The organism is Methylobacterium sp. 174MFSha1.1 (assembly GCF_900116815.1).
Lineage (GTDB): Bacteria > Pseudomonadota > Alphaproteobacteria > Rhizobiales > Beijerinckiaceae > Methylobacterium.
In genome coordinates this window covers 107,823-219,735 of sequence record NZ_FPCB01000005.1, presented here as the reverse complement: position 1 = coordinate 219,735, position 111,913 = coordinate 107,823, and the positions used below count along the sequence as shown (strand labels likewise).

Annotated in this window: 110 protein-coding genes (2 of these 110 only partly in view); 38 read left to right on the top strand and 72 right to left on the bottom strand. The window is 72.1% G+C overall.

Features of this window, described 5'->3' with window-relative positions:
• The 4 genes from BM430_RS02980 to crtI form a co-directional block, all read right to left on the bottom strand.
• Nucleotides 1–198, bottom strand: the 5' portion of a protein-coding gene (locus BM430_RS02980; RefSeq protein WP_093565105.1) for an ABC transporter permease. The gene continues 1,002 nt to the left of window position 1, outside the view; only the first 198 of its 1,200 coding nucleotides appear in the window; the start codon lies at nt 196–198; the stop codon falls past the left edge of the window.
• Nucleotides 195–1,178, bottom strand: a complete 984-nt coding sequence (locus tag BM430_RS02975) for an ABC transporter ATP-binding protein (protein ID WP_093565445.1) — start codon at nt 1,176–1,178, stop codon at nt 195–197. Before BM430_RS02975 ends, BM430_RS02980 begins: the two co-directional genes overlap by 4 nt.
• 73 nt (nt 1,179–1,251) lie before the next feature.
• Entirely contained in the window at nt 1,252–1,641 is a 390-nt protein-coding gene (locus tag BM430_RS02970; RefSeq protein WP_244539289.1) for a DUF2141 domain-containing protein, read from the bottom strand.
• 131 nt (nt 1,642–1,772) lie between these two features.
• Complete coding sequence (gene crtI / locus BM430_RS02965; RefSeq protein WP_093565099.1) at nt 1,773–3,344, bottom strand: phytoene desaturase family protein; 1,572 nt, start codon at nt 3,342–3,344, stop codon at nt 1,773–1,775.
• A 320-nt stretch (nt 3,345–3,664) separates the two neighbouring features.
• On the opposite strand from crtI, the gene BM430_RS02960 reads away from it, so the two are divergent.
• Nucleotides 3,665–3,952 (top strand): type II toxin-antitoxin system ParD family antitoxin, encoded by a 288-nt coding sequence (locus BM430_RS02960; protein ID WP_093565096.1) that lies wholly within the window; start codon nt 3,665–3,667, stop codon nt 3,950–3,952.
• Nucleotides 3,952–4,248 carry a type II toxin-antitoxin system RelE/ParE family toxin gene (locus tag BM430_RS02955; RefSeq protein ID WP_093565092.1) on the top strand — a complete coding sequence of 99 codons (297 nt, stop codon included), beginning with the start codon at nt 3,952–3,954 and terminating at the stop codon, nt 4,246–4,248. Before BM430_RS02960 ends, BM430_RS02955 begins: the two co-directional genes overlap by 1 nt.
• A 98-nt stretch (nt 4,249–4,346) precedes the next feature.
• On the opposite strand, the gene BM430_RS02950 is transcribed toward BM430_RS02955, so the two are convergent.
• The gene (locus tag BM430_RS02950) at nt 4,347–5,147 is read right to left on the bottom strand and encodes a TrmH family RNA methyltransferase (RefSeq protein ID WP_093565090.1); all 801 of its coding nucleotides are present in this window, start codon (nt 5,145–5,147) and stop codon (nt 4,347–4,349) included.
• 60 nt (nt 5,148–5,207) lie between these two features.
• A complete protein-coding gene (croR, locus tag BM430_RS02945) occupies nt 5,208–5,669 on the bottom strand; it encodes a 3-hydroxybutyryl-CoA dehydratase (RefSeq protein WP_093565088.1) in 462 nt (153 codons plus the stop codon).
• 501 nt (nt 5,670–6,170) lie between these two features.
• Between croR and BM430_RS02940 the strand changes: the two genes are divergently transcribed.
• Entirely contained in the window at nt 6,171–7,841 is a 1,671-nt protein-coding gene (locus BM430_RS02940; RefSeq protein WP_093565086.1) for a methyl-accepting chemotaxis protein, read from the top strand.
• Between the two features lie 71 nt (nt 7,842–7,912).
• On the opposite strand, the gene BM430_RS02935 is transcribed toward BM430_RS02940, so the two are convergent.
• Nucleotides 7,913–9,043, bottom strand: a complete 1,131-nt coding sequence (locus BM430_RS02935) for an alpha/beta hydrolase (RefSeq protein WP_093565084.1) — start codon at nt 9,041–9,043, stop codon at nt 7,913–7,915.
• 185 nt (nt 9,044–9,228) lie between these two features.
• Here BM430_RS02935 and BM430_RS02930 point away from each other — a divergent pair, with 185 nt between their 5' ends.
• Nucleotides 9,229–9,831, top strand: coding sequence for a cation efflux transmembrane domain-containing protein (locus tag BM430_RS02930; RefSeq protein ID WP_244539288.1), 603 nt, complete (start codon nt 9,229–9,231; stop codon nt 9,829–9,831).
• A 30-nt stretch (nt 9,832–9,861) separates the two neighbouring features.
• Here BM430_RS02930 and BM430_RS02925 read toward each other — a convergent pair whose 3' ends face one another.
• Nucleotides 9,862–10,404: an RrF2 family transcriptional regulator gene (locus tag BM430_RS02925; RefSeq protein ID WP_244539287.1), complete on the bottom strand. Its 543-nt coding sequence runs from the start codon at nt 10,402–10,404 to the stop codon at nt 9,862–9,864.
• Nucleotides 10,405–10,756: 352 nt separating this feature from the next.
• Here BM430_RS02925 and BM430_RS02920 point away from each other — a divergent pair, with 352 nt between their 5' ends.
• The 7 genes from BM430_RS02920 (at nt 10,757) to BM430_RS02890 (ending at nt 19,223) form a co-directional block, all read left to right on the top strand.
• Nucleotides 10,757–10,993 carry a DUF6894 family protein gene (locus BM430_RS02920; protein ID WP_093565082.1) on the top strand — a complete coding sequence of 79 codons (237 nt, stop codon included), beginning with the start codon at nt 10,757–10,759 and terminating at the stop codon, nt 10,991–10,993.
• Nucleotides 10,994–11,215: 222 nt separating this feature from the next.
• A complete protein-coding gene (locus BM430_RS02915) occupies nt 11,216–12,217 on the top strand; it encodes a cytochrome-c peroxidase (RefSeq protein ID WP_093565080.1) in 1,002 nt (333 codons plus the stop codon).
• A 111-nt stretch (nt 12,218–12,328) separates the two neighbouring features.
• Nucleotides 12,329–13,981 carry a methyl-accepting chemotaxis protein gene (locus tag BM430_RS02910; RefSeq protein WP_093565078.1) on the top strand — a complete coding sequence of 551 codons (1,653 nt, stop codon included), beginning with the start codon at nt 12,329–12,331 and terminating at the stop codon, nt 13,979–13,981.
• Nucleotides 13,982–14,065: 84 nt separating this feature from the next.
• A complete protein-coding gene (locus BM430_RS02905; RefSeq protein WP_280142260.1) occupies nt 14,066–15,949 on the top strand; it encodes a glycoside hydrolase family 15 protein in 1,884 nt (627 codons plus the stop codon).
• Nucleotides 15,950–16,071: 122 nt separating this feature from the next.
• A complete protein-coding gene (gene metG, locus BM430_RS02900; RefSeq protein WP_093565074.1) occupies nt 16,072–17,619 on the top strand; it encodes a methionine--tRNA ligase in 1,548 nt (515 codons plus the stop codon).
• The gene (locus tag BM430_RS02895; protein WP_244539286.1) at nt 17,616–18,401 is read left to right on the top strand and encodes a TatD family hydrolase; all 786 of its coding nucleotides are present in this window, start codon (nt 17,616–17,618) and stop codon (nt 18,399–18,401) included. The genes metG and BM430_RS02895 overlap by 4 nt, the downstream gene beginning before the upstream one ends.
• A 15-nt stretch (nt 18,402–18,416) precedes the next feature.
• Nucleotides 18,417–19,223 carry an MBL fold metallo-hydrolase gene (locus tag BM430_RS02890; protein ID WP_093565072.1) on the top strand — a complete coding sequence of 269 codons (807 nt, stop codon included), beginning with the start codon at nt 18,417–18,419 and terminating at the stop codon, nt 19,221–19,223.
• On the opposite strand, the gene BM430_RS02885 is transcribed toward BM430_RS02890, so the two are convergent.
• From BM430_RS02885 to BM430_RS02845, 9 genes are all read right to left on the bottom strand, one after another.
• Nucleotides 19,190–19,558, bottom strand: a complete 369-nt coding sequence (locus tag BM430_RS02885) for a cupin domain-containing protein (protein WP_093565070.1) — start codon at nt 19,556–19,558, stop codon at nt 19,190–19,192. The two genes, BM430_RS02890 and BM430_RS02885, sit on opposite strands and share 34 nt — an antisense overlap.
• The gene (locus BM430_RS02880) at nt 19,555–19,842 is read right to left on the bottom strand and encodes a type II toxin-antitoxin system RelE/ParE family toxin (RefSeq protein WP_244539285.1); all 288 of its coding nucleotides are present in this window, start codon (nt 19,840–19,842) and stop codon (nt 19,555–19,557) included. The genes BM430_RS02885 and BM430_RS02880 overlap by 4 nt, the downstream gene beginning before the upstream one ends.
• Nucleotides 19,839–20,066 (bottom strand): hypothetical protein, encoded by a 228-nt coding sequence (locus BM430_RS02875; protein ID WP_093565066.1) that lies wholly within the window; start codon nt 20,064–20,066, stop codon nt 19,839–19,841. Before BM430_RS02875 ends, BM430_RS02880 begins: the two co-directional genes overlap by 4 nt.
• A 94-nt stretch (nt 20,067–20,160) precedes the next feature.
• The gene (locus BM430_RS02870) at nt 20,161–20,505 is read right to left on the bottom strand and encodes a type II toxin-antitoxin system RelE/ParE family toxin (RefSeq protein WP_093565064.1); all 345 of its coding nucleotides are present in this window, start codon (nt 20,503–20,505) and stop codon (nt 20,161–20,163) included.
• Complete coding sequence (locus BM430_RS02865; protein WP_093565062.1) at nt 20,465–20,692, bottom strand: hypothetical protein; 228 nt, start codon at nt 20,690–20,692, stop codon at nt 20,465–20,467. Before BM430_RS02865 ends, BM430_RS02870 begins: the two co-directional genes overlap by 41 nt.
• A 256-nt stretch (nt 20,693–20,948) precedes the next feature.
• Nucleotides 20,949–21,353 carry a hypothetical protein gene (locus tag BM430_RS02860; protein WP_093565060.1) on the bottom strand — a complete coding sequence of 135 codons (405 nt, stop codon included), beginning with the start codon at nt 21,351–21,353 and terminating at the stop codon, nt 20,949–20,951.
• On the bottom strand, nt 21,350–21,550 hold the full coding sequence (locus tag BM430_RS02855; RefSeq protein WP_244539283.1) for a DUF433 domain-containing protein: 201 nt from the start codon (nt 21,548–21,550) through the stop codon (nt 21,350–21,352). The genes BM430_RS02860 and BM430_RS02855 overlap by 4 nt, the downstream gene beginning before the upstream one ends.
• Nucleotides 21,551–21,793: 243 nt before the next feature.
• Nucleotides 21,794–22,306 carry a hypothetical protein gene (locus BM430_RS02850; protein ID WP_093565056.1) on the bottom strand — a complete coding sequence of 171 codons (513 nt, stop codon included), beginning with the start codon at nt 22,304–22,306 and terminating at the stop codon, nt 21,794–21,796.
• 179 nt (nt 22,307–22,485) lie between these two features.
• Nucleotides 22,486–23,355: an aldo/keto reductase family oxidoreductase gene (locus BM430_RS02845; protein WP_093565054.1), complete on the bottom strand. Its 870-nt coding sequence runs from the start codon at nt 23,353–23,355 to the stop codon at nt 22,486–22,488.
• 112 nt (nt 23,356–23,467) lie between these two features.
• Here BM430_RS02845 and BM430_RS02840 point away from each other — a divergent pair, with 112 nt between their 5' ends.
• A complete protein-coding gene (locus BM430_RS02840) occupies nt 23,468–24,370 on the top strand; it encodes a LysR family transcriptional regulator (protein WP_093565432.1) in 903 nt (300 codons plus the stop codon).
• Nucleotides 24,371–24,380: 10 nt separating this feature from the next.
• Here BM430_RS02840 and BM430_RS02835 read toward each other — a convergent pair whose 3' ends face one another.
• Together BM430_RS02835 and BM430_RS02830 are read right to left on the bottom strand one after the other, a co-directional pair.
• A complete protein-coding gene (locus BM430_RS02835) occupies nt 24,381–25,508 on the bottom strand; it encodes a carboxylate-amine ligase (RefSeq protein ID WP_093565052.1) in 1,128 nt (375 codons plus the stop codon).
• Between the two features lie 60 nt (nt 25,509–25,568).
• Entirely contained in the window at nt 25,569–26,009 is a 441-nt protein-coding gene (locus tag BM430_RS02830) for an RNA polymerase sigma factor region1.1 domain-containing protein (protein WP_093565050.1), read from the bottom strand.
• Nucleotides 26,010–26,159: 150 nt separating this feature from the next.
• Between BM430_RS02830 and BM430_RS02825 the strand changes: the two genes are divergently transcribed.
• Entirely contained in the window at nt 26,160–27,569 is a 1,410-nt protein-coding gene (locus tag BM430_RS02825; RefSeq protein ID WP_093565048.1) for a cytochrome P450, read from the top strand.
• A 243-nt stretch (nt 27,570–27,812) separates the two neighbouring features.
• Here the strand turns inward: BM430_RS02825 and BM430_RS02820 are convergent, their stop codons facing one another.
• Nucleotides 27,813–28,199: a TfoX/Sxy family protein gene (locus BM430_RS02820; RefSeq protein WP_093565046.1), complete on the bottom strand. Its 387-nt coding sequence runs from the start codon at nt 28,197–28,199 to the stop codon at nt 27,813–27,815.
• A gap of 445 nt (nt 28,200–28,644) precedes the next feature.
• On the opposite strand from BM430_RS02820, the gene BM430_RS02815 reads away from it, so the two are divergent.
• From BM430_RS02815 to BM430_RS02800, 4 genes are all read left to right on the top strand, one after another.
• The gene (locus BM430_RS02815; RefSeq protein WP_244539299.1) at nt 28,645–29,496 is read left to right on the top strand and encodes a carbohydrate ABC transporter permease; all 852 of its coding nucleotides are present in this window, start codon (nt 28,645–28,647) and stop codon (nt 29,494–29,496) included.
• Nucleotides 29,493–30,341: a carbohydrate ABC transporter permease gene (locus BM430_RS02810; RefSeq protein WP_177302907.1), complete on the top strand. Its 849-nt coding sequence runs from the start codon at nt 29,493–29,495 to the stop codon at nt 30,339–30,341. The genes BM430_RS02815 and BM430_RS02810 overlap by 4 nt, the downstream gene beginning before the upstream one ends.
• 13 nt (nt 30,342–30,354) lie before the next feature.
• Nucleotides 30,355–31,683 carry an ABC transporter substrate-binding protein gene (locus BM430_RS02805; RefSeq protein WP_093565042.1) on the top strand — a complete coding sequence of 443 codons (1,329 nt, stop codon included), beginning with the start codon at nt 30,355–30,357 and terminating at the stop codon, nt 31,681–31,683.
• A 223-nt stretch (nt 31,684–31,906) separates the two neighbouring features.
• A complete protein-coding gene (locus BM430_RS02800; protein WP_093565040.1) occupies nt 31,907–32,734 on the top strand; it encodes a phosphodiesterase in 828 nt (275 codons plus the stop codon).
• 228 nt (nt 32,735–32,962) lie between these two features.
• Here the strand turns inward: BM430_RS02800 and BM430_RS02795 are convergent, their stop codons facing one another.
• Nucleotides 32,963–33,628 carry a 3-oxoacid CoA-transferase subunit B gene (locus tag BM430_RS02795; RefSeq protein WP_093565038.1) on the bottom strand — a complete coding sequence of 222 codons (666 nt, stop codon included), beginning with the start codon at nt 33,626–33,628 and terminating at the stop codon, nt 32,963–32,965.
• 22 nt (nt 33,629–33,650) lie between these two features.
• A complete protein-coding gene (locus BM430_RS02790; protein ID WP_093565036.1) occupies nt 33,651–34,406 on the bottom strand; it encodes a CoA transferase subunit A in 756 nt (251 codons plus the stop codon).
• Between the two features lie 335 nt (nt 34,407–34,741).
• Between BM430_RS02790 and BM430_RS02785 the strand changes: the two genes are divergently transcribed.
• Both BM430_RS02785 and BM430_RS34490 read left to right on the top strand, forming a co-directional pair.
• Nucleotides 34,742–36,637: an AsmA family protein gene (locus tag BM430_RS02785; RefSeq protein ID WP_093565034.1), complete on the top strand. Its 1,896-nt coding sequence runs from the start codon at nt 34,742–34,744 to the stop codon at nt 36,635–36,637.
• 31 nt (nt 36,638–36,668) lie between these two features.
• Nucleotides 36,669–37,193 (top strand): hypothetical protein, encoded by a 525-nt coding sequence (locus BM430_RS34490; protein ID WP_177302893.1) that lies wholly within the window; start codon nt 36,669–36,671, stop codon nt 37,191–37,193.
• Here BM430_RS34490 and BM430_RS02775 read toward each other — a convergent pair.
• A complete protein-coding gene (locus BM430_RS02775; RefSeq protein WP_093565032.1) occupies nt 37,174–37,908 on the bottom strand; it encodes an NAD-dependent deacylase in 735 nt (244 codons plus the stop codon). The genes BM430_RS34490 and BM430_RS02775 overlap by 20 nt on opposite strands.
• A gap of 238 nt (nt 37,909–38,146) precedes the next feature.
• Between BM430_RS02775 and BM430_RS02770 the strand changes: the two genes are divergently transcribed.
• Both BM430_RS02770 and BM430_RS02765 read left to right on the top strand, forming a co-directional pair.
• Nucleotides 38,147–39,073 (top strand): hypothetical protein, encoded by a 927-nt coding sequence (locus BM430_RS02770; protein WP_143131936.1) that lies wholly within the window; start codon nt 38,147–38,149, stop codon nt 39,071–39,073.
• An 86-nt stretch (nt 39,074–39,159) separates the two neighbouring features.
• Entirely contained in the window at nt 39,160–39,780 is a 621-nt protein-coding gene (locus tag BM430_RS02765; protein ID WP_244539298.1) for an HAD hydrolase-like protein, read from the top strand.
• A gap of 121 nt (nt 39,781–39,901) precedes the next feature.
• Here the strand turns inward: BM430_RS02765 and BM430_RS02760 are convergent, their stop codons facing one another.
• Together BM430_RS02760 and BM430_RS02755 are read right to left on the bottom strand one after the other, a co-directional pair.
• A complete protein-coding gene (locus BM430_RS02760) occupies nt 39,902–40,942 on the bottom strand; it encodes a sensor histidine kinase (protein WP_093565028.1) in 1,041 nt (346 codons plus the stop codon).
• Nucleotides 40,929–42,491, bottom strand: a complete 1,563-nt coding sequence (locus tag BM430_RS02755; RefSeq protein ID WP_177302906.1) for an ATPase domain-containing protein — start codon at nt 42,489–42,491, stop codon at nt 40,929–40,931. Before BM430_RS02755 ends, BM430_RS02760 begins: the two co-directional genes overlap by 14 nt.
• A 458-nt stretch (nt 42,492–42,949) precedes the next feature.
• Between BM430_RS02755 and BM430_RS02750 the strand changes: the two genes are divergently transcribed.
• Nucleotides 42,950–43,159: a hypothetical protein gene (locus BM430_RS02750; RefSeq protein WP_093565026.1), complete on the top strand. Its 210-nt coding sequence runs from the start codon at nt 42,950–42,952 to the stop codon at nt 43,157–43,159.
• Between the two features lie 19 nt (nt 43,160–43,178).
• On the opposite strand, the gene BM430_RS02745 is transcribed toward BM430_RS02750, so the two are convergent.
• Both BM430_RS02745 and BM430_RS02740 read right to left on the bottom strand, forming a co-directional pair.
• On the bottom strand, nt 43,179–43,661 hold the full coding sequence (locus BM430_RS02745) for a DMT family transporter (RefSeq protein WP_177302905.1): 483 nt from the start codon (nt 43,659–43,661) through the stop codon (nt 43,179–43,181).
• 150 nt (nt 43,662–43,811) lie between these two features.
• Nucleotides 43,812–44,540 carry an autoinducer binding domain-containing protein gene (locus BM430_RS02740; protein WP_093565022.1) on the bottom strand — a complete coding sequence of 243 codons (729 nt, stop codon included), beginning with the start codon at nt 44,538–44,540 and terminating at the stop codon, nt 43,812–43,814.
• 579 nt (nt 44,541–45,119) lie between these two features.
• Between BM430_RS02740 and BM430_RS02735 the strand changes: the two genes are divergently transcribed.
• A complete protein-coding gene (locus BM430_RS02735; RefSeq protein ID WP_093565020.1) occupies nt 45,120–45,599 on the top strand; it encodes a hypothetical protein in 480 nt (159 codons plus the stop codon).
• Nucleotides 45,600–45,721: 122 nt separating this feature from the next.
• Here the strand turns inward: BM430_RS02735 and BM430_RS02730 are convergent, their stop codons facing one another.
• Nucleotides 45,722–46,450: a substrate-binding domain-containing protein gene (locus BM430_RS02730; protein WP_093565018.1), complete on the bottom strand. Its 729-nt coding sequence runs from the start codon at nt 46,448–46,450 to the stop codon at nt 45,722–45,724.
• 169 nt (nt 46,451–46,619) lie between these two features.
• On the opposite strand from BM430_RS02730, the gene BM430_RS02725 reads away from it, so the two are divergent.
• Both BM430_RS02725 and BM430_RS02720 read left to right on the top strand, forming a co-directional pair.
• Nucleotides 46,620–47,912 carry a solute carrier family 23 protein gene (locus BM430_RS02725; RefSeq protein ID WP_244539282.1) on the top strand — a complete coding sequence of 431 codons (1,293 nt, stop codon included), beginning with the start codon at nt 46,620–46,622 and terminating at the stop codon, nt 47,910–47,912.
• A 418-nt stretch (nt 47,913–48,330) separates the two neighbouring features.
• Nucleotides 48,331–49,728 carry an adenylate/guanylate cyclase domain-containing protein gene (locus BM430_RS02720; RefSeq protein WP_093565014.1) on the top strand — a complete coding sequence of 466 codons (1,398 nt, stop codon included), beginning with the start codon at nt 48,331–48,333 and terminating at the stop codon, nt 49,726–49,728.
• An 83-nt stretch (nt 49,729–49,811) separates the two neighbouring features.
• Here the strand turns inward: BM430_RS02720 and BM430_RS02715 are convergent, their stop codons facing one another.
• Nucleotides 49,812–50,048, bottom strand: a complete 237-nt coding sequence (locus BM430_RS02715; RefSeq protein ID WP_093565012.1) for a hypothetical protein — start codon at nt 50,046–50,048, stop codon at nt 49,812–49,814.
• A 682-nt stretch (nt 50,049–50,730) separates the two neighbouring features.
• Here BM430_RS02715 and BM430_RS02710 point away from each other — a divergent pair.
• Nucleotides 50,731–51,012, top strand: coding sequence for a hypothetical protein (locus tag BM430_RS02710; RefSeq protein ID WP_093565010.1), 282 nt, complete (start codon nt 50,731–50,733; stop codon nt 51,010–51,012).
• Nucleotides 51,013–51,157: 145 nt separating this feature from the next.
• Here BM430_RS02710 and dapA read toward each other — a convergent pair whose 3' ends face one another.
• The 5 genes from dapA to BM430_RS02685 all read right to left on the bottom strand — a co-directional run bounded on the left by dapA (nt 51,158) and on the right by BM430_RS02685 (nt 56,187).
• Nucleotides 51,158–52,066, bottom strand: a complete 909-nt coding sequence (dapA, locus tag BM430_RS02705; RefSeq protein ID WP_177302904.1) for a 4-hydroxy-tetrahydrodipicolinate synthase — start codon at nt 52,064–52,066, stop codon at nt 51,158–51,160.
• A complete protein-coding gene (locus BM430_RS02700) occupies nt 52,063–52,293 on the bottom strand; it encodes a hypothetical protein (RefSeq protein ID WP_093565006.1) in 231 nt (76 codons plus the stop codon). Before BM430_RS02700 ends, dapA begins: the two co-directional genes overlap by 4 nt.
• Before the next feature lie 252 nt (nt 52,294–52,545).
• Nucleotides 52,546–53,871: an MFS transporter gene (locus BM430_RS02695; protein ID WP_093565004.1), complete on the bottom strand. Its 1,326-nt coding sequence runs from the start codon at nt 53,869–53,871 to the stop codon at nt 52,546–52,548.
• A gap of 192 nt (nt 53,872–54,063) precedes the next feature.
• On the bottom strand, nt 54,064–54,600 hold the full coding sequence (locus BM430_RS02690) for a winged helix-turn-helix domain-containing protein (protein ID WP_093565002.1): 537 nt from the start codon (nt 54,598–54,600) through the stop codon (nt 54,064–54,066).
• Between the two features lie 492 nt (nt 54,601–55,092).
• Nucleotides 55,093–56,187 carry a replication protein RepA gene (locus BM430_RS02685; protein WP_093565000.1) on the bottom strand — a complete coding sequence of 365 codons (1,095 nt, stop codon included), beginning with the start codon at nt 56,185–56,187 and terminating at the stop codon, nt 55,093–55,095.
• A 930-nt stretch (nt 56,188–57,117) separates the two neighbouring features.
• Here BM430_RS02685 and mazG point away from each other — a divergent pair.
• The 4 genes from mazG (at nt 57,118) to BM430_RS02665 (ending at nt 60,298) form a co-directional block, all read left to right on the top strand.
• The gene (gene mazG, locus BM430_RS02680) at nt 57,118–57,927 is read left to right on the top strand and encodes a nucleoside triphosphate pyrophosphohydrolase (RefSeq protein WP_093564998.1); all 810 of its coding nucleotides are present in this window, start codon (nt 57,118–57,120) and stop codon (nt 57,925–57,927) included.
• 68 nt (nt 57,928–57,995) lie between these two features.
• On the top strand, nt 57,996–58,637 hold the full coding sequence (locus BM430_RS02675; protein WP_093564996.1) for a helix-turn-helix domain-containing protein: 642 nt from the start codon (nt 57,996–57,998) through the stop codon (nt 58,635–58,637).
• 8 nt (nt 58,638–58,645) lie between these two features.
• Complete coding sequence (locus BM430_RS02670) at nt 58,646–59,188, top strand: GNAT family N-acetyltransferase (protein ID WP_093564991.1); 543 nt, start codon at nt 58,646–58,648, stop codon at nt 59,186–59,188.
• 93 nt (nt 59,189–59,281) lie between these two features.
• Entirely contained in the window at nt 59,282–60,298 is a 1,017-nt protein-coding gene (locus BM430_RS02665) for a catalase family peroxidase (RefSeq protein WP_093564989.1), read from the top strand.
• Between the two features lie 45 nt (nt 60,299–60,343).
• Here BM430_RS02665 and BM430_RS34485 read toward each other — a convergent pair whose 3' ends face one another.
• Complete coding sequence (locus BM430_RS34485; RefSeq protein WP_177302903.1) at nt 60,344–60,664, bottom strand: HigA family addiction module antitoxin; 321 nt, start codon at nt 60,662–60,664, stop codon at nt 60,344–60,346.
• Nucleotides 60,665–60,721: 57 nt separating this feature from the next.
• Entirely contained in the window at nt 60,722–61,003 is a 282-nt protein-coding gene (locus tag BM430_RS34480) for a type II toxin-antitoxin system RelE/ParE family toxin (RefSeq protein ID WP_177302902.1), read from the bottom strand.
• A gap of 148 nt (nt 61,004–61,151) precedes the next feature.
• Here BM430_RS34480 and BM430_RS02655 point away from each other — a divergent pair, with 148 nt between their 5' ends.
• Entirely contained in the window at nt 61,152–62,381 is a 1,230-nt protein-coding gene (locus tag BM430_RS02655) for an MFS transporter (protein WP_093564987.1), read from the top strand.
• A 129-nt stretch (nt 62,382–62,510) separates the two neighbouring features.
• Here BM430_RS02655 and BM430_RS02650 read toward each other — a convergent pair whose 3' ends face one another.
• From BM430_RS02650 to dusB, 12 genes are all read right to left on the bottom strand, one after another.
• Nucleotides 62,511–63,671 carry an AAA family ATPase gene (locus tag BM430_RS02650; RefSeq protein WP_093564985.1) on the bottom strand — a complete coding sequence of 387 codons (1,161 nt, stop codon included), beginning with the start codon at nt 63,669–63,671 and terminating at the stop codon, nt 62,511–62,513.
• A gap of 95 nt (nt 63,672–63,766) precedes the next feature.
• The gene (locus BM430_RS02645) at nt 63,767–64,732 is read right to left on the bottom strand and encodes a PLP-dependent cysteine synthase family protein (RefSeq protein WP_093564983.1); all 966 of its coding nucleotides are present in this window, start codon (nt 64,730–64,732) and stop codon (nt 63,767–63,769) included.
• Between the two features lie 94 nt (nt 64,733–64,826).
• Nucleotides 64,827–65,165, bottom strand: a complete 339-nt coding sequence (locus tag BM430_RS02640) for a DUF6883 domain-containing protein (protein ID WP_093564981.1) — start codon at nt 65,163–65,165, stop codon at nt 64,827–64,829.
• A 1-nt stretch (nt 65,166) separates the two neighbouring features.
• Nucleotides 65,167–65,418, bottom strand: a complete 252-nt coding sequence (locus BM430_RS02635; RefSeq protein ID WP_093564979.1) for a DUF4926 domain-containing protein — start codon at nt 65,416–65,418, stop codon at nt 65,167–65,169.
• Between the two features lie 53 nt (nt 65,419–65,471).
• The gene (hflX, locus tag BM430_RS02630; RefSeq protein WP_093564977.1) at nt 65,472–66,851 is read right to left on the bottom strand and encodes a GTPase HflX; all 1,380 of its coding nucleotides are present in this window, start codon (nt 66,849–66,851) and stop codon (nt 65,472–65,474) included.
• Between the two features lie 277 nt (nt 66,852–67,128).
• The gene (gene hfq / locus BM430_RS02625) at nt 67,129–67,383 is read right to left on the bottom strand and encodes an RNA chaperone Hfq (RefSeq protein ID WP_048429571.1); all 255 of its coding nucleotides are present in this window, start codon (nt 67,381–67,383) and stop codon (nt 67,129–67,131) included.
• A gap of 523 nt (nt 67,384–67,906) precedes the next feature.
• A complete protein-coding gene (locus BM430_RS02620; protein WP_093564975.1) occupies nt 67,907–69,277 on the bottom strand; it encodes a nitrogen assimilation response regulator NtrX in 1,371 nt (456 codons plus the stop codon).
• Between the two features lie 142 nt (nt 69,278–69,419).
• The gene (locus BM430_RS02615) at nt 69,420–71,744 is read right to left on the bottom strand and encodes a sensor histidine kinase NtrY-like (RefSeq protein ID WP_093564974.1); all 2,325 of its coding nucleotides are present in this window, start codon (nt 71,742–71,744) and stop codon (nt 69,420–69,422) included.
• A 148-nt stretch (nt 71,745–71,892) separates the two neighbouring features.
• Nucleotides 71,893–72,327, bottom strand: a complete 435-nt coding sequence (locus BM430_RS02610; protein ID WP_093564973.1) for a Ros/MucR family transcriptional regulator — start codon at nt 72,325–72,327, stop codon at nt 71,893–71,895.
• 834 nt (nt 72,328–73,161) lie between these two features.
• Entirely contained in the window at nt 73,162–74,619 is a 1,458-nt protein-coding gene (ntrC, locus tag BM430_RS02605; RefSeq protein WP_093564972.1) for a nitrogen regulation protein NR(I), read from the bottom strand.
• Nucleotides 74,620–74,624: 5 nt separating this feature from the next.
• Complete coding sequence (locus tag BM430_RS02600; RefSeq protein WP_093564971.1) at nt 74,625–75,728, bottom strand: two-component system sensor histidine kinase NtrB; 1,104 nt, start codon at nt 75,726–75,728, stop codon at nt 74,625–74,627.
• 53 nt (nt 75,729–75,781) lie between these two features.
• Nucleotides 75,782–76,786, bottom strand: coding sequence for a tRNA dihydrouridine synthase DusB (gene dusB, locus BM430_RS02595; RefSeq protein WP_093564970.1), 1,005 nt, complete (start codon nt 76,784–76,786; stop codon nt 75,782–75,784).
• 656 nt (nt 76,787–77,442) lie between these two features.
• Between dusB and BM430_RS02590 the strand changes: the two genes are divergently transcribed.
• Together BM430_RS02590 and BM430_RS02585 are read left to right on the top strand one after the other, a co-directional pair.
• On the top strand, nt 77,443–78,660 hold the full coding sequence (locus BM430_RS02590; protein ID WP_093565420.1) for a bifunctional 2-C-methyl-D-erythritol 4-phosphate cytidylyltransferase/2-C-methyl-D-erythritol 2,4-cyclodiphosphate synthase: 1,218 nt from the start codon (nt 77,443–77,445) through the stop codon (nt 78,658–78,660).
• Nucleotides 78,657–79,157, top strand: coding sequence for a CinA family protein (locus BM430_RS02585; RefSeq protein ID WP_093565415.1), 501 nt, complete (start codon nt 78,657–78,659; stop codon nt 79,155–79,157). Before BM430_RS02590 ends, BM430_RS02585 begins: the two co-directional genes overlap by 4 nt.
• Nucleotides 79,158–79,167: 10 nt before the next feature.
• Here the strand turns inward: BM430_RS02585 and BM430_RS02580 are convergent, their stop codons facing one another.
• From BM430_RS02580 to BM430_RS02550, 7 genes are all read right to left on the bottom strand, one after another.
• Nucleotides 79,168–80,106, bottom strand: coding sequence for a bifunctional helix-turn-helix transcriptional regulator/GNAT family N-acetyltransferase (locus tag BM430_RS02580; RefSeq protein WP_093564969.1), 939 nt, complete (start codon nt 80,104–80,106; stop codon nt 79,168–79,170).
• Between the two features lie 52 nt (nt 80,107–80,158).
• Complete coding sequence (locus BM430_RS02575; protein ID WP_093564968.1) at nt 80,159–80,533, bottom strand: response regulator; 375 nt, start codon at nt 80,531–80,533, stop codon at nt 80,159–80,161.
• Between the two features lie 4 nt (nt 80,534–80,537).
• Nucleotides 80,538–82,046 (bottom strand): RAD55 family ATPase, encoded by a 1,509-nt coding sequence (locus BM430_RS02570; RefSeq protein ID WP_244539281.1) that lies wholly within the window; start codon nt 82,044–82,046, stop codon nt 80,538–80,540.
• A gap of 68 nt (nt 82,047–82,114) precedes the next feature.
• A complete protein-coding gene (locus BM430_RS02565; RefSeq protein WP_244539280.1) occupies nt 82,115–82,894 on the bottom strand; it encodes a sensor histidine kinase in 780 nt (259 codons plus the stop codon).
• A 230-nt stretch (nt 82,895–83,124) separates the two neighbouring features.
• Nucleotides 83,125–83,595: a hypothetical protein gene (locus BM430_RS02560; protein WP_093564966.1), complete on the bottom strand. Its 471-nt coding sequence runs from the start codon at nt 83,593–83,595 to the stop codon at nt 83,125–83,127.
• A 162-nt stretch (nt 83,596–83,757) separates the two neighbouring features.
• Complete coding sequence (locus BM430_RS02555; RefSeq protein ID WP_093564965.1) at nt 83,758–84,162, bottom strand: DUF4279 domain-containing protein; 405 nt, start codon at nt 84,160–84,162, stop codon at nt 83,758–83,760.
• Complete coding sequence (locus BM430_RS02550) at nt 84,155–84,595, bottom strand: hypothetical protein (protein ID WP_244539279.1); 441 nt, start codon at nt 84,593–84,595, stop codon at nt 84,155–84,157. The genes BM430_RS02555 and BM430_RS02550 overlap by 8 nt, the downstream gene beginning before the upstream one ends.
• Before the next feature lie 393 nt (nt 84,596–84,988).
• On the opposite strand from BM430_RS02550, the gene BM430_RS02545 reads away from it, so the two are divergent.
• Complete coding sequence (locus tag BM430_RS02545) at nt 84,989–86,641, top strand: MFS transporter (RefSeq protein ID WP_093565405.1); 1,653 nt, start codon at nt 84,989–84,991, stop codon at nt 86,639–86,641.
• Between the two features lie 360 nt (nt 86,642–87,001).
• On the opposite strand, the gene BM430_RS02540 is transcribed toward BM430_RS02545, so the two are convergent.
• From BM430_RS02540 to BM430_RS02520, 5 genes are all read right to left on the bottom strand, one after another.
• Nucleotides 87,002–87,280 (bottom strand): hypothetical protein, encoded by a 279-nt coding sequence (locus BM430_RS02540; protein WP_093564964.1) that lies wholly within the window; start codon nt 87,278–87,280, stop codon nt 87,002–87,004.
• Nucleotides 87,281–87,635: 355 nt separating this feature from the next.
• On the bottom strand, nt 87,636–88,862 hold the full coding sequence (locus tag BM430_RS02535; RefSeq protein ID WP_093564962.1) for an MFS transporter: 1,227 nt from the start codon (nt 88,860–88,862) through the stop codon (nt 87,636–87,638).
• A gap of 95 nt (nt 88,863–88,957) precedes the next feature.
• Nucleotides 88,958–89,740 (bottom strand): ATP-binding cassette domain-containing protein, encoded by a 783-nt coding sequence (locus tag BM430_RS02530; protein WP_093564960.1) that lies wholly within the window; start codon nt 89,738–89,740, stop codon nt 88,958–88,960.
• Nucleotides 89,721–90,458 (bottom strand): ABC transporter permease, encoded by a 738-nt coding sequence (locus BM430_RS02525; protein ID WP_093564958.1) that lies wholly within the window; start codon nt 90,456–90,458, stop codon nt 89,721–89,723. Before BM430_RS02525 ends, BM430_RS02530 begins: the two co-directional genes overlap by 20 nt.
• A gap of 129 nt (nt 90,459–90,587) precedes the next feature.
• Nucleotides 90,588–91,589, bottom strand: coding sequence for an ABC transporter substrate-binding protein (locus BM430_RS02520; RefSeq protein ID WP_093564956.1), 1,002 nt, complete (start codon nt 91,587–91,589; stop codon nt 90,588–90,590).
• 202 nt (nt 91,590–91,791) lie between these two features.
• Between BM430_RS02520 and BM430_RS02515 the strand changes: the two genes are divergently transcribed.
• The gene (locus tag BM430_RS02515; RefSeq protein ID WP_093564955.1) at nt 91,792–92,160 is read left to right on the top strand and encodes a 4a-hydroxytetrahydrobiopterin dehydratase; all 369 of its coding nucleotides are present in this window, start codon (nt 91,792–91,794) and stop codon (nt 92,158–92,160) included.
• On the opposite strand, the gene BM430_RS02510 is transcribed toward BM430_RS02515, so the two are convergent.
• The 5 genes from BM430_RS02510 to BM430_RS02490 form a co-directional block, all read right to left on the bottom strand.
• Nucleotides 92,144–93,016 carry a metallophosphoesterase gene (locus BM430_RS02510; protein WP_093564953.1) on the bottom strand — a complete coding sequence of 291 codons (873 nt, stop codon included), beginning with the start codon at nt 93,014–93,016 and terminating at the stop codon, nt 92,144–92,146. The two genes, BM430_RS02515 and BM430_RS02510, sit on opposite strands and share 17 nt — an antisense overlap.
• A gap of 4 nt (nt 93,017–93,020) precedes the next feature.
• Entirely contained in the window at nt 93,021–94,058 is a 1,038-nt protein-coding gene (locus BM430_RS02505) for a DNA polymerase III subunit delta' (protein WP_093564951.1), read from the bottom strand.
• Complete coding sequence (gene tmk, locus BM430_RS02500; protein ID WP_093564950.1) at nt 94,048–94,767, bottom strand: dTMP kinase; 720 nt, start codon at nt 94,765–94,767, stop codon at nt 94,048–94,050. Before tmk ends, BM430_RS02505 begins: the two co-directional genes overlap by 11 nt.
• Nucleotides 94,764–95,933 (bottom strand): D-alanyl-D-alanine carboxypeptidase family protein, encoded by a 1,170-nt coding sequence (locus BM430_RS02495; RefSeq protein WP_244539297.1) that lies wholly within the window; start codon nt 95,931–95,933, stop codon nt 94,764–94,766. The genes tmk and BM430_RS02495 overlap by 4 nt, the downstream gene beginning before the upstream one ends.
• A 374-nt stretch (nt 95,934–96,307) precedes the next feature.
• Nucleotides 96,308–97,546 (bottom strand): septal ring lytic transglycosylase RlpA family protein, encoded by a 1,239-nt coding sequence (locus BM430_RS02490; protein ID WP_093564948.1) that lies wholly within the window; start codon nt 97,544–97,546, stop codon nt 96,308–96,310.
• Between the two features lie 494 nt (nt 97,547–98,040).
• Here BM430_RS02490 and BM430_RS02485 point away from each other — a divergent pair, with 494 nt between their 5' ends.
• Nucleotides 98,041–98,847, top strand: a complete 807-nt coding sequence (locus BM430_RS02485; protein WP_093564947.1) for a hypothetical protein — start codon at nt 98,041–98,043, stop codon at nt 98,845–98,847.
• Nucleotides 98,848–98,971: 124 nt separating this feature from the next.
• Here the strand turns inward: BM430_RS02485 and BM430_RS02480 are convergent, their stop codons facing one another.
• Nucleotides 98,972–102,139, bottom strand: a complete 3,168-nt coding sequence (locus BM430_RS02480; protein WP_093564946.1) for an efflux RND transporter permease subunit — start codon at nt 102,137–102,139, stop codon at nt 98,972–98,974.
• Nucleotides 102,140–102,361: 222 nt separating this feature from the next.
• Here BM430_RS02480 and BM430_RS02475 point away from each other — a divergent pair, with 222 nt between their 5' ends.
• Nucleotides 102,362–103,603, top strand: a complete 1,242-nt coding sequence (locus BM430_RS02475) for an efflux RND transporter periplasmic adaptor subunit (protein WP_244539278.1) — start codon at nt 102,362–102,364, stop codon at nt 103,601–103,603.
• 626 nt (nt 103,604–104,229) lie between these two features.
• Nucleotides 104,230–104,703 (top strand): hypothetical protein, encoded by a 474-nt coding sequence (locus BM430_RS02470; RefSeq protein ID WP_244539277.1) that lies wholly within the window; start codon nt 104,230–104,232, stop codon nt 104,701–104,703.
• Here BM430_RS02470 and BM430_RS02465 read toward each other — a convergent pair.
• From BM430_RS02465 to BM430_RS02440, 6 genes are all read right to left on the bottom strand, one after another.
• Complete coding sequence (locus tag BM430_RS02465; protein ID WP_177302892.1) at nt 104,691–105,413, bottom strand: DUF2459 domain-containing protein; 723 nt, start codon at nt 105,411–105,413, stop codon at nt 104,691–104,693. The genes BM430_RS02470 and BM430_RS02465 overlap by 13 nt on opposite strands.
• Nucleotides 105,414–105,417: 4 nt before the next feature.
• Complete coding sequence (locus tag BM430_RS02460; RefSeq protein ID WP_244539276.1) at nt 105,418–105,666, bottom strand: DUF2283 domain-containing protein; 249 nt, start codon at nt 105,664–105,666, stop codon at nt 105,418–105,420.
• Between the two features lie 170 nt (nt 105,667–105,836).
• Nucleotides 105,837–108,548 carry a valine--tRNA ligase gene (locus BM430_RS02455; RefSeq protein ID WP_093564943.1) on the bottom strand — a complete coding sequence of 904 codons (2,712 nt, stop codon included), beginning with the start codon at nt 108,546–108,548 and terminating at the stop codon, nt 105,837–105,839.
• A 170-nt stretch (nt 108,549–108,718) separates the two neighbouring features.
• Nucleotides 108,719–108,937 (bottom strand): PopZ family protein, encoded by a 219-nt coding sequence (locus BM430_RS35150; RefSeq protein ID WP_244539296.1) that lies wholly within the window; start codon nt 108,935–108,937, stop codon nt 108,719–108,721.
• A 600-nt stretch (nt 108,938–109,537) separates the two neighbouring features.
• The gene (locus BM430_RS02445; RefSeq protein WP_177302917.1) at nt 109,538–110,893 is read right to left on the bottom strand and encodes a TolC family outer membrane protein; all 1,356 of its coding nucleotides are present in this window, start codon (nt 110,891–110,893) and stop codon (nt 109,538–109,540) included.
• 637 nt (nt 110,894–111,530) lie between these two features.
• A protein-coding gene (locus tag BM430_RS02440; protein WP_093564935.1) for a protein-L-isoaspartate O-methyltransferase family protein crosses the window boundary here: on the bottom strand, nt 111,531–111,913 show its 3' portion. Its footprint extends 286 nt past the window's final position; 383 of the gene's 669 nt are visible here — the last part of the coding sequence; the start codon falls outside the window, past its right edge; its stop codon occupies nt 111,531–111,533.

Below are 111,913 nucleotides of genomic sequence, written 5' to 3'. Positions count from 1 at the left end.
GGTCACGAGGCGGCCGGTCGTGGCGGTGCGGGCCTGGTCGAGGAGCCCGACCTGGATGCGGATCCGCTCGCCGACGGCGCCGGAGAAGATCGCCGCGAAGACGCAGAAGATCACGGTGGGCAGCACGAAGGCCATCACCAGGGCGGCGCGGTCGCGCCACAGGGTGAGCAGCATCACCCGGAACGCGGCGACGATCATGCGGGGACCTCGGCGGGGGCGGGGACGGGACCGCCGGGCGGCTCTCCCGCCGTCACGTCGCGGTAGAGTCCATCGAGGCCCGGCTCGCGCACCCGGATCTCCCGCACCGGCACGCCGTGGCGGCGCAAGTGCGCCAGCAGGGCCGCGCCGTCGCGCCCGCCCGCCACCGCGTCGCCGGCGCGCCAGGTCGCCCGCCACGTCAGAGGGGAGGCCGGATGGAAGCCCGCCTGGCGCAAAGCGGCGGCGGCGGCCGGGCCGGCGGCCTCGGCGAGCGCCACCTCGTGCTCGGGGGGGCCGGCCCGCAGGCCGGCGAGCAGGTCGGCGAGGCGCCCGTCGAGGCGGAGAGCGCCGTCCTGGAGCACCAGGACTCGGTCGGCCAGGCGCTCGGCCTCGGCGAAATCGTGGGTGGCGATCAGCAGGGCGGCCCCGCGCGCGGGCAGGCCTTCGAGCACGGCGTGGATCGCCGCCCGGGCGGCCTGGTCGACCCCTTGCGTCGGCTCGTCGAGGAGGACGAGGGCGGGCTCGGCGAGCAGCGCCACCGCGATGTTGGCCCGGCGCTGGTAGCCGCCGGAGAGCACCCCGACGAGGCGGCCCGCCACCGCCTCGAGCCCCGCCCGCGCCAGCGCCCGGACCACCGCCGGCTCCCGCGCCGGCCGGGGCAGGCCGGCGAGGCGGGCGAACACTTCGAGGTTCTCGCGCACGGTCAGGCGCGGATAGAGGGCGATCTCCTGCGGCACCCAGGCGATGGCACGCCGCACCCCGGCCTCGCGCGCGGGATCGCCGCCCGACACCCGCACGCTGCCGCCGTCCGGGACGAGGCGGCCGGCGAGCAGCCGCATCAGCGAGGTCTTGCCCGCGCCGTTGGGGCCGAGCAACGCGACGGTCTCGCCCCGCGCCAGAGTGAGGTCGACGCGATCGAGGACCCGGCGGTTGCGATACGAGAAGGCGAGGTCGCGGACGCGCGCCGCTGGATCGGGCATCATGCCGTCAGACCAGCAGAGCTTTGCGGCATTCCGAGGGAGTGCCGTCGGCGGGGCATGTTCAGCCCGGCGCCTACCGCGCCGGCAGGGCGCGGGTGAGCCGCACCCGCAGGGCGGTGCCGGGCTCCGCGAGGCGGAAGGCGGCGGCGGAGAAGTCCGGGCGGCCGCGGCGGCCGGCGCCGTTCGAGAAGCCGTAGGGCTCGGTCGGCAGGCCCAAGCCCGTGCGGCCGAGGCGGCCGTCGCCGTCGAGATCCTGGAACGCCGCCACCGCGTAGGTGCCCGGCGGCACGTCGGAGAAGCCGAAGCGCAGGCTCTGGGCCACGGCCGGGCCGCTCTGGCCGATGCGGCAGGATTCCTCGGCGAGCGACCCGGTGCAGAGCGCGACGAAGACCCGGCCGGCCCCCGGCTCGACCCCGTCGACCTCGACCGAGAGGCTCGCCGCCGCCGCCGGCGCGGCCAGCACGGCGAGGAGGGCGGCGACGGCGAGGACAGCGTCCGATCGCGTTGCTCTCGGACGCTGTCCTCGCCCTTTGATTGTGCCGCCTTGTCTGCGACGAACCGGCATCCACTTCGTCGGACAATGCTCCGGGCCCCTCACGAGGCCTCTCCGAGGCTCGGGGCGGGGCTGAGCGGCATGCCGCGGGAGGGCACCTTCTGCAGGGCCAGGTCCTCGGCCATCAGCCGCGCGGTGATGCGGGCGCCCTCGTAGATCACCGGCAGGCCGGAGCCCGGATGGGTGCCGCCGCCGACGAGGTAGAGCCCGGGCCCGAAGCGGTTGTGGGGCCGGAAGTAGAGCATCTGGCCGAGATCGTGCGACAGGTTGAAGGTCGCGCCCTCGTGGACCGCGAACTCGTCGCGCCACTGGGTCGGGTCGACCACGCGCTCGTAGCGGATGCGCGACTCGATGTCGTGGAGCCCGAGCTTCTCCAGCCGCTTGAGCACCAGGGCGCGGTAGGACGGGCCGACGCTCGCCCAGTCGATCCCGGCGCGCAGGTTCGGCACCGGCACCAGCACGTAGAGGCTGGTATGGCCCGGGGGCGCCATGCCGCCGTCGGTGTAGCCGGCATGCTGGACGTAGATCGAGGGCTGCATCGGCAGCACCCCATCGGAGACCTCGCGGATGTTGCGGGCGTAATCCTCCGACAGGAGGATGGTGTGGTGGCCGAGGCTCTCGGGCATCGATCCCTCGATGCCGAGATAGAGCATGTAGGTCGAGCAGGAGAGGCGGGCCTTCTCCACCTTGGCGTCCCGCCAGCGCGGCCGGCGCGCTTCCGGCACCAGCTCGGGCACGACCTTGGCGAAGTCGCCGTTGATGACGACCGCGTCGGCGGCGATGCGCTCGCCCCCGACCTCGACCCCGACGGCCCGCTTGCCCTCGAACAGCACCCGGTCGACGGCGGTGCCGAGCCTGATCTCGACGCCCATGCGGCGGGCGAGCCCGGCCATCGCCTCGGAGACCGCGCCGCAGCCGCCTACCGGGTGATAGACCCCGTGCTCGTATTCGAGGAAGCTCAGGATGGTGAACAGGCTCGGGCACCGGAACGGCGACATCCCGAGGTATTTCGTCTGGAACGAGAAAGCGAGGCGGACCCGCGGGTCCTTGAAGTAGCGCGACAGGTCGCGGTCGACGGTGGCGTGCGGGCGCAGCAGCGGCAGGGCCGCCAGCATCGCCGGGGAGACGAAGCTGCGCAGCGAGTCGCAGGCCTGCTGCAGCACCGGGATGAAGGCCGCGAGCTTGTGGCGGTTGTCGTTGAGGAAGCGGCGCACGTTCTTCGCGTCGAGGGGCGCGATGCGGGCGATCTCGGCCTCGAGACGGTCCACGTCCGGCGTCGCCCGGATCTCGCCGCCGCCCTCGAAGACGAGGTGGTACTGGGGATCGAGCCGCTCGAGGGTGAGGTGGTCCTCCAGCCGCTCGCCGCAGGATTCGAAGATGTCGGCCAGGATGCGCGGATAGAGGAAGAAGGTCGGCCCGATGTCGAACTTGTAGCCGCCCGGCGCCGTGACCGTGCGGGTGCGCCCGCCGACGGTACCCTCCTTCTCGATCACCGTCACCTGCACGCCGTCGCGGGCGAGCATCAGCGCCACCGCGAGACCGCCCGGCCCCGCCCCGACCACCACCGCCCGCCGCCCCGACAGGGTGCGGTACCCATCCCGCGGCTGAAACAACGCTCCACCTCCTGCCTGACCCGACGACGGGCGCCCGTGCATACGGCCTAGTTGTGGTGCGCGGCGGTGAGCCGGCAATGGCTGCGCATTGTCGCGGTGGGGGCGGGTGTGGATATTTTCCGGGGTGTGGCGGGGCAGAGGAGCGGCGAGATGCTGTCCGGTCGTGCCCCGGACCCGCCTTGGTCGGTCGAGTGCAGCGACAGCGCGACGTCCCGGAGGCCGCCCTCGTTCGCTGGCCGATGCGCCATGACTGGCCGCCCGTGGATGGTCGTAGGATTGAATCGTATTCCGTGGTACGCTTGCCTCAGAGGATACGCGCCATGCGAACCACCCAAGCACTCAGCATCACCCTGCCCCATGAGATGGCGCAGATGGTTAAGGACAAGGTTGCATCGGGAGAATACGCGACCGAGAGTGAGGTTATCCGCGATGGTCTGCGGGCCCTCCAGGCCCGCGACGCAGCGGTGGAGCGCTGGCTGCGCGAGGATGTCGCCCCGGTCTTCGATCGGGTGGCCGCCGGAACGGAAACCTTGGTGCCGGCCGATGAAGTTCTGGGTGGCGCGGCCCGCCGCTACCAAGCACGGAAGGCCGGAACCGGCAAAGTCTGATGGCGCGCCGGGTCCTGTTCTCGACCCAAGCGCGGGCGGATTTCGACGATCTCTATTCCTACATCGCCGACAACGCGGGACCTGTCATCGCGGATGCCTACACGACTCGCCTTGATCGCTACGTGCTCTCGTTCGGCGAGTTCCCGGAGCGTGGTACTCGCAGCGATCATATCCGGCCCGGCCTGCGCATCACGAGTTTCGAGCGCCGTATCACGATTGCGTTCACGGTGAACGAGGATGCGGTGATCATCCTGCGGCTGCTCTATGCCGGGCGATCCTTGCTGCTGCCAGATTAAGCAGACTTGCGTTGGCAGGCCAACGCTTCGTCCGCTTATGTTCTTGTTTCGCTGCAGATTTTCGTCGCAAAGCCGGTTAAAATTTTCGCGAAATCCGCTTAGCTTCCTGCCAGCCGCCCCCCGCCGAGCCGGTGCAGGGCCACCGCCCCCGCCACCGCGACGTTGAGCGAATCGACCCCCGGTGCCATCGGGATCGCCACCCGGCGGGCGCGGGCCATCAGCGCCTCGGGCAGGCCGGGCCCTTCGGTACCGAGCAGCAGCAGCGCGCGGGGCAGGGGCGGCAGGGTCGTGATGCCCTCGCCCCGCGGCGAGAGGGCGACCGGGACGAGTTCATGGCGCCCGCACAGGGCCAGAAGGTCGTCGCCGGTCGGCACCCGGGCGAAGGGCAGCGTCAGGCTGGTGCCGGCCGAGACCCGGATCGCCTTGCGGTAGAGCGGGTCGCAGGTCTCGCCGTCGAGGAGCAATGCGTCGGCCCCGAAGGCGGCGGCATTGCGGAAGATGCCGCCGACATTGTCGTGGTTGGCCAGGCCCACGAGGCCGACGAGCAGGGCCGGGCCCGCCGGCACCAGGGCGTCCGGCGAGGGCTCGGACCCGCGCAGGCCCACCGCCAGCACGCCGCGATGGATCGGAAAGCCCGCCACCGCCCCCATCACGCCCTTGGCGGCGAGGTAGACCGGCGCGTCGAGGCCGTCGAGCGCCGGCGCCAGCCCGGGCAGGCGCTCGGGCGAGAGCAGGACAGACTCGATCCGGAACCGGGCGCGGCCAGAGAGCAGCACCCGCAGCACCACCTCGCCCTCGGCGATGAAGCGGCCCTCGCGGCCGACGAGGTCGCGCTCGCGCATCTGCGTGTAGGCGGAGAGACGCGGGTCGGCGGGGTCGTCGATCGGGATCGGGGTCATCGTCCGTCCGGGCTACCTCGGGCCCGGACGTCCATCAACCCGGACTTCGCATCCCTCGGCTCACCCCTTGCGGGCGGCCAGCGGATCGGCCTCGGCCTTCGTCGGCACCTTCACCAGGGCCTCGCCGTCGAGCACCGTCTCGCCGTTGACGGCGCAGATGCAGGTGAGCCGCGCGCGGCGGCGCTCCGGCACCAGCTCGGCCACCTCGACGGTGACGTCGACGGTGTCGCCGATGCGCACCGGCGCGCGGAAGTTGAGGCTCTGGCTGATATAGACCGCGCCGGGGCCGGGCAGGCGGGTGCCGAGCACCGCCGAGATCAGGCCGGCGGTGTAGAGGCCGTGGGCGATGCGGGTGCCGAACGGCGTGCGGGCGGCGAAGTGCTCCGAGAGGTGGATCGGGTTGCGGTCGCCGGTGATCTCGGCGAAGCCGACCACGTCGGAGGCCGCGATGGTCTTGGACAGCGTCTCGGACAGGCCGACGCTCAAATCCTCGAAGTACAGCACGCGCAGTTCGGGCATCATCGGCGTCTCTCCCGGTCGTTCTCGAGCATTTTCCGACGAAGTGGATACCGGTTCGTCGAAGAAAATGCGACAAAATCAAGAATCGAGAGCAGTGCCCGATCGCGATGCGATCGGGCACTGCTCTCGTGTCGCGGCCGCGAGGGACGGCCGGCGGCTCGCGGCTGCGCCGATCCCGGCCGGGGATCCCCGGCGTCGCACGGGACGGGGGCGGAAATCCAGTGGCGAAAGGTCGGAGAGAGAGGAGCGGGGCCGAGGGCGGCGGCCGGCCCCGCCGCGCCCGACTTTGCGGCAGGCGGAGGGATCATGGGACGGCGGCTCAGCGCATCCTCCGCCCCTTTCGCAGGGTCATGGCGGGACGGCCAGGCACTTCGCGAGTTCAAGCATCTCCGTAATACGACGTTATCTGTTTATCGCGGGATTTGGATCCATTAACAGAATTTTAGCGATGCCGGAGCGATAACAGGGATCTCCTGTTCTGTTCGATCACTGGCGATCCATTCCATGCGCATGTCCCTGAAGAGCAGCCTGACCGGGCTGTTCGGGATCCTCCTGCTGCTGACCCTGGCGCAGGGCGGCGTCTCCCTGTGGAAGCTCGATACGATCGAGACCCGCATCGCCAAGCTCGCCGACGACGCGATGCCCTCGATCAACGAGGCCCACGCGATCAACGCCCTGGTGATGCGCGCCCGGCTCTGGCAGTTCCGCTTCATCACCGCCGCCGACGAGGCCGAGAAGGCGCTCTCCACCAAGAGCTTCGCGGAGATGGATGCGGCTCTGGGCGAGCGGATGGCGCGCTACCGCGCGCTGATCAGCTCGCCCGCCGAGCAGGAGACCTTCGGCGAGCTGACCGCGAAGATCGCGGCGTTCCGGGCCGACTGGACCCGCCTCAAGGGGCTGCCCGCCCAAGCCGAGATCGACGCCTTCTTCCGCGGCCCGATGAACGCGACCTACCGGTCGACGATCGACACCGCCGGCAAGCTCGTCGGGATCAACGCCGCCGCCGGCACCCAGGCGGGCGAGGCCGCCCGGGCCGAGCGGGCCGAGGCGAGCCGCATCACCGTGGCGACCTTCGCGGTCGCCGTCCTCGTCACCCTCGCGGCGGTGCTGTTCTGCTTGCTCCGCATCGTCCGGCCCCTCGGCGAGATGACCGGGGCGATGCGCCGCCTCGCGGAGGGCGATGCCGCGACCGCGATCCCCGGCGCCGGGCGCCGGGACGAGCTCGGCGCGATGGCCGGCGCGCTGGCGGTGTTCCGCGACAACCTGGTCCGCACCCGCCAGCTCGAGGAGGAGACCGCGCTCGCCCGGGCCGGGGCCGAGGCGCAGCGCCGCCAGGCGATGCGCGAGATGGCCGACGCCTTCGAGCGGGCGGTCGGCGGCATCGTCGGCGCCGTCACGGCCTCCGCCACCGAGCTGCAGGCCACCGCCCAGACCATGACCCTCACCGCGCAGGAGACCGCCGGCCAGTCGGGCAGCGTCGCGGCGGCCGCGACCCAGGCCGCCGCGAATGTCGGCACCGTGGCCGCGGCGGCGGAGGAGCTCGGCGCCTCGGTCCAGGAGATCGGCCGCCAGGTCGACGGCTCGGCGCGGCTCGCCGGCGCCGCCGTCGCCGAGGCCGGCGAGAGCGCCGCGCAGGTGCGGGCGCTCACCGAGGCGACCGCCCGCATCGGCGACGTGGTCGGGCTGATCTCGTCGATCGCCGCCCAGACCAACCTGCTGGCGCTGAACGCCACCATCGAGGCGGCCCGCGCGGGTGCGGCCGGCCGCGGCTTCGCGGTGGTGGCGGCGGAAGTGAAGGAGCTCGCCGGCCAGACCGCGAAGGCGACGGAGGAGATCACCGGCCAGATCGCGGCGATCCAGGCCTCGACCGGCCAGGCGGTCGGCGCGATCAGCGGGATCACCGCCCGGATCGAGGAGATCTCGGGCGTGGCGACCTCGATCGCCGCGGCCGTCGAGGAGCAGGGCGCGGCGACCCAGGAGATCGTCCGCAACGTCTCCCAGGCGGCGGCCGGCACCGGCGAGGTGACGGCGAACATCGCCGGCGTGGCGCGGGCCGCCGACGAGACCGGTGCCGCGGCGAGCCAGGTGCTGGGCGCGGCCTCCGAGCTGTCGCGCCAGTCCGAGCACCTCTCGGCCGAGGTGGCCCGCTTCCTCGACACGGTGCGGGCGGCCTGAGAGGCCGCGAGAGCGTCCTCGAAGAAGAGCATCCTCGGGAACGCCGCCCCGGACCGCCGGGGCGGCGTTCGTCAGTTCAGCGCCTGCGGATCCGCCTCGGTCAGGAAGGCCGCGACCTCGCGGAAGAACTGCATCCGGCTCTTCTCCATCATCACCGTGTGGGTGCCCTCGCCGAGCTCGACGAAGCGCTTGTAGGGCGCGCGGGTGAGGCGGGCGAAGTACTCCTGCGCCTGATAGCTCGGCAGGTCGGCGTCCCACTCGGCGTGGATGACCAGCGTCGGCACCCGGATCTCGCCTGGATCGACCTGCGGCTTGCCGGCCTCCCAGTAGTCCCGCGAATCGGCGACGACGCCGTTGGGCGCCCGCAACACCGGCGGCGACTGCGCCGCGCCGGCGGCGTCGGTGGCGAAGGTGGCGTCGGCCCATTGCTCGAACCAGCCGGGCGGGATCAGGCTCGCCTGGGCCTCCGCCGGCACGTCCTTGAGCCAGCGCGCCCTGGCGCTGTCGCGGCTGACGCTCCGGTAGGCGCCGAGCGGGCCGCGAGCGGCGATCGGCGGGGGCGTGCGCGCGAGCCATTGCGGCGCGTAGAGGACGAGGCGGTTGACCCTCTCGTTGTGGGTGCTGGTGTAGAGCCCCATGGTCGAGGTACCCCAGGACCAGCCCATCAGGTTGATCGTCTCGACCCCGCGGCGCTTCCGGATGAACTCGACGACCTGCCCGACCACCGCCGCCGCGTCGGGCGTGCGCATGAAGGGCTTGCCGTCGGCGGCCGGGCGGCTCATCGCCGCCGGGCGGCCGGAGAGGCCGTAGCCCGGCAGGTCGACGAGGTAGACGTCGAAGCCGAGGCCCGCGAGGTAGTCCATCATCGACAGCCCGGCGAGCGGCAGGTCGAAGGCGGTCGAGGCCGGGTAGGTCGCGCCGTGGACGTAGAGCAGGATGCGGTCGCCCGCGAACCGTTCGGTGCCGGCCGGGCGCTTGTTGCGGACGTAGACCGTGACGCCGTCCTCCGGGCCGGGCAGGCGGAACTCGTCCGTCTCGAGCCGGGAAGGCGCCGCGGGCCGGGCAGGGCGCTCCGGCGCCGTCTGCGCGGCGGCGCCCGCCGCAGGGGCCGCCGCGAGGGCGCCGAGGCCGGCGAGGACGAGGCGGCGGGCCGGCCCGGGGGTGGGCGGCCTGGATGAGGCAGGCCGGGAAAAGGCAGGCATGGCGTTTCCTCCTCCCGCCTGTCGCGCCGGCGGGTGACGCCAGTCGAGCCGGCGCGGCCCCGCGGCGCAACCGTCCGGACGGCATGGCACCGATGCGGGTCGGCGGGTTCCCCCCGCAAGCCCCCTGGCCCGGTCCGCCCGATCGGGGCATAGAATCCCGGCCTCCCCGCCGCGAGACCCGCCCCGTGACCGCCTCCGATTCCGATCCCGCCCTGCGCGCCACCGTGCGGCGCGTCGCCCTGCTCAATCTCGGCTATTTCGGGATCGAGGCGACGGTGGCGGTGGCGATCGGCTCCGTGGCCCTCGTCGCCGACAGCGTCGATTTTCTGGAGGATGCGGCGCTCAACCTCCTGATCGTCGCCGGCCTCGGCTGGCGGCCGGCGGCGCGGGCGCGGCTCGGCACCGTGATGGCCGGCATCCTGCTGCTGCCGGGGCTGGCGGCCCTGTGGACCGCCTGGCAGAAGATCGGCGCCTTCGCGGCCCCGGCCCCGGTGCCGCTGACCCTGACGGGCCTCGGCGCGCTCGCCGTCAACCTCGCCTGCGCGCTGATGCTGGCCCGCCACCGCGAGGGGCGCGGCAGCCTGACCCGGGCGGCCTTCCTGTCGGCCCGCAACGACGCGGTCGCCAACGTCGCCATCGTGGCGGCCGGGCTGGTCACCGCCGCCACGCTGTCCCCCTGGCCCGACCTCGTCGTCGGCCTCGGCATCGCGGCGATGAACGCCGACGCCGCCCGGGACATCTGGCAGGCCGCCGCCGCCGAGCGCCGGGCGGCCAGGGAGGCGGCGTGAGTTGAGGCGAACTTCGCCGGAGGGACGGCCCTACGGGCCAGGACCCGCCTCGCGCCCGATCAGGTCCCGCATGGCCGCGCCGGTCGGGCCGGCGAGCACGTCGGCGAGGGAGAAGCGGTCGAGCTCGCGCACGAAGCTGCGCTCGGCCGCGTCGAGGGCGTGCTTCAGGAGGCAGCGCCCGGCGAGCGGGCAGGGGCCCCGCGCGCACTCGACGAGGCAGCCGAGCCCTTCGAGCTCCGCCACCACCGCGCCGAGCCGCACCTCCGCCGGCGGCCGGGCCAGGCGCACGCCGCCGGCGCGGCCCTGCCGCGCCTCGATGTAGCCGGATTCGGTGAGCCCGCGCGCGACCTTCTGCAGGTGGTGCAGCGACACCCCGAAGGCGCGGGCGACGGCCGGCGTCGTGGTCCAGGTGCCGGCCTCCACCGCCCCGAGATAGAGCAGCAGGCGCAGCGACAGGTCGGTATAGAGCGAGAGCCGCAGGGCGCTGTCCTTCTCCTTCGCGAGCCGCGAGACGTCGCCCGAGATCCGCGCCCCGAAAGGCCTGCGCCCGTCCCCAGCCGTCCTGGTCGCCAAGCGGTCGTCAGGCAGCCCCCGGGCCGCTCAGGTCTCGGGGTACCAGTTTACACAGATCGGATCGTGCAAGAAAGTCGCGGGCGCATTTGGATCGCCATCGAAGGAATTCGGCGACGCGGCCCCGCGGAAACGGCAGCGGCACGACGGTGAAAGCCCGGTCGATGGTGGTATAATCTGGTAATTCCCGTACTTGTTTGAACTGAGAGGGAAATTCGTATCCGATAAACATATGCGAGGGCGGCGATTGCCGCTGCGTCCTAGGGAATCGTCACCGCGGCCCCGATCGGCAGGGCCGGCCGGTGGGTTCCGGACAACTCGGTCCGGAGGCCCTCTCACACCATTGGGGCAACCCGTGCCGCACTATTTCTTCGACATCAACGACCACGACCTGTCGCATCGCGACGACGAGGGCAGCGAGTGGCCGAACCGCGACGCCGCCCGGGCGCATGCCATGCGGATCCTGGCCGACATCGCCCGCGACGAGGCCCGCCGCCAGGACCGGCTGCACCTGTTCGTGACCATCCGCGACGCGCACCGGACCGTCCTCGCCATCGCCTCCCTGGCCGTCGCCTGCACCTGGCTGGACTGAGGGCTGGACCGAGACTCGGCCCGACCATGGCCCGTCGGCGCCCGGGATGTCGACGGCGCCATCCGCCGTCGCCGGCGCGAGCCGCCGGGTTCTGCCGCCCAGATCTTGGGTATTAATTCCTTTTACCCAAGGAACGACGTCGTTTAACCGTCAGTTCACGGTATTTTCCTATCCCTGAGAGGAGCCGGCCGAACGGCACCTAGGTCACCTCTCGGAACAACGATGAAGCTCAAGCTCTTCGCGCTCGCCGCCTTCCTGCTCGGCGGGGCCGGTGCGGCGGCGGAGCCGGACGTCGCCGCGCTCAAGGCGCAATACCGGCGGCCGGCCAGCATCCCGTTTCCGGAGAACGCCCCGTACTCGCCGCAGCTCGCGACGCTCGGCAAGATGCTGTTCTTCGATCCGCGGCTGAGCGGGATGCAGAACCTGAGCTGCGCGAGCTGCCACAACCCGTCCTTCGGCTTCGAGGTCCCGGTGCCGGGCGCCATCGGGGCGACCAACACGCCGCTGGCGCGCAAGGCGCCCACCATCCTCAACGCCGCCTGGATGCCGGTGCTGTTCTGGGACGGGCGCGCGCCCAGCCTGGAGGCGCAGGCGCAGGGGCCGATCACCGCCGCCGTCGAGATGAACGGCAAGTTCCCGGAGATCGTGGCCCGCCTGAAGGCCATCCCGGATTACGACGCGCAGTTCCGCCGCCTCTTCCCCGGGACCGGCGTGAGCCGCGAGGCCCTGCTGACCGCGGTCGCGACCTACGAGCGCACGGTGGTGGCCGGCTGGGCGCCGTTCGACCGCTGGGTCGAGGGCAACGAGGACGCGATCGGCCCGGACGCCAAGCGCGGCTTCGCGCTGTTTGCCGGCAAGGCCCGCTGCGCCGCCTGCCATACCGGCTGGAACTTCACCGACAACAAGTTCCACGACCTCGGCATCCCGACCCGGGACCTCGGCCGGGCCGGAATCGCGCCGGACGAGCCGGGGGCGCGCCACGCCTTCAAGACCCCGGGCCTGCGCAACCTGACCTACCGGGCGCCGTTCGGGCATGCGGGGCAGTTCGCCGACCTCGACGCGATCCTGACCTTCTACGAGGGCGGCGGGGTCGAGCGGCCGTCGAAGTCGCCGCTGATGCGGGCGGTCGCGCTGAGCCGCCCTGAGCACCAGGACCTCCTCGCCTTCCTGCGCTCCCTGACGGCCGAGCAGACCGAGACGGCCCTGCCCAACCTGCCGAACTGAGCGTCCTTCCCCTCCAACGGCCCCTCGCGCGACACGCCCACACCCCCGTTCGCCGCGGCGGGCGGGCCATGCGGCCGCGGCGGGCCCTGCGCCGCTCCCTCCGGGTCCCCGATGTCGATTAGAACCAAGCTCCTGCTGCCGCTCCTCGGCTTCCTCGTCGCCGGCGGCGTGCTGGCGGCCCTCGTCGGCTGGCAGGGCATCGCCGCCGTCGGCCGGCTCGGCACCGTCACCGGCCTCAGCCTCGCCTCCGGCGCCGCCGGCGAGGAGGCGAAGGTGCGCTTCGGGCGCGCCGATGCGATCCTCGCCCGCGTCCTGGCGATGACCGACTTCCTCGATCCCGGCACGGTCGAGGCCGGCTTCCGGGCCGAGACCGCGGGCCTCTCCGCCGCCCTCGACCGGCTCGGCGCGACGGCGCAGTCGGAGACGGTCGGCGCCCTGGTGCGCGAGGCGAGGAGCGAGACGGCGCGCTGGCAGCGGGACGCCGGGATCCTCCTCGGCCTGGAGCGGTCCCGCGAGATCCCGACCCAGGAGGCGATGAGCCGGCGCAGCGCCGCCCTGCGGACGAGCCTCGACGCGGTGCGCGAGGCCGGCGCCCGCGACGCCGAGATGCGGGCAGCCAGCACCCGGGCCGGCCTCGAGCGGGAACTGATCGGGATGCTGCTCGCCGGCGCCGTGCTGGCGGCGGCCGGGTTCGGCGCGGCCTGGCTGATCGCCCGCAGCGTGTCGCGCCCGCTGGTGGGCCTCGTCGCCGAGGCCGACCGGCTCGCGGCGGGCGACCTCGCGGTGCGCTTCGTCGGGCTGGAGCGCCGCGACGAGGTCGGCGCCGTCGCCCGGGCGGTGGCGGGGTTTCGCGATCGTATGGTCGAGCGGGCGGCGCTCGCCGCCTCCAACGCCGAGCAGGACCTGCTGGTGGAGCGCGGCCGCCGGGTCGAGGCGCATATCCGCGCCTTCGAGGACGGCGTGCTCGCCGCCCTCGACGAGGTCGACGCCACCGTCGCCGCCATGGCGGACTCGGCCGACCGGCTCGGCGCGGTGACCCGCGAGATGGAGCGCGAGGCCGCCGGCGCCGCCGGCACCTCGGAGCGGACCCGCAGCCACGTCGAGGGCGTGGCGCGGGCGGCCTCCGCCCTCGCCGGGGCGGTGGCGGCGGTCGGCCGCCAGACCGACGAGACCGCGCAGCGGGTGGCCCAGGCGAATGCCCAGGTCAGCTCCGCCGACGGCGCCGTCGCGGGCCTGTCCGGGGCGGCGCAGCGCATCGGCGACGTGGTGGCGATGATCGCCGGCGTCGCCGGCCAGACCAACCTGCTCGCGCTCAACGCCACGATCGAGGCGGCCCGCGCCGGCGAGGCAGGGCGCGGCTTCGCGGTGGTGGCGGCGGAAGTCAAGGAGCTCGCCGGCCAGACGGCGCGGGCGACCGAGGAGATCACCCGCCAGGTCGCCGGCATCCAGTCCGCCACCGCCGGGGCCGTCGCGGTGATCCGCGGCATCGGCGGCGCCGTCGACGCGATCGAGGCCATCGCCGGCGAGACCGCCCGCGCCGTCGCCGAGCAGCACCGGACCGCCGGCGAGATCGGCCTCAGCGCCGAGGCCGCCGTCGGCCTCACCGCCGAGACCGACCGCAGCATCGACGGCACGGCGACGGGCCTGCGCGGCACGGTCGCGGCGATCGCCGGGGTCGGGGAAGCGGCCGCCGCCATCCATGCCGAGACGGCGCGCCTGCGCGGGCGCGTCCAGGATTTCGTCGGCCGGGTCTCGGCGGCGTGACGCGCACGACCCGATGGTGCGGCGCAAACCGTCGCGCCCCGAAACCCGGCCTCCCGACGAACCGTTACCCCCGCGCTCTTTAACCTGTGTTGGCAGCGAGGCGACGTGACGGACCGGCCGATCGAGGACTACGCCATCATCGGCGATACCTGCACGACGGCGCTCGTCGCCCGCGACGGATCGATCGACTGGCTGTGCTGGCCCTGCCACGACAGCCCGGCGGCGTTCCTGCGCCTCCTCGACGACGACAAGGGCGGGTTCTGCGACCTCGTCCTCGAAGGCGTGCGGGAGACGCAGCGCCGCTACCGCCCCGGCACCTGCATCCTGGAGACCACCTTCGTCACCGCGACCGGCCGGGCGACCCTCACCGACTTCATGCCGGTCCACCCGCTCGATGCAGTGCCCGACGAGGGGCCGGACGGCGACCCGCGCGGCCGGATCGTGCGGATCCTCGCCTGCGAGGCCGGCACGGTGACGGGGCGCTTCCGCGTGCGCCCGACCTTCGACTACGCCCGCGACGACGCCGCCCTCGAACCCGAGGAGCGGGGCACGGTCCTGTGCCGGCGGCTCGGCCGCCCGGAAGGCATCCGCGTCGCCGCCACGGTGCCGCTCAGTCTCGCGGGCGACCGGGTCGAGGCGGCCTTCGCCTTGCAGGCCGGGGAGGGCGCGTCCCTGGTCCTCGCCCACCGGGAGGACGACGACGGCGCGGTGGACGAGGCCGGGCCGAGCCTCTCGGCGACGCAAGCCTACTGGGAGGAATGGTCCGGCCGCTGCACCTACGAGGGCGCGCACCGGGACACGGTGCTGCGCAGCGCCCTGGTGCTGAAGCTCCTCACCCACGCCCCCTCGGGCGGGATCATCGCGGCCTCCACCACCAGCCTGCCGGAGGCGGTGCCGGGCACCCGCAACTTCGATTACCGCTACGTCTGGATGCGGGACGCGAGCTTCACCGTCACGGCCTTCGTCAATCTCGGCTACGTGCGCGAGGCGGCGGAGTTCCTGCGCTTCCTGCGCGATGCCGACAAGACCCGCGGCCGCGACCTGAAGCTGATGTACGGCATCAACGGGCGCGTGCCGGAGGAGGAGATCCTCGATCACCTGCGCGGCTGGCGCGGGGTCGGGCCGGTGCGGATCGGCAACGCGGCGTCGGGCCAGCACCAGTACGACATCTACGGCGAGTTCCTGGTGGCGCTCCACGCCTTCCTCGACGCCGTCGACTACGACCCGCCGGTGAAGGTCAACGACCACCTGCCGGAGGCGCTCGGCCACCTCACCGACCACGTCATCCGCTGCCGCCACGCGCCCGATCACGGCATCTGGGAGCTGCGCGACGAGACGCGCCAGATCCTGCACACCAAGGGCATGCTCTGGGTCGCCCTCGACCGGGCGGTGCAGATCGCCCAGGAGGTGGACGTGGCGAGCCCCGACAAGGTCGCGGAGTGGCGCCGGGTCGCGGCGGAGATCCGGGCCGAGTACCACGAGAAGGGCTGGAACAGCCAAGTCGGGGCCTACACCCAGGCCTACGGCTCCGACGACCTCGACGCCGCGGTCCTGCGCACGGTGCTGTTCGGCGCCTTCGACGCCCACTCGCCCCGGGTCGCCGCCACCCTGGAGGCGGTGAGCGCCGGGCTCGGCGACGGCGACCTGCTCTACCGCTACCGCAACGGCGACGGGTTCGAGCACCCGGAGGCGACCTTCGCGGCCTGCGCCTTCTGGCGCGTCGGTTGCCTGGCGCTCGCCGGGCGCATGGACGAGGCCGAGCCGCTCTTCGCGCGGCTTCTCGCCCGCGGCAACGACCTCGGGCTGTTCGCCGAGGAGATCGACGCCGCGACGGGCGAGCAGCGCGGCAACGTCCCGCAGGGCTTCACCCACATGGCGATCATCAACCACGCGGTCCGGCTCGACCGGGCGGCGCGGCACGCGCAGGCCCGGACCGACGAGCCGTGCCAATGGGCGGTGGGGGCCTGAGCGGGGCCGGAAACCCCGCCGGAAGGGGGTGGGCACCGCCGCCCGAATTTGCTCTAAGGCTCGGACGGGCGCCCTCGCGGGCGCCTTCGCGATCCGAAGCCAACCATCCGGGAACGTCAGTCGTGGCGGGCGAGCCGTACTTCATCACCACCGCCATCTCGTACCCCAACGGGGTGCCGCATATCGGCCACGCCTACGAGGTGATCGCCGCCGACGCCATCGCGCGCTTCAAGCGCCTCGACGGCTACGACGTGTTCTTCACCACCGGCACCGACGAGCACGGCCTCAAGATCCAGCAGACCGCCGCCAAGGCCGGGATCAGCCCGCGCGCCTTCGTCGACGACATGGCGCCGCGCTTCCGCACCATGGCCGAGCGGCTCGACTGCTCCTTCGACCGCTTCATCCGCACCACCGACGCCGACCACATCGCCTCCGCCCAGGCCCTGTGGCGCCGGATGGAGGCGAACGGCGACATCTACCTCGCCAAGTATGCCGGCTGGTACTCGGTCCGCGACGAAGCCTATTACGACGAATCCGAGCTGGTCACGGCGCCGGACGGCAGCCGCCGGGCGGAGAAGACCGGCACGCCGGTCGAGTGGGTCGAGGAGGAGAGCTACTTCTTCCGGCTCTCGGCCTATGCCGAGCGCCTGCTCGCCCATTACGAGGCCCATCCGGACTTCATCGGCCCCGACACCCGCCGCAACGAGGTGACGAGCTTCGTCCGCTCGGGCCTGCAGGACCTCTCGGTCAGCCGCACCACCTTCGACTGGGGCGTGCCGGTGCCGGGCAGCCCCGCGCACGTGATGTATGTCTGGGTCGACGCGCTCACGAACTACATCACGTCCTGCGGCTTCCCCGACGAGGCCGATCCGCGCTGGCGCCACTGGCCGGCCGACCTCCACGTCATCGGCAAGGACATCATCCGCTTCCACGCCGTGTACTGGCCGGCCTTCCTGATGTCGGCCGGCATCCCGGTGCCGAAGCGCGTCTTCGGCCACGGCTTCCTCCTCAACAAGGGGGAGAAGATGTCGAAGTCGGTCGGCAACGTCGTCGATCCGGTCGGCCTCGCCGACATCTACGGCGTCGACCCGCTGCGCTACTTCGTGCTGCGCGAGGTGCCGTTCGGCCAGGACGGCAGCTACTCGCACGAGGCGATCGTCAACCGGCTCAACGCCGACCTCGCCAACGACCTCGGCAACCTCGCCCAGCGCTCGCTGACCATGATCGCCCGCAATTGCGGCGGTCAGGTTCCGAACGCGGGCGAGCCCTCCGCCGCCGACCGGGCTCTCCTGGCGATGGCCGACGCGCTGCCGGAGAAGGCGAGGGGGCTGATGCAGGACCTCGCCCTGCACGCGGTGCTGGCCGAGATCTGGGCCGTGGTGGCGGAGGCCAACCGCTACTTTGCCGGCCAGGAGCCGTGGACCCTGCGCAAGACCGATCCGGCCCGGATGGAGGCGGTTCTCTACACCACCGCCGAGGTGCTGCGAGCGATCGGCATCCTGGTCCAGCCCTTCATCCCGACCGCCGCCGCCCGGCTCCTCGACCTGCTGGCGGTGGCGCCCGATTCGCGCAACCTCGCCGATGTCGGGGCGCAGGGGCGGCTCGTGACCGGCACGGCCCTTCCGGCGCCGAGCCCGATCTTCCCGCGCTACGTGGAGCCCGAGGCGTGAGCCTGGTCGACAGTCACTGCCACCTCGACTCGCCCGGCCTCGCCGAGCGGCTGCCCGAGGTGCTGGCCCGGGCGAAGGCGGCCGGGATCGACCGGATGGTGACGATCTCAACCCGGGTGCGCCGGTTCGAGACCTACCGGGCTCTGAGCGAGGCCCATCCGGAGGTGCTGTTCACGGTCGGCACCCACCCGCACCAGGCCGGCGAGGAGCCGGACGTGCCGGCGGCCGAGATCGTTGACCTCTCGCGCCATCCGCGCTGCATCGGCATCGGCGAGGCCGGGCTCGACTACCACTACGATTACGCGCCGCGGGACGTGCAGCAGCGCGTGTTCCGCACCCACATCGCGGCGGCGCGGGAGAGTGGGCTGCCGCTCGTCATCCACGCCCGCGAGGCGGACGAGGATGTGGCGCAGATCCTCACCGAGGAGATGGCCGAGGGCCCGTTCAAGGCGGTGCTGCATTGCTTCTCGTCGGGGCGGGGGCTCGCCGAGACCGGGGTCGCGCTCGGTCTGTACGTGTCGTTCTCCGGCATCGTCACGTTCCGCAACTCGGACGAGATCCGGTCGATCGCCGCCTCCGTGCCGCGCGAGCGCCTGCTCGTCGAGACCGACGCGCCGTACCTCGCGCCGGTGCCGCACCGGGGCCGGCCGAACGAGCCGGCCTTCGTCGCCGACACCGCCCGGGTGCTGGCCGAGACCGTGGGGCTGAGCGCCGACGACCTCGCGACGCTCACCACCGGCAACTTCTACCGCCTGTTCGACAAGGCCGCCGCCCACCGTTGAGGGTTTTTGACACGCATGCCGACCCTGACCCTTCGCATCCTGGGCTGCGGCTCCTCGGGCGGCGTGCCGCGGGTCGGCTACGGCTGGGGCGCCTGCGACCCGGCCGATTCCCGCAACCGGCGCCGGCGCTGCTCGCTGCTGGTGCGGCGCCGCGACACCGAGAGCGAGGCGACGACCGTGCTCGTCGACACCTCGCCGGACCTGCGCGAGCAGCTCCTCGACGCCGAGGTGCAGCGCCTCGACGGCATCCTGTTCACCCATTCCCACGCCGACCACACCCACGGCATCGACGACGTGCGCGCCATGGTGATCCACATGCGCCGGCGCATCGCGGTCCATGCCGACGCCGAGACCTCGGCGCTGCTCAAGGCCCGGTTCGGCTACTGCTTCACCTCGCGGCCGGGCAGCCTCTACCCGCCGATCCTCGACCTGCATGAGCTCGAGACCGGCGCGCCGGTGACCGTCGAGGGTCCGGGCGGGCCGGTGACCGCCACGGCCTTCGCGATGGAGCACGGGCCCGAGACGGCCCTGGGCTTCCGCTTCGCCGACGCGGCCTACGCGCCGGACGTCAGCACCATGCCGGACGCCGCCAAGGCGCAGCTCGACAATCTCGACCTCCTGATCATCGATGCCCTGCGCGACACGCCGCACCCGACCCATTTCTCGGTGCCGGATGCCCTGGCGCTGATCGAGGAGGTGCGCCCGCGCCGCGCCATCCTGACCAACCTCCACACCGACCTCGATTACGAGACCTTGCGCCGGCGCCTGCCGCCCGGGGTGGTGCCGGCCTATGACGGGCTTACGGTCGAGGTCGATGGCTGAAGGTGGATCGCGAGCCAGACCGTCGGCGCGTCGGGATCGGTCCACTCGACCCGGTGGCGGAGATGCGCCGGGATCATCAGGTGGTCGCCGGGCGCGAGCCGCCGCGGCTCACGCTCGCCGTGCAGGTGCAGGCCGGCGGATCCCGAGAGCAGCACGACCCATTCGTCCCACGGCTGGTCGTACCAGAAGCCCGGCGGGCTGGCCTGGCCGGTGGAGACGATCCGCTCGATGCGGGCCTGCGGAGTTCGCGCCAGGACGTCGACGGTCTCGTCGGGCCGGGGCGTCGCAGGCAGGCCGGCGAAGAGGTTGGCGGTGGGTGGGGGTGCGCTCGTCATTGCGCGTCCGGCATCGTCGCGGGGTCGCGGGCACCGTGACGGATGCCGACCACAACGACCTCATCTTCGGTTATGGTGTAGAAGATCAGGTAAGGACTGGCCAAGATCCGGCGCATAGGCTGGAGGTTGGTCAGCGGTCCGCTGTAGGGCCGTTCGAGCAGACGGTCGGTCGCTGCCTGAATGCGGGCCAGGACGCGGCGGCCGCCACCCGGAGATATCGCGGAGATCCCGTCCAGTATCTGCTCGAGCTCGTCCGCCGCCTCGGGCGTGTAGCGCAGCCTCACAGGCCGTGCTTCGCCCAGATGGCCCGCATCCGCTCGTCGCTCGCGAACTCGCCCCGGGCGGCCTGTGCGAGGGATTTGGCGAACGACGCCTTCTCCTCGGGGCCGAGAACGACGAGGCTCTGCTCGTCGTCGAGGACGACCAGCATGGCACGAGCGACCTCGTCCTGCGTTTCAGGCGGGAGGGCGCGGGCGCGTTCGATGGCTTTCTCGAGAAGCTCGGTCATGCCGCCACTATGCACCCGATTCGTGCCGGCCAGAAGGGAAACCGCAAGGCCCGCGACCTGACAAAACCCGAAACGTGCGCGCAGCCGGAGATCGTCATGACGGCCTGTCCGTGCTCAAGGGCTTGCGAGCGGAATGCCGGAACCGCTGCACCACGATCTCGTCGCGGCTGACGAAATAATCGACATGGTAAGGGTAAGGGGTCAGAGTGGCACGACGCACGCCCGGGATGGGCGTCCTGCTGCCGGATTGCGGATGCTGCTGCAAGCGGGCCAGCGTCATGCGCAATCGCTTCTCGACGTTGGCTGCGCCTTGCGGGGACTCGGCCGCGATGGAGGCCAGCGCCGTTTCGATCTGCTGCAAGGCCCGCTTCTGAAAACGTAGCCTCAAAACCGGCAACTCAAAGCCGGTACTTGGACAGCACGGCTTCCACCTCGGCATCTGTGGCGAACTCGCCGCGCTTCATCTCGGCCTGCGCCTCGATCAGGTCGGCCTCTTCCTCAAGCGTCAACGCGATCACCGGGTCATCGTGCCCGGCATAGGCCAGCACCATGCGGGCGATCTCGTCCTGCATGTCGGGGGAAAGGGCGCGGGCGGTCCGAACCGCCTTTTCGAGAAGCTCGGTCATGCCGCCACTATGCACCCGATTCGCACCTGCCAGAAGGGAAACCGCAAGGCGCCGCGGCCCGGCGGAACCCATCCCACACGGCCCCGACCCGTCCTTTCGTTCCATAATGCTAATTATGCGAATCATATTCAGGGGGGAGGAAGGGCGCTGTCGCGGACCGGGCTGGATGTCCAACCTCCCCGTCCGACGGGTCGCCGAAACGGGCGAGCGGCGGACGTCAATCGGCGATGGATGCGCCTCGATCGGCGCACTCCTCTCAGCGCATCTTGAACGGCGCGATGGTCGACAGTTCGCGCGAGACGGGCACGCCATCGACGATGGCCTGGACGAGACGTCGCCCGTCCAGGCCGATTGCGACGTGCTCACCCGGCCCCGCTTGCGTGATCGTGTCCGCAATGGCCTCGGCCCGCTCCAGGATCAGCCGCCGCTTGTTGTACGGGAGCGCCACGATCGCGATCGTGCGACCCCGCAAGCTCTGCTGATGGGCCATGTTCTTGTCGTTGGTCACGAGCACCGCGAAGCCGGCCTCCTCGATCGTCCTGATCAGTGCGCCGTTGCCGAGTGCCGCCCAGTGGCGAGGAAAGCGGGAGGCATCGATCCCGTAATCGCGCAGCGCCTGGACGAGCTGGCGTGGAACGCCCTCGTCGACGACGGTCCTCACGCCGCCCTGGATCCGGCGATCGCCTGTGCGGCGAAGTCGAGTACGGCCAGGACGTCGTCCCGGTTCAGGGCCTCGTAGCTGTCCAGGATCTCGTCCAGCGACAGGCCATCCGCCAGGTTCTCGAACAGCACCTCGACCGGCACGCGGGTGCCACGAAAGACCCGGCGACCCGACAGGATGGCCGGGTTCGAGGTCACGATGTCGTCCAGGGATCGACCTGACGCTGGTGCATCGGACGTTCGGGTGGTTGTCATGCCTGTCGGCTCCTGCCGCATCGCGTGCGGGAGACGTTACTCCCGCTGCGCAGGATAGGCTCTTCGGACGATCGCGTCAGGGCCCTTCCACCCGCAGGGCCCAAGATCGGCGAACAAGATCGGCGAAACGGCCTTCCAGGCCAGCACGCCCGGAAGGCCGTGTGGAGCCCTGGACGGGGCCCCAGCTCAGCGCGGCCCGCCGCCCCGGCGCATGGCGATCTCCTGGCCCTCCTGCCGGAGCGCGCCCGACGGCGCCTCGCGCTCGTTCGGGACCGGGTTCATGCCGTCGTGCGCGGTGCGCGAGCCCGGCCGGCCGGAGGCCGGATCGCCGGCCTCGCGCCGCAGCGCCAGGGCGCGCCGGGCCTGCGAGACCAGGCTGCCGCGGGCCTCGGCCGTGCGGCGCCGCTCGCGCTCCTTGCTGGCGCGCTTGACCGCCGAGGCGAGCAAGGCCGCCTTCCGGCGCGAGCCGGTATCGTCCGCGGCGGGCCGCGCGCCCGCGGGCGCCGCCCGGCCGCGCATCTCCCGGCGCTGGCGGTGGGCGATGCCGCGGGCCCGGTCCCGGCGCTCGCGCAGGCGGTGGATCAGGTCGTCGAGGTCCCGGGTCGCGACGTCCTGGATCCGGGGGTGGTGCGACCGGCCGACGAGCTCGGTCTCGTCGGCGGTCAGCAGGCGGGCTTCCTGGCGGCTCGAGAGGGTCAAGGGCTGCTCCGTCGATGGGGGCGATCCGGGGCGTCGCGCGCTCGGCCCCGACCTCGCCCCCCGGGGAAGCCGAGGCGGAGGCACTTGTTCCGCGTGCGCGGACAGGAATAAATCGCTGATGGCACAGGATTAATCCCCGGACCGCGATCGTCGCCGCCCGGCCGCGATCCCGGCCCGCCCTACGCCCCGGCGATCCCGTCGAGCGCCCGCATCGCCGCCTCCGGCAGCTCCAGCGCCGCAGCGCTCAGGTTCTCGCGCAGATGCGCCCGCGACGAGGTGCCGGGAATGAGCAGGAGGTTCTGCGACCGGCGCAGGAGCCAGGCCAGCGCCACCTGCATCGGCGTCGCGGCGAGGGACGCGGCGACCTCCGACAGGCCCTGCGACTGGATCGGGCTGAAGCCGCCGAGCGGGAAGAACGGCACGTAGGCAATCCCCTCGGCCGCCAGCGCGTCGATCAGGACGTCGTCGGCCCGGTGGACGAGGTTGTAGTGGTTCTGCACGCAGGCGATGTCGGTGATGCCGCGCGCTTCCGTCACCTGGGCCGCGGTGACGTTGCTGAGCCCGATCCGGCGGATCAGCCCCCGGCGCCGGAGGTCGGCCAGGACCTCGAGCGGCGCCGCGAGCGAGCCCTCGGCCGGCCCGTGCACGCTGAACATCGCCCGCAGGTTGACGACATCCAGCACGTCGAGGCCGAGATGGCGCAGGTTGTCGTGCACCGCCTGCGTCAGCGCCTCGGCCGAGAAGGCCGGGTTCCACGACGCGTCCGCCCCGCGCACCGCGCCGACCTTGGTGACGATCACGAGGTCGTCCGGGTATGGGTGCAGGGCCTCGCGGATGATCGCGTTGGTGACGTGGGGGCCGTAGAAGTCGCTGGTGTCGATGTGGTTCACGCCCTGCGCCACCGCCTCGCGCAGGACCGCCATCGCCTCGGCCCGGTCCTTCGGCGGGCCGAACACGCCCGGGCCGGCGAGCTGCATCGCGCCGTAGCCGAGGCGCCGCACGCGCCGATCCCCCAGGGCGTAGGTTCCCGCTTTCTCGATCCCGCTCATGATCCGTCTCCCGGCTCGCTGACGACCCGGATCTAGACGCCGCGCGGCTGCACGATAAGACGGTGCAATCCGGACAGGCTGTGCGGGATCACGAACGATGGCGACCGAACCGATGACGGCGGATCTGGGCGACCTCGCAGCCTTCGTGGCGGTGGCGGAGGCCGGCGGCTTCCGCGAGGCGGCGCGGATCCGCGAGACCGGCGCCTCGACCCTGAGCGAGGCGGTGCGCCGTCTCGAAGCGGGGTTCGGGGTCCGGCTCCTCCACCGCACGACCCGCAGCGTCGCGCCGACCGAGGCCGGGGCGCGGCTGCTCGAGCGGCTGAAGCCCGCCCTCGGCGAGGTCGCGGCGGCCCTCGACGTGGTCAACGGCTTTCGCGACCGGCCGGCCGGCAATTTGCGCCTCAACGTGCCGGTGAGCGCGGCGCGCCTCGTGCTGCCTACAATCGTCCCGCCCTTCCTCGCCGCCTATCCGGACATCCACCTCGACGTCGTCGCCGAGGACGGCTTCGTCGACGTGCTGGCGGCGGGCTGCGACGCCGGCATCCGCTACGAGGAGCGCCTGGAGCCGGACATGATCGCGGTGCCGATCGGTCCGCGCACGCAGCGTTACGCCACCGCCGCGGCGCCGGCCTATCTCGACCGGCGCGGGCGGCCGTCCCATCCGCGCGATCTCCTGGCGCATGCCTGCCTGCGCGGCCGCTTCGCCAGCGGCGCGCGGACCGAGTGGGCGTTCGAGCGCGACGGCGAGACCGTGCGGATCGAGCCGACCGGCCCGCTCACCGTGCGGGTCGGCACCGCCACCGACCTCGCGGTCGAGGCGGCCGTCGCCGGGCTCGGCGTGATCGGGCTGTTCGAGGACTGGCTGCGGCCGCATCTCGACAGCGGGGCGCTGGAACCCGTCCTGGAGCCGTGGTGGCCGCGCTTCTCCGGGCCGTTCCTGTACTATCCGGGCCGGCGCTACCTGCCGGCGCCGCTGCGGGCCTTCGTGGACTTCATCGGGGCGCGGCGGGAATGAGCCCCCTGCCCTACGCCCGCCCCTCGGTCTCCCGCGCCAGGGCGTCGACCACCGCGGCGATGCCGGCCGCGTCCTCCCCGTCCTCGCCACGCCCAGCCGCGTAGGCCGCGCGCTGGCGGTCGGCGCTGGTGCCGTCGCGGGCGATGCGGCGGGCCTCATCGAGGGCCTGCGCGCAGCCGAGAGCCGCCGCGTCCTCGGCGACGAGCGCCAGCACGGCCTCCAGGGCCTCGCCGTAGGGCACCGCGCGGCCGGCCTGCGGATCGATCAGGGCGGCGCGCACGCCGTCGCGCTGGGCCCGCCACAGGTTCTCGCGGATCACCGCCCGGGCGACCCCGTCGAGGCCGGCATTCAGGTCGGGGCGGCGCTCGGCGGCGCGCACGAGGCAGCGGTAGAGGCCGGCGATCGCCACGGCGTCCTCGACCCGCGTGCAGGCATCGGCGATGCGCAGTTCCAGCGTCGGGTAGCGGATCGAGGGCCGCAGGTACCACCACAGGAAGCTCGCATCCTGGATCGCCCCGGCCGCCGTCATCACCGCGACGTAGCGCTCGAATTCCTGGTTGCTGGAGAACAGGTCGGGCAGGCCGGTGCGCGGCAGCTCACCGAACGCGCACAGGCGGTAGCCGCACAGGCCGGTGTCGCGCCCCTCCCAGAACGGCGAGGAGACCGAGAGCGACAGCAGCACCGGCAGGAACGGCAGCAGCCGGTTCATCAGGTCGACCCGGCCGTCGGGCCGCGCCACCTCGACATGGACGTGCATGCCGCTCGCCAGGCTGCGCTGGCCCACCATCCGCACCTCGTCGAGGATGCCGTGGTAGCGCGCCCCGTCGGTCGGGGCCTGCGCGTCCCAGGCGGCGCCCGGATGGGTGCCGGCGCCGAAGACGAGGATCCCGTGCGCCCGGCCGATCTCGGCGAGCCCCCGGCGCAGGGAGGCGAGGCCGGACCGGGCCTCCTCGAGACTCGTCGCCGGCGGCGTCGCGATCTCGATCTGGCTCTGCAGGAGCTCGCGCTCGGCCGCCGGCAGCAGGGCCTTGGCGGCGGCGTGGAAGCCCCGCGCGCCCTCGCGCGGCGTGCCGCGGGTCGCGGCATCCGCCAGGAAGAACTCCTCCTCGATGCCGAAGCGGTAGGCGGGGCCGGTCATGGATGGGGGGTTCTCCGAGAGTGCAGGAATATAGGCGCCGGCTACCGGCCGGCCACGGTGTCAGCTCCGCCCGGCCCACAGCGCCAGGACGAGGAGGGCGAGGACGAGCGCGGCGAGGCCCGCCCAGATCACCGCCCAGGTCACCGCACGGTGCGCGCCGCCCCGGGCGGCCGGGGGCGCCGCAGCGCGGGGCGTCGGGGCGGGTGCGGCCGTCGCGGCGGACGGCGTGTCCGGCGCGGGCGGCGGCGGGGCCCCGGTCGCCGGCTCCGGCAGCCGGACCGTGCCGGCGGGCGGCAGCGGGCGGCCGGACGACAGCAGAGAATCGTCCGGATCGACCGAGATCCCGGCCTCCTCCAGCTCGATCAGCACCATCGCGATGTCCTCGGCGCTCATCCGGTCGACCGGCAGGGCGCGGCGCAGGTCGTCGGGACCCAGCCCGCCCTGGCTCCGGCCGAGGGCGACCAGGCGGTCGAGGGTGGCGCGGTCGAAGGCGGCCTGCATGGCGGGAGGCTCCGGTCTGCCGGAAGTCCGGTCGATGATGTGCCAACGCGCACGGGCCGGCGGCGTTTCCCGTCACGCTCGCGCCCAGATGGGGGTGGACAAGACCCGGGCTCCCGGTGTCCGTCGGGACCACCCGAACCCAGGCGAGCCATGAACGCCCACTCGACCCATGTCCGTCCGGCCCCCGAGGAGCCGCGTCCGGTCCTCGCCCGGATCACGCCGCCGGCGCGGCCGCTCGGGCCGTGGCGCTTCCTGCGCACGGTGGTGCGCAACCCGCTCGAGGCCTGGCCCGAGACGATCTACCGGGAGCCGCACTACACCTCCGAGTTCCTCGGCACGTCGAGCCTGTTCGTGATGGCCCCGAACCTGATCCGGCGGGTGATGGTCGACGAGGCCGACGCGTTCGAGAAGTCGGAGGTCCTGCGCCGCGCCCTCTCGCCGGCTTTGGGCGACGCGATCCTGACCGCCGACGGGGCGCGCTGGCGCTGGCAGCGCCGGGCGGCGGCGCCGATCTTCCGGGCCGAGCGCATCCGCAGCTTCGTGCCGGCGATGATCAGGGCCGCCGAGCGCACCCGCGACGCCCTGGCGGCCGGTGCCGGCACGGATCCGGGTGCCGAGATCGACATCGCCCAGACGATGATGCGCACCACCTTCGAGATCATCGTCGAGACGATGCTCTCGGGCGCCGGCCGGATCGACGCCGCCCGGGTCGAGCAGGGCATCACCGACTACCTCGAGTCGACCAGCTGGGTCTTCGCCCTCACGCTGCTGCGGGCGCCGGCCTGGATACCGTTCCCGGGCCGGGCCCGCGCCGACCGGGCGAAGAGCTACCTGCGCGACGAACTCTTCCGCCTGTCCGCGGAAGGCCGCCGCAACGGCACGGAAGGCCGCAACGACCTGATGAGCCTGCTGCTCGCCGCCCGCGACCCGGAGACCGGCCAGGCGATGGACGACCGCGACGTCGCCGACAACCTGCTCACCTTCGTCACCGCCGGGCACGAGACCACGGCGCTCGCCCTCACCTGGGCGTTCTATCTGCTCGCCCACCACCCGGAGAGCGAGGCGCTGATCGCCGCCGAGGTCGAGGCGGCGACCGGGGGCGGGCCGCTGACCGCCGACCACGTCGACGCCCTGCCCTATACCCGCCAGGTGATCCTCGAGGCGATGCGGCTCTACCCCCCGGTGCCGGTGGTGGTGCGGGCGGCCCTCCGCGACGTCGACCTCGACGGGGTGCCGGTGAAGGCCGGCACGCCGATCACCATCCCGATCTACGCCGTGCACCGCCACGCCACCCTGTGGGACGAGCCGGAGCGCTTCGACCCCGCCCGCTTCGCCCCCGAGGCCGCCAAGGCCCGCGACCGCTACGCCTACCTGCCCTTCGCGGCCGGTCCCCGCATCTGCATCGGCATGGGCTTCGCGCTCTCCGAGGCGGTGGCGATCCTGGCGGTGCTGGTGCGCTCGCTCCGGTTCTCGCTGCGGCCCGGCTACCTGCCGGTGCTCAAGCAGCGCATCACCTTGCGCCCGGCGGAGGGGATGCCGATGCGGGTGAGCCTGCGCTGAGGCCTACTCTGATGCGTGTGCAAGCGGGAGGTTGCGCTCTCGTTCCCATTGCACAAGGTCATCCCGGGGCCGCGTAGCGGAGCCCGGGATCCAGAGCCGCAGATGGTGCAGTATCGGGCGGAACGCGACCCGCCTTTTTCTGGATGTCCTGCGGTTCTGGATTCCGGGCTCCGCTGCGCGGCCCCGGAATGACATGGAGGACTTCAGATCCGCCGGCCCGATGACGAAGGCTCGGGACCAAGATCACTCCCCCTGCCCCACCCTCCTCCGCCCCACCCTCCTCCGCCCCGCCGGCTTCGCCCGGTCGGCGGCTTCCGCCGCCGCGCAGGCCCGCCGCGCCCAGGCCACGAACTCCTCCGGCTCGTCGGCGAGCCGGTCCGGCGCCCGCCAGTAGCTCGCGATCGTGGTCGTCCGGCCGCCCTTCACGTCGTAGGAGAACGGCGCGCCGCCCTCGGCCGCGAAGGACGCGGTCTCCTCGGGAGCCGCCTTCAGGTAGAGCGCGCCGCGCACGACGAGCCCGAACATCAGACGATCGTGAAACAGCCCGAGCCCGCCGAACATCCGGCGGATCGCGACGGCGCCGAGCGGCGCCAGCATCTCCGCGAGGAACGCGCGGTCGCCGTGCTCCATGATTGGCCCCCGGATTTGCTACCTGAGATTCGCCCTCTGGCCCCATCGGCCGAGCTTCGCCGCCGGGGGTCGCGCGGGCAAGCCCGGTGAGCCGTCGAGGCGCGCAGCCCAATTCCGCACCGTCATCGCGGCCGCCGGCCGACGATCCGGCAAGATGTTGCAGGCCCGCCGCGAGCTCTGCCGGCGACGGGCGCCGGTGAGACGATAAAGTTCCGCCTCGCGCGACTGTCCGGAACGGGACCGGACCACGGGATGAGCCGGGTCCGCGCCGCGCGAAGATCGGAAACACGGCCTAGGTCGTCGCCGATTTCATCCGCCTGTCACGAAACCGCACGATGACGCGCCGGTCCCGATACCTCCGGCGGATCCCTTGACCCACGTTCTCGATACGCTTCCGGCGACCCGCGCGGCCGAGCCCGACGCGGCGCGCCGGCCCTTTGCCGGCCTGCTTCTGCCGCTCGCCCTGCTCAGCCCCTCCCTCGTCTTCCTCGCCCTGTTCACCTACTGGCCGGTCATCGAGGTCCTGTGGGACGCGACCCATCAGGTGACGCGCCGGGGCACCCGCTTCGTGGGCCTCGACAACTTCGCCGCGCTGTTCGCCGATCCGACCTTCCAGCGCGCGCTCCTCAACAACGCGCTCTACGCCCTGGGCACGGTGGTGCCGAGCCTGGTCCTGGCGCTCGCCTTCGCGCTGGCGCTCAACGGCGCCGGCCGGATGCGGGCCCTGATGCGGGCGGTGTTCTTCCTGCCGGTGATGATCCCGCTGGTGGCTGCCGCCGCGCTGTTCCTGTTCCTGTTCCTGCCCGGCATCGGCCTCATCGACCACCACCTTGCCCGGCTCGGATTCGCCGGCGCCAACTGGCTCGGCGATCCGGATCTCGCGCTCGCCGCCATCACGGTGCTCACCGTGTGGAAGAATGCCGGCTACTACATGCTGTTCATCCTGGCCGGCCTGCAGGCGATCCCCGACGAGGCCCGCGAGGCCGCGCTCCTCGACGGCGCAGGTCCCTGGCAGCGCCTGCGTCACGTGACGCTGCCGGCGCTCCGCCCGACCTTCGCCTTCGTCGGCGTGATCGCGCTCCTCAACGCGGTGACGCAGGTCGACCACGTCTTCGTGCTGACCAAGGGCGGGCCCTCGGACGCGACGAAGCTCCTGCTGTTCTACATCTACGAGCAGGCCGCCGAGCGCTACGATGCCGGCCGCGCCGCCGCCGCCACGGTGGTGACGCTGGCGCTCCTCGCCGCTCTCACCGCCCTGTCGCTCGGCCGTGCCCAAGGCCCGGAGGCGGCCCGATGAGCGCGACGATGCAATCGGGTCCGGTGACCCGGGAGATCACGCCGCACATCGCCCGCTGGGTCGTCGCCGGCCTCGCTCTCGTCTGGGCGGTGCCGTTCTGGTGGATGCTGGTGGCGGCGTTCCGGCCAGCGGGATCGGGCGCCGACGCCTCGCTCCTGCCCTCGCTGACGCCGACGCTCGCGAACTTCGCCGAGGCCTGGGCCTCGGCCGATTTCCCGCTCTACTTCCTCAACTCGGCCGTGCTCTGCGCCGGCATCCTGGCGGTGCAGCTCGTCACGGCCTCGCTGGCCGGCTACGTCTTCGCCCGCCTCGACTTCGCCGGCCGCGGGTTCCTGTTCGCCCTGTTCCTGGTCCAGCTGATGCTGGTGCCGGTGGTGCTGCTGGTGCCGAACCTGAAGACGGTCGCGGCTCTGGGCCTCTACGACACCCTGCCGGGGGTGATGGCGCCCTACTTCGCCACCGCCTTCGGCACCTTCCTGATGCGCCAGAGCTTCCGCGAGGTGCCGCAGGAGCTCGAGGACGCCGCGATGATCGACGGCGCAGGCTGGTGGGCGCGCATCCGCCTCATCTACCTGCCGCTGACCAAGCCGGCCTTGGTCGCCTTCTCGATCGTCTCGGTCACCAGCCACTGGAACGAGTTCCTGTGGCCGCTGATGGTCATCAACTCCCCCGACAAACGCCCCCTCACCCTGGGTCTCGCGAGCTTCACGCTCAGCGCCGAGGGCATGCAGGCCTGGGGGCTGATCGCGGCCGGCACCTTCCTGGTCAGCCTGCCGCTGCTCGCCGCCTTCCTGATCTTCCAGCGCCGGTTCGTGAACAGCTTCCTCGCCTCCGGCATCAAGTAGAGGACAATTGAAGATGATTTCCTGGTGGAAGGGCGCCGCCCTCGCCCTGGTGGCGGCGGCCGGCCTCGCCGCGCCGCGGCCCGCATTCGCGACCGACATCGAGCTGTTCTTCCCCGTCCCGGTCGACGGGGCGCTCGCCCGCAACATGACGGGGCTCATCAAGGAGTTCAACGACTCCCACCCCGACATCAAGGCGACCCCGGTCTTCACCGGCTCCTACGACGACACGCTGCTCAAGACCCGCGCGTCGATCAAGGCCGGCAAGCCGCCGGCGGCGGTCATCATGTCGGCGAACTTCCTCACCGACCTCGCCATCGAGCGCGAGATCGTGCCGATGGACGACCTGATCCAGAAGGACGGCAAGAGCCAGGACGCCTTCACCGGCCAGTTCTTCCCGGCGCTGCTCCCCAACGCCGTGATCGACCGCAAGGTCTACGGCGTGCCGTTCCACAACTCGACCCCGCTGCTCTACATCAACGCCGACCACTTCAAGGAGGTCGGCCTCGACCCGGACAAGCCGCCGCGGACCTGGGCGGAACTCACCGACGCCGCCCGCAAGCTGACGAAGCGCGAGGGCGACCGCACCACCCGCTGGGGCCTGATGATGCCCTCGAACTACGATTACGGCGGCTGGATCCTCGAAGCCCTGACGATGTCGAACGGCGGGCGCTACTACAACGAGGAGTATGGCGGCGAGGTCTATTACGACACCCCGACCATGCTCGGCGCCCTCACCTTCTGGTCGGACCTGGTCCACAAGGCCAAGGTGCATCCGGCCGGCGAGCAGAAGGGCCCGGCGGTGACCGGCGCCTTCCTGGCCGGCCAGGCCTCGATGATGATCATCTCGACGGGCTCGCTCACCTTCATCCGCGACACCGCCAAGTTCCCGTTCCGGGTCGCCTTCGTGCCGATGAACGTGCGCCAGGCGGTGCCGATCGGCGGCGCCTCGCTGGTGCAGCCGGCCGGCCTCTCGCCGGAGAAGCGCGCCGCCGGCTGGACCCTGATCCAGTGGCTGACCTCGCCCGAGAAGTCGGGCTGGTGGAGCCGCGCCACGGGCTACTTCGCCCCCAACAAGGCCGCCTACGACTTAGCTGAGATGAAGGCGTTCCTGGAGAAGAACCCGGACGCCAAGATCGCCGTCGACCAGCTCGCCAACGCGAAACCGTGGTTCGCCACCTACCGCACCGTGCCGGTGCGCAAGGCGATCGAGGACGAGTTGCAGGCGGTGCTCGCGGGCAAGCGCCAGCCGAAGGAGGCGCTCGTCGCCGCCCAGAAGGCCGCCGATACCCTGATGCGCCCCTACGTCGAGGACACCGCCCTGCGCCTGCCGGGCGCGGAGTGACGCACATTTCGACGTGAAACGCACCCCTTTCCCGGACGACTGAAGCGAAGCGGAAGGAGATCCGGGATCCAGCACAAGGACTCGCCGCGAAGCGGCTCATTGTTTGCACCGTTGCAAGCAAGCGGTCGCTTCGCGACGTCTCGTGCTGGATCCCGGGTCGCATTCCGCTGACGCTGCATGCGCCCGGGAAAGGGCGTTCTGCCCTTCTCGACCGGACACCCCCATGCTCATCGCCCAGATCACCGACCTGCACGTGCGCCCCCGCGGGCTGCCGGCCTACCGGGTCTCCGAGACCAACGCGATGGTCGCCCGCGCGGTGGCGCACCTCCTCGCCCTCGATCCCCGCCCCGACCTGGTGCTGATTTCCGGCGACCTCACCGATTGCGGCTTGCCCGAGGAATACGAGCTTCTGCGCGGGCTCCTCGCCCGGCTGCCGATGCCGGTCTACGTGGTGCCCGGCAACCACGACCAGCGCGAGACGATGCGCGAGGTGCTGCCGGCGGCCTGGATGCCCGGCGCGACGGACGGCTTCGTCCAGTACACGGTCGAGGATCACCCGGTCCGCCTGATCGCCCTCGACACGCTGGTGGCGGGCGCGAGCCACGGCGCGCTCTGCACGGAGCGCCTCGGCTTCCTCGAGCGGGCGCTCGCCGGCGGCGACGGCCGCCCGACCCTGGTCTTCATGCACCACCCGCCCTTCGAATGCGGCCTCGTCCACATGGACCAGATCCGGCTCCTCGACGGCGAGGCGGCGTTCCGGCGGCTGATCGGGGCTCAGACCTCGATCGAGCGGATCCTGTGCGGCCACCACCACCGGCCGATCCTGACCCGCTACGCCGGCACGATCGCCCAGATCGCCCCGAGCGTGACCCACCAGGTCGCCTTCGATCTCACACCGGAGCACGAGGGTGCGCTCGTCTTCGAGCCGCCGGCCTACCTGCTCCACCGCTACACGCCGGAGAGCGGGATCGTGAGCCACATGGTGTATGTCGAGAGCTTCGACGGGCCTTACCCGTTCGTGCTGGATGCCGCCTATCCGGGGCAGCACTGATATCAAGAATAGAATTCCAAGAATATGACGCGGGATCCCCTCTCCCGTGTGGGAGAGGGGTAGGGGTGAGGGTGCTACACTTCAGTGTAAAGCTCTGAAGATCGTGCTGGTAGCGGATCGGTCGGAGTATGACTCAGGACCGTAGCACCCTCACCCCTGACCCCTCTCCCACACGGGAGAGGGGAAGCGTGCCTCACCTTGAGATTTCGGTCTCAAGGCATGCGGCCCTCAGGTGTTCTTCAGCGCTACCCGGTACTGGCCTTGCGTCTTCGCCCGCACCTCGTCCTCGGTGACGCCGTCGGCGAGCTCGACCAGGCTCATGCCGCCGTCACCCTTCTTGTCGATGGTGAAGACGCCGAGATCGGTGATCACCATGTCGACCACGTGGGTGCCGGTGAGCGGCAGGTCGCAGGCCTCGAGCAGCTTCGGGGATTCCGAGCCGTCCTTGGCCTTGGCGACGTGCTCCATCACCACGACGACCTTCTTGACGCCGGCGACGAGGTCCATCGCGCCGCCCATCCCCTTCACCATCTTGCCGGGGATCATCCAGTTGGCGAGGTCGCCGTTCTGGGCCACCTGCATCGCGCCGAGGATCGACAGGTCGATGTGGCCGCCGCGGATCATCCCGAACGAATCGGCCGACGAGAAGTAGCTCGTGGTCGGCAGTTCGGTGATGGTCTGCTTGCCGGCGTTGATGAGGTCGGGATCCTCCTCGCCCTCGTACGGGAACGGGCCCATGCCGAGCATCCCGTTCTCGGACTGGAGCTGCACCGACATGCCGTCGGGGATGTAGTTCGACACCAGCGTCGGGATGCCGATGCCGAGATTGACGTAGAAGCCGTCCTCGAGCTCGCGGGCGGCGCGAGCCGCCATCTGGTCGCGGGTCCAGGCCATGGTCGTCTCCTCTCTCGCTCGTTCAGATGGCGCCGCCGCCCGTCGGGGCGGGCGCGGGTTCGGCGTTCGGGGCGGCTTCGGCACGCTTGCGGGTGGTGCGCTGCTCGATGCGCTTCTGCGCGTTCGGCACGTGGATCATCCGCTTCACGAACACGCCGGGCGTGATGATGTGGTCGGGGTCGATCTCGCCCGGCTTCACCAGGTGCTCGACCTGCGCGATGGTCATGCGCGAGGCCGAGGCCATCATCGGGTTGAAGTTCCGGGCGGTCTTCCGGTAGACGAGGTTGCCCTCGGTGTCGCCCTTCCAGGCGTGGACCAGCGAGACGTCGGCGAACAGGCCGCGCTCCATCACGTAGGTCTCGCCGTCGAACTCCCGGGTCTCCTTGCCCTCGGCGATCAGGGTGCCGACGCCGGTCTTGGTGAAGAAGGCCGGGACGCCGGCGCCGCCGGCGCGGATGCGCTCGGCCAGGGTGCCCTGCGGGTTGAACTCGATCTCGAGCTCGCCGGCGAGGTACTGCTTGGCGAAGGTCTTGTTCTCGCCGACATAGGACGAGATCATCTTCTTGATCTGCCGGGTCTCGAGCAGCACGCCGAGGCCGACGCCGTCGATGCCGGCATTGTTCGAGATGACCGTGAGGTCCTTGGCGCCGCTCTCGCGCACCGCGTCGATGAGGACGTCCGGAATGCCGCACAGGCCGAAGCCGCCGGCCATGATCGTCATGCCGTCCCGCAGGACGCCCGCCAGGGCGGCGGTGGCGTCGGGGTATACCTTCTTCATCCCTCGTTTCCCCAAATTCTGGTGCCGCCGGAGCGCGCGAGCGCCCTCGTTGTCCCGCACGGATGCGGCGCCTCGCCGCCCTGTTTAGCATCGTTGCGGCGCCGCACCACCGGGCGCCCGCAGGAAAATGCCTCGCTGCGGGAGGGAGCCCATGGATGGGAAATCCGGAGCGGAAATCCCGGCCGGCGGGAAAATCCTGCCGGGGAGACAAGCCGCGCGCGAGGGATTATAGGGGATCGGGGAAGGCGTATGCCGCCGGCGGGCCCAACGAGGCCGGCCTGGGCGGCGCCCGGGGGGGCGCACGAGTTCTCGTCCACGCCGGCAGCCGGAGAGCGATGTCGCGCCGAACCACCCTGGCCCTGAGCGGCGCCGCCGTCACGGCGCTCGCGGTCACGGCCGCCTCCCTGCCCTGGACGATCGCGGCGCCGCGGGCGGCCGCCTTCGCGGAGCGGGACCTGGCGCGGCGCTACGGCCTCGGCCTCGCGGTCGCCGGCCCCGCCACCCTGACGCTGCTGCCGGCCCCGCGCCTGACCTTCGCCGGGGTGCGCCTCAGCCGCGGCGGCCACGACCTCGTCGCGAGCGAAGGCCTGCAGGTGCAGCTCGGCCTCGCCGGTCTCCTCGCCGGCCGGGCCGAAATCACCGGCCTCGTCCTCGACCGGGCCCGGATCGCCCTGTCTCCGGACGCCGACCGCGACTGGACCGAGCCGGCGGCCCGGCTCGCCGCGCGGGTCGCCGCGGGCCGCGGCCGGCACCTGCGCCGCCTCGTCCTCGTCGACGCGACGCTCTCCCTGCGCGATCCCCGCACAGGCGCCCCCGAGACGATCACCGGCCTCAACCTGGTGGCGAACTGGCCGCGCCCGAGCGCCGGGCTCGACCTGTCCGCCGCCTTCACCTGGCGCGGGGTGCCGTCCTCCCTCGCCCTGTCGGGCCTGCGCCCGCGCGAGCTCGCGGCCGGGGCCGAGACCCCTTTCGTCGCCGCCCTGACCTGGAACGGGGCGGGCGCGCGCGCCGCGGGCAGCGACGCCCGGATCGAGGGCAGCGCCGAGATCGAGGGCAGCCTGGCCTGGGCAAGAGAGGCATCGAAGGACAGCCCCGCGAAGGAGGCCGCGACTGGGGGCCCGCGCCTGTCCGGCCAGGGCCGCTTCTCCACCGCCGCCCTGCCCGGCACCCTGGCCTGGCTCGGGATCGCGCCCGGCCTCGCTGCGCTCGCTGGCCCGGTGAGCCTCGACGGGCGCTTCCTCGCCCGCCCCGGCGGGGTGGAATGGCCCGAGATCCGGGTGCGGGTCGGCGACAGCCAGCTCGAGGGCGCCGGCGCCGCCGCCCTGGTGCGCGGGCGGCTCTCCGTCACCGGCACGCTCGCGGCCGAGCGGCTCGACCTCTCGGGCCTGGTGCCCGGGGGGGGCTTCCTGTCCGAGGCGGGGTCCGGCGGCGCGGGGGCCGGCGGCGCGGGGTCTGGCGGCACTTGGAGCCGGGCGCCGCTCGCCCTCGACGATTTCGCCTACGGCGACCTCGACCTGCGCCTCTCGGCGGCCTCCGCCCGCCTCGGCCCGGTCGAGGCGCAGGACGTCGCCGCCGGCCTGCTGGTGCGCGACGGCACCGTGGAGGCGACGCTCGGGCGGGCCACCGTGCAGGGCGGCACCGTCAAGGGGCGGGCGGCGCTCGCCGCCCTGCCCGCCGGCCTCGACGCCCGCCTCCAGGGCAGCGCCGACCGGGTCGACCTCGGCGGCCTCTTCGCCGATCTCGGCTGGCCGCGCTGGATCCTCGGCCGGGCGCAGGGATCGGTCGCCCTCGACGGCGCCGGATCGAGCCTCGCCGACCTCGTCGGGCGCCTCGCCGGCCGGGCCGCCGTCACGGTCGAGGGCGGGGAGATCCTGGGCGTGAACCTCGCCGACCTCGCCCAGCGCCCCGAGACCGCCGCCACCGCCCTGCGCCGGGGCGGCCGCACCCATTTCGAGCGCGCCCGGGTCGGCCTGACGGTGAGCGACGGCGTCGCCGAGATCGGCCAGGGGCAGCTGCGGGGCGCGGCGCTGGCCGCGAGCCTCGGCGGCCGGATCTTCCTCGCCGAGCGGCGCCTGGGCGCCGAGGCGCGGATCGAGCCCGGCCCCGACGGGCGGACGGGCGGGCGGTTCGCCATCGAGGGGCCGTGGCTGCGCCCGAGCCTGCGGCCGCTGGCCGCCCGCATGCCGGCCCCCACCACCCTGCCGGCCGCCGCCAGCGCCTACGCGCCCTGAGCGGAACCGCAAGACCATCGAGGGAGCGCCCGTGACGCCATCACCGAAGCGCCGACGCACCCTGGCCGGGGCGCTCGCCTGCCTCGCCGCCCTGCCCTGCGCCGGCGCGCCGGCTCAGCCGGCACCCGCCCCGGTCCAAGCCGCACCTTCGCCGATTCCTGCGCCGGCCCCTCCGGAGGCACCGACCGCCGCGCCAGCCCCGGGCGGCTTCCCGGCCCTGCCGGCGACGCCCTACTTCCGGGTCGTGCCGATGAACGAGGCCCGCGCCATCGGGTTCTTCACGAGCCTGTTTCCGGATTGCTCGGTCCAGGGGCCGGTGGTGGCCCGCCTCGTCGAGGCGCCGAAGCACGGCAGCGTGCGCTTCACGGCGGAAGCCTCGTTCCCGCGCTACGCCCCCTCGTCGCCGCTCGCCGCCTGCAACCCCCGCAAGGTCGAGGGCCTGAAGATGATCTTCGAGGCCGCCGAGGGCTACGAGGGCCTGGACGCCTTCCGGGTGCTGCTCATCCAGCCCGACGGCTCGGCCACCCAGCTCGACGTCAGGGTGTCGGTCCGTTGACCTCGCCGCCGCCGGCCTGCCGCAGGAGTTCGTCCACGAAGGCCGGCACCGCCTGCGTGGCCGGGCCGTAGGTGGCATGCGCGAACAGGCCGGCCGTGTCGGAGGGGGCGAGGTTGATCTCGCGGGTCGGGATCCCGGCTTCCCGCGCCCGCGCCACGAAGCCCGCCGCCGGATAGACCGCCCCGGAGGTGCCGATGGCGACGAACAGGTCGGATTCGTCGAGGGCCTCGGCGATGACGTCGAGGTGGAGCGGCATCTCGCCGAACCAGACCACGTCCGGGCGCATCCCGCCCCGCCGCCCGCAGGACGGGCAGGCGGTGTCGACGGAGAGATCCTCCGCCCAGGGGCGGCCCGCGCCGCAGGCGGTGCAGCGCGCCCGCATCAATTCGCCGTGCATGTGGGTGACCCGGCGCGAGCCAGCACGCTCGTGCAGGTCGTCGACGTTCTGGGTGCACAGGAAGAGCCGGCCGCCGCGGGCGGCGAGACCCGCCTCCAGGCGCGCGAGCGCCGCGTGGGCGGCGTTGGGCGCCGCCTCCCGCACGCCCTGCCGGCGCAGGTTGTAGAAGGCGTGGACCTCCTCGGGCTCCGCCGCGAAGGCCTCGGGGGTGGCGAGCCGCATCGGATCGAACCGTCGCCACAGCCCGCCCGGATCCCGGAAGGTGCCGAGCCCGCTCTCGGCCGAGATCCCGGCCCCGGTGAGGATGAAGAGATTCACGCGCGGCCCTCCCGCCGGTGTCGCGATTCGGGCGACGACTGGGACACGATTGTGTCAAAGCTCGCGCGCGGCAGAACAACGCCGGTTCCTGACCATCGCGGTGCCGTCACTGTGACCTCCGTTGAGACTTTATCAATTCTTGGCATGGACAATCCCTGTCACCCATCCTAAGTGAGGATCGTGCCCGTGCGCATGGCGCCGGGCGACTGATTCCGAACAGATCGCTTCAGGACATTCAATGACGCGCCACCGCGCGAAACCGTCATTCACGGTCGAGATCAAGCGCAGCCGCACCTCCCCCCTGCCCGACGGCGAGCGGCCCCAGAGCGAGCGCCCCGTCCTCACGCCGGCGGTGGGCAAGCCCCCGGCAGGGTTGAACAAGCCCCCGGCAGGGATGAGCAGGCCCCCGGCAGGGATGAGCAGGCCCCCGGCAGGGTTGAACAAGCCCCAGGCGGGCAAGCCCCAAGCGGGGACGAACAAGCCGGCAGCGGCCGCGCCCCATCCGGCCGAGGCCCTGTTCAAGTCCCCGGCGGGCCCGTCGACGCTGTCGGCGAGCGTGACCGCCGAGCCCGAGCCCCGGCCTGCCTCCCCCGGCCGCAACCTCTGGGCCGGGACCGGCCTCCTGGAAGAGGCCGCCGCCGCCACCAAGTCCGGCCGCTTCGACCCGCCGGACCTGCCGATCTTCAGCAAGACTCCCGCCGACAAGCCGTCCGAGACGGACGCTGCCCCCGCCAAGGATGCCGCGCCCGCCAAGGACGCCGCGCCCGCGAAGCGCGTCCTGCCGAGCCTGATCGCCCCGTCGGCGCCCGAGCCCGAACCGGAGGTCGCGCCCGAGCCCGAGCCGAAGCTGCCCCGGGTCCGCCGCTACCGCGCCGCCGCGCCCGCCGCCCCCCGCCGCACCGCCGCCGGCCCGCGTCCGGCCTTCGTGTGGCCCGAGGACTGGCCCGACGAGGCCCCGATCCAGACCCCCGCGCCGATCACCGTGCCGACCCCGCCCCGGTCTCAGGACCGGATCGAGCTCCCGCAGATCGAGGCTGCACCCGACGCCGACGAGAGCGAGCCCCGGCCCGGCGAGATCCGCCCGCGGGTGAAGCGCCGCACCGGCGACGAGGACCTGCGCATCGGCCAGCGCTGGAAGCGCCGGCTGCCCCGCGTGTGCTGGTAACGGACCGGATCGCGGGTCGGCACGACCCTGCGGCGGACCGGTCCGATCTCTCTGCGGACGGGAGCGGTCCGCCCTACCGGCTCGTCATCCTCGACTTCGACGGCACCCTCGCCGACACCTTCCCGTGGTTCACCCGGGTGCTTCCCGGCGTCGCCGACCGCTACGGCTTCCGCCGGCCGGCCGCGCACGAGGCCGAGTCCCTGCGGGCGATGGAGGCGCGGGCGGTGATGCGGCACCTCGGCGTGCCGCTCTGGAAGCTGCCGCTGATCGCCCGCCACATGCGCGGCCTCGCCGCCCGCGACGCCGGCGACCTCGCGCCCTTTCCGGGCATCCCCGCCCTGCTCGCCCGCCTGCGGGCCGGCGGCCTCGCCCTGGCCCTCGTCAGCTCCAACCGCGAGGACGTGGTGCGCCGGGTGCTCGGACCGGGCAGCGCCGGCCTGATCGACCTCCATGCCTGCGGCACGGCCCTGTTCGGCAAGGCGCGGCGGTTCCGGGCCGTGGCGCGGGCGAGCGGCGTCGCCCCGGACCGGATCCTGTGCCTCGGCGACGAATTGCGCGACCACGCCGCCGCGACGCGCGCCGGCCTCGCCTTCGGGGCGGTGACCTGGGGCTACACCCGGGCGGAGGCGCTGGCGGCGGCGGGGCCGGCTCACCTGTTCTCCAGTCCGGAGGCGGTGGCGGCGGCGCTGCTGCCGGGGGCGGCGTGATGGTCGGAGCCCATCCGATGGGCTTCCGACGACATCACCGCGTCATCCGGGGCTCGGCGCAGCCGAGAACCCGGGATGACGTGGAGGATGTCAAGTCTGTCGAGGTGCGGTCTAGAACCCCTCAGTAATGCGGCACCGTCCGGTGCTCGATCAGCGGCGCCTCCATGCGGAAGTGCAGGCCGGCCGGCGCGAAGTCGAAGCGGATGTCGGCGCCGCACTGCATGGTGAGCACCCGCTGCAGCAGGGTCGAGCCGAAGCCCTTGCGGGTCGGCTCGGCGGTGCGCGGGCCGCCGCGCTCGGTCCAGTCGAGCCGCAGGCGGCGGCCGGTCTCGCCCTGGTCGACGGCCCAGGCCACGGTGATGCGGCCCTCGGGCACCGAGAGGGCGCCGTGCTTCGCGGCGTTGGTGGTCAGTTCGTGGATCGCCATGCCGGTCGGCACCGCGAGGTCGGCGGTGAGCTCGACATGCGGGCCTTCGAGGGCGATGCGCTGACCCCCCTCGTCGTTGTAGGGGCCGAGCTCGTTCTCCAGCATCTCCTGGAGCGAGGCCATCTGCCAGTAATCCTCCGTCAGGAGGTTGTGGGTCTTGGCGAGCGAGATCACCCGGGCCGAGAAGCCCTGGTAGAACTCGTCGACGCTGGTGGCGCCCCGCGCCGAGGCGCCGAGCAAGGCCTGCACGGTGGCGAGCGTGTTCTTCACCCGGTGGTGCAATTCGCGGATCAGCAGCGCCTGGCGCTCGGCGGTCTGCTGGCGCTCGTGCAGGAAGGCCGCCGCCTCGCGCTGGCGCCGCCGCGCCCGCACGGCGAAGCGGGTCGCGGTGACCAGGGTGGCGGGGTGGAACGGCCGCTCGAGCAGGGTGACGTTGCCGAGGGACTCCATCAGCCGCGCATCCGGCGGGGTGCCCCGCAGGGTGAGCAGCACGAAGGGATAATCCGACCACGGCTCCTGCCCGGCGAGGTAGGCGGCGAGCCCGTGCCGGTCGGAGGCGCGCAGGACCTCCTCGGTCAGGATGGCGCAGCTGCCCGCATCGAGCCGGGCGACGAGGTCCGGCAGGTCGGCGCAGGTCTCCGAATGCAGGCCCGCCTCGTCGAGGATGCTGCCCGCCACCGCGGCGTCGCGCCCGGCGGGGGCGAGGATCAGGACCGGGGGATCACTCTCTCTCATCACTGTCCAGATCCGGGAGAGTCACTGGCCGATCCCGCTCCGCTTCCTCGCGCTCGGCCAGCAGGCGGCCGGGGGCGCCGCGGTAGCTCGGCACGCCCGTCAGGACGCCCCGGAAGCCCGCCAGCGGCTCGCCGACACGCAAACCGTCGCCGTCGATCCGAAGTTCCCGGATGGTGTCCTCGTGCGGCCCCACCCTCTTCTTGACCACCGACACCGCCCGGCGCAAGTGCCCATCCGCCTCGAAGAACCGGAACAGCACCACGGTGTCGCTGAGGTAGGTGAGATCGACCGTCGCCGACATCTGCCCGACGAGCCCGTGCTGGGCCAGCACCAGCAGCGTCGTCACGCCCTGCTGGTTCAGGTAGGTCAGGATTTCATGCATCTGCAGCAGCAGGTACTGCTCGCCCGGCATCGCGCTCTGGTAGCCGGTGAGCGAGTCGATCAGCACCAGGCGCACGCCCTCGCGCTCGACGGCGTCGCGCACCATCGCGGCGAGCTCGCCCGGCGAGACCTCCGCCGGGTCGATCTGCTCGACCCGCAGGCGGCCCTCTGCGACCGCCGCGGCGATGTCCATGCCGAGGCCGGCGGCCCGGCGCATCAGGATCCCGGTCGTCTCGTCGAAGCTCAGGATCAGCCCGCGCTCGCCGCGCGCCAGCCCCGCCGTGACGTAGGCGAGCGCGGTCGAGGACTTGCCGACCCCCGAGGGGCCGAGCAGCATCGTGCTGGTGCCCCGGTCGAGCCCGCCGCCGAGCAGCGCGTCGAGGGCGGCATTGCCGCTGCCGAGGCGGTCGACGTCGTAGGGGTGGCCGTGCTCGGCCGCGATCAGGCGCGGGAACACCGCGAGGCCGCCGCGGCGGATGACGAAGTCGTGGAAGCCGCCGCGGAAATGCGTGCCGCGCATCTTGATCACCCGCAGGCGCCGGCGCTCGCCGCCGTAGAGGGGCGCGAGCTGCTCGAGCCGGATCACCGCGTGGCAGAGGCTGTGCAGGTTGAGGTCGTCCTGCTCGGCGGTGAGGTCGTCGAGGAGGAGCGCGGTGGTGTCGTGGATGAGGAGGTAGCTGCGGAGCGCCAGCACCTGGCGGCGGTAGCGCAGCGAGCCCTGCGACAAGAGGCGGATCTCCGACAGGCTGTCGAACACCACCCGCTGCGGCCTGATCCGGTCGATCTCCGCGATGGCGAGCCGCACGGTCTCGCCGAGCTCGAGATCGGAGGAATGGACGAGGCTCTGCTGCTGGCGCGGGTCGAGGCTGAGCTCGGGCGGCACCAGTTCGAAGATCTCGATGCCGTCGAGCGACCAGCCGTGGCGGGAGGCGACGGAGGCGAGCTCGCGCCGGCTCTCCGAGAGCGTGATGTAGAGGCAGCGCTCGCCGAGCCGCGCCCCGTCGCGGAGGAATTGCAGCGCGAGCGTCGTCTTGCCCGAGCCCGGCCGGCCCTCGATCAGGTGGGCGCGGCTGGCCGCGTACCCCCCCTCCAGGATCGAGTCGAGGCCCGGCACGCCGGTCGGGACCGGGGCCGCGTCGTCGGAGGGAGAGAGCACGGGATCGGGCATGGAGGGCAGGCTGACTGTCTCGGCGGGCTGGTCTGCGAAGCGGCGGCGCGCGGGCGGCGGCGCACGGCACGAGACCCGGGGATGGGTCATGGGAGATGGCCCCCCGCTTGTGGCAAAGAAATGCGGCGAGAACAAAGAGTTCCCGCGCCCGCCGGCTGTGCGTTCCGGGGGCGGTCCCCCGCCCGCACGTCGCCCCGCGCCCGCAGCGGGGAAAAAGCGCACCGAGATGCGCGTCTTTGCCCTTGACGCGGCGGGGGTTCGCACGCATGTGGCCCTCATCCGTGCGGGGCCGACGAATCGGCCGCGCGCGGCATCACCGGAAGCCTTCATCCCCCATGCCCAGCGACAGTAGTCGACGGACCGCGCCGCCTCGGTACCGCCTCGCGTGACCCGCGCCTGATCGCTGATCGGGCTCGCCCGCGACCGGCGCCGATGCGGCCGGTCGAACGAGGTGAGCCATGACCCTGATGACGACGGGCGCCCGCTCCGGCGCCGCCGCCACCCGCCGCGACCGCAGCGTCGTGACCGTGCTTCTTCTGATGCTGGCCCTGGTCTTCGGACCCGCCATCGGCCTCCACGTGGCCGTCAACCTGCTCGGCGCCGCGCCTGCGCCGGACGGCCTCGTCTCGGCCGTCTCCGCCGAGGCGCCCCGGGGCGGCCGGGGCTGATCCCGAGGGGTCGGTGCCTTCAGGCCGATCCCCGCCCCCGCAGGATCAGGACCGCGCCGGCGACCAGCAGCGCGGCCCCGATCCAGGTCTGAAGACCCAGAGCCTGGAAACCGATGGGCGTGTCCGGGCCGGGGCCGCCCTTGCGGCCGGTCAGCCCCATCGCGTCGCCGGCGATCCCCGCCGCGAGCTGACCCGCCACCACCATCGCCACCGTGACGGTCGCGCCCTGCTGGCGGTAGCCGTAGAGGCTCGCGGCCACGACCAGCGTGCCGAGCAGGCCCGGCACCAGGAACCACGGCTCCGCCCGCTCCGCCAGGCGCAGCGGAAAGGCCGGGCCGCTGCGCCAGGCCTCGACGAGGCCGAGCAGCGACAGCCCGACCAGCGAGTTGCACAGGAGCGCCCCGGTCAGACCGGTCCCCCGCGCCACGATCGCCCCCATCAGGGCATTCTGGACCACCAGGGCCGCCCCCGCGACGAGGCAGAGCAGGGCCGCGCCGGTCATCGGGCGGCCCCTGCGGACGTCCGGGGCGAGGTGGGGCGAATGGGCATGGCGCGGCTCCTGTCGGACCGCGATCATCTCTTATGATGGACGATTGTCAAATACAGGAAACGCCGCGAGCGGCGGCACCGGGTGCGATTCCTTCGGCCCGGATCAGGAGATCAACCCGCGCCGCAGCGCCACCGCCACCGACTGGGCGCTGTTGAGGGTGCCGAGCTTGGTCCGGGTGGTGCGCAGGTGGTGCTCGACGCCCTTGGAGGAGATCGCCAGGATCTCGCCGATCTCCCAGCTCGTCTTGCCCTCGGCGACCCATTGCAGCACCTCGCGCTCGCGCGGCGACAGGCGGATCTCGGCGCCGGCCTCCGAGCGCAGCAGCACGAGCTGGGCGAAGGCGTAGGTCGCCACGAGCTGCAGCGTGCCGAGATCCTCCGGCGAGACCTCGACCCGCGCGCCCGAGAAGCTGAATCCCGCGAGCTGCCCGTCGAGGGTCAGGAGCGGCACGGTGACCCCGTGGCGCAGGCCGTGCTCGCCGGCCTCGTGCATGACCTGCAGGGCCGCCGGGTCCTCTCGGTACTGCTCGGCGATCTCCGACCAGGCGAAGGGCGCGTTCGCCCCGCCGAGATGGCGCACCGTGGCGTCCCGGAACAGGTAGCCGCGGGACAGGTAGCGGGTCTTCCAGTCCGCCGGCATCGCGTCGAGGAGGGCGTGCTCGTATTGCTGGCGCGGCTTGGCTCCGACGATCGGCAGGGTCCCGGCCAGCGCGTGCTCGATCCCGAAGCGGCCCAGCAGCCGGAGCAGCAGCTCGGAGACGTCCTGCGCGCTCGCGGTCCGGTCGAGGGAGCGCAGGAAGGCGAGGGTCAGATCGAGGCGCTTCCGGCTCATGCAACCTGCCTCACGCGGAGAGCTTTGATTAACATCTGTGGTTGTGGTCGCATTCCCGGGACCGAGGGGCAAGATGTCGCGGAATTCCATCCCCGCGGCAAGGGCCGCGTCGCGTGCGGGCCCGCCGGGCGAGGCGATGGGGCCACCGATGCAGATCCGCTTGAAACCCGTCTCGATCGCGGTTCTCGAAGTTTGTTTGACCGGCCTCGACGGGCTCATCACGCTCCGCGTCATTCCGGGGCCGCGTAGCGGAACCCGGAATCCAGAACCGCTGGTGGCGTAGGATAAAGCGGACGCCTTTCCGCCTCGTTCTGTACGGCCTGAGCGTCTGGGCGTGCCTGCGTCATTCCGGGCTCCGCTACACGGCCCCGGACTGACGTAGAGGGTGGACATGTTGTCGATCGAGCCAAACAGTCTCTCTGTGACGGTTTCGGCCCGATCCGGCGTCAGGCGCGCCGCGTTGCATCGACGATCCGGCTTTTCACCCGGGAAAGATTGTGGGGGGACGGCCTTGAACCGCCCGCATGCTCTCTCCATCTGCCGGTCGCGCCTGCGGTTGGGCGCTCTTCGGAGAAGATCATGCCGCACCACGACACCACCGCCCTCTCGGGCACGATCCAGCACGTCTTCGCGCACCGCTTCACCCTGGAGGCGGACGGCGCGGTCCACCTCGCCGATCTCGGGCCCAAGGGGGCGGAGGCCTTTCCCCTCGCCGCCGGCCTGCGCGTGACCCTCGAGGGCGAGCGCCGCCCCTCGGAGATCAAGGTCGCGCGGATTTCCGCCGCGGGCCGCGCGCCGGTGGAGATCCACCACAAGAAGCCGCACCATCCGGGCAAGCCGACATCGTCCGACGCGGCCGTCGATCCCGCCGCCGCCCTCGCCGCCGTCACGGCGGCGGGCTGGATGCCGACGGGCGAGCCGCGGCGCAAGCCGAAGCACGTCGAGGTGCTGGCGCGGCGGGGCGACGGGGCCTGGACCGAGCTCCACGTCGACGCCGCCGGCAAGATCTACAAGGAGAAGGCGCCCGACGCCGACAAGTGGGGCGCCGCCCTCGCCTGACGCGCCCACAGGGGCCGCGCGACGCGCGGCCCCTGACCTCTCATGGGCACGAAGGGGGGCCGCGCGTCGCGCGGCTCCTGACCTCTCATGAGCCCAAGGGGGGCCGCGCGTCGCGCGGCCCCTCACACCCGCGCGACCGGCTCCATGCCGGTCCGCCGGATCGCCGCCGCGGCCCGGTCCGAGACGAGGTGGGCGATCAGCCGCCGCGCCGGTTCGACGGCCGCCGAGCCCGCGACGATCGCCGCCGTGAAGGTCTGGACGAGCTGGACCTCGTCGGGGAGCGCGCCCACCACCTCGATCCCCGGCACGTCGACCAGTTCGCTCACCGGCCCGAGGGCGAGGTCGGCCTCGCCCGCCGCGAGGGCCGCGGCGGAATCGGTGCCGCGGGGCAGCACCCGCTTGCGCACGGTCCCGGCGACGCCGAGCCGCGGAAACACCGTGTCCTGGATGAACAACCCGCTGGTGCTGCCCGGCATCACGACGAGGCGGGCGGCCGTCAGGGTCCGCGCCAGCGCGGCGGCGGTCCCGATCTCGGGATGCGGTGCCCCCGCCCGCACCGCGGCGGCGAGCGGCGCGGTGGCGAGCTCCACCGCCGAACCCGCGACGATCCGGCCCTCTCCCGTCAGTTCGTGCAGGCCCTCGTTCGAGAGGATCACCACGTCGACGGACGTACCGTGCGCGAGCTGGTGCCGGATGGTCCGCGGCCCCTGCCCCTGCGACGCGCCGGACAGGGTCCGGACCCTCACGCCCGTCGCGCGCTCGAAATCCGGCAGCACCGCCTCGTAGGCGAGCGCGAAGCCGCCCGAGATCATGACGGTGAGGTCGGCGGTGACGGCGTCGGGCGAAGTCATGGTGGCTGCCGGTGCTCGGGATCGGGAGGGTTCCTTCGCCCAAGCCCGCCCACCCGCGCAAGCCGTCCCACGCGTTTCCCCACCCTGCTATTCCCGCACCTGCGCCGAATCCTCTAAAGCCTTCCCCGCACAAGCAATCAGGGGGGAAGACATGGACAGGGCGGAAGACTTGGAACCGGAGACACGGGAGCGCGGCTTCCCGCGCTGGCGGCTCGCCCGGGGGCCGGTGGTGCTGCCCGACGAGCGGCCGCCGCTCGGCCAGGTGGCGGTGCTGGCGCTCCAGCACGTCGTGGCGATGTTCGGCTCCACGGCGCTGGCCCCGCTGCTGATGGGCTTCGATCCCAACCTGGCGATCCTGTTCTCCGGCATCGCCACGCTGTTGTTCTTCGTCGTGGTCGGCGGGCGGGTGCCGAGCTATCTCGGCTCCAGCTTCGCCTTCATCGCGGTGGTGATCGCCGCCACCGGCTACGGCGGCAGCGGGCCGAACCCGAACCTGCCCGTCGCCCTCGGCGGCATCATCGCGGCCGGCGCGGTCTACGCCCTGATCGGGATCGCGGTGATGCGGGCGGGCGATGCCTGGATCGGCCGGCTGATGCCGCCGGCGGTGACCGGCGCGATCGTCGGGGCGATCGGCCTCAACCTCGCGCCGATCGGCGTGAAGGGCATCTCGGGATCGGGCCTCGATGTCGGGATCGGGCTGTTCACGATCCTGGCGGTGGGCCTGTCCGCCTCCACCCTGCCGGGCTCCGCGCGGCGCCTGCCGCTGCTGATCGGGGCGGTGGCCGCGACCCTGCTCTACGGCGTGCTGGCGAACGGCTTGGGGCTGGCCAAGCCCCTCGACCTCGGACGGATCGCCGACGCCCCGTGGTTCGGCTGGCCGCACTTCACCACGCCGGTCTTCGAGGCTTCCGCGATCGGGCTCATCGCCCCCGTCGCCCTGGTGCTGGTCGCGGAGAATCTCGGCCACGTGAAGGCGATCGGCGCGATGACCGGGCGCAACCTCGATCCGTATCTCGGTCGCGCCTTCCTCGGCGACGGGCTCGCCACGATGCTGTCGGGCTTCTTCGGCGGCACCGGCGTGACCACCTACGCCGAGAACATGGGCGTGATGGCGGTGACCCGGATCTACTCGACCCTGGTCTTCGCCGTCGCCGGGCTGGTAGCGATCCTGTTCGGGCTGTCGCCGAAATTCGGCGCCGCGATCCTGGTGATCCCGGGGCCGGTGATCGGCGGCCTGTCGGTGGTGGTGTTCGGGCTGATCGCCGCCGCCGCGGGACGGATCTTCGTCGAGAACCGGGTCGATTTCTCCCGCACCCGGGTGCTGCTCACCGTCGGCACCGCCCTGGTGCTCGGCGCCGGCGACTTCACGGTCAGCATCAGTAGTTTCAAGCTCGGGGGGATCGGCACCGCCACGGCGGCCGCGATCCTGCTCTACCACCTGCTGCGCGACGATCCGGCCTGACGCAAGGTCTCGTGTCGAAGATTGCCGGAGTGAGGCAGTTTCCGAAATACCGGAGCAAGGATCGTTCATCCCAATCGACACCCTCATCCTGAGGTGCTGCTGCCTGCAGCAGCCTCGAAGGAGGGCTCCAGCTCGCTCGGAGACGTCTGGAGGCCTCCTTCGAGGTCAGTCGATCTTCGATCGACTGACACCTCAGGATGAGGTGATTGGAGAGGATGCCTCGCCCGGGTTCCGATCGTTCGAGGCTGAACCGCTCGAGCAGGCTCTGGCATAGTACCGCCGGCTGATCCAACCCGTCAGACAGCGTCAGAGAAAGCTCGTGGCTCGGGCGCATCAGATCAGCCCCAGTAGCCGCGCGATCACGGCCATGCTCTAATCAGGTCTTTCTCCGCCCTGTCCGGGGCGACAGGAGGCCGGCATGCAGCCACGATTGCGCGTGCAGCGGGATCCGACCCGAGAACCCGTCCCGGTCGCCGGTCCGCCGGCGGGCGCCGCGGCCGATCTCCTGACCAATCCGCTGGTCGCCCCCCTCGCGGGCGACCTCGTCGCCGGGTTGATGCGCCGCCACGAGGTCGCGGCCGAGCGGCTGATCGGCTGGCTGCGGGTGGGGATTGGGGCCTGCGTCTTCGTCACGGTGATCGTCGCCAGCGACCTGTTGCACGAACTCGCCGGCGTGTCGCTCGGGATCTTCCAGCGCAACGCCTGGATCGCCGCTCTGGGCTTCGTCGGCGTCGGCCTCGTCAGCATCGCGCTCGCGGTGCCGCAGCGCTGGCGGCATCCTTACGCCTACCTGTTCATGGTGCTGGATGTCGGGCTGGTGCTCGCCATCACGGTGCTGGCCCTCGGCGAGCGCGACCTGCCCGGCAACGCCCTGCCCTCGGCGCCGATCGTCTGGGCGATCCCCCTGGTCCTGGCGGTCGGCGCCCTGCGCTACGACGTGAAGGTGCAGCTCTCGGCGATCGCGCTCCTCACCCTCGGCCTCGTCGCCATCGCGGTCGGGCTCGAGCACCAGCTGGTCCTCGATCCGGCCTCCGCCGGCAGGCCGGCCTGGACCCAGTTGTTCTCGATGCCCGTCAACGTGATGCGGCTCACGCTGATCCTGCTCGCGGGCGCCGCCACGGCCTTCGGCATCGTGCGCTCGCGCCGGCTCCTCGCCTCCGCGGTCCGGGACGCGGTCGGGCGCGCCAGCCTGTCGCGCTTCCTACCGGCGGAGATCGCGCCCCGGCTCGCGGCGGGGGATGCCGCGCTCCGCCGCGGCCGCCGCCAGCGGGCGGTGATCGCCTTCGTGGACATCCGCGATTCGACCGGGATGGCCGAGGGCATGGATCCGGAGGGGCTGTCGCGGTTCTTCACCGCCTTCCGCACCCGCATCCTGGCCTGCGTGCGCCGGCACCACGGCTTCGTCGACAAGTTCATCGGCGACGGCGCCCTGATCCTGTTCGGGGTGCCGGACGAGGGCGGCGACGACGCGGCCCGGGCGCTCGCCTTCGCGCAGGACCTCGTCGGCATCGTCGAGGCCTGGAACGAGACGCGGGAGCTGCCCCGGGCGGTGAAGATCGGCATCGGCATCCATGTCGGCGAGGTCTTTTGCGGCATCGTCGGCGACGAGGAGCGGATGGAGTTCACGGTTTTGGGCGACGCGGTCAACGTCGCCTCGCGGCTCGAACAGGCGACCAAGCGCTACGGCGCGGTGGTGCTCGCCTCCGAGGCCGCCGTCGCCGGCTCGTCGGACCCGGCCGCCTGGCGCGAGGTCGGCCGCGAGCCCCTCGCCGGCCGCAAGCAGGCCATCACGATCTTCGCTCCGGTCCTCTCCTGAACGGACCTTCCATCCCGAACGAAGAAGGCCCCGCATCGGCGGGGCCTTCTTCTGTCTCGTATCCGTGGCGCGGGCCGAAAAAACTACTCCGGCGGACGGGCCGGCCGCAGCCGCACCGCCTGGGCCAGGCGGATCAGCTCGCGGGCAGTCAGGCCGCGGCTGTCCTGCTGCGACCAGATCTCCCCGACCGGCCGCGCCCGGCCGGGATCGGTGCCGGGCCGGACCTCGCCGCGCCGCGTCTCGCAGGATCGATCGGACCGGCGGGGCTCTCCGCCCAGGGCTGGATCGACGAACCGGTGGGCTCTCGCTGCCGTTCTCATGCGTGCTCCCATGCGAACCGGGGGGATGCGAACCGGCGGCATGGTTAGCGAAGCGTGGCCGTTTGCGGAATTCTTGAACTTGCGCGGCGGCGCGCTACCCCGGCCCGTTCCGCGGACATCCTCGCTCGCGAGGGAATGCAGGGGGGTGCAAGGGAGAGCGAATGTGTGGGCCATCAGCCGGCGACGCGGTTCCTGTTCCCCGCTGCGCCGACCCTCCCGCAACCACCCGGCCCACTGAGCCTCACAGGCTGGCGGGGAGAACTGGTCCACCGCCAACTCGTCGTCACGAGCTCCCTCACGGTCCAGCCTGTCGGCGGAGCCGGAGCGCCACAGGGTACGTCCACGAGGGAGACGTGTCGTCTAACAGGTCGGGACCGCGGGGCAAGGGGCGGTTTGACGCCCTCCGGGTCCGCCCGCCCCCGCCGCCGCGCCCCGGGATCCGTTCCATGCGCCGCAAGCATGACCGTTGTGCGCTGCAATCGATTGCCTTGTGCGCCGCAACATGAGAAAATGTTTTCGTACCGCCGCGATGGCGTCGCGGTGGTGCAGCCCTCTTTGGGCGTTTCCTCCCTAGACTTCGGGCCGCCTCGCAAGGGCGGCCTTTTTTCTGTTGCGCGCGCGACTCCCGCGGCGGCACTCTCGCGGTGCGGGCGAGGGTCCGGGCCGCGCGGGAGATCGATCGATGGAGCGCCCACGGAGCGTCGGCATCGCCTGGTACGAGCCGGGCGACTATGCCCGGATCCGGGAGGCGATGGCGGAATCCGGCCTGCCCGAGAGCTACGCCACTTGGCAGATGTCCGCGACCCAGGTCGAGCGCGAGGTGTCGCGCAGCGGGGTGGCGGTGGCCCGCATCCGGATCGAGCCGGAGGCGTTCCTGGCCTGGTGCCGCGCGAAGGGCACCGCACCCGACGCGGCGGCGCGGGCGGCCTTCGTGCGCGAGACGCACGAGGCGGGCGGGGGCTGAGCCGAGGAGACCGGTGCGTGTAACTGCTCCCATCCCACCCGCGACATCATCCTGGGGGTAGCCGGCCCTCGACGATCGCTGCCCGAAGGGCGCCTCCCGTCATCTCCCTGCCGTCGGCGGCCGCGCCGGGCGGATGCGGGACCGGTCACGCGGCCTCCTCCAGACGGAAGGCGTCGAGCGCCGCCACGAGCGCGGCCTCCGTCTCCGGCCGCGGCCGCACCAGGGGCAGGCGCAGGTCGGGCGCGACGCCGGGGCGCAGGCGCGCGAGGGCGAGCTTGACCGGGCCCGGATCGGTCTCGAGGGCGAGCGCCGCGACCAGCGGCGCGAGCCCGGCCTGGATCGCCCGGGCGCCGGCATGGTCGCCGGCCCGGATCGCCTGCTGCAGGGCGGCGCAACGGCCCGGCACGAGGTTGGCGATCACCGAGACGCAACCCCGCCCGCCCATCGCGCCGTGGGCAACGGCGGCGGCGTCGTTGCCGCAGAGCACCGGGACGCCCGGGCCGGCCGCCCTTGCGACCGCGCCCAAGGAGGCGAGGTCGCCGGCGGCATCGACCAGGCCGGCGATCCCCGGCAGGGCGGCGAGGCGCGCCAGGGTCTCGGGCCGCAGCGCGATCCCGGTGCGGGCCGGGTCCGCGTGGAGGAGGAGCGGCCGCCCGCACGCCGCGGCGATGGCGGCGCAATGCCGATAGAGCCCCTCCTGCGTCGGGCGATTGTAGTAGGGCGTGACCGCCAGGGTGGCGGCGGCTCCGCCGGCCTCCGCGCGCCGGGTGCGGTCGATCGCCGTGCGGGTGCAGTTGGCCCCCGTTGCGACGATCACCGGGATCCGGCCCCCGGCCGCCGCGACGGCGATGCGCACCACGCGGTCGCGCTCCGCCTCGGTCAGGGTCGGCCCTTCGCCGGTGGGGCCGCCGACCACCAGCCCCTCGGTGCCCGCCGCGACCTGGGCGGCGACGAGGTCGCCGAGCGCCCGCTCGTCGATCCGGGTCCCACCGGCGGTGAAGGGCGTGACGAGGGCGGTGAGCGCGCCGCCGAACGGGGGCTCGCGCGCCGTCACGGGGCCAGCGCCAGGGTGGTGTCGGCGAGGCGCACCGCGTCGGGCCGGCGGCCGGTCTCGGCGGCGGCGTAATGCAGCGCGTCCCGGCAGGTGCGGAAGATGCCGCCGCCGAGGCCGTGCGTCTCGACGGCGAGCCAGTGGCCCTCGGCGCTGCGGCCGACGAGGAAGGCGAGGGGGAGACGGGCCGGGCTCGGGGCCGGCGCGATGACGTCCGCGGGGTGGGGCATCGGGAGTTTTTTCGGTTCGCGCGGCCGTCCTCGCGGCCGCACCCTCAAGGTGTCCCGGTCGGCGTCAAGGATCGAGGCGGACGGACCGGCCCCGGTATCAGGATCCCGTATGGTTTCGGCGCGAGGCCGCGGGCCGGTCCCCACCACGCGCCGCGGGCAGTTCCCCACACGGCGACGCCCCCGCGGAGGACCGCGAGGGCGAGGACGAGACCGACGAGGAAGCGGATCAGGCCCCTGCCCCGCATGGCGAGGTCACGGCTTGAGTTCGACCCGGCGGATCTCGCCGACCACCACGAGGTAGCACAGGCCGGCCACCAGGGCGTTGAGGCCGACGAAGACCAGGGCGCCGTTGAACGAGCCGGTCTCACGCACGATGTAGCCGATGACGATCGGCGTGGTGATGCCCGCGAGGTTGCCGAAGGTGTTGAACAGGCCGCCGCTCAGGCCGCCCGATTCCTTCGGCGAGGTGTCCGACACCACCGCCCAGCCGAGCGCGCCGATGCCCTTGCCGAAGAAGGCGAGCGCCATCAGCCCGACCACCAGGGCGTCGGCCTGGACGTAGTTGCAGCCGATGATCGCCATCGAGAGCAGCATGCCCGAAACGATCGGGATCTTGCGGGCGGCCGTGAGCGAGTAGCCGCGGCGCAGGAGCTGGTCCGAGATCACGCCGCCGAGGATGCCGCCCAGGAACCCGCACAGGGCCGGCAGCGTCGCGGCGAAGCCCGCCTGCAGGATCGACAGGCCGCGCTCCTTCACCAGGTAGACCGGGAACCAGGTGAGGAAGAAGTAGGTCAGCGTGTTGATGCAGTACTGGCCGACATAGATCCCGAGCAGCATCCGCTCCGAGAGCAGCTGGCGCAGGGTGCGGCCGGCGCGGGACGCGGTCTCGGCCCTGGCGCCGTCCATGTCCATCAGGGCGCCGCCGGATTCGAGGTAGTCGCGCTCGGCCGGGTTGATCGCGGGGTGCTCGCGGGGCCCGTGCACCACCTGGGTCCAGAGCAGCGCGAAGGCGATGCCGAGCGCGCCCATCACCGTGAAGACGTGGTGCCAGCCGAAGGCGTGCACGATCCAGCCCATCAGGGGCGCGAACAGCACGGTGGCGAAGTACTGCGCCGAATTGAAGAAGGCCGAGGCCATGCCGCGCTCGTTCGCCGGGAACCAGGCCGCGGTGATGCGGGCATTGGCCGGGAAGACCGGCGCCTCGGCGAGACCGACGGCGAGGCGGAGCGAGAACAGCACCGCGACGGCGGCGAAGCCGGAGAAGAAGCCGACCGCGCCCTGCATCAGCGTGAAGGCGGACCACAGGAAGATCGCCGCGGCGTAGACCCACTTCACGCCGTAGCGGTCGAGCAGCCAGCCGCCGGGGAGCTGGGCGAGGACGTAGGACCAGGCGAAGGCCGAGAACACGTAGCCCATGGTCACGGCGTCGAAGCCGAGATCCTTGGCCATGGCCGGGCCGGCGATGGCGATGGTCGCCCGGTCGGCGTAGTTGATGGCGGTGGCGGCAAACAGCATCGCCAGGATGACGAGGCGGATGCGGCTCCGCTTCGCGGCCGCAAGGCCGAGGACTGCGCTCATGGATCTCCTCCCGGGCGGTCCAGGGAACCGCGACGGCGTCTCGTTCGCGCCCCGTCTTGCAATGAGGGGCGTTCCGGGACGGGACCCTAGGGGCGGCGTCGGGGCGAGGTCCAAGTCAAAGGCTGAATGGGTCGATGCGCGCGCCGCATCGGCCAAAGCCTGACAGCGAGGTGGGCGGCATCGATTCCGGGATCAGGAGGCGAGCCCGTAGACCGCGTCGCCGAGGCGGCGGAAGACGGTGCCGGCTTGCGCGCGCTTCCACAGCCGGGTGTTGAGCGCGGCCACCGGATCGTGGCCCGGCAGGGTCAGGCCGCGGGCGGCGAGCTGCTCCCAGATCTCGGCGGCGTGCATCGGCCGCCCGGACTCGGTCAGGATCTCCTCCGCCGCCGCCATCAGCCGGCGGCCCTCCTGGCGGCTGTCTTGGCGGCCGTCTTGGCGCGCCGTCGCGCCGGCGGGGGATTCGGCCTGCGGCCGGGTGGGTACGGAAACAGGCTCCGCGACGGGCGGCGAGACCGGCTCCGCCCGGGGCGTTTCGGGGGAGACTCGCGGCGCCGGGTCAGGGCGCGGCGGCTCCGCGGGCGCCGTCCGAGCCGGCTCGGCGGCAGGCCGGGCGAGCCTCCGGCCGAGACCGAGGTAGAGCTCGTGCTCGGCGATGGCCCGGTCGAGGGCGGCGCGCTGGCGCCGCAGGTCGTCCAGCCGGGACTCCGTTTCCGCTTCCGACAGGAACATGCTGGCCTCTTGGAATATTCCATATTCCGGATAATCGCATCATGATCTGCCGGAATGCGCAGAATAGGAATATTCTACGAGAGCGCAAGCCCGTCACCGGATTGCTCGGCCACGATCCACCGCGCAAAGGCTGCCGCTCGTCCGGATCTCCCTTCCGGTGCGAGAGCGTAGGGGGGAAAAGGAATGGCGCTGGAATTCTTCTCTCCCCGCCCGGGGGGAGAAGAGAATTCCAGCGCCATTCCCTGTTTTCCGACAGCCCTACCCATACGTGAAGGCGGTACCGGTCGAATCGCGGACTTGACGGATCCTCGAGATTTAGAATGAATTCGAAACATTCCACCCAATGAACATGGAATATTCCTTTATTTGGGATCCCCAGCCCTCGCAGGGAATCAGAATTCCCGATCGTCGACGGGACGGAACGGCCATGGCCGCCGCGCCACACGACACCGGCGGCCTTTCATCCCGCCTTCCCGAGCGCGTCCCCTCCCCTCAGGCCGCCCCCGCCCGCGCCGCCGCCTTGCGGCGGGCGGGCTTCGGCGGCACCAGGAGGGTGCCGGGATCGGTCGGCATCAGTTGCAGCCCGGCCTCGTCGAGGCTGATCGGCAGCTTCGGAAACACCTCCTTGACGTGGGCCACGTCGGCCTTGAACGCCTGGCGGAAGCTCCTCAGGGAGGCGTTGTCGGCGCCGAACTGCTTGTGGACGAGGTCCCAGGAGAGGCGCAGCGGCCGCTGCAGGCTGCGCAGGCGGTAGCCGACCCAGAACAAGAGGTCGAGCTTGCGCGCCGAGCCCGAGAAGGCGCGGGCGGCCCGGATGTCGACCGGCAGGGCGTGCTGGATCAGGTTGTCGTAGAAATCCTGGTGGAACTGCACCGTCTTCGACCAGGCGATGCCGTCCTGGCCGCTCGCGCGCCAGAGGTCGAGCTGGCGGAAGGGCGGCATGGTGATGGTCGAGGAGCGCGACTGCCCGTCCCACAGGCCGATCTGCATCGTGCAGGCGGCCAGGCGGTGCAGCTGCTCCTTGAACTGCCGGATGGTGCCGCGCTCGCCGCCGGTGACGGCGAAGCCCATCTCGCGCATGAAGCCCGACAGGCTGTCGGCGACCTCGACCGTCGGGCTGCGCTGGCGCACCGCCTCGGTGCAGAGATGCAGGAGCACCAGCCGGGCCTTGGGGCCATAGGGCAGCCCCTGCAGCTCCATCTGGCCGGTCGACGGGTTCTTCAGCCGCCCGGCCAGGATGCTGAGCGTGTTGCGGCCGTACTCGCGAAAGAATTCCCGCTCCTCGCCGGGATCGCGATAGGGCAATCCGCAGAGCGCCAGCACGGAATGGATGTGCTGGATCGTGTCCGGGGTGACGGGCTCGGCCTCGATCACCATCCGCACCGCGTCGCGCCGGCGCTGGTCGCGCCCCATGGCGGCGCGGGCATCCTGCTGGCGGCCGGCCTCCGCCCGCTCGGCGTCGCGCAGGGCCTGGCGGTGGGCGATGTGCTCGACGATGACCGCGAACAGGAACCCGCCCCGGGCCGCTTCCAGCTCGGCCAGGAGGTCCTCGTCGTGGATCGCCGCGATCCTGGCCTCGATGCTCATGCGTGACGCTTCTTGCCTGCCGGCCGTGCCCGGCGCTCCCCGCCGGCGATGGGCCGAGCCCGGACGCCCGAGCCTTCCCGGACACCCAAGCCTTCATGCACGATTCCGATCCCGAGATTCCGGGGGCGAGGGCGGGTTATCCCAAGATTCCCACGATTCATCCCCGATATCCCGCCAGATATCCCGCCCGGATTCCGGCACCCGCCCGCCGCGAGGCCCGTGCAGGCCCGACGGGGGCCGCCACAGGCCGGTTTCGGGGCCGGAGCCTCGGGAGCCCCCGCTCGCTCCCGGGCCTGTGGGCGGCCTGTGTACGGCCCTGTGGGCCGCTCCGGGACGGGCGGCGGACGAGCCCGCCCGGAGCCTGTGGGCGACCCGGTGGACGGGCGGTGGGCGAGCCGGCGCAGATTTCGATACGGGCCCGGATCGGGGGATCGCGGCCCGCGCAGAGTTCGATACGCGGGGCCCCTCGCGAAACCGGCGATTGCCGAGGGACGCGGCGGGGCCCGACGCCGAATCCGATGCGCGGCCACGCCGAATCCGATGCGCGAATCCCCGGAATCCCCGCAGAATCCCATGCGCCTCCACGCAGAGTCCGATGCCGATCCACGCAGAGCCGTATGCGCGACCACACCGCAAGTCTTTGCCGCATCAGCGGAATTCGTCCCTCCATATAATCCACATAACTGACTCTCTGAGACTCAATGACTGATAAGTCACCTATAGGCCCGAGAGAGAGTTCGTTTTGAAGAACGCCATGAGGCGCCTTCGGCGCAGATTGGATACAATTCTCGTCGTGATGGAATTTACGGAATAAGTGAGGAGAATCAGGCCCCTGCCCCGTCAGCGCACGCGCTTCCCCGGACGCCCGGCGGCGCCTATGAGCGGGGTCGAGGCGCCGCCGGAGGCGGCGCGGGCGGATGGCGAGCGAGCATGAGCACCCCCCCGATCGCGCGGCTTCTCGGGATCATGGCGCGCCTGCGCGATCCCGACGGCGGCTGTCCCTGGGACCTGGCGCAGAGCCATGCCAGCATCGTCCCCTACACGATCGAGGAGGCCTACGAGGTCGCCGAGGCGGTGGAGAGCGGGGATCCGGAGGAGCTGCGCGACGAGCTCGGCGACCTGCTGTTCCAGGTCGTGTTCCAGGCCCGGATCGCCGAGGAGGCCGGCACCTTCGCGTTCGACGACGTGGCCACCGCCATCGCCGACAAGATGGTGCGCCGCCACCCCCACATCTTCGGCGAGGCCCGCGGCCTCGATCAGGCCGCGGTGAACGCCCAATGGGCGGCGATCAAGGCGCAAGAACGGGCGGCGAAGGAACGGGCGGCGAAGGGCCGTCCGGCCCCGGAGGGCACGCTGGCCGGCGTACCCTTGGCGCTGCCCGCCCTCGCCCGGGCGGAAAAGATCTCCCGCAAGGCGGCCTCCGTCGGCTTCGACTGGCCGGACGCCGCCGAGGTCATCGCCAAGGTGCGCGAGGAGACCGACGAGGTCGTCCAGGCGCTCGCCGGGGAAGGCCCGGAGGCGGTGGCGGAGGAGATCGGCGATCTCCTGTTCTCGGTCGCCAACCTCGCCCGCCATGCCGGTGTCGATCCGGAGGAGGCCCTGCGACGGGCGAACCTCAAATTCCAGCGCCGCTTCTCCGCGATGGAGGAGGAGGTGACGAAGGATGGCCGCACCCTGCCGGAGGCCGGCCTCGCCGCCATGGAGGCGGCCTGGGTCGTGGTGAAAAGGCGGGAGCGCTGAGGCGGCTCATGAGAAGACAGGATCGAGCAGGCTTGACCCCTGTTCGAATGTGAGAGAATTTCTCTGATATGAGAAAAGCTCTCGCACCCGATCGCGACGCCGATCCCCTGCCCGCCGATCCCCAATCTTCCGGGATCCAGGCTTCCGGGATCCCGGCCTCCGACATCGACCTGCGCCTCGCCGCCCGGCTCGCCTCCCTACGCCAGGAGCGGGGTCTCTCCCTCGACGAGCTCGCGGGCGCCAGCGGCATCAGCCGCGCGACCCTGTCGCGGCTGGAGCGCGGCGATACCAGCCCGACCGCCTCGCTGCTCGGCCGGCTCTGCACCGTCTACGGACGGCCGATGTCGCGGTTGCTCGCCGAGATCGAGGCCGACCCGGCCCGGCTGGTGCGCGAGGCCGAGCAGGCGGTCTGGGTCGATCCCGAGACCGGCTTTCGCCGCCGCTCCGTCTCGCCCCCGGCCCACGGCTTCTCCGCCGAGCTCGTCCACGGCACCCTGCCGGCGGGAGCCGTCATCGCCTACGAAGCACCCCCGGTCGGCGGCCTCGAGCATCACCTCTGGATGCTGGAGGGCCGGCTCGACCTCACCCTCGACGGCGTCACCCACGCCCTCTCGCCGGGGGATTGCCTGCGCTACCTCCTCGCCGGCGCCTCGCGCTTTTCCTGCCCGGGCCCGGAGGCCCGCTACCTCATCGCGATCTGCCGGCCGTGAGTGCGCCCATGCTATCGATCGACACCCTCTCCCCCGAGGCGGCCGAGGCCGCCCTGCCCGGCCTCGCCGCCCTTCTCCATGCCTGCGTCCTCCACGGCGCCAGCATCGGCTTCGTGCTGCCCTTCACCCTCCCCGAGGCCGAGGCGTTCTGGCGCGACGGGCTGCCGGTCCTGCAGAGCGGCGCGCGCCGGCTGCTGGTGGCGCGGCAGGACGGCCGCATCCTCGGCAGCGCCCAGGTCGGCCTGGCCGCCCCGCCGAACGGCCGGCACCGGGCCGAGATCACCAAGGTGCTGGTCCACCCCGACGCGCGCCGCCGCGGCCTCGGCCGGGCGTTGATGCTGGCGGCGGAGGACGTCGCCCGGGCCGAGGGCCGCTCGCTCCTGATCCTCGACACGCGGTCCGACGATGCCGGCGAGGCGCTCTACCGGGCCCTCGGCTACGCCGTCACCGGCGTGGTGCCGGATTACGCCTGCTCGCCCGAGGGCGTGCCGGAGGCCTGCACCTTCATGCACAAGCGGCTTCCGGTGCCCGTGGGCCAGATTGGAACTTGACGAACTTTTGATGCGCCGATCGCTTGCGCGCAATCGAATCCTCGGGTCAGGTCGCGCCGGGCCGCCTCGGCCCTGCGAGGGGACGATCCGACGATGACCCACACCACGCTCCGGCGCGCGCTCACGCGCTCCGCATTCTTGGGCGCCGCCCTGATGCTCGCCGCGCCCGCTCTCGTGCGGGACGCATGGTCCCAGGATGCCGCGTCCACGGCCGAGCAGACCATCGCGACGATGACCAAGATCTTCGGCGACCATCCGGGCAAGCGCGCGAACCACGCCAAGGGCGTGGTGGTCGAGGGCAGCTTCACCCCCTCGGCGGAGGCCAGGACCCTGAGCAAGGCGAGCGTGTTCGCCGGCCCCGCCGTGCCGGTGACTGTGCGCTTCTCCGACGCGACCGGCCTGCCGCAGATCCCGGACGGCGCGCCCGAGGCCAATCCGCACGGCCTGTCGGTCAAGTTCAAGCCCGCCGACGGCGCCGAGATGGACATCGTCACCAACTCGCTGAAGTTCTTCCCCGTGGCGACCGGCGAGGAGTTCCGCGATCTCCTGGTGGCGATCACCAAGAGCGGCCCCGACGCGCCAAAGCCGACCCCGGTCGAGCAGTTCATGGCGGCGCACCCGGCCGCCCCCAAGGCGCTTGCCAGCGCCCGGACCCCGTCGAGCTTCGCCCGCCAGACCTATAACGGCGTCAACGCCTTCGTGCTGGTCGACGCCGCCGGCAAGCGCAACGCCTTCCGCTACCGCATCGTGCCGGTGGCCGGCGAGGAGATCCTGAGCGCCGACGACGCCAAGGCCAAGGGCCCGAACTACCTCGTCGAGGAGATGCCGGCGCGGCTCACCAAGGAGCCGGTGTCGTTCCGGGTGCTGGCCCAGATCGCCCAACCCGGCGACTCGACCAAGGATTCGACGATCCCCTGGCCGGAGGACCGCCGCCTCGTCGATCTCGGCACCCTGACCCTGACCAAGGCGGTGCCGGACAGCGAGACCGTCGAGAAGACGCTGCTGTTCATGCCCAACAACCTGCCGGACGGCGTCGAGGTCTCGGACGATCCGCTGATCGACGCCCGGGTGCAGTCCTACGCGATCTCGTTCGGCCGCCGCTCGCAGTGAGTTTTTTGGCGCGCGGCTCGGGTGCTCCCGGGCCGCGTGCCTCCCTCACGCCGCCTCGCGCGGCAAGGGCTGGATGCGGTCGATCTCCGCCCCGATCTGCCGTTGCGCGCGCCTCAGCTCGTAGTCGCCCTGAAGGTTGATCCAGACCTGCGGACTCACGCCGAAATAGCGCCCGAGCCGGAGCGCGGTGTCGGCGGTAATCGGCGTCTCCTCCCGCACGATCCGCTCGATGCGGGTGCGCGGCACGCCGCAGGCCTTGGCGACGGCGTAGGGCGTGAGGCCGAGCGGGACCATGAACTCCTCGCGTAAGACCTCTCCGGGATGGAGTGGCGGGAGCAGGTCGTCGGTTTCCAGTTCGATCGCCATGGGGCGGTCCCCTCTGACTGGGCCGGGCGATCCCCGTGCCTTGGATGAGCATTTTTCTCAGTGATAGTCCGTAATCTCGACGTCCTCGGGCCCCTGGCTCGTCCAACGGAAGCAGATGCGCCACTGATCGTTGATCCAGATGGCGTGCTGCCCGGCGCGATCGTTGAGAAGCGGATGCATTTTATTGCCCGGCGGCATCTTCAGGTCGTCGAGTGACGTGGCGCTGTGGAGGTAGCGCAGCTTACGGCGCGCGACCTTCAGAATGCCGGTCGGTAGTCCCTTCGGCTGCTGATCGTTGAACACGGCTTCGGTTCGGTCATCGGCGAAGCTGCGAATCACGATCAGTCCCCGGCACATTGTTAGTATCATATCACGATACCAATGACGTGAGCAAGGAATCTGATCGGGCGAGAGATGGTGTCGCTTCGTCTCGGCGCACCACTCTTCCGCATTGTCCACCGACCGCGCCCCCGCTACGCCCACCCTCATGACCCCCTTCCTCACGGCCAACCTGCGCTGGCTCGCGGCCGGGTTCCTGCTCCTGTTCTGCGGCTGTTTCGGCCAGACCTTCGTGGTCGCCCTGTCGGGCGGGGCGATCCGGCGGGACTTCGGGCTGTCGGACGGTGCCTTCGGGGCGCTCTATGCCGGCGTCACCCTGGCCTCGGCTTTGGCGCTGGCGGGACTCGGCGGGCTCATCGACCGCTGGCCGGCGCCCCGTGTGGTGAGCCTCGCGGCCGGCCTGCTGGCGGCCGGTGCCGCCGGGCTCGCCCTGTCGCCGGTCCTCGCGCCCAGCCTCCTCGTCCTCGCCCCGAGCCTCTTCCTGCTCCGCTTCGCCGGCCAGGGGCTGATGCTGCAGACCGCCTACACGCTCATGGGGCGCTGGTTCTCGGCCGAGCGCGGCCGGGCGGTGTCGCTGGCGGCTCTCGGGCTCAATGCCGGCCAGGCCTGCCTGCCCCTCGGCTTCGTGACGGTCGCCGCCCTCCTCGGCTGGCGCGGCGCCTGGCTCGGCATCGCCCTGCTCCTCGTCCTCGTCGCCCTGCCGCTGGCCCGCCATCTCGTGCGGCGCGAGCGGGTGCCGGAGGCGACGACCGGCTCCGGTCCGGCCGAAGGCGCGACCCGGGCGCAGGCCCTCGCCGACCCCTATCTCTACGGGCTGCTCGCCGCGATGCTGCCGCCCTCCTTCATCAGCAACACGATCTTCTTCCACCAGGTGCATCTCGCCGAGAGCCGGGGCTGGCCGCCGGAGATGTGGGCCGCCGCCTTCCCGCCCTACGCGGTGGCGGCCTTCCTCTGCCTGCTCCTCGCCGGCCGCCTGGTCGACCGGTACTCGGCGCTCGCGCTGCTGCCCCTCTACCTGGTGCCGTTCGGCCTCGCCTGCCTGATCCTCGGCGGGGTCTCGGCCCCATGGGCCGCCTTCGCCTTCATGCTGCTCTACGGCGTCACCGACGGGATCTCGCTCACCCTGTTCGGCGCGCTCTGGCCGGAGGTCTACGGCACCCGCCATCTCGGGGCGGTCCGCGGCGCCATCGTGGCGATCATGGTGCTCGGCACGGCGCTCGGCCCCGTCCTGTCGGGCCTGCTCATCGATGCCGGCGTGCCGTTCGCCGGCATCGTCACCGGGATGGGGATCTACTGCCTCGGCATCTCCGGCGCGCTCGGACTGGTCCGGCGCCGGATGACGGCGCATCTGCGCGGGCGCCGCTTCGCGACGGCGTGATCCGCCTTCCGGAAGATTCCTTCCGGAAGGCGGATCACGAGCCCGCGCGGCGACTGAGCGAAGCCGATTTCCGCATCGCGAAAGCGATTGCGCAGCAATCGCCGAGCGATCAATCGGAAATCGTATGACTCACCGCTTGGGCCAGACCCAGGACGGCGGGTCGTGGTCCGGCGCCAGGGTCTCGCCGAGGCGCTTCTCCAGGGTGATGCGGGCCGCCCCCTGCCGCTCCAGGGCCGCCACCAGGGCGGCGGCGTGCGACACCACCAGAACTTGCGTGCGCTCCGAGGCCCGGGCGATCAGCGCGGCCAGCGGCGCCAGCAGGTCGGCATGCAGGCTGGTCTCGGGCTCGTTGAGCACCATCAGGTCGGGCGGGCGCGGCGACAGGAGTGCCGCGGCGAGCAGGACATAGCGCAGGGTCCCGTCCGAGAGCTCGGCCCCGCGCAAGGGGCGCAGCAGCCCGTGCTGGCGGAACTCGAGCGCGAATTGGCCGTCGCTGCTCGCGACCGACAGGGACGATCCCGGAAACGCCTCCGCGATGGTCGCGTCGAGGGCGTCGGAATCGCCGATCTCCCGAATGGTCTGGATCGCCGCCGCCACGTCGGCCCCGTCGCCGGCGAGCACCGGCGTGCGGGTGCCGATCTGCGGCCGGCGCGCCGGCGCGTCCCGGTCGGTGCGGAAATTGTCGTAGAAGCGCCAGGCCCGCATCCGCTCGCGGAGCATCAAGACGTCGAGGGCCTCGCGCGGGTCGGCGCCGTGGGTCATCAGGCTGTCGAAGGCGGGAAGATCGCGAAGAGCCTCGGTCCAGGCGCCGGTGCCGTCGCGCAGGCGTACCAGCGGCCCGCGGCGCTCGGCGAAGACGTTGGCGCGCCCGATCGTCGGTCCGTTCCAGACGCTCTCCGCCTTGATCTCCGGATCGTGGGAGAAGAACGTGCCCTCGTAGGACGGCGCTGGCAGGCCGAGCGCGATGGCGTAGCCGTAATCGTCGTCCGAGAAGCCGAGCTTCAGCTCGACGGGATGGCGCCGCACCGTGCCCTCGATGCGGTGCGTGCCGTCGCGGACCCGGCGCCCGAAGGTTTCGGGCCCCGCCCACAGGGCCGAGGAGAAGCCGCCCTCGCGCGCGAGCGATGGGATCGCCCGTCCTTGCGCGACCTCGGCGAGAAGGCGAAGCGCGCGGTAGAGGCTCGACTTGCCGCTGCCGTTGGGGCCCGTCACCACGGTCAGCCGGTCGAGGCCGAAGACGCTGTCGCGCAGGCTGCGGTAGCCGGAGATGGCGAGGCGGTGGATCGGCATGGGTTCCCTCGAGGGAGCGACGCGCACGGGGTCGTCCGCGGCCGGGTCTTTCGATGGCGGCGCCACGGTGAGGGACGCGGCGACGAGCCGCCGCCTCAGTATTTCAATCCCGTGTCGCAGAGCACGGTCACGGCGGTCGCGTCGGCGGGGAGGCGCCCGGAGCGCAGCAGCGCGGCGGCCGCGGCGACGTTGGCGGCGGCCGAGTAGCCGACATGCAGGCCCTCCCGCGTCGCGAGCGCCCGGCGCCAGCCTTCGACCTCCTGATCGGTCACGGCGAGGGACAGGTCCATCAGGCCCTCGGACCAATGCGGCGGGACGCTGCCGTAGCCCGTGCCCTGGATGAGGTGGCGGGGATTCGTCACCGCCAGCCCCGCCAGGGGCTGGCATCCTTCGGGCTCGACGGCGGCGCAGATCACCCGGGGGTTGTGCGCGCGCAGGGCGGCGGCCACCCCGAGGAAGGTCGCCCCCGTCCCCACGGCGGCCAGCCAGGCATCGACCCGGCCGGCGGCTTGCGCCCAGATTTCCGGCCCGGTCGTCTCCGCATGGGCGCGCACGCCCTCCGGGGCGTGGAACTGGTCGACGTAGAAGCCGCCCCGCTCCGCCGCGAGGCGGCGCGCGGCCTCCGCCGCCGCCGTGACGTCGGCGCCGGTGACCTGCCCGGCGGCGCCGTCCACCTGCGGCACCAGCACGACCTCGGCCCCCAGGGCTTCCAGCATCCGCGCCCGCTGGGGACTGTTCCCGGACGACATCGTGACCACGAGCGGATGGCCCAAAGCCGCGCAGGCCACGGCGAGGCCGGCGCCCATGTTGCCGCTGGTCATCTCCACGACGGGGGCTCCAGGGGCCAGCCGTCCGTCCTCGCGTGCCGCGAGGAGGATGGCGCGGGCCGCCCGATCCTTGACGCTCCCGCCGGGCTGCATGAACTCGGCCTTCGCCAGGAGGCGGCCGGGTCCCGGATGGATGCGGTCAAGGGCGAGCAGCGGCGTATTGCCGATCAGGCCGAGGGCGGACGGGGTGACCGTCGCGGCCGGGGATGTTTGGCGTGGCGACGACGAGTGCATCGTGCAACTCTAGCAGGCCGACCGTCCCGTAGGGAGAGGCGTGGCTCCGCCGAGGGTCGAGGAGCCCTGGGCCCGCTGCCGAATCACTCTCCGTTCAGTCCCGCGTGAGCGGGACGGCGGTGACGAACCGCGCATGGCCGTTCGGATCGACCGACCAGACGGTTCGCACGCGTGGCTCGCGGCCATCGGGTGCCTGGATTTCTCCCTCGAAGACCAGCTTGCGGTCGCCTGCGTCCGTCTTCACGTCGCGCGCGAGGCGATTCCTTCTCGGATGCTCCAGAAGTGCGAAGACGAACTCGTTCGGGTTGGCTGCCGAAAAACCGAAACGCAGGAAGAAGCGCGCTTTGGGCCCACCTTCCTTGTGGGCGTCGTTCAGAAGGTAATGCGTGACCTTGCGTGGCGCGATCAGCCACTCGGCTGGCCAATCCGACATGTCACGTCGCGGCACGCGCGACGAGAGCGAGATCGTCCGAATTCACCGTGGCCAGGGCACCGGGTGGGTGTGCGAACTCGACCTCGTAGGCTGCGCCATCGCGCCAGACACCCACGACCGTGCCTTCGCTACCCGCCACGATCCGATCACCATCGTCCGTCGAGACGGCGCTGGTCACCCTGACCCTGTCGAGGTCCTGGAAGCACGTCTGCGGCTCCTTGCGCCGCATCAGATAGACCGTATCGGCTGTCATGCAGTGAGGGTACTCCGAGTGGGAGATCCTGCAAGGGGACGGTCGGCGAATTCCTATGCGACCCCCTTCAGCCGCCGCGCCGCACCGAACCGGTTGAGGAAGCGCGGCTCCTTCTCCGGCGCGACCCGGACCACGAGGTGGAGGTCGCCCGACGCGTCCTCGCGCCGGTCGAGCACCTCGGCGTTCTCGTAGAGCCAGTGCAGCTCGGCGCCTTGCGCCGGTTCCAGGATCACCGCGAAGCTCGTGCGGGCGGCGGCGATCCGGGCCTCGATCCGGCTCATCAGGCGGTCGATGCCCTCGCCGGTCAGCGCCGAGAGCAGCACGGGCTTGGGAGTGTCCTTCACCCCGTTCGGCCGGCTCAGGTTGAGCAGGCGCTCGCGCTCCGCCTCGTCGAGGAGGTCGGCCTTGTTCCAGACCTCGATGATGCGGTCGGCATCGGGCTCGATGCCGAGCTCGGCCAGCACCTGCGCCACGTCGGCGCCTTGCGCCTCGGCGTCCTCGTGGGCGATGTCGCGGACGTGGAGCAGGATGTCGGCCTCGATCACGTCCTCGAGCGTCGCCCGGAAGGCGGCGATCAGCATGGTCGGCAGGTCGGAGATGAAGCCGACGGTGTCGGACAGGATCGCGGTCTCGCCATGCGGCAGCTTGATCGCCCGCGCCGTCGGGTCGAGGGTCGCGAACAGCATGTTCTCCGCCAGCACCTCGGCCCGGGTCAGGCGGTTGAACAGGGTCGACTTGCCCGCATTGGTGTAGCCGACGAGCGCGACGATCGGGTACGGCACCCGGCGCCGCGAGCGGCGGTGCAGGCCGCGGGTGCGGGTGACGGTCTCGAGCTCGCGCTCGATCCGGGTCATCCGCTCCTGGATCATCCGCCGGTCGGCCTCGATCTGGGTCTCGCCCGGGCCGCCGAGGAAGCCGAAGCCGCCGCGCTGGCGCTCGAGGTGGGTCCAGGACCGCACCAGCCGGCTGCGCTGGTAGGCGAGATGCGCGTGCTCGACCTGGAGCGTGCCCTCGCGGGTCGAGGCGCGGCGCCCGAAGATCTCCAGGATCAGGCCGGTGCGGTCGATGACCTTGACGCCCCAGGCCTTCTCCAGGTTGCGTTGCTGCACCGGCGAGAGCGCGCAATCCATCACCACGAGGCGGATGCCATCGGCCTCGATCCGACCGGCGATCTCCTCCACCCGGCCCTTGCCGAGGAAGGTCGAGGGCCGGATCTGCTGCACGGTGACGAGGAGCTTGTCGGCGACGTCGAGCTCGATCGCGGCAGCCAGCCCCACCGCCTCGTCGAGGCGGGCGAGGACGGGGCGGGGTTCGCCGGCGTCGCGTCGTGTCTGGTAGGGGCCGATCACCAGCGTGCGGGTCTCGGCCGCGATCGCGGCCTCCGGCTCGGCCTGGCGCTGCAGGCGGATCTCGCCCGGTGTCCGCGGTTCCATCGTCTCTCCGGTCGCTCCCGTAGGTCCGGGAGTCCATCCGATAGAGGTTGGATGGAGCCGCGCGAGAATCAAGCGGCTGCGCGCGTCCGCGATCGGGATTCGACGGCGTCGGCGATCGAAGAGGCGGGTCTCGACGCGCGAGCCGGCAAAAAACAGGCCGCATGATGCGGCCTGGACACTGGCATGGGACCGTGAGGCACGGGGCTCGGCACGGGCGCGCCTGCGGGGCCCGATCGGCCCGCGGCGCATGCGCGCAGGCCGGCTCCCCGGGGCGGAATCAGGCCTTCTCGGCCCCTTCCTCGCCCTGCTCGAACAGCTGCACGGGATGACCCGGCATGATGGTCGAGATCGCGTGCTTGTAGACCAGCTGCGAGTGGCCGTCGCGCCGCAGCAGCACGCAGAAGTTGTCGAACCAGGTCACGACACCCTGCAACTTCACCCCGTTGACCAGAAAGATCGTCAGCGGGATCTTGTTCTTGCGAACGTGGTTGAGGAAGGTGTCCTGCAGATTCTGAGCGCGTTCGCCCGCCATTCTTCTTGTCCTTTGAACCCGCTGCCAGTCCCGGTTGACGGGTCGGTCCGTGTTGTTGTGCTGCGGGAGGCGCGACGCGCCGCCCGGGGAACCGGCCGCCCCATTACACGGTGAAGCTCGCCCGGGCGCAAGTGCAGACTGGCCGCAGGGGAAGCCCCCCGTGCCGCCGCAACCCCCGCAGCCGGCCGTGCCCGCGACCCTGTCGCGCTCCGGCCACAGGCCGCCCTGGCAGACGGCCCGCGCTCGGCACTCGCGAATGGGCGGTTCGGGTATGTTTCCGCCTCAACGCCCGTTCGCGATGGCCGATCCGGTTCAAACTCTCCGTGTCATCCCGGGGCCGCGAAAGCGGAACCCGGGATCCATAACCGCCGAGGTCTCCGAAAGCCTCGGGATGCTCTCAGCCTCGTCCTGCATCGTCGGCGGTTATGGATCCCGGGTTCTCGGCTTCGCCGAGCCCCGGGATGACGTCGAGAGATGTCGGCCACAGGGCCAGATGATCCGGTGCCACCGCTCGGACAATCCCTCAGGCGCCGATGCCGAGGGACTTGAGCTTCCGGTGCAGGGCCGAGCGCTCCATGCCGATGAACTCGGCGGTACGGGAGATGTTGCCGGAGAAGCGGGCGATCTGCGCCACCAGGTACTCGCGCTCGAAGATCTCGCGCGCCTCGCGGAGCGCCAGGCTCATCAGCTTCTCGCCGCCCGCCCCGCTCGGGGTGGTGGGCACGAGCGCGCCGACCTCGCTCGGCAGCATCTCGGTCGTCACCTCGGTCTCGGGATCGCCCTGCGTCAGGATCATCAGCCGCTCGACGTTGTTGCGCAGCTGGCGGACGTTGCCGGGCCAGTCGTGCGACTGCAGCACCGCCATCGCGTCGGCGGCGATGCGCCGTTGCGGCAGGCCGGTGGCGCCCGAGATCTGCTCCATGAAGAACGCGATCAGCTCCGGCACGTCCTCGCGCCGCTCGGCGAGCGAGGGGATGCGGATCGGCACCACGCTGAGGCGGTGGAACAGGTCCTCGCGGAAGCGCCCGCCGGCGATTTCCTCCGCCAGGTCGCGCGACGAGGACGAGATGATCCGCACGTCGACATGGACCCGGGTGGTGCCGCCGACGCGCTGGAAGTTCTGGTCGACGAGGACCCGCAGGATGCGGTTCTGGGTCTCGCGCGGCATGTCCGCGACCTCGTCGATGTAGAGGCTTCCGCCATGGGCCTCCTCGAGGGCGCCGACGCGCCGCGGCTTGCCGTCCTGGGCCTCGACCCCGAACAGCTCGGCCTCCATCGTCTCGGGGGTGATCGTGGCGGCGTTGATCACCACGAAGGGGCCGTTCGCCCGCGACGAGGCGGCGTGGATGGTGCGGGCCGAGAGCTCCTTGCCGGAGCCCGGCGCGCCGGAGATCATCACCCGGGCGTTGGTGGGGGCGACGCGCTCGACGGTCTGGCGCAGCTGGTTGGCCGCCACCGAGGCACCGACGATGCGGCTCGCCTGGCCGGAGCGCGCCTTGAGGTCGCGCACCTCGCGCTTGAGGCGCGAGGCCTCAAGCGCCCGCTCGGCGACCAGGATGAGCCGGTCGGCCTTGAACGGCTTCTCGATGAAGTCGTAGGCGCCCGCCTTGATCGCCGAGACCGCGGTCTCGATGTTGCCGTGGCCCGAGATCATCACCACCGGCAGGTCCGGGGCCTGGGCCTTGATCACGTCGAGCACCTGCAGCCCGTCGAGGCGCGAGCCCTGGAGCCAGATGTCGAGGAAGACGAGGTGGGGGCGACGCGCCTCGATCGCCGCCAGCGCCTCGTCGGAGGAGCCGGCGGTGCGGGTACGGTGGCCCTCGTCGTCGAGGATGCCGGCGACGAGCTCGCGGATGTCGGCCTCGTCATCGACGATCAGAATGTCGGCGCTCATGGCTTCTCGGGCCTCCCCGCGACGCGGGCGGCGGTCCTGACGGCCCCGCGGCACCCGGTGCTGTGACGAATTTCGCTGTGACGAACAGGGCTGTGACGAAGGCGGCGGCTGAGGGGCGCCGGTCCCGGCGAGCGGGCCCGCCTCACGCGGCGGGCTCCGGGGAGGTCTCCGGCGAGGGCGCCGGGCTCTGGGCCGGCCGCGCGGGCTTGCTCGCGCCGGCGGCCGGCGGCTCGTCGCGCCGCACCTCCTTGAGGACCCGCATGCGCACCTGCCCGCCGCGCCCGCGCGGGTTGTCGTTCAGCTCGATGCCGCCGCCGTGCTCTTCCAAGACCTTGCTCACGATCGCCAATCCGAGGCCCGTGCCCCCCTCGCGGGTGGTCATATAGGGTTCGAGCAGCCGCTGGCGCCCTTCCTGGGGGAATCCCTTGCCGGTATCGGTGATCTCGATCACCGCGGCCTCGCCCTCCTCGTAGAGGCGCACGGCGATCAGGCTCTCAGCCCTGACGTCCTCGGGCACCGCCTGCACCGCCTCGACGGCGTTCTTGAGGATGTTGGTGATCGCCTGCGACAGGAGGCGCGTGTCGAAGGCGGCGCTGACGCGGGTCGCGCCCTCCTCCAGCGTGAAGGTCACGTCGGGGTGCGCCACCCGCATCATGAACAGGTTCTGCTTGACGATCTCGGTCAGGTCGTTGCGGGCGATCGCGGGCTTCGGCATCCGGGCGAAGGACGAGAACTCGTCCACCATCCGCTTGATGTCGTCGACCTGGCGCACGATCGTGGCGACGCACTGCTCGAACACCTCCTTGTCGGCGGTGATCACCTTCCCGTACTTGCGGCGGATGCGCTCGGCCGAGAGCTGGATCGGGGTCAGCGGGTTCTTGATCTCGTGGGCGATGCGGCGGGCGACGTCGGCCCAGGCCGAGGTGCGCTGCGCGGTGACGAGGTCGGTGATGTCGTCGAGGGTGACGACGTAGCCGCGGTCGCCGTCCTGCGACTGCTCGCTCGTCGTGCGCACGTCGATGGTGCGCTCGCGGCCGTTGCGGGCGATCTGGATCTGCTGCTGGGTCGGGCGGGCGCGGGAATCCCCCGGCAGGCCGCCGAATTCCGGCATCACCGCCTCGAGCGGCTCGCCGACGAGGTCGGCGACCGAGCGCCCGAGCATCCGTTCGGCGGAGGGGTTGGCGATGGTGATGACCCCGCGCCCGTCGACGCCGATCACCCCGGCCGGCACCCCGGCCAGCACCGCCTCGGTGAAGCGGCGGCGGCTGTCGATCTGCTCGCTCTGTTCGATCAGGGTGGCGCGCTGGCGGCTGAGCTCCTGGGTCATCTTGTTGAAGCTCTCGCCCAGGTGCTGGAGGTCGCCCTCCGTCTTCCGGAACGGGACCTGGGCGTAGTAGTTGCCGGACGCGACCTGATCGGCGGCGTTGATCAGCCGGCGGATCGGGGTCACGAAGCGGTTGGCGAAGTTGAGCCCGAACCACACCGCCGAGAGCAGCGCGATCAAGGCGATCAGCGCGAACATCGTCGCGAAGGCGATCTGCACGCTGCGCCGCCCGGCATCGATGGTCAGGAACTCGGTCGCGGCGGCCCGCGACACGCCGGGGAACTCGACCGCGAGCCGCGTCACCTCGCGCTCGACCAGGAGGAAGGCGTCGTCGTAGGCCGGCAGCTTCATCAGCGTGCCGAAGACCCGCCCCTCCCGCGGCAGGAGGCAGGTGGCGTCGGCGGATTTCGCCGCCTCCTCGAAGTCGCTGGCCGAGGGCAGCGGCGGGTCCTTGAGGATGTCGATATTCGCCCGCGCCACGGTCTCGGTCGGCGAGCGCATGATCCGGGCGATCGGCAGGCCGAGGGAGGCGGCGCGCGCGGTCAGGAAATTCTCGAACCAGGCCCGCTCGACGTCGAAGGCGGGGCGCGCCCGGGTGAGGTCGTCGGAGAGGATGCGCGCCTCGCGGGCGAGGCTCTGGCACTGGTTGGTCAGGTAGGCGTCGGCCACGTCGACCGACATCAGCACGACGTTGCGCATCCGGTCGGAGAACCAGGGCGACAGGCCGCGCTCCAGGGTGATCGACGCCACCACGGCGAGCAGCACCGTCGGCAGGGTCGCGATCAGGCTGAACAGGCCGACGATGCGGGTGTGGAGCCGGGCCGCCGCCGCGTTGGTGCGCCGGGCGCGGAGGAAGACCCGCGCCTCCCAGGCGATGACGACGACGAGCAGCAGCACCAGGGCGACGTTGCTGAGCAACAGCGCCACCACCACCGTGTGGGTCGGCGCGATCGCGGTGGCCCCGACCAGGATCAGGAAGGTGGCGAGCGCCAGCGCCAGGGCGACGATGACCGCGAGCGCACCGAACCAGCCCGGACCCCGCGGCGCGGCATCCTGTGCCGGCCCGGGGGAGCCCGGCCTGGGGGAGTGGCCGGCCGCGCCGGAGGGGGGCGCCGAAGCCCGGGGGCGACGTGTGAACAGCATCCGTGGTGCAAGGCCACTACAGTGTGGCGAAATTAATACGGATGCCGGCGCGGCGGCAATCGAGGCCGGCGGTCACGCCGGCCCGGGGGCGGCTCGCGTCGGTCGTGCCTCGGCGTCGGCGCTGGCGGCCGGCACCGCGGGGTGGACCTCAGGCGGCGTTCGAGCGCGGGCGGCGGACCACCGGCTTCTGGCCGAGCCCGATGCTCTTCGCCAGCTCGGAGCGCTGGGCGGCGTAGTTGGCGGCGACCATCGGGTAGTCCGGCGGCAGGCCCCATTTCTGGCGGTACTGCTCGGGGGTGAGCCCGCGCCCGGCCAGGTGGCGCTTGAGCGTCCGGTACCGGCGCCCGTCCTCGAGGCTGATCAGGTAGTCGGGCGAGACGGTCTTCTTGATCGGCACCGGCGGGGTCAGCCGCTCGGGCTCCGCCGGGGCTGCCGAGCCAAGCCGGGCCACCGCCTCGTGGACGCTGCGGATCAGGCTCGACAGCTCGCCCACCGGCACGCTGTTGTTCGACACGTAAGCCGACACAATGTCGGACACCAGGCCGATCATCTGAGGCGTTTCGACGTGGTCTGCTGAGCTCATTGCGGTCCTCGAGAAGTGCGACCCCCGTCACAGGTGATGGATGTTACGCCAGTCTCCGTCAACTGCAAGGTGTCTCGATCAACAGAAGAGACGGCACTGCATTAGGTCTCTCTGCTTACCCAAGGTCATAGGCCCCTGCCGGCGCGGCGGCCGGCGCCTCGGGACGGGATCCCCGGAGAGGCGCGGCCGGGTAGGAAAAAACGTTGATTGTCATGGAGTTGAGGAAGCGGTGAGACCTTGTCGGACTGGGATCGCCCGAATTCCGCTTCGTCCAGGTCATCACTTAATAATTGATAAAAACTACGATCCGATACGCTACGGCCCGGTCGACCCTCCCGCAGAGATCCAATCCAGGCATCCGGGCTCCGGCTGTCGCGACCCGGCCTGATCGGTCGAAACCGGGCCGTGCCCCAACGAGATCGGTCACGCCCGCCCGGTCCCGCGATGCTGCGATGTCTTTACAAGACGAGACGGGATGTTTCGGCAGCGAGAGGAGGATTTTCGACTTTCGGTTGCGTCAAATGACGGCGCGAGCAACCACGTTTCACTGTGCGGTGCAGGGTCGGAACCGTGGCCGGACGATCGCCGATGCCGGATCGGTGCGGCCTCCCGGCGTTTCGGGAGACGGGAGGGCGCTCTGCGCGCGAGACCAAAACCGAGCCAGGCCGGCCTGTCCGCCGCCCGGCCTTGCCGGATTGTCCCATTCCGCACCCTTGCATGCGGGGGCATGGCCGCCGAATGCGTCGGAATGCCGCGCCGGGGCAAGCCCGTCGTCCACGGGTCGATCCTGACCCGGCGCCGCGGTGGGACGCGCGGCGCGGGGTACGAAACGGCTCAGCGCGGGGTACGGAATACCTGGAGGTCGAGGTCGCGGACCTTCTTGCGCAGAGTGTTGCGGTTCACCCCCAGCAACTCGGCGGCGCGGATCTGGTTGCCGCGGGTCGCCGCGAGCGCCGCGCCGATCAGCGGCCCCTCGATCTCGCGCAGGATGCGGTGATAGAGGCCGGGCGGCGGAAGGGTATCGCGGTAGCCGGAAAAATACTCCGACAGGTGCCGCTCCACCGCCGCCGACAGCCCTTCGGCCTCGTTCCCGCCCTTGCGCCCGTTTCCGCCCTGGGCGGGGGCGGAGAGCGGCAGGGTGTCGAGCTCGGCCTCGATCACCGGCCCGGTGATCGTCTCCTGCGGGTAGAGCGCCGCCAGGCGCCGCACCAGGTTCTCGAGCTCGCGCACGTTGCCGGGCCAGCGGTAGCGCTTGAGCTTCTCCATGGCGTCGCCGTCGAGCTGCTTGCGCGTCAGGCCCTCACGCTCGACCAGCACGAAGAAGTGGCGCACCAGGTCCGGCACGTCCTCGGAGCGCTCGCGCAGGGCCGGCAGGCGCAGCGGCACGACGTTGAGGCGGAAGAACAGGTCTTCGCGAAAGATCCCCTGCTGGATCGAGACCCGGAGGTCCTTGTTGGTCGCCGCGATGATGCGGACGTTGGTCTTGATCGGGACGCGGCCGCCGACGGTGGTGTACTCGCCCTGCTGGAGGACGCGGAGCAGCCGGGTCTGGGCTTCCATCGGCATGTCGCCGATCTCGTCGAGGAAGAGCGTGCCGCCCTCGGCCTGCTCGAAGCGGCCGGCCGATCTCGCGGTGGCGCCGGTGAAGGCGCCCTTCTCGTGGCCGAACAGCTCGGATTCGATGAGATCCCGGGGAATCGCCGCCATGTTGACCGGCACGAACGGCCCCGAGCGGCGCCGTCCGTAATCGTGGAGGGCCCGGGCCACCAACTCCTTGCCGGTGCCGGACTCGCCGGTGATCATCACCGTGAGGTCGGTCGGCATGAGGCGGGCCAGCGAGCGGTAGATCTCCTGCATCGCCGGCGAGCGGCCGACGAGGGGAATGTCCTCGTTCTCAGGCGGAGCGCCGGGCGCCGCGCTGCCGCGCGGGCGCGACAGGGCGCGGCCGACGATCGCGGTCAGCTCCTTCAGGTCGAAGGGCTTCGGGAGATACTCGTAGGCGCCGCGCTCGGAGGCGCGGATCGCCGTCATGAAGGTGTTCTGCGCGCTCATCACGATGATCGGCAGGTCCGGCCGCACCCGCTTGATCCGCGGCAGCAGGTCGAAGGCGTTCTCGTCGGGCATCACCACGTCGGTGATGACGAGGTCGCCCTCCCCCTGCGCCACCCAGCGCCACAGGGTGGCGGCGTTGCCGGTCGAGCGGACCTCGTAGCCGGCGCGCGACAGGGCCTGGTTGAGCACGGTGCGGATGGCGGCGTCGTCGTCCGCCACGATGATGTGTCCGTTCGGCATGGCGCTCACTCGGTCTCGGCGGAGGATTCGCGCCCGTCGCGCGAATGCGACATCGGCAGGAGGACGCGGAAGGTGGTGCGGCGGGGGGCGGGGTCGCACTCGACGATGCCGCCGTGGTCGCCGACGATCTTGGCGACCAGCGCGAGGCCGAGGCCCGAGCCCTGCGCCTTGGTGGTGACGAAGGGGTCGAACAGGTCCGGCAGCAGCTCGGCCGAGACGCCGGGTCCGTTGTCGCGCACCGCCACCTCGATCGGCAGGCTGACGCGCTCGCGCGAGCCCGGCACCTGGAGGCGCAGGCCGGTGCGGAAGGCGGTCGAGAGGATGATCTCGCCGTCGACCGCGTCGGCGCCGATCGCCTCGGCGGCGTTCTTGACGAGGTTGAGGATGACCTGGATCAGCTGGTCGCGGTTGCCGAGCACCGGCGGCAGCGAGGGGTCGTAGTTCTCGACGAAGCGGATGTGGCGGGCGAAGCCCGACTGGGCCGAGCGCTTCACCTGGTCGAGGACGCCGTGGACGTTGACCGGCCCGCGCTCGACCGGGCGCTCGTCGCCAAAGAGTTCCATCCGCTCGACGATCCGCACGATCCGGTCGGATTCGTCGCAGATCAGCCGGGTCAGCAGCCGGTCGTCCTCGGCCGCCGACTGCTCGAGGAGCTGGGCCGCGCCGCGGATGCCGGCGAGCGGGTTCTTGATCTCGTGGGCCAGCATCGCGCCGAGCGCCACCATCGAGCGGGCGGCGCCGCGATGGGTGAGCTGGCGGTTCATCTTGTCGGCGATGGTGCGCTCCTGGAGCATCAGCACCACGAGGTCGTCGTCGAGATGGGTCGCGAACACGTCGACGCTGCGCTCGATGCCGGTGCGCGGCGAGGCTAGCTCGACCCGGTACTCGCTGACGCTGGCCCGGCGCCGGCGCACCTCGTTGACCAGCGCGATGATCGGCGAGGAGAACGGGATGATGTCGCGCAGGCGCTGGCGCTGCATCATCCGGCGCGAATAGTCGAAGAAGTGCTCCGCCGCCATGTTGACCTGGAGGATGCGCTCGTCCGGGCCGATGGTCAGGACGGGCAGCGGCAGGGCGTTGATGATCATCTCGCTCGTCGGGGCACTCATGAGCGACGCTTTCCGGGTGCGGGCGGCAGGGGGTGCGGGCGCATCGCTCATCCTCATGCGGCCTGCTGCGCAGACCGTGCGGCCTGATTTTCGGGCTGCGCGGCCGGTGCCGCGAAGGCGCGCCGCAGCAGCCGCGCGGCCTCGGCCGGGTCGGTGGTGGTGAGAAGCCGGGTCCGCTCGAGGGCGTTGAGCCCGCCGGCATGGTCGGCATAGGCCGCGAGGTGCTTGCGGGCGTGGCGCACGCCCATCCGGGCGCCGTAGAGGGCGATGAGCCCCTCGTAATGCTCGGCGGCGAGCTCCGCCCGCGCCGCGGCGTCGGGCTCCGCGAAGGCGTGCCCCGCCAGCCCCGCCGCGACCGCGGCGACGAGCCAGGGCCGCCCGACCGCCGCGCGCCCGATCATCACCGCGTCGGCGCCGGAGGCCGCGAGGCAGGCCCGAGCGTCGTCGAGGCTCGCGACGTCGCCGTTGGCGACGAGCGGGATCGCCACCGCCTCGCGCACGGCCCGGATCGCCGCCCAGTCGGCGCGGCCGGTGTAGAATTGCTGCCGGGTGCGGCCGTGCACCGTGACGGCGGCGTAGCCGAGCCGCTCGGCCCGCCGTGCCAGATCCGGGGCGTTGCGGGTGGCGTCGTCCCAGCCGAGCCGCATCTTGACGGTGACCGGCACCGCCACCGCCTCGCGCACGGCGGCGAGCAGGCGCTCGGCGTGGTCGAGGTCGCGCATCAGCGCCGAGCCGGCCTGGCCGCCGGTCACGGCCTTGGCCGGGCAGCCCATGTTGACGTCGATCACGTCGGCGCCGTTGGCCTCGGCGAGGCGCGCGCCCTCCGCCATCCAGCGCGGGTCGCAGCCGGCGAGCTGCACCACGTGGGGCAGCACGCCCTCGCCCTCGGCGCGCAGGCGCGCCTCCTCGGTGCCGCGGGCGAAATCCTCCGCCGCCACCATCTCGGACACGGTCGCGGTGGCCCCGAGCCGGCGGGCGATGCGGCGCATGTGCAGGTCGGTGACGCCGGACAGGGGCGCGAGCAGCGCCCCGCGCAACCGCGAAGGCCCAGCGGACATCCGCCCGTCTGGCAGCGCTGCCGGCCCGGCCCCCGGCGCCCCGGCGCTCAAATAATGGTCAGTCGTCATTGTGCACAGCAAATAGCCAAAACCCGATCATACGCAAGCGCGTTCGGGCTTCGATCCCCGAATTGCCCGCGAATTGGCTGATGGAGTGACCCCGTCCGGGCCTGCCGGCCCGGCGCGGTGGCGTTCCGCGGCAGCTCGGGCTCTGCGGGGAGGATAACGGGGCATCGCGGCGGAATGGAAGCGGTGAGGGCCCGGTCTTTGCTGCGCTACGGGATGCCTCCAAGCAGCTGTAAGGCGGATGTTGCCGGCCTACGCTGCCATGGAGCGCGTCGCGCGGTTCGAGCATCGTGCGGACGATACGCGTGTATCTCTCTGATTTGACCGAGTAGAGCGCGTTCCCCTCTCCCACACGGGAGAGGGGAACGCGCGACGTCCTTGTCTTGGGAAGATCTTGGATGGCCGCCTCGGCATGCGCCCGATGCAACCCCGGACCGCGACAGCGTGGGGCGGGGAGCGATATGGCCCACAGCCCCCATCCGCCTCTCCTTCCCACGCGGCACCGCCCTTCCCCTGGTGCATTTGCCTCGCGGGACCGCCGCCGCTAAGGAGCGGACATTCCGGGAGCGACCATTTTGACACTTCCCCAGATCGCCGCGGTGGTCGTCGCCGCGGGGCGCGGCATCCGCGTCGGCGGCGACACGCCCAAGCAGTATCGCCGCGTCGGCGGCCAGGCGGTCCTGACCCGGACCCTGGCGGCCCTGGCTGCCCATCCGGGCATCACGCGGATCCAGGTGGTGATCGCCGCCGATGCCGCGGCGTTCTACGACGAGTGCCTGGACGACCTCGACCAGGCGGCGCGGGACAAGCTCGCCCGGCCGGTCGAGGGCGGCGCGACGCGGCAGGCCTCGGTCCGGGCAGGGCTCGCGGCGCTCGCCCGGACGGGTGCGCCCGAGCTGGTGCTCGTGCACGACGCCGCCCGCCCCTTCGTCGACGAGGCGCTGATCGACCGGGCGATCGCGGCGGCGGAGAGCCACGGCGCCGCCGTGCCGGGCGTGCCGGTGAGCGACACGATCAAGGTGGTCGAGCCGGACGGACGGGTGCGCGAGACGCCGAAGCGCGAGGAATTGCGCGCGGTGCAGACCCCGCAGGCGTTCCGCTTCGCGCTCCTCGCCGAGGCGCACGCCCGCGCCGCGGCGGAGGGACATGACGGCTTCACCGACGACGGCGCGCTCGCCGAATGGACCGGCCTGCCGGTGGCGGTCTTCCCCGGAGACCTGCGCAACCGCAAGATCACCCAGGCCGCCGACCTCGTCGAGGCCGACCGCGCCTTCTCGCCGGGCCCCGGCCCGGCCGCCCAGGATGATTCCATGACCCTTCTGACCCGCCTCGGTACCGGCTTCGACGTGCACGCCTTCACGGAGGGCGACCACGTGTGGCTCGGCGGCGTGCGCATCCCGGCCGACCGCGGCGTGCTCGCCCATTCGGACGGCGACGTGGTGCTGCACGCGCTGACCGACGCGATCCTGGGCGCGCTCGCCGACGGCGATATCGGCGTGCACTTCCCGCCGAGCGACCCGCGCTGGCGCGGCGCCTCCTCCGACCAGTTCCTCGCCGACGCGGTGCGCCGGGTGGCCGAGCGCGGCGGGGTGATCGATCATCTCGACATTACGGTCCTGGCCGAGGCGCCGCGCATCGGCGCCCACCGCGAGGCGATCCGCAGCCGGATCGCCGAGATCGCCGGGGTGCCGCTCTCGGCGGTCTCGATCAAGGCGACCACGACGGAGAAGCTCGGCTTCGTCGGCCGGGCCGAGGGCCTCGCCGCCCAGGCCGCGGCGACCATCCGCCTGCCGGAGGCGCGGTCCTGATGTTCGACGCCGCCCTCGTCACCCGCGCGAGCGTGCTGATCGCCGCCTATCGCCTGCGCCAGGCCCGTCTCGTCACCGCCGAATCCTGCACCGGCGGCCTCGTCGCCGCCCTGCTCACCGAGGTGGCGGGCTCCTCCCTGGTGGTGGAGCGCGGCTTCGTCACCTACTCGAACGAGGCCAAGGCCGAGATCCTCGGCGTCGACTTCAACCTGATCTCGGCCCACGGCGCGGTGAGCGAGCCGGTGGCCCGGGCGATGGCCGAGGGGGCGCTCGCCCATTCCCGCGCCGACGTGGCGCTTGCCATCACGGGCATCGCGGGCCCGGGCGGCGCCACGGCGGCCAAGCCCGTCGGCCTCGTCCATTTCGGCCTCGTCGCCGCCGGCCGGGCGACCCGGCACATCGAGCGCCGCTACGGCGATCTCGGCCGCTCCGAGGTCCGGCGCTGCGCCGTCGAGGACGCGCTCGGCTTCCTGGAGATGGGGCTGGAGAAGGTGTGAGGCCCTCGCCTCACAGGTCCAGCATCCAGGTCTCTCCGACCAGGTCCTGACCGAACGAGCGGTGCGGGGCGCTCTCGACCAAGCGGAAACCCGCTTCGGCGTAGATCCGTCTCGCCGCGCCCAGCACGTCGTTGGTCCAGAGGGTCAGCTGCCGGTAGCCCCGCGCGCGGGCGCCCGCGATGCAGGCTGCGGTGAGGCGCCGGCCGAGGCCCTGGCCGCGGGCGGCGGGCTCGACGTAGAGCAGGCGCAGCTTCCCCACATTCTCCGAGGCGGGCGCCAGGAAGACGCTGCCCATCACCTCGCCCCCCTGCTCGGCGATCCAGGCCCCGGCCCGGCCCGGATCGAAGTCGCGTACGAATCCGGCCAGGATCTCGGCCACCAGGGCCTCGAAGGTGAGGTCGAAGCCGTAATCCCGGGCGTAGAGCACGCCCTGGCGGTGGGCGATCCAGCCGATGTCGCCGGTCCGCAGGTCGCGCAGGGTCGCGCCCGCCTCGAGGCCCTCCGACGGGTCCCCGAGCAGGCGGCGCAGCCGCGCCATCGCGCCGACGAGGGCTGTCCGGTCCGTGGCCGGGAGACGCGCCAGCAGCGCCTCGACCTCGGCCCGCGAGGCCTCGTCCAGCGGCGCGAAGGCGGCCTGCCCCTCCGGCGTCAGGGCGAGGACCTGGCGCCGCCCGTCGCCCGCCGCGATCCGGCGGGTCACGAGGCCCTGCTCCTCGAAGCGCTTGAGCAGGCGGCTGAGATAGCCGGCATCGAGGCCGAGATCCCGGCCGAGGACCGAGGCGGTCAGGCCGTCGCGATGGGCGAGCTCGTAGAGCACCCGCGCCTCGGTGAGCGAGAAGGCGCTGCGGTGCAGCCCCTCCTCCAGGAGGCCGATCTGCCGGGTGTAGAACCGGCCGAAGGCCCGCACGGCCGCGACCGTCGCGGCATCGACCTCGTCTGCGTGCATCATCGGCGCCGGCTCCCTGTCACAGGCAGCAGGATCGCCGAGATGATTGACTCAGTCAACGATCCTCGGGCCGCTCCGCCAGCAGACGCGCCACGAGGTCGTGCACCTGCCTGAGCCGGAAGGGTTTTCGCAGGAAGGCGACGTGGCCGGCGGCGCGCTCCCGCACGGTGTCCTCCGGCATCGAGCTCATCAGCACGACCGGGATCCCGCGCGTCTCCGGATCGGCGTTAAGGGCGGCCAGCATCGCCGGCCCGTCCATCACCGGCATCATGAAGTCGAGGAAGATCAGGTCGGGCCGGCCGGCCGCGACGCGGGCGAGGCCCTGCCGTCCGTTGGCGGCGGTGACCACCGTGTGGCCGTCGTCGGAGAGGACGGCGTCCAGCAATTCGGCGATGCCGAACTCGTCGTCCACGATGAGCACCGTCGCCACCGGCCTATTCTCCGCCGCTTCCCGCGGCGTCCCGGTCGGCCAGGATCGCCTCGGCCCGCTCGGGCCCGTCGTCGATCGCCAGGCCGCCCGGCCGGATGTCGAAGACGCGCCGCCGGGGGTCGATCCGGGCGTCCCGGGCCTTGGCGACGGCGATCAGGCGGTGGACGCCCGAGCGCAGGACGCAGGAGCGCATCAGCACCACGTTCTCGGCGACGCTGGAGGTCTGCCGCAGGGAGGGCGCGCCGGAGGGGGCATCGAGGAAGGTGCCGCGCAGGTCGGTTTCTCGGGTGTACATCGCCGTCACGCCCAGGGCCCTCATCTCGGCCGTGAGGGCGGCGAAGATGCGGACGATCCGGTCCTGATCCCCTGCGATCCGGCACATCGCGTCCAGACCGTCGATGAACACGCGCCGGACCCCGCGGTTCCGTATGACGTTGAGGAGATCGGTGCAGATCTCGTCGATCAGCCCCTCGGTGGCGGGCTGCCACAGCACCCCGACCCGGCCGGCCTCGATCATGTCGGCGACGGGCAGGTCCAGCGCCCGGGCCTTGGCGCGGAGCGCCGCCTCGCTCTCGTAGAAGCCGCAGAGCAGGCCCGGCGCCCCCGGATCGGCGCCGAGGAACTGCAGGCCGAGCGTCGTCTTGCCGATGCCGGCCGGGCCGCCGACCAGGGTGGTGGAATCGTGCGGCAGGCCGCCGCCCAGCATCGCGTCGAGGGCGGGCGCCCCGGTGGTGAGGGCCGCGCCCTCGACGTGGTCGCGCCGGCTCGGCAGCCGTAAGCGGGCCTCAATGCGCGGAAACACCCGGATCCCGTCATCGGTGATGCGGAAAGCGTGGCGCCCGCGCAGGAAGCCGCTGCCGCGGAACTTGCGCACCTCCAGCTCGCGCTCGGCCCGCCACCCGGTGAGCCGGCTCGACAGGACGATCAGGCCGTCGACCATCGTGTGCTCGGCCGCCACCAGGTCGGCCCCAGCCGAGGCGCTGGTGAGGAGGAGCGCGGTGGCGCCGGTCGCGGCGGCCTGGGTCTGCAATTCGTGGATGAAGGTCTTGAACTCGAGCGCCGACGACGCGGTCTCCTCCGCCGCCACCAGCCCGTCGAGGACGAGCAGGCTCGCCTCGCGGGCGGCCATCTCGCGCCGCAGCAGGGTCAGGAGGCCGGCGAGCCCCTCGTCCTGCAGGGTGCGGAAGGCGCTCAAATACGTGATCCGGGCATGGCTCTCGGCCAGCAGCGTGACGTAGAGCGCCCGGTGCTCGGGCGGGGCGCCCGAAGACGACAGGGCGGGCGAGGCGCCCGGAGACGACAGAGCGGGCGAGGCGCCCGAAGACGAGAAGGCGGGCGAGGCGCCCGCATGCGTGTAGCAGGCCTGGTTGCCGAAGATGGTCTTGCCCGCGCCCGGCGTGCCCTGGACGATGTAGACGCCGCCGCGGAACAGCCCGCCGCCGAGGATGTCGTCGAGGCCGGCGATTCCCGTCGGAACCCGCTCCAGTTCTCCGTAGGCACCGGCCTGTTCCATGCTGGGTCCCGCCCCGGTCATCCTGTGTTCTCTCGCCGTGCTCTATGACTGCGACGATCGTCGATCGTCTACGCGTGGAGGGGAAGCGTGACCGTGAAGGTCGCGCCGTCGCCGGGGCGGCTGTCGAGGGCGACGCCGCCGCCCATCGCCTCGGCGAGGCGGCGCACCAGCCACAGGCCGACCCCGAACCCGGTCGGGGCCGCCGCGGGGTCGCCCACCGCCCGCTCGAAGCGCTCGAAGATGCGGGCCTGGTCTCCTTGCGCGATGCCGATGCCCCGGTCGCTCACCCGGATCCGCGCCACGGCCCCGTCCCGGAGGCCCGAGACCGTGATCGCGCTGCCGTCGCCGTACTTGATCGCGTTGGTGACGAGGTTGTCGAGGATCTGGTCGAGCGCGAGGCGCTCGCAGGCGAGCACGAGGTCCTCCGGCACCGCGACCGCGATCGTGCTGCCGGCATGGGCCGCCATCGGGGTCAGGGCCGCCACCACCTCCTGCACCACCTCGGCGAGGGGTACCGGGGCGGCGAGCAGCGCGAGCTGCCCGGTCTGGGCCCGGGACACGTCGAGGAGGGTGGTGGCCCGGCGGACGTAGCGCTCGACGAGCCAGCGCAGCTGCGCCAGCCCCTGCGCCACCCTGCCCTCCGGCGCCTCGCGCTGGGCGGCACCGAGCAGGCGCTCGACCTGGCCGAGGATCGGGGTCATCGGGTTGCGCAATTCGTGCGCGACGCCGGCCAGGAACGCGTCGCGCTCGGCGAGCGCCCGGCGCAGGGAGGCGACCTCCCGGCGCAAGGCCGCCGCCTCGTCGGCGGCCTCGGCCGGATCGGCGACGTCGCCGGCGCGCAGCCTCACCGGGCCGCTCATGCGGCCGGCCGCCCGGGGCAGCGAGGGCGGGCTGCGATCCGGCGGGCGGCCGTCCGGCTCTGCGGCGTCGGCGCGGGGGCTGAGGTCGGTCTCACCCGGATGGCATAACAAATCGCGGCCGGACAGGCGAGCGCCTGCGGCCGCGCTTGTCGGGCCGCGCCGCGCCTGTTCCTGCGCTCTACCGCCGCGGTGCGTCCTTTATCGCCGCGGCACGTTCCTTACCGCCGCGGCGCCTGCACCGAGATCACCCGGGCGCCGCCGACCTGCCGCTCGCCGCCGTTGATCACGTAGAGCACCGGATCGGCCTTCGGCTGGGGCGGGATGCCCGACACGGTCGGAATGCCGTAGGTGCCCTCGCCCCAGGCGGAGGGCACGAGCTCGCTCGGGCGCGGCAGCTTGAAATACGGCTCGGCGACGAGGCCGGGCTCCAGCACGCCGTTCGCGCCGTAGACGCCGAGGGGCCCCGCGAAGGTGGTGCCGCCGTAGGCGGCGAACCGGCGGCCGTGAAGCGCCCCGGCCCGGCCGTGCCGCCCGCGCAGGTCGTAGAGGGCGGCGCGTCCCGGGTGGGCCGGCGCGAGGTGTGCGCGCCCGCCCTGCCCCGCGCCCCCGGGCCCGCGCAGCGGCTGCGCCTCTGCGCCGGCGCCCACCAGAGTGGCGGCGAGGGTGAGGACGATCAGGTCGCGGCGCATGGTGTGTCTTCCCGGCTCCCGGCACTCGGCTTGGGGTCAATGCCGGGGTGCCATCCTCGTTCCCGTGCGTGAGCCGCGCCAGCCGTGGCAGAGTGCGCATGGCCGGGACGTCGTCCGCTTGACCATGCGTAGGGTCCATTCAAGCCCGGAGTGAAACTTTGATCAGTCGGAACAGCCGTAGATATCGAGGCTGAGTCGCAGGCCACGCCCGCCGAGCGCTGATAGCAATTTGGGCTGAAGCTCTGTTCCTTCGTTGATGTCACCCATGAACAAACCGCAGAATATGTCGCATCGGTAGCGGCGAGAGAGATCGGTCCAAAGCGATGGATCGTTCGGAAGTTCGGCGAGGAGCGTGGCGATCTGGGTGTTGAGATCACCGGAGGCGTCGGTTCTGAGCAGCCAGGTCCCCGATCGGGCGATGACCTCTCTTCCTGATGCCGTGCGACGCGTGTCGCCCTTGCGGGCACAGCCGGTCGGTTCGACGCCCAGCCGTTGCGTAATCTCGTCCGGATCGAGCGCATCCCCGACGATGCGGAGGCTCACCGTGATGCGCGCGATCTCAGGCATCCGGCACCTGCTCAATGACGATTCGCGCGATGTCGGCGCGGATCGTGCCGTAGGCGCCGAAGCAGGGACCGAGTTCGATCGTCCATTCCCCCGGACGACATCCAACGCCGAGTTCCCACGGCTGCACCTCGCGCTCTTCCGCGCGGCGAAGCGTCAGGCCGCTGATCACGTTCTGATGACTGAAGCCGCGCAGGTCCGTGTCGATCCAGGCGGCCAGGTCGAACACGAAGATCGCGCTTTTGCCGCAATGATCGAGCGCGATGCGGAGCGTAATCGGACCGCGGCGGTCGAGATGCAGACTGACGATCTCCGCGTCCCCAAATTCTGGGGGGCCATCGAACCAATCGAGGACATCGCGGCCCCCGGGTATATCGGCAAGCGACGCAGCGAGTTCCTGCTGCGCCCGAACCCGGATCTGGAGGATTTCATCCATGGACCACACCATCGTGGCCAGCGTGACATGCTTCCCCTGCGTTGTCGAGGAACGGCAACGCTCCACTCCCGGCTCTCCGCATGCGGTCGACCTCCGTGCCCCCGACGGAAGTCTCACGACCTAAGTCTCACGACGAATTGTCGGATGGGCCGGACGGCACGGCTGGCTTAACGATCGGTGTCGGCGGTGGAACACGTGCGAGCGGGCGGTCTCAATCCCCCGCCCCGCGCAAAGGCGCCGCCCGATACCCGGTTCACCCCCAACGCGACGACCCCGACGCGGCGAAGATTCGCGCGGGCGGCGCGTGCCGTTCTCGGCGGAAACGCCCCCAAGGAGGAACACCCCATGGCAAGCTCAGCCGCCCTCGGGAAAGCCGGCGATGCCGCGCGCCCGATGACGCGGGAGGAGAAGAAGGTCATCCTGGCCTCCTCCCTCGGCACCGTGTTCGAGTGGTACGACTTCTACCTCTACGGCTCCCTCGCCGGCATCATCGGCGCGCAGTTCTTCTCGTCCTACCCGCCGGCGACCCGGGACATCTTCGCGCTGCTCGCCTTCGCGGCGGGCTTCCTGGTGCGGCCGTTCGGCGCCCTGGTGTTCGGGCGCGTCGGCGACATCGTCGGGCGCAAATATACCTTCCTGGTCACCATCCTGATCATGGGCCTGTCGACCTTCATCGTCGGCATCCTGCCCAACGCCTCCCAGATCGGCATCGCGGCGCCGATCATCCTGATCATCCTGCGCCTCGCGCAGGGGCTGGCGCTGGGCGGCGAGTACGGCGGGGCCGCGACCTACGTCGCCGAGCACGCGCCGCAGGGAAGGCGCGGCTTCTACACCAGCTGGATCCAGACCACGGCGACGCTGGGCCTGTTCCTGTCGCTGGTGGTGATCCTGGCGGTGCGGACCTTCACGGGCGAGGCCGCCTTCGCCGAGTGGGGCTGGCGCATCCCGTTCCTGGTCTCGGTGCTGCTGCTCGGCATCTCGCTCTGGATCCGCCTCCAGCTCAGCGAGTCGCCCGCCTTCCAGCGCATGAAGGACGAGGGCAAGACCTCGAAGGCCCCCCTCACCGAGGCCTTCGGCCAGTGGCGCAACGCCAAGATCGCGCTGATCGCGCTGCTCGGCCTCGTCGCCGGCCAGGGCGTGGTCTGGTACACGGGCCAGTTCTACGCCCTGTTCTTCCTGCAATCGATCCTGAAGGTCGACGGCTACACGGCGAACCTCCTGATCGCCTGGGCGCTCCTGCTCGGCACCGGCTTCTTCGTGGTGTTCGGCTGGCTCTCGGACAAGATCGGCCGCAAGCCGATCATCCTGGCCGGCTGCCTGATCGCGGCGCTCAGCTTCTTCCCGGTGTTCAAGCAGATCACCACGCTCGCCAACCCCGCCCTCGAGAAGGCGATCGAAAACGTCAAGGTGACGGTGGTGGCCGATCCGGCCCAGTGCGGCAGCCTGTTCAACCCCGTCGGCACGCGGGTGTTCTCCGCTCCTTGCGACCTCGCCCGCGACTACCTCGCCAAGTCCTCGGTGCGCTACGCCACCGAGGCCGGTCCGGCCGGCCAGCCGACGGTGGTGCGGATCAACGGCACCGAGGTCCCGTTCGCGGCGGGTGCGCCGGCGGCGGAGTTCAACAAGGCGGCGGCCTCGGCGCTCCAGGCGGCGGGCTACCCGAAGGCCGGCGATGCCCAGGTGGTGAAGATGTCGAACCCGTTCGACATCTTCCGGCCGCAGGTCGCCGGGGTGATCGGACTGCTCTTCGTCCTCGTGCTCTTCGTCACGATGGTCTACGGCCCGATCGCCGCGGCCCTGGTCGAGCTCTTCCCGACCCGGATCCGCTACACCTCGATGTCCCTGCCCTACCATATCGGCAACGGCTGGTTCGGCGGCCTCCTGCCCGCCACCGCCTTCGCGATGGTGGCCCAGACCGGCGACATCTATTACGGCCTCTGGTACCCGATCGTCATCGCCTTGATGACCTTCGTGCTCGGCCTGCTGCTGGTGCCCGAGACCAAGGACCGGGACATCTTCGACGAGCGGGACACCGCCGCGCATTGAGGATGACGATGGCGTGATGCCAGGGGGCGCCCGCGGCGAGGCTGCGGGCGCCCTTTCTTGTTCGGGCCTACGCTGTTCCCACACTCCCCGTCATCCCCGGGGCTCGTCGAAGACGAGAACCCGGGATCCATAACCGCTGACGTCGAAGAAAGAGGCGGATCGCGTTTCGACTTATCCTGAACCCCCGGCGGTTATGGATCCCGGGTTCCGCTGCGCGGCCCCGGGATGACGGGGAGGGTTTCCAAGATCGTCGCGTGAGACATACCGGAAGCGGACCTCGTCCTCGAACACGTCTCTTTCCGAACGAAGAAGGCCCGCCTCAACCGAGACGGGCCCCACACCATCACCCGTACCGGTCGATCACCGGCAGGTTGTCACCCGCCGCACGATCCAGCCTTCCCCGTCGACGAAGAGCTTCTTGCGCGAGGTCGAGCACTGGGCGTCGTCGGCCTCCGCGGCCGGCGCCGTGACGCTCGCGGTGGCGGCAACGTCGCGGGCGGCGCCCGTTCCGGCCTTCGGCGCCTTGTCGACCGCGGGGGCGGCGCTCGCAGAGAGCGGGGCGCCGGCCGTGGCCAGGGCAGCCAGGACGACCGTCAGGCGGGCGAACAGGGGCAGTCGGGCGCAGGGACGCGCACGCATGATCGGTGATCCCATCGGTTGAATGCCGAGCGGCAACGTCCGGCGAAGTGGCCCTGGACCGCTCTCTCTTGCCATGGATAAGTCGCGAGCGCCCGAAGAGTTGCGTCGGACAAGCGTGTCCGTTGCGAAAACGGTAAACACGCGGACGCGACGCCGCGGTGACATTTCGCACCACGGCGGGGAACTGCCGGAGTGGCCGCGTCGAGTCGGCCCTCGATTGGTGCCCTGTTTCACCCGGACTGCAACGTACTTCAAACGGCCGAAGTGCCGGCCGGTTCCTGCCGCAGCGTCGGCCAGACGAGCCGGGCTTTCGCTGCGACCGGTCTTGAGCCCAGGCCCTGGGCCGGATCCGCCGTCAGGCCGGCAGCGCCCGCCCCTGCCCGGCCCGGCGCTGCACCAGCCACAGGCTGATGGCGACGTTGAGCAGGTTCCAGCCGACCCCGTTGGCGAAGGCCGCCGCGTAGGAGCCGGTGAGGTCGAAGATCACGCCCGACAGCCAGCCGCCGAGCGCCATGCCGAACAGGGTCGCCATGATGACGATGCCGACCCGGCCGCCGGCCTCGCTCGCCGGAAACAGCTCGCGCACGATGATCGCGTAGGCCGGCACGATGCCGCCCTGGAACAGGCCGAACAGGGCCGAGATCACGTAGAGCGAGGTCAGCCCGTCGAAGGCGAGGTAGAGGAGGAGCGCCACGCCCTGGAGCACCGAGCCGACCAGCAGCGTCGGCAACCCGCCGATCCGGTCGGCGAGGAAGCCCGACGCGACCCGGCTGACGATGCCGAAGCCGAGCATCAGGGACAGCATCTCGGCGCCGCGGGCGACGCCGTAGCCGAGATCGCCGCAATAGGCGACGATGTGGACCTGCGGCATCGACATGGCGACGCAGCAGGCCAGCCCCGCGACCACGAGCAGCCCCTGAAGGACGTTCGGCGGCAGGCCGAGGGTGCCGCCCCCCGCCGCCCCGCCCCGCTCGACGGCCGCGACCGGCGGGCGGGCGCGCATCAGCAGCGCCAGCGGCAGCATGGTGGCGAGGCAGAACAGGCCGATGCCCGCTTGCGTGGCGCGCCAGCCGTAAGACGACACCGCGTGCTGGACCAGCGGCGGCCAGATCGTGCCGGCGAGGTAGTTGCCCGCGGCGCAGACCGAGACCGCGATGCCGCGCCGGCGGGCGAACCACAGCGAGATGTCGGCCATCAGCGGCCCGAAGGCGGCCGACGAGCCGAGCAGTCCGATCAGGATCCCGTGCGCGAGGGCGAACTGCCACAGGCTGGTCGAGAGCGCGGTGGCGCCGTAGCCGAGGAACAGGCAGACCCCGCCGAGCACCAGCGGCGCCAGGATGCCGAACCGGTCGGCGAGCCGCCCCATCAGCACGCCCCCGAAGGCGAAGCCGACCATGGTGAGGGTGTAGGGCAAGGCGGCGGCCCCGCGGGCGGCGCCGAACTCCGCCTGCACGGCGGGCAGCACCACCACCACCGACCACATGCCGACGCCCCCGATGGTGGTCAGCAGCACGGAGACGACGAGGCGGCGCCAGGCGGCGGCGGAATCGAGGCCGTCGGCGGGCAGCGGGCGGGTCGGCACGGGCGTTTCCTCGAATCGATTATGGTTGATCGAGGCTGTAGCAGGCGGGGCGGCGTGCGAGGAGCGATCCCGGCGCAACCCCCGCCCGCTCCGGCTCACCCCTCCGCCACCGTCTCCGGGTACCGCGCCGCGAGGTCCCGGCGCATCGCCTCGATCCAGTCCCGGCCGCGCTCTCCCTTGGGCGTCCGGATCGGCACCTCCGCCACCAGGCTCGCCGGCCGGCCGGAGAGCAGCAGCAGCCGGTCGGCCACCGCCAGGGCCTCGGGCACGTTGTGGGTCACCATCAGCACCGCCGCGCCGCGCGCGGCCGCGCTGCCGAACACCGCGGCGCGCAAGGACGCCGCCGCCGCGTCGTCGAGGGAGACGAAGGGCTCGTCGAGGACGAGGAGGCCGGGGGCGAGCGCCAACGCCCGGGCGAGCGCGACCCGGCGGGCCATGCCGAGGGAGAGCGCCCGGGGATAGCGCCCGCGCCAGGCCGTGAGGCCGAGCTCCTCGAACAGCGCGTCGAGGGGCTGCCCGCGCTCGGACCGCGGCAGGGACAGGCGCACGTTCTCCTCGACGGTCCGCCAGGGCAGGAGCCGCGGCTCCTGGAACACCATGCCGATGCGCAAGTCCGGGCGGGTGGCGAGGTCGCCCTCGAAGTCGCGGTCGAGGCCGAGCAGGATGCGCAGGGTCGTGGTCTTGCCCGCCCCCGACGGGCCGATCAGGCACAGGGTCTCGGCCGCCCGGACCGTGAGGGCGAGGTCGCGCACCGCCTCGACCAGCTCGGCGCCGGCCGGGCGGTAGACCTTGCGGCGGACCGCCAGGGTGAGGATCGGGGCCGCCGCCTCGCGGCGGAGGTCTGCGGCGGCGGGAGTTCTATCGCCAGCGGCGGGCATGGGCGTCGAGGGGCTGGAGCAGCAGGACGTCGACCGCCAGCATCACGGCGCTGAACACGAGGCTGTAGCCGATCAGCGCCGCGACGTCGAAGAGCTGGAAGTAGTACGAGATGGCGTAGCCGACGCCGTTCGGACGGCCGAGCAGCTCGACCACCAGCACGATCTTCCAGGCGAGCGAGATCCCGGACCGCGCCGCCGCCACCGCGAAGGGCACGAGCTGGGGCAGCAGCACGTGGCGGATCCACGTCCGGCGGTCGTAGCGGAAGGCCTGCGCCATCTCCTCCAGGCCGGGATCGAGCCCGCGGGCGCCCTCGCGCAGGATCACCGCGACGTTCGGCATCTTGTTGAGCGCCACCGCCAGGATCGCCGCGGTCTCGGTCAGGCCGAGCCAGATATAGGCCAGCACGGTGATGACCAGGGCCGGGGTGTTGAGCAGCACGAGGAGCGGCGTGTCGAGGAGCCGGTCGGCGGCCCGCGAGCGGCCGAGCGCGATGCCGAGCAAAGCCCCCGTCGCCATGGCGAGGCAGAACGAGGCCGCGACCCGCCAGAGCGTGATGCCGATGTTGCGCAGGAGGTCGCCCGAGGCCGCCTCCCGCCCCACGAACGCCGCCACCGCTTCCGGCGACGGCAGGGTGCGGGGATCGGTGGTGCGGCTCGCGAGCCACCAGATCACGACGAGGAGAGCGATCGAGCCGAGGCGGGCGACGAGGGCCGTCAAGCGAGCCGATCCGGGTTCGCGCGGCAACTCCGCTCCACACGCGATCCTCCCACCGGCACCACAGGATGAGGTCGCGGGCGGGAGGGGAAGAATGCGGCCCGATGCGCCGAGGAGGGCCTGCTGCGTCGCTCAGCCATTCGGCCCGCCGTCCCAGTACAGCCCCTCCGGCAGGGTCGCGGCCGCGCCCACCAGGCGCTCGCCGCCGAGCCGCGCCAGCACCGCGTAGAGGCGCTCGGCATCCGCCCGCTCGGCGGCGGCCTTCCGGTGCGGGATGCCCTCCAGGAAGGCGCGCTTGAGGGTGGCGTAGGTCGCCTCGTCCTCCGCCGCCATCAGCGGGCGCACGGGCGCCCAGGCCGCCTCCCCGGAGCTGAGCGCCTGCTTGGCCCGGGCCGAGGCGCGGGCGAAGCCCGCGATGGTGCGGGGCTCGCGCTGCAGCAGGGCCTCGTCGAAGACGTAGCCGAGGAGCGCGATCGGCCCCTCGACCCCGAACGAGGCGGCGATGCCGTCGGCGCCGATCAGGCGGCGGAAGCCCCGCGCCTCGAGCCGGGCGCAGAAGGTCCAGTACAGCAGCGCGGCGTCGAGCTCGCCGGATTCGAGCTTGCGCATCAGGAGCGGCGGCGCGCCGAAGACGGGTTTGGCCTCGCGCTCGAGGTCGAGCCCGTCCTTCTCGCGGGCCCGCGCCCGCAGGAGCAGCCAGTTCTTGTCGAGCGGACCCCCCGCCACCCCGAGGCGCTTGCCGGCAAGATCGGCGACGGAGCGCAGGGCGCTGCCCCCCGGCACCATCAGGGCGCCCTCGGTGGAGGAATAGGGCAGGAACTTCACTGACCGCCCCTCCGCCCGCAGGCGCGCGGCCCAGAGCAGGTCGGAGACGATGGTATCGACCTGGCCGCCCTGGAAGGCGATGCGGGCGGCGTCGCTCCCGGCGAGGCGCACGCCCTCGAGCGACAGTCCCTCCGCCGCGTCGATCCCTTCCGCCTTGATGACCGCCGCCTCCCAGGCGACGGTGCCGAACGGCAGGAGCCCGACCTTGAGGGTCGAGGCCTGCGGGGCGGCGGTCTGCGCTCCGGCGGGACGGAGCTGCGCGATCGGCCACAGCCCGGCCGCCGCCATCAATCCGCGCCGTGAGAGCATGGGCGCCTCTCCCTGTTGCCCGGCTCGCGCCCGGCCTCGTTCACCCGGCCGGTTCTCCCGGCCCTGTCGCCCCTCAGAGGTAGGCGGCGGGGCCGGCGGCGTCCACCGCTTGCGCGCGGAGGTACGAGGCCGCACCCTGGGCGGACCCGCCGCCGCGGTCACTTGTACTATCGTCGGGCGGGTTCCGAGGGAGAGGGACGCCATGCCGAAGGACCACGTTCTGCGCCCCGACGCGATCGCCGCGCGCCTCGCCGACCTGCCGGCCTGGCAGCACGCCGACGGCTGGATCACCCGCACCTACCGGACGAACGGCTGGAAGGGCACCCTGATGGTGATCAACACCGTCGGCCACCTCGCCGAGGCGGCCTGGCACCACCCGGACCTCACCGCCTCCTACGCCTGGGTCGAGGTGCGGCTGACCACCCACTCCGCCAAGGGCCTGACCGAGAAGGATTTTGCGCTGGCGGCCAAGATCGAGGAGGTGGTCGGCTGGCAGCCGGGGCTGGAGGGCGGCGCGCTCGAGGGCACGCCGAGCGATCCGCGCTTCGCCTACATCAAGTACGACCGCTAGGTTCTCGGGCCGGCACTTCCGCCACCAGCCCGGGATCGAAGCTGCTTCCCTCGACCGGGTTGGCGAGGCAGCGCGTGCCGTGGATCCGGAGGTCGTGGCCGGCATGGAAGTGGCCGGAGATCCAGAGGGCCGGCCGGTGGGCATCGGCTAGGTCGGCGAGCAGCGTCGTGGCGTAGAAGGCCGGCACCCACCAGGGCACGCCGGGCGCGCCGCGGTAGCGGTCGGCGGCCTCAGGCGTCGGCGGGTGGTGGGTGACCGCGACGGTCGGGCCCTGATGCGGCCGGGCGAGGGCGTCCATCATCGCCGACCGGTCGGCGGCGTGGGCCGCCATCGCGGCCTGCGGCGTCCAGGGCGTGCCGTCCCCCTGGCGGATCGCCCGGTACTCGCGCGAGCCGGTCGCCGGATCGGTCATGCGGGCGGCGGCATACGCGACCGGGTCGGCGGGCCGGTCCGGCGCATCCGCCGCGAGCCAGCGCCCGGCGAGGCGCCAGTCGCTCCACAAAGTCGCGCCGACGAACCGCACGCCGCCGATCACGCGCGCCTCGCCGTCCTGGAGCAGCGCCACCCGCTCGCGGCCGGCCGCGCGGTTGATCGCCGCCACCCCGTCCGCCAGCGCCGCCAGCAGCTCCGGGGCGGTGCGGGGATCGCCGGACGGCGCGTAACGCTCGTGGTTGCCCGGCACCAGCACCACGAGCCGCTCGCCCGCGAGGTGGAGGAGCGCGGCGAGCCCCCGCTCCGGCTCGCCCTCCCAGACGTCGCCGGCGCAGACCAGGAGGTCGAAGGGCTGCGTCGGCACGGGCACGGCGGCGAGCGGCCGGCGCTCCAGGTGCAGGTCGGAGAGCGGGAACAGGCGCACGGCTTCAGGCGCCGAACAGCGACAGCACCACCGGCCGCCGGTCGAGGTTGTAGACCTGGGCCTCCCGGGCGGCCTTCGCGGCGCGCTCGGCGGCGTCGGCGAGGGCCGCGAGGCGGGAGGGCGGCTCGCTTTGGCGGCGCTCGATCTCGGCGGCGAGCCTGCGCTGCACCGTGTCGAGGGCGGTGGCGTAGAGCGCGTCGGCCTCGCGGCCGGCCAGCCGCTCGGCGAGCCGCAGGGCCCGGCGCCAGTCCGGCCGGTCGCCCTGGTCGAGCAGGGCCTCGACCTCGTCGACCACCCCGATCGTGTCGGGATCGAGGAGTTCGAGGGCGCGGGCGACCGAGCCCTCGCTCAAGGCGGCGGCCCGCTCGATCAGCGCCGGCGGGGCCCCGGCCTGGGCCGGCCCGAGGCCGCGCAGCACCCGCGCCACCTCCCCCGCCGGGAGCGGCTTCAGGGCGAGCCGCCGGCAGCGCGAGCGGATGGTCGGCAGCAGGCGCCCGGGGGCGTGGCTGACGATCAGGAACAGCGAGCGCGGCGGCGGCTCCTCGATCACCTTCAGGAGCGCGTTGGCGCTGGCGAGGTTCAGTTCGTCGGCGCAGTCGACGATGCAGATCCGGTAGCCAGCATCGGCCGAGGTCTCGGCGAAGAGGTGGAGCGCGCGCCGCGCCGCGTCGACGCCGATCTGGGTCGGCACGGTCTTCGCTCCCGGCGCCTTCTGGCGCCGCAGGAGCACGAGGTTGGGATGCGACAGGCCCGCGACCTGGCGCGCCACCGGGTGGCCGGGGGGCAGGTCGAGGCTGTCGGGCAGGCCCGCGCCGTCGCCGCGGGCGAGCAGGTGGCGGGCGACCCGGAAGGCGAGGGTCGCCTTGCCGATGCCCTTCGGCCCGCCGAGAAGCCACGCATGGTGCAGCCGCCCGGCGCCGATCGCCTCGCGAAACGCCCGCTCCGCCGGCTCCTGGCCGAGGAGGTCCTGGCGCTCGCGCGGGCGCGGGACGCCCGGGATCTCGCCCGGCTCGAGACCGTCGTCTCCCTTGTCAGGCGGCATCGTGGCGGTCCCGGACGAGATGCGGCAGCCGGGCCGCGATCGCCGCCCGGATCGCCTGCGCGACGCGGTCGGGGGCGCCTTGCGCGTCGATGACCGCGCAGCGCGCCGGCTCGGCCTCGGCGATGGCGAGGAAGGCGGCCCGCAGGCGCTCGTGAAAGCCCAGGGCCTCGGCCTCGAACCGGTCGGGGGCGCTGGCCGTGGCGCGGCCGCGCTGGCGCGCCCGGGACAGGCCGATCTCGGGGGACAGGTCGAGGATCAGGGTCAGGTCCGGCCGGGTCGTCCCGACCACCACCCGCTCCAGGGCCGACAGCATCTCGGGGTCGAGCCCGCCCGCTGCGCCCTGGTAGGCCCGGGTCGAGTCGCTGAAGCGGTCGCACAGCACGATCGCCCCGCGGGCGAGGCTCGGGCGGATCAGGGTCGCGAGGTGGTCGAGGCGGGCGGCGGCGAACAGGAGCGCCTCGGCGAAGGGGCCGTGGGGCTTGGCGACGCCGGAGAGGACCGCGGCGCGGATCCGCTCGGCCCGGGGCGAGCCGCCGGGCTCGCGGGTGGTCACCACCTCGCGGGCCTCGAGCGTGCCCTCGGCGCGCAGCCAGGCCGCGGCCCGGGCGATCTGGGTCGACTTGCCGGCGCCCTCGCCGCCCTCGAAGGTGATGAAGCAGCCGGGGCGCCGCGGTTCGACCGGCGCGGCCGTCGGGGACGCCTCGCTCACGACCGGCTGGCGATCCGGCCGAGGGCCTGGCGGAACCAGCCGGTGCCGACCTCCATGGCCGCGTCGAGGGCGCGCTGGGTCATGGTGCCGGCGGGCACCGCCTCGGCGGTGTAGAGCGGCATGTCGAGCACCACCTGCTCACCGCGGGTGACCTTGAGCCGGCCGACCTCGCGGCCCTCCGCCACCGGGGCGGTCAGCGGGCCCTGGTAGGTGGCGCGGGCCACCAGCCGGTCGCTGTTGCCCCGCGGCAGCATCAGCCGCACCGGCTTCTTCGTGACGAGCGGCACCCGGCCCTTCTCGGCCCCGTAGGTCTCGGCCTCCGCCACGGTCTCGCCGGCATTGAAGACCTGGCGCGCCTCGAACGCGCGAAAACCCCACTCGATCAGCTTGCGCGATTCGGCGGCGCGGTCGCGGGCGGTCTTGAGGCCGCTCACCACCAGGACCAGGCGCTGGCCGTTCTGCACCGCCGAGCCGGTCAGGCCGTAGCCGGATTCCTCGAGGTAGCCGGTCTTCAGCCCGTCGGCGCCGACGTCGAGGGTGAGCAGCGGGTTGCGGTTCTGCTGGCGGATCTTGTTCCAGGTGAACTCGCGCTCGGCGAAGAGCTTGTAGTTCTCCGGATAGGTCTCGATCAGGTGGATGGCGAGCTTGGCGAGGTCGCGGGCCGTCACCTTCTGGTCGGGGGCCGAATAGCCGGTGGCGTTGCGGAAGGTCGAGCGGTCGAGCCCGATCTCCTTCGCGTGCCGGTTCATGATCTGGGCGAAATTGTCCTCGGTGCCGGCGACGCCCTCGGCCGCCGCGATCGCCGCGTCGTTGCCCGACTGCACGATGATGCCGCGCAGGAGGTCCGGCAGCTTCACCTTGCTGTTGAGCTGGGCGAACATCGACGAGCCGCCGCCGCCCGCGCCGCCGCGGCGCCAGGCATTCTCGCTGATGGTGAACTCGGTGTCGGGGCCGAGCTTGCCCTTGCGCATCTCGTCGAAGAGCACCTCGACGGTCATCAGCTTGGCCATGCTGGCGGGCGAGAACGGCTCGTCGGCCCCCTTCTCAAACAAAACCGCGCCGGTATCGGCGTCGATCAGGATCGCGTGCGGCGCCAGGGTCTGGAAGGCGGGATTTTGAGACGTCTGCGCCCGCGCGTCGGAGACCGCGACGGCGGCGCCGAGGATGGCTGCCAAGGTGAAGGCCAAGCCCAGTCCCGCGGCGCGGCGCGCGAGCGCCCTGCCCGCTCCGGTGGTCGCTGTCACACGCATACCCCTACCGCTTCAAAGTCCGGCCGAACCGGGAGCCTGCCGCACTGTGCCGCCCCGCCCGCGCCCGCGCAACCGCGCCTGTGCCGCAGTGCGGGATGGGAACCGTTTCGGATGTGGACCCTGGTGGGGCCGGCCGCGTGCGACAGAGGCCGAAACTCACCGGATCCGTCGCCGCCCTCGATGGAATTCATCCCCACCGCGTCATTCCGGGGCCGCGCAGCGGAGCCCGGAATGACCAGGAGGGTGAATCATCCACATGCGACTGAACCGACTCTCGCGCCGATCGGCCCTCAATACATCCCTGCCACCTTCGAGCGCGGCGGCATGCCGGGCTTGTGGCCCGTCGCCTTGGCGTCTTCCCGGTCGCCCTTCTGGGCGCCGGCCAGACGCAGCGGCGGCGCGATCGGCAGCGGGCCGTTCTTCGCGATCACGGTCGTCTTCGCGGCCTTGGCCCCGGCCGGATGCGCGGCGGCCTGCATCGCCTGGGCGAGCGAGGCGCGGTCCGCCGCCGGATGAGCCGCGAAGGCCATGGCCTGGCTCGGGACTTGGCTCGGGAGCGCCGGCCGGCGCGCCAGGGCGACGGGGGCAGGCGCCGCGGGCCGCGCCGCACGGGGCGCGGCGAGGCCCGGGTTCAGGCCCTCGACGGCGGCGATGCGGACGGGCGCGGGCATCCTTGCCGGCTGGCGGGGGGCCTCGGCCCCTTGCTCTGCCACCTGAACCGGCGCGCGGACGGGCGCGCGCACGGCCGGGCGGCGGATCTCCGGCTCGGCCTCGGCGACTTGGATTGGCGCGACGACCCGCGGCCGCTCGACGATCGGCCGCACCGGCTCCGGCTCGGGCTGGCGGAACGCGAAGGGCCGGGAATCGACCTTGGCGTCGTCCCCGGCATCCGCCACCATGATGTTGGCGCCCATCGGCGAGCCGGCGGGCTGCCCGTCGGTGCGCAGGGTCGCCATCAGCTTGCGGTCGTCGCTGCCGCCGACCGAGGCCTTGCCGACATACTCGACCCGGACCTTCGTGGTGCCGCGGCGGCGGAAATCGAGCGCCTCGGCCACCGCCTGCGACACGTCCATCAGCCGGTCGGCGTGATAGGGGCCGCGGTCGTTGACCCGCACCACCATCGAGTGGCCGTTCGCCAGGTTGGTGACCCGGGCGTAGCTCGGCAGCGGCAGGGTCGGATGCGCCGCCGCGACCGAGAAGCGGTCGAAGATCTCGCCGTTGGCGGTCTGGCGGCCGTGGAAGGCGGTGCCGTACCAGGAGGCCAGGCCCTCGCGCACGTAGCCGCGGGCGTCCTGGCGCGGCACGTAGGTGCGGCCGGCGACCACGTAGGGCTTGCCGGTCATCTGCCGGCCGCCGCCCTTCGGGATCTTGTCGTTCTCGCCGTAGAGCCGCGGGCTCGCGGCGACGCCGTATTTCGGATCGATCTCGCGGCCGCCGCTCCTGACCGCCAGGTTCTTGGGCGTCGGCCCGGCGCAATTGGCCGCCGCGAGCGCGATGCCCGCCACCGCGGCCCACCGCACGACCGGCATCGGCCGGAGGGCTCCCCGCTCCGTCTCCGGACGCGTGGAACCGCTCTTCGAAGATCCCGCCATCGACCCCTCGGATCCCCCGCGCCGGCCTCGAGGCCCGCCGCCCGCCCGGAAGGGCTGGGAGGGCGGGCGCCAGGGCCGCACAGGGTTACGCTGCACTTGTGGAAGACCCTGCCGGCCCTGCGTAAATGAAATCTCAACGGGAGCTTTCGCGCGAGTCCCCTCCACCGCCGTCCACAGGCAGTGTGCCGGCCCCGCCCGGGGATCGCGGCCGGGGATCGCGACCTTGGGGACTCTCCGCGGCGGGTCCGGCGTGCGACGGAGGCGGCCGGGCGAGCCGCGGGCGGCGCGTAACCCCCGCATGACGCCTCTTCTCGGACGCTTTGTTTCCGGACGACTTGGATTTCCGGGCGGATCGGGCAGGCTCGATCCCGCGTGGGGCCGGCCGCCGTCGCGCGGCGGCCCGTGAGCGTGCCCCGCCCCGGAGGAACGCCATGGGACACGCTTCGAGGAACGCCCTGTCGCGGCCGCTCGCCGCGTCGCTGCTGGCCGCCATGCTGGCCTGCCCCGCTCTCGCGCAGCCGGCCCCCGCCGATCCCGGGCCGGGCGTTCCGGCGGGCTGGTCGCAGGAGGTGCGGATGGTCGTCGCCCTCGCGGTGCCGGAGGAGAAGGCCCAGGCGCTGCTCCCGGCCGGATGGACCGTCAACCCGGCCCAGCAGGGGCCGGGCCGGGGCGCCAACCTCTCGGTGGTCTTCCGCGAGCAACTCGCGGCGACGGGGCCGGACGGCAAGGCGGCGGGGGCCGAGGAGCGGGCCGCGGTGCTGGCGGTGCCGGCCCGCCGCGGCGACGAGACCGGCTTCGTGATCGTGCGCACCTTCGCCGATGCCCGGTCCGGGCCGGGCTACTACAAGGTCGGCGTGCCGGCGGCGGTGACGCTCGAGCGGCGCGGCAGCGCCACCGCCCTCGCGGGCCAGGCCGAGGAGGCCTGGAGCGTGACCGCCGAGAGCGGCGAGCGGCTGAGCCTGCGGATCGTCTACGCGCGCGGCACGCCGGTCCGGGCCCAGCCCACCGCCCTCAACCTCTCGGGCGCCGATCCGCGGGTCCGGCGGACCTATCGGGTCGACCAGGGCGTCGATCCGGTCCTGAGCCGACCCGCCGGCATCGACCGGACGAGCGCCCTGTCCTTCGCGGCCTCGGGCGGCGCGCTCGCACCGATCTTCGACGGCCGGGAGCAGGTGGTTGCGGTCCTGTCCCTGCCCTGGTACGCGCGCCAGATGTTCGCGCCCGCCGCGATCGATTGAGACGGGATCCGGAAGATGACGTCCGGATCCCGTCTCACCAGCCCGCGCGGCGCTTGAGCGAAGTCACTCACCAGCCCGCGCGGCGCTTGAGCGAAGTCATATGCCCGCGGGCCCGGCGCGCCGCCTATTCCGCCGGCTGCGGCGCGCCGGGTCCCGGCTCCGCCTCGCCCGATTCCGTCCGGCCGGATCCCTTCTTCCGCCCCGCCACCAGCCGCTCGGCCGCGACGTAGAAGACCGGGGTGACGAACAGGGTGAGCAGGGTCGCGACGAGCAGCCCGCCGATCACCACCGTGCCCATCGAGATCCGGGCGTTGGCGCTGGCCCCCGTGGCGATGGCGAGCGGCACCGAGCCGAGGATGAAGGCGAAGGAGGTCATCAGGATCGGCCGCATCCGCAGCCGCACCGCGTCCTGCGCCGCCGTCACCGCGTCCTCGCCCTTGTCCCGCAGGTCGCGGGCGAAGGAGACGAGCAGGATCGCGTTCTTGGCCGCCAGCCCCACCAGCAGCAGGAGGCCGATCTGCCCGAAGATGTCGAGGGGCAGGTCGCGCAGGGCCAGCGCCCCGACGGCGCCGAACAGGGCCAGCGGCGTCACCAGGATCACCACGAAGGGCAGCCGCAGGCTCTCGTACTGGCCGGCGAGCAGCAGCACGATCATCACCACGCCGAGCCCGAAGATCAGCGGCGCCCAGCCGCCGGCGATCTTCTCCTGGTAGGCGACCTCGGTCCATTCCACCGCGTAGTCGGTCGGGAGCGCCGTGTCGGCGAGGCGCTCGATCGCCGCGATCGCCGCGCCGGAACTCGCGCTCTCGGCGGTGTCGACCGCGATCTCGATCGCCGGGTAGGTGTTGTAGGACAGGACTGCCGTCGGCCCGCTGACGAAGTGCGGCGTGACCAGGGCCCCGACCTGCACCGGCTCGCCGCGGTTGTTCGGCACCGTCAGCCGCGACAGGTCCTCGATCGTCCGCCTGCCTTGCGACTCGCTCTGGACGTAGACCTGGTAGACGAAGCCGAACTTGTTGAAGAGGTTGACGAAGGACGAGCCGACATAGGTGCCGAGCGCGTCGAACAGCGATTGCAGGCTGACGCCGAGCTGCTCGGCCTTGGCCCGGTCGATGTCGAGGCGCAGCTGCGGCACGCCGTAGCTCGTGGTGGCGGTGGCGCCGCCGACCTCGGGCAGTTTTTTGAGTTGCGCGATGAAGCCCTCGGCGGTCTTGGCGAGCTTGAGCCCGCCCTCGCCGCTGCGGTCCTGCAGTTCGAGCGTCAGGCCGCCGCGGGAGCCGAGGCCGGGCAGCGGCGAGGGGTCGACGATGCGCAGGACCCCGTCGGGATGGTTCTTGAACTGCTTGCGCAGGCGCCCGACCACGTCGGTGACCGTCTCGGTGCGCTCGTCCCAGGGCTTCAGGGTCGGGATCTGGAAGCCGTAGAACGGCGCGGTGACGTCGGCCAGGATGCCGCGCCCGGCGACCCCGATCGTGCCGGCGACCGAGGGCTCGGCCATCGCCGCCTTGCCGACCTCCTCCACCATCGCGGCGGTGCGGCTGACCGAGGCACCCTTCGGCATCGCGATGTCGGCGAAGAAGTAGCCCTGGTCCTCCTGCGGCACGAAGGCGCTCGGGCGGCTCATCACCATCCAGGCGGTGAGCCCGGCGAAGACGAGGAAGACGAGGCCGGTGGCGATCAGGTGGCGCGACAGCCGCCCCGCCGAGCCGACCGCGAACCCGGTCGCCCGGTCGAGGACGGCGTTGAACCAGCGCAGCGGCGCCCGCCAGCGGCTCTGCTGCGCGGTCTTGTCGTGGGGCTTCAGCAGCAGGGCGCAGAGCGCCGGGGTCAGGGTGAGCGAGACGACGGCCGAGATCAGCACCGAGATCGCGATGGTCAGGGCGAACTGGTTGTAGAGCTGGCCGGTCAGCCCCGGGATGAAGGCCACCGGCACGAACAGGGCGGCGAGCACCAGGGTGGTGGCGATGACCGGGCCCGCGACCTCGTTCACCGCCTCGCGGGCGGCTGGCCGAGGCTCCTGCCCCTCCTCCATCAGCCGCTCGGTGTTCTCGACCACGATGATTGCGTCGTCGACCACGAGCCCCACCGCCAGCACCAGCCCGAGCAGGCTCAGGGTGTTGAACGAGAAGCCGAGGAGCGCCATCGGCCCGAAGGTGCCGACCAGCGCCACCGGCACCGCGATCGCCGGGATCAGCGTCGCGCGCCAGTTCTGCAGGAACAGGTAGGTGATGACGACGACGAGAACGATCGCCTCGATCAGGGTCTTGACCACCTCGTGGATCGAGGCGTCGACGAACTCGGTGCGGTCGAGGGCGATTCTGTATTTCAGGCCCGGGGGAAAGCGCTTGGCGAGGTCCTTCATCGTGGCGCGCACGCCCTTCATCACCTCGACGGCGTTGGCCTCCGGATTCTGGAACAGGCCGAGCGAGGCGGCGGGCAGGTTGTCGTAGGTCGAGCGGCTGCCGTACTGCTCCGAGCCGAGCTCGACCCGGCCGACGTCGCGGATGCGCACCACCGAGCCGTCGGGATTGGCCCGGATCACCACGTCGGCGAATTCCTTCGCCTCCGTCAGGCGGCCCTTGGTGACGATCTGCAGCTCGAAGGCGGGCGCGTCGCGCACCGGCTCCTTGCCGAGCGAGCCGACGGTGATCTGGGCGTTCTGCTGCTCGACCGCCTGGACGATCTGGCTCGGGCCGAGGCCCAGCGATTCCATCCGCGCCGGATCGAGCCAGATCCGCATCGCGTAGCGCTTGTTGGAGAAGTTGACGATGCGGCCCATGCCGGTGACCCGGCGCAGGGGCTTGATCACCTGGGTCTCGGCCCAGTTCGACAGGAAGAGCTCGTCGTAGCGGTTGTCGTCGCTGTAGAGCACGACGTTGCCGAGGCGCTGGCGCGACGACTTGACGATCTCCAGCCCCTGGTCGCGCACCGCCTGCGGCAGGCGCGATTCGGCGCGCTGCGCCCGGGTCAGCACGTCGGCCGCCGCGGCGTTGAGGTCCGAGCCGACCTCGAAGGTCGCGTCGAGGTTGACGCTGCCGTCGGCGTTGCTGGTCGAGTTGATGTAGATCAGGTCCTGCGCGCCGTTGATCTCCTGCTCGAGCGGGATCGCGATCGCCTCGTAGGCCTGCTGCGCGGTGGCGCCCGGATAGGTCGCCTGGATGTTGATGATCGGCGGCGCGATCTCGGGGAACTGGGCGATCGGCAGGGAGACACCCGCCACGGCCCCGATCAGGGTGATCAGCACCGAGATCACGCCCGCCAGGACGGGCCGGTCGACGAAATAGGCGAACATCCCGGATCCCGCTGGACCGCCGGGCGCCGCACGGGCCCCGCGGACGAACCGGGCGGGAGGCGGGACCTGCGACGGTGAGGTGATGGCCCATCCGCAACGCGATCGCGTCCGAGGGAGTTCCCCTGCGGGAGGCCCGCCTTCTCCGGCAGGCCGCCGATGTCGCGGGCGGGGAACCGCCGGCCCGCCCCGGACCTTTGCGTCATCGTCGGGGAGATCTTCATCGTGCGCGCAGGTTTTCGCTACGGCCTCGTCGGTCTCACCGCGCTCGCGGCCGGGGCCGGCCTCTGGTGGGGTCTCGGCCATCCGCTGCCCCAGGGCGCCGCCGGCCTCCTGCCCGGCCCGGTGGCGCAGCTCCTGGCGCCGCAGGAGACGAAGAAGGCCCGCGGGCCCGAGGCGCCGGAATTCGACGTCGCGGTGGCGAAGGCGACGCCGGAGACCGTGCCGGTCGCCTTCTCGTATACCGGCACGGTGATCTCGCCGAAGGACGCCGCGCTCCAGCCCCGGGTCACCGGCGTGGTGGTGGAGCGGCCCTTCGAGCCGGGCGGCCACGTCAAGCAGGGCCAGGTGCTGTTCCGCATCGATCCGCGGCCGTTCGAGGTGGCGTTGCGCACGGCCGAGGCGCAGCGCGAGCAGGCGGTGGCGCAACTCGCCTTCGCCGACGCCGAGGTCGACCGCACCCAGACCCTGGCCGACAAGGGCTACGCCTCCGAGCAGCGCTTCCAGCAACTCGAGAGCAACCGCCAGGTCGCCCGCAGCCGTGTCCAGGAGGCCGAGGCCGCGATCGCGCGCCAGAAGCTCAACCTGGAATACGCGGTGATCCGCGCCCCCTTCGACGGCCGCTCCAGCCTCACCGACATCAATGTCGGCGACCACGTCAACGAGAACACGACCCAGCTCGTCAGCGTGGTCCAGGTCGACCCGATCGAGGTGCAGGTCGCGCTCTCGGCCGAGGATTCGGAGGCGGTGCGCGCCGCCCTGAAGGAGGACCGCGCCGTCATCCGGACCCTCGACGCGCAAGGCAATCCGGAGCGCAAGGCGACGATCTACAAGCTCGACAACCGCTTCGACCCCCGCACCGCCCGCCGCCTGGTCCGGGCCTGGCTGCCCAACGCCGACGAGCGCTACCTGCCGGGCGAGTTCGTGCGCACGCGGGTGCAGGTCGGCACCGAGGAACGCCTGCTGGTGCCGACGATCGCGCTCTCGTCGCAACTCGACCAGCGCATCGTCTGGCGCGTGAGCGACGACGGCGACGCGGCCAAGGTGGCGATGGTCCCGGTCGAGACCGGCGAGGAGTTCGGCGACCGCACGGCGATCCTGAAAGGCCTGAAGGCCGGCGACCGCATCGCCACCGACCACCTCCAGCTCCTGCGCCAGGACCAGCGGGTCGGGATCAAGCGGGAGGGCCGGCAGGACGACGGGCGGCAGGCGGCGAACGAGCCCGGCGACGCGGCGGTTCGCCCCTGAGCATCACGTTCATCGCCGAAGCGATCACCGGTTCGGCGATGAAAACGAGAGTCTGTTTGATTGGAAAGGCTTCACTCAAACCCTCCATCGTCATCCCGGGGCCGCGAAGCGGAACCCGGGATCCATAACCGCCGAGGGCGCCGGCGCAGGCTGAACGCAGTCCGCTTCATCCTGAAGCGTCAGCGGTTATGGATCCCGGGTTCTCGACTTCGTCGAGCCCCGGGATGACGTCGATAATTATCGTTTAATGGGTCGAAATTACTGATATAATTGATCAGTTATATCCTTATTCCACGATAAATATTCAAGTAAATTTGAACAATATGAATTTGATAAGATCTTTTATGACTTTCGAGAGCAGTGCCGCAAGACAATCTTCTATCCCCCCCCACGACCTCATCCTGAGGTGCGACTGCAAGGAGTCTCGAAAGGAGGGCTCCAGCTATCCCAGAGACCTCTGAGCCCTCCTTCGAGGTCAATCGATTGAAACCTCAGGATGAGGTCGTGTGTGGGATGACACCGGCCGATCGGTCGAACAGGCTTCGAGTCCGTCAGCGCTTGCCCCGGCGAAGGTCCGGACGCTACGGTCGTGGGCGATCCCCGGCACCCGAGCGACGGCCCCCCGCATGAGCGATTCCGAGACCGCGCCCGCCGAGACCGCGCACGAGCGCACCGCGCTCGCGGGCGACGTGCGCTTCTCGGTGGTGACCGCCGGGCCGGACGGGCTCGAACTCGTGGTGGCGTTCGGGCCGCGGGACTACGCGGTCCGGCTCACCCCCGCGGAGGCCGGCGAGCTCGGCCTCGCCCTCCTCGCCACCGCCTCGGTCGCGGCGGACGCGGCGCAGGACGTGCCGGCGGGGACCCGGGTCGAGAACTGCTTCTTCCCGGTCCTCGGCTGGACGGCCGGCGAGGTCGCGCCCGGCGTGCCGGCCCTCGCCTTCCGCCTCGCCGAGAGCACCGAGATCGCCTTCCAGTTCGACCGCGACGCCGCCCGGGCCTGCGGCCGCGACCTCGCCCGCAGCGGCCGGGTGCCGCTGCGCGAGCGGCTGCGCCGCGCCTTCCGGCGTCCGGTCCGGCCGGCCGATCCTCACGGTGCGTGAGCGCCGGCGCGCCAAGCCAGATCGAGGACGAGGCCCTGCGGCAGGGTGTCGAGGAGCGGCGTGACCGGAAGGCCCGCTTCGGCGAGGAGCCCGGCGCTCCAGTGGTTGCACACCGCGACGAGGCTGAAGCGCCCCTCCGCCAAGTAGAACAGGCTCGGGCCGTAGAGGCCGGGACCCGCCTCGACCGGATGGCCGTCGCGCGTGGCGAAGGACCGCGCGAGCGCCGCGGCGAGGCGCCGGAAGCCCGCCCGCGACAGCCGCACCGTCACGATCCCGGCCTCCGGGACGGCGCCGGGCTCGGCCGCGACCCCGACCACGTGCAGCACCGCCGGGCGGCCGCCCGGGGTGAACAGGGCCCGCAGCGCCAGCCGCCAGTCGAGGGCGTCGATCGTCGGGACGGCGCGGTAGAAGCCGGCATCGCCCCAGCCGATCTCCAGCGCCGGATAGGCATGGAAGCGCTCGGTCACCGCGATCAGCGCCCCGGCGCCGGCCTCGGCCGCCGCCCGGGCGAGGTCGTCGCGGGGCAGGAGCAGGCCGGAATGCCAGGCCCCGGCCACGACCCGCACGGTGACCGCCGCCTCGCCGGGCGGCGGCGGGTAGAGGCCCGGATCGCCCGGCCGGGCGGTGAGCCAGGCCGCCGCCACGAGGACGACGGCGAGGGACAGGAGAGCGGCCGCGGCCCGCCGGGCGAGGTGCAGGACGCGGCGCAAGGAATCAGGCCGCCTCGGCGAGAAGCCGCAGGTCCTGGTCGGCCGCGAGCCGCCCGGCCGAGGCCTCCAGGATCTCGATCCCCGCGACCGCGCCGGCGGCGTCGTAGGCGACGACGATGCCCGGCCGGACCTCCCGGCTCGCCACCACCGCGGCATCGGTGAAGCGGACGGACAGCACGTCGGTCTCGGTGTCGTAGCGGCCGGTCGCCGGGCGGGCCGGCATCGGGATGGGGTGTTCGGGCTTCGGGGTCATGCCTTGCGGGTGTCCGGCGGCGGTCGACGGATCGCCTCTCGGGCGCGCGTCCGCGCCCGATCGCCCTGGACCGGCCGCCGCGCGTACGCCTCTCTCCCGAACGTGTCTCTTTCTGGTCCCGTGCCGGATGCGGGCGGCGGGCCGCCCGCATCCGGAAGATCTGCCGGCGCTCAGCCCTGCAGCCGCGCCAGCGCCTCGCGCACCTTCTCGCGGCGGGCGATGGCCGCCTCGCGGCGCTCGCGCTGCTCCTCGACCACCTCCTCGGGGGCGCGGGCGAGGAAGTCGGCATTGCCGAGCTTGGCGTCGATCTTACCCACCTCGCCGCCGAGCTTGGCATCCTCCTTGGTCAGCCGCGCCACCTCGGCGGTCAGGTCGACCACGCCCTCGAGCGGGAGCGCCGCCACCTCGCCGCGCACGATCAGCTGCACGGCGTTGCGCGGGCTCGCCTCCGCCACGTCGATCGAGGCGATGCGGCCGAGCCGGCGCACGGTGTCGCCCCAGCGGCCGAGGCGCTCGCGCACCGCCTCGCTCGGCGAGACCAGCACCAGCGGGATCTGGGCGCCGGCCGGCACGTTCGTCTCCGAGCGGGCCGAGCGGATCTCCGAGACGAGGTCGACGACCCAGCCGATCTCGGCCTCGGCCTCGGGCTTGGCGAGCGCGCCGAGATCGGGCCAGGACGCCAGCGCCAGGAGCCCGCGCTCGACTCCGGCCTCGCGCGCCTTGGTCGCCCACAATTCCTCGGTGAGGAACGGCATGAACGGGTGCAGGAGCACGCAGATCTGGTCGATGAGGTAGGCGATCGACCGGCGCGTCTCCTCCTTCGCTAGCCCGTCCTCGCCCTGGAGCACGGGCTTGGCCAGTTCCAGGTACCAGTCGCAGAAGACGTTCCAGACGAAGCGGTAGGCGGCGTTGGCGGCGTCGTTGAAGCGGTAGGCCTCGATCGCCCCGGTCACCTCGGCGACGGCCCGCGCGGCCTCGCCGAGCGCCCAGGCGTTCAGGGTCTGGCTCACACCCTCGGGCTTGAAGGCGGGATCGAGCCGGCAGCCGTTCATCTCGGCGAAGCGGGCGGCGTTCCAGAGCTTGGTGGCGAAGTTGCGATAGCCTTCAACGCGTTGCACCGAGAGCTTGATGTCGCGTCCCTGCGCCGCCATGGCGGCGAGGGTGAAGCGCAGGGCATCCGCCCCGTAGCGATCGACGAGGTCGAGGGGGTCGACGACGTTGCCCTTCGACTTCGACATCTTCGCCCCCTTCTCGTCGCGGACGAGGGCGTGGATGTAGACGGTGCGGAACGGCACCTCGTCCAGCGCGTGAAGGCCGAGCATCATCATCCTGGCGACCCAGAAGAAAATGATGTCGAAGCCCGTCACCAGGGCCGAGGTCGGGTAGTAGCGGGCGAGCTCCGGCGTCTCGTCCGGCCAGCCGAGCGTCGAGAACGGCCACAGGCCCGACGAGAACCAGGTGTCGAGGACGTCCTCGTCGCGGCGTAAAGAGACCGGCCGGCCGTGCTTCGCGGCGGCCTGGGCCAGGGCGTCCTCTTCCGTGTGCGCGACGAAGCAGTGCCCGTCGGCGTCGTACCAGGCCGGGATCTGGTGGCCCCACCACAGCTGGCGCGAGATGCACCACGGCTCGATGTTCTCGAGCCACTGGAAGTAGGTCTTCTCGTAGGTCTCGGGCACGAAGCGGGTGCGCCCGTCGCGCACCGCCTGCATCGCCCGCTCGGCCAGCGGCTTGACGTTCACGTACCACTGGTCGGTCAGGTAGGGCTCGATCACCACGCCCGAGCGGTCACCGTGCGGCACCGCGTGGGTGTTGGGCTCGATCGTGACCAGCTGGCCGCGCTCCTCCATCAGGGCGACGACCCGCTTGCGCGCCTCGAAGCGGTCGAGGCCGTGCAGCGCCAGGGCCTCGGGCTCCGGGCTCGATCCGTCCAGGAAATCCGCATTGCCGTCGAGGCTTATGCGGGCTTCCTCATCCAGGATATTGATCTGGGAAAGCCCGTTCCGGCGGCCGACCTCGAAGTCGTTGAAGTCGTGCGCCGGGGTGATCTTGACCGCGCCGGTGCCCTTCTCGGGGTCGGAATACTCGTCCGCCACGATCGGGATCAGGCGACCGACCAGCGGCAGCCGCAGGCTCTTGCCGACCAGCGCCCGATAGCGCTCGTCCTCCGGATGCACCGCGACCGCGGTGTCGCCGAGCATGGTCTCGGGCCGGGTCGTCGCGACCGTGATGGTCTCGCCCGTCTCGGTCCCGGCCTCGTCGACCACCGGATAGGCGAAGTGCCAGAGATGGCCCTTCACCTCGACCTGCTGCACCTCGAGGTCGGAGATCGCGGTCTGGAACTTCGGGTCCCAGTTCACCAGGCGCTTGTCGCGGTAGATCAGTCCTTGCGCGTGCAGGTCGACGAAGACCTTCAGGACGGCCTTCGACAGGCCCTCGTCCATGGTGAAGCGCTCGCGCGACCAGTCGCAGGAGGCGCCGAGGCGCTTCAGCTGGTTGACGATGGTGCCGCCCGATTCCGCCTTCCACTCCCAGACCCGGCGGACGAATTCCGGCCGGCCCAGGGAGCGTCGGTCGGGCTGCTGCTGCTCGGCGAGGCGGCGCTCCACCACCATCTGGGTCGCGATGCCGGCGTGGTCAGTGCCGGGCTGCCACAGCACGTCCTTGCCGCGCAGGCGCTCGAAGCGGGCGAGCACGTCCTGGAGCGTGTTGTTGAGGGCGTGGCCCATATGGAGCGAGCCCGTCACGTTCGGCGGCGGGATCATGATGCTGTAGGGCTCGGCGCCGGCCCGGTCCGGGCGCCCGGCCCGGAAGGCCTGCGCCTCCTCCCACTCGGCGGCGATGCGCGCCTCGACGGCGGCGGGATCGAAGGTCTTGTCCATCATCGCGAAAGCGCCACTCGCAGGCTGCCCCGGGCGCGTCCGCGAGGCGGGACGCGGGCCTCGCGGGCGCCGAAAACCAGAAACGACAAAGGCCGGCCGCGCGAGCGGCCAGCCCCCGAGATCGCTTTCAAGCGGACCCGGGCCGTTCCGTCAACTGGAGTGGTCCCGGGAACTCAGCGACCGCGCGCGACGCGCTCGATCTCGGCCCGGACCAGGCGCTCCACCATCACCGGCAGGTTGTCGTCGAGCCAGGCCTTCAGCATCGGCCGCAGCATGTCCTGCACCAGGTCCTCGATGGTGCGGGCGTTGCGGGTCAGCACCGTGGTCGCCAGGAGGTCGAAGGCGTGGCCGACCGTGGCGTCGGTCGCCTGGGACAGGAGCCGGTCCTCCATCGCCGGGCGGGGCTCCGGCGGCGCGGGGGGCGGCGGGGCGACGGCCTTCGGGGGTTCCGGCGGGGCGGGCTCCGGCTCGATCTCGATCGCGTCGAAATCCATCGGCTCGTCGCGGAACGCGATCTCCGACATCGGGTCGAACTTGTCGTCGAAGCTCGGCTCGGGCTCCGGCGGCGGTGCAGGTGGTGCCTTGGCGACCACCGGCTCCGGCTTCGGGGCGGGTTTCGGCGCCGGCTTGGCCACCATCGCGAGGTCGAGCACGTCGTCCTCGTCGGGCGCGGGGCTCGGCACCGCCACCGGGCGCGACCCGGGAGCGGGCGGCTCGGCCGGCTTCTGGTCGTCGGCGATGATGCGGCGGATGGAGGCGAGGATCTCCTCCATCGAGGGTTCCTGCGTCTTGTCCTGCGTCTTGGGGCTCGCGGCGCTCATCCGGCTCAACGCTCGAGTGCAGAGGATCGGGGGGCTTGGGTCTTGGGTCTCGGGTACGCAGTATTCCACAGGGCCGGCCCCGCACAAGCGAGGCGGCCCGCGCAACTCACAGGACGGCGCGCTCCAGGTCGCCGTCCTTCGAGGCGTCGTCCTTCAGGACGGCGCTGCGGGTCAGCGGCCGTCCGGCGTGCGCACGCCGTACCAGAGGTCCTTGACCTGGTCGTAATGCTGCTTGGCGCTGTACTGCGTCACCGGGACGGCGATGAAGCGGGTGGTGAGGCGGCCGACGGTCTGCACCACCTGGTAGGAGCCCACCACCCGGTCGCGCTGGGCGGCGATCAGGCTGACGCGGGCGGTCAGAAGCTCCTGCTGGGCGTTCAGCACGTCGAGGGTCGTGCGCTGGCCGACCCGGGCCTCCTCGCGCACGCCGTTCAGCGCCACCTCGTTGGCCTGGACCTGGGCCTGGGAGGCGATGACGCGGGCCTTGGCCGCCTCGAGGGCGCCCCAGGCGGTGACGATGCCGGCGCGGACCTGGTCGCGGGTCAGCTCGGCCTGGAGCCGGCTCTGGCCGACCTGCTCCTTGGCCTGGCGGATCTGCGCGTACTCGGCGCCGCCCTGGTAGAGCGGGACCGAGACCTGGCCGATGATCGAGCCCTGGAAGTAGCGGGTGTTGGCGATCTGCTGGTCGAAGACCTGGGCGGCGTTGCCGCTCAGCGAGACCGTCGGGTAGAGGGTCGATTCGGCGATCTTGACCTGCGCCTCGGCCGCGTCGACCGAGTGGAGGGCGGAGAGGATCGCCGGGTGCTCGGCAAGGCCGATCTCGACCGCCGCCGTCAGGGTCGACGGCACGAAGCGGTCGATCGGCCGGCCGGGGGCGAGCTGGCGCGGCTCGACGCCGATCACCTGCCGGTAGGTCGCGATGCTGGTGCGCAGGTTGGCCTCGGCCAGGCTGACCTGGGCCCGGGCGCCGGCGAGCCGCGCCTCGGCCTGGGCGACGTCGGTGCGGGTGACCTCGCCGACGTTGAAGCGGTCGCGGGTCTGGCGGAGCTGCTCCTCCAGCACCTCGACGTTGTTGCGGTTGAGCTCCAGCGTGGCGGTGTCCGCCAGCACGTTCATGTAGGCCTGCGCCGCCGAGAACAGCGTCTGCATCTCGGTGTTGCGCAGGGTCTCGCGGCCGCCCAGCACCTGCGACTCGGCCTGCCGGGTGCTGTTGTCGGTCCGGAAGCCGTTGAACAGCGTCTGGGTCACGGAGACGCCGGCGGAGCCCGGGATCAGGGTCTGCGAGGCGTCGCCGCCGCCGATTTCCCCGCGGTTGGCGCCGAGGCGCCCCGAGACGTTGCTGACGCCGACGCTGGCCTGCGCGCTCACGGTCGGGCGGTAGCCCGCCAGCGCCCGCGGCACGTTCTCGTCGTTGGCGCGCTGTCCGGCGCGCTGCGCGTTGAGCGTCGGGTTGCCCGCATAGGCCCGCGCGAGGGCGGTATCCAGGGTTTCCGCGGCCGCGCCCTGGCCCGCCATGGCGAGCGCCATGGCGGCGAACCCGCCCAGCCGAAGCCTGCGGAACGCCTGAGTTCCTGTGTCAGTCACGCCTGTCTACCCTGTGCGGCTAGCTCACAATGACCGGCCCTGCACCGCGGGCGGCTGAGCCGGTTCGTCATATCGCTGTGCCCACCTCGATCATGACCTTAGCCGAGGGCGGTGCCGGGGGCATCGTCCCCGTACTGTGGATGACCGAGTTTGACCGGCGGTGCCGCAAAAAAGCGACAGGTATCGCTGGGGAAATCTGGACGGCGAGATCTGCGATTCCCAGGCGGTCCCGCGCCGGGCGGCGGCGGGGCGCACGCACCCTGCAAGTCGTTGGTAAACGAATGCTTTCGCGCGCCGCCATTCTCGCGGCTGCAGCCTCGGTCGCCCGGAACGGACCCCGGGCCGGGGCGCCGGATCCGGCCGGGGCGCGGCCCGGAGGGCGGGCCCGTGCGCCGCACCAAGGAAAAACCGCACTGGGAACACGGGACTGGGACCCGGGCCGACGACGCCGGCCGGCTCACCCGATCGGCGGTAGGACCACCCGCTTTCGGCGGTGGCCGGTGATTCGGCGCGGGGCCGGCGAGGCCGTCCCGTGCCGGAGCGTCACGCGATGTCCGGAGGGAATCGTCCGGACGTCGGATCAGAACGCGAAGCCGGCCTCGACCGCGAAGGCGCGCAGCGGCGGCAGGGTGGCGTCGAAGAGCGGGCGCGAGCCGAAGGCGTCGCCGGAGCGCACCCACAGGGTCGCCTTGGCCGGGCGGCCCTGGCCCTGGACGCAGGCGAGGCGCCCGCCATCGGCGAGCTGCTCGAGCAATCCTTGCGGGCGCTGCTCGACCTGGCCGTTGAGCAGGATCGCGTCGTAGGGGGCGTGGCCGGCCGCGCCCTTCTCGAGCGGGCCGGTCTCGACGGTGACGCCGTCGGCGATCCCGCACTGCGCCAGCCGCTCGCGCGCCCCTGCTGCGAGGCCGGGGAGCGATTCGAGGGCGACCACCTCGACGCCGAGACGGCGCAGGATGGCGGCGC

Bases quoted from the DNA above. Each gene is read 5' to 3' on its own strand.
- BM430_RS02975 (WP_093565445.1), bottom strand. From the start codon at position 1,178: ATGCCCGATCCAGCGGCGCGCGTCCGCGACCTCGCCTTCTCGTATCGC.
- BM430_RS02960 (WP_093565096.1), top strand. From the start codon at position 3,665: ATGCGAACCACCCAAGCACTCAGCATCACCCTGCCCCATGAGATGGCG.
- BM430_RS02955 (WP_093565092.1), top strand. From the start codon at position 3,952: ATGGCGCGCCGGGTCCTGTTCTCGACCCAAGCGCGGGCGGATTTCGAC.
- BM430_RS02950 (WP_093565090.1), bottom strand. From the start codon at position 5,147: ATGACCCCGATCCCGATCGACGACCCCGCCGACCCGCGTCTCTCCGCC.
- croR (WP_093565088.1), bottom strand. From the start codon at position 5,669: ATGATGCCCGAACTGCGCGTGCTGTACTTCGAGGATTTGAGCGTCGGC.
- BM430_RS02940 (WP_093565086.1), top strand. From the start codon at position 6,171: ATGCGCATGTCCCTGAAGAGCAGCCTGACCGGGCTGTTCGGGATCCTC.
- BM430_RS02935 (WP_093565084.1), bottom strand. From the start codon at position 9,043: ATGCCTGCCTTTTCCCGGCCTGCCTCATCCAGGCCGCCCACCCCCGGG.
- BM430_RS02915 (WP_093565080.1), top strand. From the start codon at position 11,216: ATGAAGCTCAAGCTCTTCGCGCTCGCCGCCTTCCTGCTCGGCGGGGCC.
- BM430_RS02910 (WP_093565078.1), top strand. From the start codon at position 12,329: ATGTCGATTAGAACCAAGCTCCTGCTGCCGCTCCTCGGCTTCCTCGTC.
- BM430_RS02890 (WP_093565072.1), top strand. From the start codon at position 18,417: ATGCCGACCCTGACCCTTCGCATCCTGGGCTGCGGCTCCTCGGGCGGC.
- BM430_RS02885 (WP_093565070.1), bottom strand. From the start codon at position 19,558: ATGACGAGCGCACCCCCACCCACCGCCAACCTCTTCGCCGGCCTGCCT.
- BM430_RS02875 (WP_093565066.1), bottom strand. From the start codon at position 20,066: ATGACCGAGCTTCTCGAGAAAGCCATCGAACGCGCCCGCGCCCTCCCG.
- BM430_RS02870 (WP_093565064.1), bottom strand. From the start codon at position 20,505: ATGCCGAGGTGGAAGCCGTGCTGTCCAAGTACCGGCTTTGAGTTGCCG.
- BM430_RS02865 (WP_093565062.1), bottom strand. From the start codon at position 20,692: ATGACCGAGCTTCTCGAAAAGGCGGTTCGGACCGCCCGCGCCCTTTCC.
- BM430_RS02845 (WP_093565054.1), bottom strand. From the start codon at position 23,355: ATGAGCGGGATCGAGAAAGCGGGAACCTACGCCCTGGGGGATCGGCGC.
- BM430_RS02840 (WP_093565432.1), top strand. From the start codon at position 23,468: ATGACGGCGGATCTGGGCGACCTCGCAGCCTTCGTGGCGGTGGCGGAG.
- BM430_RS02835 (WP_093565052.1), bottom strand. From the start codon at position 25,508: ATGACCGGCCCCGCCTACCGCTTCGGCATCGAGGAGGAGTTCTTCCTG.
- BM430_RS02830 (WP_093565050.1), bottom strand. From the start codon at position 26,009: ATGCAGGCCGCCTTCGACCGCGCCACCCTCGACCGCCTGGTCGCCCTC.
- BM430_RS02825 (WP_093565048.1), top strand. From the start codon at position 26,160: ATGAACGCCCACTCGACCCATGTCCGTCCGGCCCCCGAGGAGCCGCGT.
- BM430_RS02820 (WP_093565046.1), bottom strand. From the start codon at position 28,199: ATGGAGCACGGCGACCGCGCGTTCCTCGCGGAGATGCTGGCGCCGCTC.
- BM430_RS02810 (WP_177302907.1), top strand. From the start codon at position 29,493: ATGAGCGCGACGATGCAATCGGGTCCGGTGACCCGGGAGATCACGCCG.
- BM430_RS02805 (WP_093565042.1), top strand. From the start codon at position 30,355: ATGATTTCCTGGTGGAAGGGCGCCGCCCTCGCCCTGGTGGCGGCGGCC.
- BM430_RS02800 (WP_093565040.1), top strand. From the start codon at position 31,907: ATGCTCATCGCCCAGATCACCGACCTGCACGTGCGCCCCCGCGGGCTG.
- BM430_RS02795 (WP_093565038.1), bottom strand. From the start codon at position 33,628: ATGGCCTGGACCCGCGACCAGATGGCGGCTCGCGCCGCCCGCGAGCTC.
- BM430_RS02790 (WP_093565036.1), bottom strand. From the start codon at position 34,406: ATGAAGAAGGTATACCCCGACGCCACCGCCGCCCTGGCGGGCGTCCTG.
- BM430_RS02785 (WP_093565034.1), top strand. From the start codon at position 34,742: ATGTCGCGCCGAACCACCCTGGCCCTGAGCGGCGCCGCCGTCACGGCG.
- BM430_RS02770 (WP_143131936.1), top strand. From the start codon at position 38,147: ATGACGCGCCACCGCGCGAAACCGTCATTCACGGTCGAGATCAAGCGC.
- BM430_RS02760 (WP_093565028.1), bottom strand. From the start codon at position 40,942: ATGAGAGAGAGTGATCCCCCGGTCCTGATCCTCGCCCCCGCCGGGCGC.
- BM430_RS02755 (WP_177302906.1), bottom strand. From the start codon at position 42,491: ATGCCCGATCCCGTGCTCTCTCCCTCCGACGACGCGGCCCCGGTCCCG.
- BM430_RS02750 (WP_093565026.1), top strand. From the start codon at position 42,950: ATGACCCTGATGACGACGGGCGCCCGCTCCGGCGCCGCCGCCACCCGC.
- BM430_RS02745 (WP_177302905.1), bottom strand. From the start codon at position 43,661: ATGACCGGCGCGGCCCTGCTCTGCCTCGTCGCGGGGGCGGCCCTGGTG.
- BM430_RS02740 (WP_093565022.1), bottom strand. From the start codon at position 44,540: ATGAGCCGGAAGCGCCTCGATCTGACCCTCGCCTTCCTGCGCTCCCTC.
- BM430_RS02735 (WP_093565020.1), top strand. From the start codon at position 45,120: ATGCCGCACCACGACACCACCGCCCTCTCGGGCACGATCCAGCACGTC.
- BM430_RS02730 (WP_093565018.1), bottom strand. From the start codon at position 46,450: ATGACTTCGCCCGACGCCGTCACCGCCGACCTCACCGTCATGATCTCG.
- BM430_RS02720 (WP_093565014.1), top strand. From the start codon at position 48,331: ATGCAGCCACGATTGCGCGTGCAGCGGGATCCGACCCGAGAACCCGTC.
- BM430_RS02715 (WP_093565012.1), bottom strand. From the start codon at position 50,048: ATGAGAACGGCAGCGAGAGCCCACCGGTTCGTCGATCCAGCCCTGGGC.
- BM430_RS02710 (WP_093565010.1), top strand. From the start codon at position 50,731: ATGGAGCGCCCACGGAGCGTCGGCATCGCCTGGTACGAGCCGGGCGAC.
- BM430_RS02700 (WP_093565006.1), bottom strand. From the start codon at position 52,293: ATGCCCCACCCCGCGGACGTCATCGCGCCGGCCCCGAGCCCGGCCCGT.
- BM430_RS02695 (WP_093565004.1), bottom strand. From the start codon at position 53,871: ATGAGCGCAGTCCTCGGCCTTGCGGCCGCGAAGCGGAGCCGCATCCGC.
- BM430_RS02690 (WP_093565002.1), bottom strand. From the start codon at position 54,600: ATGTTCCTGTCGGAAGCGGAAACGGAGTCCCGGCTGGACGACCTGCGG.
- BM430_RS02685 (WP_093565000.1), bottom strand. From the start codon at position 56,187: ATGAGCATCGAGGCCAGGATCGCGGCGATCCACGACGAGGACCTCCTG.
- mazG (WP_093564998.1), top strand. From the start codon at position 57,118: ATGAGCACCCCCCCGATCGCGCGGCTTCTCGGGATCATGGCGCGCCTG.
- BM430_RS02675 (WP_093564996.1), top strand. From the start codon at position 57,996: ATGAGAAAAGCTCTCGCACCCGATCGCGACGCCGATCCCCTGCCCGCC.
- BM430_RS02670 (WP_093564991.1), top strand. From the start codon at position 58,646: ATGCTATCGATCGACACCCTCTCCCCCGAGGCGGCCGAGGCCGCCCTG.
- BM430_RS02665 (WP_093564989.1), top strand. From the start codon at position 59,282: ATGACCCACACCACGCTCCGGCGCGCGCTCACGCGCTCCGCATTCTTG.
- BM430_RS34485 (WP_177302903.1), bottom strand. From the start codon at position 60,664: ATGGCGATCGAACTGGAAACCGACGACCTGCTCCCGCCACTCCATCCC.
- BM430_RS02655 (WP_093564987.1), top strand. From the start codon at position 61,152: ATGACCCCCTTCCTCACGGCCAACCTGCGCTGGCTCGCGGCCGGGTTC.
- BM430_RS02650 (WP_093564985.1), bottom strand. From the start codon at position 63,671: ATGCCGATCCACCGCCTCGCCATCTCCGGCTACCGCAGCCTGCGCGAC.
- BM430_RS02645 (WP_093564983.1), bottom strand. From the start codon at position 64,732: ATGCACTCGTCGTCGCCACGCCAAACATCCCCGGCCGCGACGGTCACC.
- BM430_RS02640 (WP_093564981.1), bottom strand. From the start codon at position 65,165: ATGTCGGATTGGCCAGCCGAGTGGCTGATCGCGCCACGCAAGGTCACG.
- BM430_RS02635 (WP_093564979.1), bottom strand. From the start codon at position 65,418: ATGACAGCCGATACGGTCTATCTGATGCGGCGCAAGGAGCCGCAGACG.
- hflX (WP_093564977.1), bottom strand. From the start codon at position 66,851: ATGGAACCGCGGACACCGGGCGAGATCCGCCTGCAGCGCCAGGCCGAG.
- hfq (WP_048429571.1), bottom strand. From the start codon at position 67,383: ATGGCGGGCGAACGCGCTCAGAATCTGCAGGACACCTTCCTCAACCAC.
- BM430_RS02620 (WP_093564975.1), bottom strand. From the start codon at position 69,277: ATGAGCGCCGACATTCTGATCGTCGATGACGAGGCCGACATCCGCGAG.
- BM430_RS02615 (WP_093564974.1), bottom strand. From the start codon at position 71,744: ATGCTGTTCACACGTCGCCCCCGGGCTTCGGCGCCCCCCTCCGGCGCG.
- BM430_RS02610 (WP_093564973.1), bottom strand. From the start codon at position 72,327: ATGAGCTCAGCAGACCACGTCGAAACGCCTCAGATGATCGGCCTGGTG.
- ntrC (WP_093564972.1), bottom strand. From the start codon at position 74,619: ATGCCGAACGGACACATCATCGTGGCGGACGACGACGCCGCCATCCGC.
- BM430_RS02600 (WP_093564971.1), bottom strand. From the start codon at position 75,728: ATGAGTGCCCCGACGAGCGAGATGATCATCAACGCCCTGCCGCTGCCC.
- dusB (WP_093564970.1), bottom strand. From the start codon at position 76,786: ATGTCCGCTGGGCCTTCGCGGTTGCGCGGGGCGCTGCTCGCGCCCCTG.
- BM430_RS02580 (WP_093564969.1), bottom strand. From the start codon at position 80,106: ATGATGCACGCAGACGAGGTCGATGCCGCGACGGTCGCGGCCGTGCGG.
- BM430_RS02570 (WP_244539281.1), bottom strand. From the start codon at position 82,046: ATGGAACAGGCCGGTGCCTACGGAGAACTGGAGCGGGTTCCGACGGGA.
- BM430_RS02560 (WP_093564966.1), bottom strand. From the start codon at position 83,595: ATGCGCCGCGACCTGATCGTCCTCACCCTCGCCGCCACTCTGGTGGGC.
- BM430_RS02555 (WP_093564965.1), bottom strand. From the start codon at position 84,162: ATGCCTGAGATCGCGCGCATCACGGTGAGCCTCCGCATCGTCGGGGAT.
- BM430_RS02550 (WP_244539279.1), bottom strand. From the start codon at position 84,595: ATGGATGAAATCCTCCAGATCCGGGTTCGGGCGCAGCAGGAACTCGCT.
- BM430_RS02545 (WP_093565405.1), top strand. From the start codon at position 84,989: ATGACGCGGGAGGAGAAGAAGGTCATCCTGGCCTCCTCCCTCGGCACC.
- BM430_RS02540 (WP_093564964.1), bottom strand. From the start codon at position 87,280: ATGCGTGCGCGTCCCTGCGCCCGACTGCCCCTGTTCGCCCGCCTGACG.
- BM430_RS02530 (WP_093564960.1), bottom strand. From the start codon at position 89,740: ATGCCCGCCGCTGGCGATAGAACTCCCGCCGCCGCAGACCTCCGCCGC.
- BM430_RS02520 (WP_093564956.1), bottom strand. From the start codon at position 91,589: ATGCTCTCACGGCGCGGATTGATGGCGGCGGCCGGGCTGTGGCCGATC.
- BM430_RS02515 (WP_093564955.1), top strand. From the start codon at position 91,792: ATGCCGAAGGACCACGTTCTGCGCCCCGACGCGATCGCCGCGCGCCTC.
- BM430_RS02505 (WP_093564951.1), bottom strand. From the start codon at position 94,058: ATGCCGCCTGACAAGGGAGACGACGGTCTCGAGCCGGGCGAGATCCCG.
- BM430_RS02490 (WP_093564948.1), bottom strand. From the start codon at position 97,546: ATGCCGGTCGTGCGGTGGGCCGCGGTGGCGGGCATCGCGCTCGCGGCG.
- BM430_RS02485 (WP_093564947.1), top strand. From the start codon at position 98,041: ATGGGACACGCTTCGAGGAACGCCCTGTCGCGGCCGCTCGCCGCGTCG.
- BM430_RS02480 (WP_093564946.1), bottom strand. From the start codon at position 102,139: ATGTTCGCCTATTTCGTCGACCGGCCCGTCCTGGCGGGCGTGATCTCG.
- BM430_RS02470 (WP_244539277.1), top strand. From the start codon at position 104,230: ATGAGCGATTCCGAGACCGCGCCCGCCGAGACCGCGCACGAGCGCACC.
- BM430_RS02460 (WP_244539276.1), bottom strand. From the start codon at position 105,666: ATGACCCCGAAGCCCGAACACCCCATCCCGATGCCGGCCCGCCCGGCG.
- BM430_RS02455 (WP_093564943.1), bottom strand. From the start codon at position 108,548: ATGATGGACAAGACCTTCGATCCCGCCGCCGTCGAGGCGCGCATCGCC.
- BM430_RS35150 (WP_244539296.1), bottom strand. From the start codon at position 108,937: ATGGAGGACCGGCTCCTGTCCCAGGCGACCGACGCCACGGTCGGCCAC.
- BM430_RS02445 (WP_177302917.1), bottom strand. From the start codon at position 110,893: ATGGCGCTCGCCATGGCGGGCCAGGGCGCGGCCGCGGAAACCCTGGAT.